The sequence below is a fragment of the Rhizobium sp. IBUN genome (assembly GCF_000510625.1).
GTDB lineage: Bacteria > Pseudomonadota > Alphaproteobacteria > Rhizobiales > Rhizobiaceae > Rhizobium > Rhizobium altiplani.
This window is the reverse complement of sequence record NZ_AZNV01000010.1, coordinates 1-110,831: the sequence shown is the minus strand read 5'-3', so window position 1 is coordinate 110,831 and position 110,831 is coordinate 1. Positions and strand designations below refer to the sequence as shown.

Below are 110,831 nucleotides of genomic sequence, written 5' to 3'. Positions count from 1 at the left end.
TCTCCTGTCGCTTGTCGAGCAACTGGACTGGAAGGGGGTAGCGCTCCGCATTCTCGATTTCGGCGGCGGCGAGGTGGATACGAAATCGCCATCCGGAAGAATGCTGCTGACCGTCTTTGCGGCCATGGCCCAATTTGAGCGCGAGGTGATGTTGCAGCGGCAACGGGAAGGCATTCTCGCGGCAAAGGAGGCGGGCAAATATAAAGGCCGTAAGCCCACTGCCCGGATGAAGGAAGTAGAAATCCGGGAGCTAAAGAAAGCTGGGTTGGGGGCAAGCGCCATCGCTCGGCAACTCGGGATTGGCCGCGCCTCGGTTTATCGTGCGCTTGCTGATTGAAATTGAGCCATCTGCTACCTTTGACAAACACAACTATCCGCGCGAAATAGAACGCAGAGCGGTACGTGCCGCTTCGGGGCGTAGTAACCCCATCATAGCTAGGTAGATGCCGCGACATGGCATCACTCTTCGACCTATGGTCGGGGAGCTTGCGGCGTATGTCCAAGTTCTCTGAACCAAAGGCCGTGAGGCCGTGCTATGCGGTTACTAACTCCCCGATCACCAGAGGATCGAAGGGCACTTTCGCGGGGGACGCACCCGCGATGACCGCCCGCCGGGGAGCAGTTTTGATGGGGCTCAAGCCTATAGTTGTCGCTGCGTTGTCGCTGGTCGCTTTATCCGGGACGTGTGCGGCCGAGACCGCCACGCAGGATTTTGGGAAGTGGCAGGTCCGAGCAAACGTCGATCCGATGACGGATCAAAAGATTGTGACAATGACACTCGTTGCCGAAGACGTTGACGCAATCGATCTGGACCCCGTTACGCTCATCCTTCAGTGCAGCAAGGAAAACGGCGCAGCAGGCATCGCGTGGCAGCATCGGTTTCTTGGCGGTGAAAAAATCGGCGAATTTACTACGAAAGAGATGACGCTGCGTATCGACAAGGGGCAACCGTTTGCCGAAGACTGGCAGGTTCTCGATGACGGAACCACCACGCGCATTCCCAGCGTCGAGCGCCTAATAACAAGGGTGCGAGAAGCCGAACGCTTTGTTGTCCAGACTACACCCTATAATGAGCTTCCAATTGCGGCTGTCTTTGATGTTAGGGGGGTCAAGGATGCGCTGTTGGCGCACCGTCCAGAGTGCGACTGGTTCATCCGCGACCTTCTCTGGGAGGAGTACCAGCAAAAGCTAAAGGCATCGGCGCAGTCAACCCAATGAGCATGGTCAAACCCCTCCGACAATGGAAGTGGGGTGTTCTCCCGCGCTACAACGGGTTCGAGCATGACGAGCGCGTTCGCGGCTGGCAGCTTGTTCGTTGGTTCGAGGACAACGGCTGGCTGAGCCCGGCTGCAACTTGTTGCATTTCCGGCAGCAGTGAGCGTGTCTCCCGGCATTCCGAAGATTATTCTCGCCTCGCACCGTATCCGCTTTGTCAGTCGGTTCATCTTGCCCTTCATCGGCGCTTTAAGCATCCAGACGCTTGGCGCAGGATTGTCAGCCGATATTCACTCACAGGCGAGGAATGGTTCGCCCGGCTGTCTCTGGTCCCAATAGACCTTGCAGGCGAGCTACGGGCCAAACATGGACCGGAAATTGCCGACATCTTCGCTCGCGCTCCAATCCCGGAAGGCGTCACTATTCCCCGTTCTCAGATTTATCGAAGGAATATTGAATGAAAAGCTCGGAAGAAAAATCAGCACGCACGACTGCAATCATCGCTGCTGCCGCCATGGTCATTTCCATCAATCCGGCTCTGGCATATGACCGGAGGGACGCAACCTATGTTACTTCTTCGAAGAGCCGGACCGTCCTCGACTATATTGTTTGCTTGGAAGGTGTGGTCAGCAACACCCCCAAAAAGATGTCGATAGCGACGTCATTGGAAACGGCGGAGAAAACCTGCCGCGAAAAAGCGAAGAAACTTGTCGCGTCCCCCTCAGAGCCCAACGCCGAAGATATCCGGGCCATGATCTTAGAGTGCGGCTTCCGTCCCGGTGACGGAAGCCCAGACGCGGGATGTGGGATGCGGCAGGAGGCATCTGCTGAGCGCACGCCTCCACAAGCTCCATCGGCTTCCGCTGGCAAGTATCGGCTGTCAGGGACCGAGCAACTAGCAGTGCAAACCGGGGTGCGCCGGGCACTGAAGGACCCTGTGAGCGCGATATTTGGCGGTATGGCCGCTGCCCGCGATAAGGAGGGTTTTGTCTATGTGTGCGGCTCGGTCAATGCAAAAAACAGCTTCGGAGGCTACATCGGTCATCAGCCGTATTTCGGCATGCTTGTTGGAAACGGCCCGAGAGTTGGATTTGCCGTAGCGGGTCTCGGCGGCGTGAAGACGGAGAGCGAGGCAATTCTAAAAGTCTGCCGTGATCGCGGTATAATTTGACTAGTTTCTGAAACGGCAGCGTGTCGACATGCGCAATCAGTGCGGGGCCGGCGTGCGTGAAACTTGTTGCAACAAGTCTAAACTGACCGGCGTATACAAGTGCCCGCAGCAGCGGGCTAGCTATTGAATATTCTGGCTGAAGTCAGTCGGATGAGTACGATTTACGTGTAGAGCGGGGTAATGCTGCTCTACCCACGGGGCCACAATATCAAGAACCGCTTGTCGGCCCTTCTCTTCGTAGTCATGTGCCTCCGGTAGAAGAATTTGTAGTTCTTGCGGCATTTCGGTCGCATCACGCCAGTAGTTAAAAATAATATGGCAGTGCGGGTACCGCGAGATATTGTCGAGCTTGCGATATGCGAGCCGGGCATGGATCGCACATTGTGCCTCTGCCGCCCACAGCGCGCCGCCTCGCCAAAGAGGATAAGTGTTTACCACTGCTTGACACCACTTGAGCGCGTCAATCAATTCTCGGGAGGAGACGTCGCGTTTTTGAATTATAGTCTCTATCGGCGACAGCCGTTCGTGGCGAGGCTGCCAATCGATATGAGGCGGACGCGCTGAAGCGAAATAACTCCCTTCGTAACCCAAGAAGCAAAAACTATCGGAGTTCAGGTTGATGATGTTGTCATTTGGCTTCAGCCTCAGAGGTCCAGCGCTATGCGCATTTGCAAGGCTTTCAAGCTGTTCGCTTGCCGCTGCCACCGCATGATAAGTCCTGCCAAGAATAATAACGTTGTCGGCATAAGCCCGAAGACGAATATCGGCGCTCAAACCTGCGAGCAGATTAGCGACGACCATCTCGGCGGCAATTGGTGAGCAAGCGGAACCTTGCGGCAGACCTCTGAGGGGAAGAAGGCCGGTACTGGCTACTGCGGTAGATAAATCGTCTATGTTTGTCCGATCATCAGACCGACCATCCCAAACGACATTCTCTACGACCCCTCTGGGCAGAGGGCGCAGTATATTCACAAGCCCTTCCAAGCGGATTTGCTGATAGAACCGTCTTATGTCTCGTTCCACCGCATAGGTAAATCCATCCCGGAAGTCTTGCTCCAAGGCTTTAAGAGCCTCGGGCACCCCCTTAATCGTGTATTGATCAGGGCGTGGTTCGTGTACGGCTTTGAGCACGGCGCGAACCATGTTTTGACGCGCTTTTTTTCTCGGGCCGAATATTGTGATGAGACGTGCACTTTGCAGAGTAGTGGCAGGTTTCTCATAGTGTCCGACCGCCTCAGGTTCGCGGTTGAACAAATCCAAAGTGGAGGCTTGGCTGATAACAAGGTCAGGCGGATACCGGTGTAGCATTTTGCAGCGCACGATGCCTCGGAACAGATAGTACAGCTTCGCATCTGGCGACTTCAGGAACTTGTCAATGAAGAGACGTCTTGCGTTACGGTCTCGGGCATTGCCCAAGCGCCTTTCAATTTCTCTTGCCCGCGCGCCTGCACGCTCCACGTCAGCGACTAGGAGCGGATAACGCTCAGCGTAATCCCGATAGTTCAAAGCCCTCATGTCATCCATATAGGGCTGTGACGAGCCGCTTGGCAATGCCCCGAGCCGGTCGTCACCGGATGCAACAGTTGCACGGGTCGATATGGTGTGAGATCGCGATGTAACCTACATGTGTAGGTGGCATTTGTTGCAGCAGAAACATATACTTAACGGGACATCCCGGCTTGCGTTCCCGGTGAGCATCAGGCATGGTCGTCAAGTCTGACGTATGTCAGCGTTTAGATGGCTTCTGCGATCTATAGGGGCAAATACCGCATGCAATCCCCGTAGCTCTCGGACTTTTCAGAGATTACCATCATGTCCAGCTTGTCTTCACAACGAGCCGACATTCTACCTTTGTCGCTTCCTCCTTTGGGGATCAACCGAGAACAGGCCGCAGCACTCATCGGTGTCAGTGCGACCACTTTCGACAGGAGCGTGGCAGCAGGCATCATGCCATCCCCTCGCATTCTCGGTGGGAGGTGCCTCTGGGATGTTGCCGAGCTAACCGCTGCGTTCCGAAAACTACCCCACAAAGATGGCGAAACTGATCTCAACGTATCGGTTGTCACTATGCAACATGAGAACCCTTGGGATGCCGCAAAAATCCAATAATAAGCTTCCTAAGGGGGTCTCCGTAGACCGGGACTTTCGCAACGGTAAGCCCCGGTACTATTTTCGATCAACTGGCCGCCCGAAGGTTCGGTTGCGGGAAATCCCCGGCACTACAGCGTTTGAAGAAGAGGTCGCTTGCGCGAGGCTCGGCGTTGCCTATCTTCCGAAAGACCGGACACATGTGGCACCAACGCTAGAAGAAGCTAGACAAGCAAAAGCGGGCTCATTGCTGTGGCTGGTGCGCGAATACAAGCGGCGGGCAAAAAATCTCCTTGCACCCGACCAGCTTGCACGTCGCGCTCGCCTCCTCGAAGAGATATGCGAGAGCATGCACGGGAGCGTGAAGCGTGGTGATCTTCCATTTGCCGCAATGGAAAAGCGTCATGTCATCGAAATTCGAGACGAGATCAAATCTACGCCCGGCGCGCAGAACAACCTAATCAAGACGCTTTCTGCAATGTTCGGTTGGGCGATGGAGGTTGGCATCGCGGAGAAAAATCCCGCGCTCCGGATCAAAAAGCTTTATTCTGGAGACGGTTTTCACACATGGACAGTCGAAGAGGTTCGGCAATTCGAGACGCGCCATCCTTCCGGTACAAAAGCAAACCTTTTTATGCATCTTGCACTCTTCACCGGTCTCCGCCTTCAAGAGTTGGCAATTCTGGGACGGCAGCACGTCCAAAACGGGCAACTTGTTATCCGGCCCGGCAAAACGAGGAAATCCAGCGGCGCGATCATCGACATTCCTGTGCTGACAATCCTGCAAGATCACTTGGATCAACTTCCAGCTACGCAAATGACGTTCATGTGCACGGAGGGGGGCAAGCCTTTCAGCACGAACGGGCTAGGCAATAAGATGCGGGATTGGTGCGATCAGGCAGGCCTTGCGCATTGTTCGACCCATGGACTTCGAAAAGCCGGTGCAACCATTGCTGCCGAAAACGGCGCAACCGACGACGAGTTGATGGCGATCTATGGTTGGACGACGAAAAAGCAGACGACGCTTTATACGAAGCAAGCCGACAGGAAAAAACTCGCGGCGGCGGCTATACACAAACTGATACCGGCACAAAAGTAGCACAAACGTTGTCCCACACCCCGGAGGGTGCAAAAATGTGGGGCAATTTTCGATGAAAAAGTCAACAATATCAATGTTGACAAAAAGGGAATGGTGCCCAGAAGAGGACTCGAACCTCCACGCCTCGCGGCACAGGTACCTGAAACCTGCGCGTCTACCAATTCCGCCATCTGGGCGACGGAGAGCCATGTACGGGGGCGGCCCCTTGCTGTCAACAGGGTTTTTGAAGTTTTCCTGACAGGCAGCAAAAAAGTCGTTGATGCCACTCTTCGCCAGCGCGGTTGCAATCTGAGGCGGCCGCGATAGCGATTGCTGCAAAGGCGTCCTATATACACAGCAGAAAGGATCGTCTGATGGCCGGCTCTCGTAATTTTTGCCTGATCGCGCTCTTCTCCCTGCTGCCCTACACGGCGTTTGCGATGCCGCTCGGCGTGTCTCCGCCCGCCGCCGGCGCATCGGACATCATCCGTGTTGGGTCGACGATGTGTGACGCGCGCGGCTGCTTCACTTTCGGGCCGGTCCAATCGTTCCGCCCGTCCTATGTGCAGCCGAACTATCGGCCGCCGACGGCCACCGGTCCGACCTACTATCGGCCGGCTGCGCGAGGTCGCGGACCGCTCTATTACGATCCCCCGCCCGTGCGCACGGTGCAGCCGAAGGCACAGGGACAACAGTTCCATGTGGATTGGTGCCGTAACCAGTACCGGACCTACAATCCGAAGACTGATCGGTTCCTGACCTATGAGGGTATCTACAAGACCTGCAACTCGCCTTACGACTAGGCTCAGCTTTCCAGCGAAGTGCGATCGACATGGCCGAGATCCCGGCCGGGTTCGATGATGTCGCGCACGCGCTGCTTCAACTCCTTCGGACCGGGAAAGCCGCCATCGCGCTTGCGCTCCCAGATCAGGTCGCCATCGACCCGGATTTCGAAATTGCCGCCGGTGCCGGGAACGAGCGCCACTTCGCCGAGACTGTCGGTGAAGGTCTGCAGAAGTTCCTGCGCCATCCAGCCGGCGCGCAGCAGCCAGTTGCATTGGGTGCAGTAGAGGATCGTCACGCGGGCTTTCTTGTCGCTCATATCAGGGGTTTCCTTTCGTCACTCCGATTTAAGAACTGCCGTGGCGTGGCACAATCCGTATTGCAATCACCGGGCGCTTGGTGTTCCTCTCGGAGCCAGAAATCGTACTGGAGATGCTGATGCGGGTCGCCGTCATCGAAAACATGAAAAGCACGCCGCTCGGCTCGCTGGGGCTGGCGCTGGCGGAAGCCAAGGCCGAGATCGAGCACTTCTACCCCTGGATCGACGGCAAGCTACCGGCAGGCATTGCCGATCATGACGCTCTGGTGGTGCTCGGCGGCGAGCAGAATGCGATCGACGACGCGAACTATCCCTACCTGCCAGGACTTGCACAGCTCATGCGCGACTTCGCCGAGGGCGACAAGGCGGTGCTCGGCATCTGTCTTGGGGCGCAGATCCTGGCGCGCGCCTACGGTGCGGAGAACCAGCTGAATGCCGGACTGGAGTTTGGCTGGCACTCGATCAGCAAGTCCGAGGATGGGCACGCGGATCCGTTGCTCTCCGGCCTCGAGGCGGATTTCACGACATTCCAGTGGCACAGCGACACCTTCACGCTGCCGCAGGGTGCGACCCGTCTTGCCGTCAGCGAGCTTACTCAGAACCAGGCGTTTCGTATCGGGCGCGCGGCCTACGGCACTCAGTTCCATTTCGAGGCCAGCGCATCTGTCATCGAGAGCTGGAAGGGCGAGTTTGCGGAATCGATCGAACAGATGGAGCCGGGCTGGCATGAACGCTACGCGGCTCTTGCCTCCGCGCACGCCGCGGCATCAGATGCTACCGGCCTTGCCATCGGCCGCAATTGGGTGCGCATGATCCGAGCGGAAGTCCGATCACAGCCCATGGTCGCCGGCGCTTAAGCCGGCGACCTGACATCCCTAGCCGGCTTAGGTGGCGGAGCGGATCCAGACGAGCATTTCGCCGGGCGCGCGGTTGTCCCACAGATGGTAAGGCACAAAGCGGGCCGTACCCGTTCCAGCTGCCGGCGGCTTGGTCCGATAGAGCGTCGCACCCCAATCCGACTCATCCTTGGTCACAGCGATATCGAGAGCCACCGCACCACCGAGTTCGGCGATCTCAGCCGTCTTCGCGGATATATCCTCGCCGAGCCTGATTCCGTTTAGGCCTGCGCCGTTATCCGTCGCCTCGACGCAATAGACGAGCGGGCCACGCATCAGGGCAGTCCGTCCGGCATCCTGCCGCACCAGCGGGTTTGCCCAGAGAGCGCGTGTTTCGAGTGGAATGTTCAGGTCGATCTTGTCGCCATCGCGCCATTCGCGTTCGATGCGGGCGTAACCATCGAGTTCGACCGAGCCGAGATCGATTGTCTCACCGTTGACGGCAAGTGTCGTCCCCTTTGCCCATTCCGGGATGCGCAGCGAAACCGCAAAGCGTGCCTGCTTGCTCGTCTTGATGTCGAAGTGGACGGCCCCGTGCCACGGATAGCGGGTCTTTTGCGTCATCTCGACATTGGCATCCGCGATCTTGAACCGCGCGCGTCCTTCGCCATAGAGGTGGACGGCGATCTCGTCATCCGCGACGCCATACATGTAGGACCCGATAGAGGCGAGCAGGCGGGCAATGTTCGGTGGGCAGCAGGGGCAATGGTGCCAGACCCAGCGATGATGCTTGCCGACACTTTCCAGCGGGTTCTCGTAGAAGAACGTCTTGCCGTCGAGCGAGAGCCCGGCCATCGCGCCGTTGTAGAGTGCCTGCTCCATGATATCCGCATAGCGCCGGTTCGGGCCGCGGCCGAGCATGCGGTTTGCCCAGAACACCAGACCGACGGAAGCGCAGGTCTCGGCATAGGCGCTTTCGTTCGGCAGGTCATAATAGTCGGTGAAGCCCTCATTGGCGGCCGCCGGCCCGATGCCGCCGGTGACATACATCTGCTTGGTCGTCAGATCGTCCCACAAGGTTTCTAGGGCGCCGGTCAGGCTGTCGTCGTTATATTCCGCCGCGATGTCGGCCATGCCGGAATAGAGGTACATGGCACGAACGGCGTGGCCGACGACCTTTTTCTGTTCGCGAACCGGCTGATGAGCTTGGCCGTACTCATAGGTCTTCTGGTGAAAGTCCGCTGCACTGCGGCCGTCGCGGTTCGCCTCGTCGGTGAAGAAGTGCGGCTCGGTTCCGCGCTCATCGACGAAGAACTTGGCAAGGTCCAGATACTTCTTCTCGCCGGTCGCGCGGGCAAGCTTGACCAGTGCCAGCTCGACTTCCTCGTGGCCGCAATAGCCAGGAATCTTGCCCGGGCCATGACCGAAGACCGTAATCATGTAATCGGCAAAGCGGCACATGATATCGAGCATCTTGCGCTTGCCGGTGGCCTGATAGTAGGCGACGGCGCCTTCCATCAAGTGGCCGGCGCAATAGAGTTCGTGGTGGTCACGCAGGTTGGTCCAGCGACGCTCGGGCTGAACCCGCTGGAACCAGGCATTCACATAGCCGTCCTTGTCCTGCAGTTTCTCATACATGTCGACGATGGCGTCGACCCGGGCTTCGAGCTCCGGATTGGCCCGGCGATAGAGCGAATAGGCCACCGTCTCGATCGATTTGCCGAGGTCGCTATCCCAGAACATCTGCGTCGAGCCGCCCCAGGGACCGATGGGGATCACGACGCCGGGGCTCGGCTTGGTGACGTCGATCGCCTGCAGCATACCCGCCGTGACGCAACGGTCGAGCAGCGTTTCAGCGGTGCTGTCGCAGATCGCGTCCTGGCGCTCCCCGAACAGCCCGTGCACATCGACATCCGGCACGGGAAGCGGGCGAAACTGGCGGTCTCTTTTCAACTTGTTCATGGCTTGATCCATCTTTCTTCAGAAGTCATTTCACCGCGCCGGCCATCAGCCCGCGCATGTAGTAGCGTTGCAGAAGCAGGAAAACGATGAGGCAGGGGATCGTCATGACGGCGACACCTGCCTGCACGGCGCCCCAGTTGATCGCCCCGAGACGGCCGGCGCGCACGGCCATCATCAGGACGGGCAGCGTGTATTTCTCGTTGCTGGAGAGCAGCACGAGCGCGGCCAGAAATTCGTTCCAGGCATTGAGGAAGGCAAAGATCGCCACGGTCGCGACGCCCGGCAGCACAAGCGGCAGCAGAACCAGCACGAGCATCTTCAGGTCATGGGCGCCGTCGATACGCGCGGCCTCCTCGATCTCCTTCGGCACCGCGTCAAAGGCGTTGCGCATCATGAACACCGAGAACGGCAGCTGCAGCGTCACGTAGACCAGCGTCAGGCCGAAGAGCGAGTTGTTGAGCCCGAGCCTGGCGAGGATGATGAAGAGTGGCGTCAGGATCGACTGGAAGGGGATCATCAGCGTCGCGATGATCAGGATGAAGAAGACATTCTTCATCGGAAAGCGATAGCGCGAGAAACCGTAACCGGCGAGCAGGCTGATCACCACGGTCAGCACCACGGTCGCAACCGACACGATGAGCGAATTGAGCGTGTGCTGCCAGATGCCGGCACCGAAACTGTCGAGCGAGCGATAGGAATCGAAGCTGATACCGTTCGTCGGCCATGGCGGCAGCGGTGGCAGCCGCGCCTCCGTGCCATGCCGGAGTGAGGCCAGCAGTGTGATGACAAAGGGAGCGAGAAAGAAGATGGTGATGGCAATACCGGTGCCGTGATAGGCGGCCTGCCCGCGGATTACACGGCTTTTCTTGCGACCGGTGACGAGGCTCATCAGCGCTCCTCCCCGACACGCAGCAGCCAAAGCTGCACGACGCTGATGACCACGAGAATGGCCAGAAGCGCAATCGACAGCGCCGCGCCGTACCCGAGATTGAAGGACACGAAGGACTGGTTGAAGATATAGTAGACGACAGAGATCATTCGGTTTTGCGGCCCGCCTGAGGTCATGATGTAGAACTGATCGAAGGCGAGGATCGAGCCGGTCACGGAGATGATCAGCGCGAGCGCGATCGTCCTGCGCATCAACGGCAGCGTCAGAAAGCGGAAGCGCTGCCACCAATTGGCGCCATCGACGACGGCGGCCTCCGTCAGATCGGTCGGGATCGCCTGCAGCCCGGTCAGCAGGATGATCATTGTAAAGCCGGCTATCTTCCACACGACCATGACGCAGATCGTCAGGAATGCGCTGTCGAAGGTGGCAAGCAGATTGGGGCTCTTCTCGACAAGTCCGAGCGCCTTCAAGGCAGGACCGATGAAACCGCTGTCAACATTGGCCAGCCACACCCAAAGCAGCGATGCAGAGGCCAGACCGACGACGACGGGCAGGAAGATGACGGTGCGATAGGTGCTGACGAAGGCTCGCTGTCGCTCGACGAAAAGAGCAAGCGGAAAGGCGACCGCGAAGATAAGGATCGTCACGATGACCGTATAGTAGGCGGTGAAGTTCAGCGCCGCGACGAAGCGGCCGTCATTGAACATGCGGAAGTAGTTGTTGAAGCCGATCCACCGCTGGGCGCCCATCAGCGGCCAGTTGTGAAGGCTCATCCAGGCGGTAAATCCGACCGGCAGCACGAAGAACATGATCACCAGAAGCATCGCCGGAGCGATATAGAGGAGGCCCGTCCATTCCGGTCGTGGGGCACGTCTGCGCACGCATGCTGTCTGCTTTCGACCCGTCACGGTCATCGAAACACTCCGCATCATTCCTAGTAAAATCGGCCGGAGGACTGCCACACCCTCCGGCCACGGCCTCTGGGAGATTATTGGCCGCTGTCGATGATCGACTGCATCTCCGACTGTGCATTCTTGAAGGCGCCGTCCACGTCGTCACCGAAGATGGCCGCATTGGTAAAGGTCGCCCACGGACCGTTGGCGCTGTTGATCAGATCGTTGAACTGCAGCGTGTAAGGTGTCTTGGCGACCGAGATGGCCTTCAGGCCGACCTGCAACCTCGGATCGAGGCCCTCGAGCACCTTGTCGGCGATATCACCACGGGTCGGCAGGCTACCGTACTTCGCCATGATCTTCTGGCCGTCCATCGAATAGATATATTCGAGGAATTCCTTCACTGCGTCGATCTTCTTGGTGCCCTTGGTGATGACGAAGTTGTCACCGCCGGCAAAGGAGGACGGATTGCCGTCAACGCCCGGGATGAGCGTCACGCCGAAGTTGATGTCGGGATGCTCGGTCACCAGTGTGCCGATCGCGAAGGCGCCAAGGCTCTGCTGGCCAATCTTGCCGTTGGTGAAGCTCAGGAAGTTGGCACCGTTGTCGCTGGCGGCACTTGCCGGGACGAGGTCCTTCTTCACCATGTCGCGATAATAATCGACCGCCTTGCGCATCTGCGGGGTGTCGAGCGTCGCCGTCTTGCCGTCGGCCGACAGGATATCGGCACCTGCACCCCAGGTGAGCGGCGTGAACGTGAAGATCATGCAGCCGCCGCAGCCGCCGCCGGAGAAATAGAAACCGTAGGTATCGTCACCGACCCTGCGGATCTTCTCGGCGTTGGCGGTGATTTCCTCCCAGGTCGCGGGCGCCTTTTCAGGATCAAGTCCCGCCTTCTTGTAGAGGTCCTTGTTCCAGGCGAAGACCGAGGTTTCGACCGACAGCGGCAGGCCGTAGACGCGGTCCTGATAGGTGCCGAGGCGGACGTGCGACGGCGACAGCGAATTGAAATAAGGCAGCTTCTTTGCCCAGTCTGTCAGGTCTTCCAGCTGCCCCGCAGCAGCAAAGGCAGGGTTATAGATGAGGTCCATCGACAACGCATCCGGCGCCTGGCCGCCAGCGATGGAGGTGGCGTATTTCTGGACAAGCTCCGAGAACGGCACCTCGGTCGCGACGACCTGGTTCTCGTGACTGGAGTTGTAGGCTTCGACAACCTTTTTGAAGGATTCGCCGATACCGGAACGAACCCACATTTCGACTTTCTCGGCGGCCGATGCTCCGGACACCAGGCATAGGGTGGCAACGCTTGTCGCAGCCAACAGACGCTTAATCATGGCACTCCTCCCAAATTGGCGCACTCCTCCGCGCCGGTTCCTCATCTCCTGGGGCTTTGGGCCCCGCATGACTGCCGCACCACGAGGCGGCACGGCAATTTCCTGACGCCCGGCTCCACTGGGCGTCCCTCGGCCAGCGCCAGAATCGTCAATCCGGCCTGGCGCCCCAGCTCCTTCAACTCCATGTCGACGGAAGTGAGCGGTGGCCGCGTCTGGCCGGCGACAATCTCCCAATTGTCGAATCCGACTACGGAAACATCTTCCGGCACCCGAATACCGCGCTCGCGCAGCGCATCGACAGCACCACGCGCGATCTGATCGTTTCCGCAGAAGATCGCGTCCGGCTTTTCGTCCTGACGGCTCCATATCTGCGCGACGGCCTCGTGGCCCCAGGCTTCCGCCCACCGGCCGAACATGACGATCCCCTCCCCGCCGATAACATTGCGGTAGGCACCCGCGCGCTCACGAACCGAGAAGAAATCCTCCGGCCCCGTGATATGCGCGATCCGTCGACGGCCCATCTTCACCAGCCACTCCACCGCCAATCGCGCACCCTGCGCGTCGTCGGAGCGGAAGGTGACGCTCGTCGGCGTCCCTTCGGTGAAGGCGTAGACCACGGGGACATGCAGGTTCGACAGATCGACCGGAAGCTGCCGGTCCAATCGCTTGCCGGTGGCGATAATGCCATCCACCTGCTTTTCCAGCATGGCATCGACATGGGTCTGACCGAGCGCCGGATCGTCTTCGATGGCGCAGAGAAAAACCGAAACGCCGTGATCGACGAGCGCTTCGGAAATACCGGCCATGACCGGCAGCGTGAAGCGGCCGTAGGTATCGTTGGTCAGCAGCCCGATAGTGAAACTGCGCTTGCTCAAGAGGCCCCGGGCGAGCGCATTCGGGCGGAAACCGACCTCGCCGGCAATGCGCTTTACCCGCTCCCGGGTTTCGACGCTCATCCGACCGGTTTCGTTCAGCGCCTTCGAGGCGGTGGAAATACTGACCCCCGCCGCCGCCGCGACGTCGTGGATGGTAATCCGGCCTCTTTTTCCTCCCGCGACGTTCACCGCGCTTCTCCCCATTTGCAGATGAGAAAAGCTTTTCCCAACCGAAGCGTCAAGTGAGAAAAGGTTTTCTCAAGCAAAAATCATACAATTGCCATCAGCGCCTCAGGAGCGGCCGCGAATAACGAAAATCGCGGCAGGCCAATGCCCGCCGCGATCCAAAACTTGAGCGATGTGAGCTTCGATCAGCCTTTGATCGTCTCCTTGCCTTCTTCCAGCAGACGGGCGGCCGCTTCGGCAGGCGTCGTCCGCTCGAATGCAAGCTCATCGGCAATCGGGCGGAAGACGCGCTGGTCGAATTGCGTCGAACCGAGCGGCGCAGGAGCAGGGTACTCGCCCACCTGATCCTTCAGCAGGTTTACATACTGCACGGTAGCCTGTTCGGCTGGATTGAGTTGCGGAAGAATCGCCTCGCGCACGGTAGGCGACATAGGCACGCCGCGCTCCACGCCAAGGATCTTGCCGGCCTCGACGTTATTGACAAAGAAATCGATGAACTTGGCGGCAGCCTCACCGTTCTTCGTGGCTCCGCCGACGCTCCAGATCAACGCCGGGCGATAGTAGTGGCCGGAAGGACCACCCTTCTTTTCGCGCGGCAGGAGCGTGATCGCAAGCTTGTTCTTGGAAATCAACTGGTAGCCGACGAGCTGATTGGAATAGGCCATGCCCATCGCCGACTTGCCGAGCGCGAGTGCGTTCGTGTCGATGGTGTTCTGGTCGAGCGTCTGAACGTCGGCAGCGACCGTGCCGCCCTTCTTGCGCAGATCTTCCCAGAACGTGTACCACGCCGTTGCATCGTCGGCATTGAAGCCGAGCTTGCCGTCGGCATAGAGGCTCTTGCCGCGCTGGCGCAGCCAGGCATCGAAGACGTAGGTGTAGCGCGCGCCATAAGGGCCGCCCCAGTAGTTGTTCTTGCCGCCGGCCTTCGTCAGCTCGACTGCGATCTTGGCGTACTCGTCCCAGGTCAAATCCGCCGTCGGTACCGGAATGCCTGCCTTTTCAAAGGCCGTCTGGTCGAAGAACAGCGCGAAGGAGTTGAGGCCGAGGCCGATGCCGTAGAGCTTGCCGTCGACCGTCGTCAGCTTCAACATATCCTTGCCGAACGAGTCGACCTTCAGCGTCGAAGGCACGAATTCGTCGAGCGGCAGGCATGCGCCGCGCTTCGAATAGTCGGAGATCGTGCTCGGTTCGAGCTGGAAGACGTCGGGCACAGCGCGGCCGGCCATCTGGGTGGCGAGCTTTGTCCAGTAGCCGTTGCCGTCAAGCGATTCGCCAACGATCGATACGCCGGGGTTCTCGCTTTCATAGAGCCTGGCGACATCAAGCGTGCGTTTGGCGCGATCGTTCGATCCCCACCACATGGCGCGAAGCTTGGCATCTTCCGCAAAGGCCGGAATTGAGCTTGTGGCACCAAAGGCCAGCCCGGCAGCGACGCCTGCCGAACCCATCAGAAATGAACGGCGATTGACCTGCATGTTTCATCCTCCTCTTTCATTGCCCCGCCATCCTCCAACAGCTCTACGGGCTTATGCGGCGTAGATTACGCAAAAAATTCATCGATGCAACAAATTATCTTTTGCTTGCAAATTTGCATTATTTGCATAATCTTCGCCGTATGAACGAGATCAAGACCAAGAGACTGCGACAGGCCGACATTGCCACCATGGCGGGGGTTTCCGTATCCACCGTTTCCCGCGTGCTCGCCAATGAGCCCGGCATCAGCGAAAGCGTCCGCCAGCACATTCTCAAGGTGGCGGCCGAAAACGGCTACTCGGCGCGCACCGCAACCGGCGCGCTTCGTGGCACCCTCGCCCTGATTGCGAGCGACGGGGTGACGGGCGGGCTTAGCGTCTTCTACGAAGGGATCGTCGAAGGCTTGCGCGCCGGGGCGCTCGATGCCGGTGTCCCCTTCGAGGTGCGGCTGATCCGCGAGAACAGGGCCACGCCTGATGTGGTCCACGAGTACATGCAGACGGCCGGCGCCGGCGGCTTGTTCCTGGTCGGGATCGATCCAAGCGCCGAGTTGCGCGCCTGGTTAGAGGACGCGGCAATCCCGACGGTGCTGGTCAATGGCACCGATCCGAAGCTCAGGCTCGACGGCGCGTCACCCTCCAACTTCTTCGGCGCATATGAAGCGACGACCCGACTGCTGGATGCCGGCCACCGCAAGATCCTGCATCTGACGGGATCGCATCGAAACACCATCCGCGAGCGTGTGCGCGGCTTCAAGGCCGCGATCACCGACGCGGACGGTGCGGAAGGGCGCCTTGTGTCGATGAGCTTCCAAGGCAGCGCAATTCATGAGGCGCACGAACTGACGTCCGCAGTACTCGCGGAGAAGGCCGGCTTTACCGCCGCCTTCTGCATGAACGACTTCATCGCCGTCGGCGTTCTCGAAGCCGTCACCGAAGCCGGGCTTCGGGTGCCGGAGGATTTCGCCATCGTCGGCTTCGACGATCTTCCCTGCGCGCTGATGACCAACCCGCCGCTATCGACCATGCGTGTCGATCGCGTGGCGCTTGGCCGGGAGGCGGTCAGTCTCATCGTGGCGCGATTCAGGGACCGCAACGCCCCCGTCCGCCAGATTTGCCATGGTGTCGTTCCGATTGCCGGCGGCACCGTTCCGAACCCCTGACATGAGCAATGCCGATGACCTATGATCCCGCCAGTTCAAATCCGCTTGCCAACAATCCGCTGAAGACGCGCGAGGACATGTCGCGCGCGCTTCGCGACCTCTTCGATCCGCTGCTCCCCTATTTCTCGGCCGGCAATGCCCGCGTACGCCTTGACGGCGCAGCTGCGCATTTCGACCGCGCAGCAGCGGATCTCGAAGGCTTTGCGCGGCCGCTCTGGGGATTGGCGCCGTTTGGCGCCGGTGGCGGCGACTTTGCCGAATGGCATCGTATTGCCGAGGGTATCGCCAACGGTACGGACCCAAAGCATCCGGAATATTGGGGCACGGTCAACGGTCGAGACCAGCGCATGGTCGAGCTTGCGGCGCTCGGATTTGCCTTGGCGCTTGTGCCGGAGAAGGTCTGGGAGCCGCTTGGCGGCCGGGCGCGCGACAACGTGGTCGCCTATCTCAAGCATGCCCGGCAATTCGACTACGCCGATAACAACTGGAAATTCTTCCGCATCTTCGTCGACATCGCGCTCGACTGCGTCGGCGCCAATTTCGACCGGAGCCTGACCAAGCAGTATCTCGAGGAGCTTGAGGGCTTCTATCTCGGCGACGGCTGGTACCGCGACGGCAATGTTCGCCGGATCGACCATTACATTCCGTTCGCCATGCACTTCTATGGGCTGATCTATTCCAAGCTCGTCGATGACGACTACGCACAGCGTTACCGCGAACGCGCCCTCCTCTTTGCAAACGACTTCAAGCATTGGTTCGGCTCGGATGGCGCGACGATTCCCTTCGGCCGCAGCCTGACTTACCGTTTCGCCTGCTCCGGCTTCTGGTCGGCCCTCGCCTTAGCCAATCTTGAAGCGCTGCCCTGGGGCGAAATCAAGAGCCTTTGCCTGCAGCACCTGCGCTGGTGGAAGGACAAGCCGATGACCAACCGCGACGGCATTCTGTCGATCGGCTTCGGCTATCCCAACCTGCTGATGTCGGAAAACTACAATTCGGCTGGTTCGCCCTACTGGGCGTTCAAGGCGTTCCTGCCGCTGGCCCTGGCCGAAGATCACCCTTTCTGGACGGCTGAGGAAACGCCGCCCTTGGAAACTGTAAGCGTCCTGCCGCAACGCCATCCCGGTATGGTGCTCATGCGCAATGGCGGCGACGTCGTCGCGCTGTCCTCTGGCCAGGAGAACCTGCAGATGCGGTTCGGCACGGAGAAATACGCGAAGTTCGCCTATTCCAGCCGCTACGGTTTCAGCGTCGAATCCGACGAGCGCAACTTCGCCGGCGCGGCCTTCGATTCCGCCCTCGCCTTCAGTGATGATGGCCTGCACTACCGCGTTCGCGAGACCAACCGCGAAGCCAAGCTTGCGGGTGATGTTCTTTATTCCAAGTGGTCGCCATTCCGGGATGTGGATGTCGAAACCTGGCTGGTGCCGGCGGCACCATGGCACATCCGCGTCCACCGCATCAACACGCCCCGGCCGCTGCAGACGGCGGAGGGTGGCTTTGCGATCGCACGCCGGGATTTCGAGCTCGATACGCTGGTCGCGAATGGCTCAAGCGCCTATGCGATCGGCGAAGCCGATTTTAGCGGGATCACCGATATCGGCTCCCTGACGCCGCGCGCCGGTCTCACGCAGAAGGCTCCGCCGAATACCAACATGATCGTTGCGAAAACGCTGGTGCCGCAACTGCGTGGTGAAATTCCGGCAGGCCAAACGATCCTGATGACCGCCGTCCTTGCCGCCAACGACGCGGGCACTGTAACTGGCGCTTGGACCACTCCCCCAAAGGCTCCTGATGTTGCGGAGCTTGAAGCGCTTGTTGCGAGCGCGGGCATAAGGGTCAGCGCCATCGAGGCGCCAGGGCAGATGCCATGAGGCGCCCCTCCATCGCACTTGCGATGCAGCCTTCGCGAACGGAGCATGTCCTCACCGCGGAGGCCCTGCACCGGCTTGCCGAGATCGGCCAACTTCTCGATCCTCAACCGCTCCGGAGTTTTAGCGACGATCGCGCCCGGCGCATTCTCGCCGAGACTGACATTCTCATCACGGGTTGGGGATCGCCCTATGTCGGGCGCGAGGTAGTTGCGGCGGCCCCACGGCTGCGGCTGATCGCCCATGCGGCCGGAACAGTTAAGGGAATTGTCGACGAGCAGATCTTCGATGCCGGCATAGCCGTGACGCACGCCGCCGAGGCAAATTCGGTTCCCGTTGCGGAGTTCACGCTTGCGGCAATCATCTTCGCCGGCAAGCAGGTATTTCGCTTCCGCGACCTCTATCTGGCGGATCGCAATCGCGACCGGACGCACCCGATGCAACGGTTGGCGATCGGCAACTATCATCGCACGGTCGGCATCATCGGCGCCTCACGCATCGGCCGAAGAGTGATCGAGCTCTTGCGACCGTTCGAATATCGCGTCCTTCTTTTCGACCCCACCGTCGATGCGATCGAGGCAGTCAGCCTCGGAACCGAGAAGGCAGATCTGCCGACACTGATGATGCAGTCCGACATCGTCTCCGTGCACGCACCGTCGCTGCCATCGACGCGCCATATGATCGGAGCCCGGGAGCTGTCGCTGATGAAAGAAGGAGCGGCGCTGATCAATACGGCGCGTGGCGCCTTGATCGACGAAGCCGCGCTGCTGGAGACGCTCAGCACCGGGCGGATCGACGCGATCATCGACGTAACGGATCCTGAAGTCCCGGAGACGGCATCGGCCTTCTATGACCTGCCGAATGTGTTCCTGACGCCGCATATCGCCGGCGCGGTAGGGCTGGAGCGCGGGCGGCTCGGGGATATGGCAGTCGATGAAATAGAGCGGTTCACCAAAGGCGAACCGCTCCTCTATCAGATCCTGCGTCGCGACCTCGCCCTAATTGCTTAGCCGGCTTTCAGATTCGTCGAAGCGCCGCCCGGGACGATCTCGGGCATCAGGTCGGCGATCTTGACAACCTTGCCGCTGCGCGAGCTCGTCAGAGCAGCAATGCCGCACAGCACGGACATTGCGCCGGCCCGCGTCCCGGCACGCTGACCAAGCTTGTCTTCCATGCCCTGCTTGAAGATCATGTTGCGCATCCGGTCGTCGCCGCCGTAGTGGCCGCCCGAAGAATGCGGCACGACGATGCGTTCGACGGCCGGCTTGTCCTTCGGGAAATTGCGGACGAGCAGGATCGTGTCCTCGTCAGGCGTCTCCCATGGCTGTTTCTCGTATTGCCTGAGTTCGATACGCCCATGCGTGCCGTTGAAGGCGATGTGGTGGCCTTCGATCGGCTGGAAGGTGTTCAGCGAATAGGAAACGTGGACGTCGTTCTTGTAGCGGATGCTGACGACCATGGTGTCGGGGATGTCGATATCCTCGCGATAGACGCAGCCGTCTCGGAAGTAGCCGTCAATCTTCGACGGATCCTCGTAGAGCGTGTCGAGGAAGGGATCGGCCTCGAGGTCGAGGAAGTAGTCGCACTCACCCGAATGCGGACAGAGCTTGCAGCGTGGACCACGGAAGGGGCCCTTGCGCCCGTAGTTCTGCAGGTCGGCAAAGGAGGTGACGGCATCCGGATCGCTATCCAGATACCAGTTCAAAAGGTCGAAGTGGTGGGTCGCCTTGTGCACGAAGAGGCTGCCGGAATTTTCCGTGTAGGCGTGCCAGCGGCGGAAGTAGTCCGCACCGTGCTTGGTGTCGAGGTACCAGTGGAAGTCGACCGAAGTGACGCGGCCGATCTCGCCGGCGTTCAGCAGTTCCTTGATCCTGGCGGCCGTCGGCGAATAGCGATAATTGAACGAGACATCCACCCGCTTGCCGCTGCGCTTCTCCGCATCGAGGATACGGCGGATTTTGTCGACCGCTGTGGTCATCGGCTTTTCGGTGATGACGTCGATGCCCGCTTCCAGCGCGCGCACGACGATATCGTCATGCGTATAGTCGGGCGTGCAGACGATGACGAGATCGACCTGCTGCTCGGCGAGCATGGCATCGATGTTTTCGTAGATCGGCGCATTGCTGCCGATCATCGTGCGGGCTCGCTCGGCCCGCAGCGAGTTGGTATCCACGATCGCGACGAGATCCACATGCTCGCGCCAGCCGGCAAGCAGTTCCTTGCCCCACATGGTCGTGCCGCGGTTTCCCGTTCCAATCAAGGCAAAGCGACGTTTCTCCATCGAATGATCCTCCTCATGCGTATGAAACGAACAGCGTCCTGACGCCTGGCCGACAAAAACCGCGCCCGCTACTCGCGGCTCATGGCAAGGCTGTAACTAAACGGTTACCTGACGGCAGAGATGGTTTCCTGTCAATAGCCGATCTCGAATTTCGCGGATCAGGCAGAAATCGATGCGAGGGTCACGTGGACGATGTGGCGTTCCCAGGCATCGAGATTGCCGGGCTCGACCAGGTCGCGGCCGAAAATCGTCGAAAGCGTGTACTGATTGGACAGGTAGAAATATCCAAGCGAGGCAATCGTCAGATAGACATTGAGCGGATCGGCGTTTGCGATGAAGACACCGGCCTTCTTGCCGCGCTCCAGCACGTCGGAGAGTTCTCCAATCAGATGCGAATGCAACTCCTTGAGCCGGACGGATTGGCGCAGCCAGCGCGCGCGGTGAAGGTTCTCGGTCCCGAGCAGGCTGAGGAATTCGGGATGCTTCAGAAAATACCGCCAGGTAAACAGCGCCAGTTCGCCAATGCCTTCCTGCGGCGTCCTGTCGCCGATATGCAGCTCGCGCTCGGCGGTGCGGATACCAACATAGGCCTCCTCGAGCACCCTGAGATACAGCTGCTCCTTGTCGCCGAAGTAATGGTAGAGCATCCGCTTGTTTGTCCCGGCACGCTCGGCGATGGCATCGACACGAGCCCCGCCCATGCCGTTCTCGGCGAATTCCTTGGTCGCGGCCTCGAGGATTGCTGCACGAGTCCGTTCCGGATCGCGTTGCAGTACACGCTCGGGCGATTGCCGCCTTACTCTCTTCTTTTCCCCATTTCCGCCAGCGCCTTCCATCGGTTCACCTTTCTAATTTCCCCATTGCGCTCATAATACGTTGAGAACAGATTGTAAAAACGAGAAGCGAGAGGAGGGCTATCACATCAGCGCTTGACAGCCTCAACGCTTCTCCATAGCTTGTAACCAATTAGTTATTTGTTGCAAGAGAAACCAGCAAGGAGCGTGTGGAGGCGCTCCCCAAGGGAGGAGGAGAACAGATGACACTACGCGTAAGCAGACGTAACTTCATGGCGGGGGGAGCAACGCTTCTTTCACTGTCCGCACTGGGATCCAAGGCTTTTGCCGCCGACACCCGCTTGCGGCTTCTATGGTGGGGTTCGCAGCCCCGCGCCGATCGCACCAACAAGGTCTCGCAACTCTATCAGACAAAGAATGCGGGAACGTCCATCACCGGTGAATTCCTCGGATGGGGCGACTATTGGCCACGCCTGGCGACGCAGGTCGCCGGCCGCAATGCGCCCGACGTCATCCAGATGGACTACCGCTATATCGTTGAATATGCACGGCGCGGCGCGCTCGCCCCGCTCGAGTCCTACATGCCGTCGAAGCTCAATCTTGGCGATTTCGACCCGGCGCAGATCGAGGGCGGCAGCGTTGACGGGCACTTCTACGGCGTCAGCCTCGGCGCCAACGCCGCAGCGACCGTTCTGAACACCACCGCGTTCCAGGAAGCTGGCGTCGATCTGCCGACGCAGGCAACCACCTGGGAAGAGTTTGGCAAGATCGGTGCCGAGATTACCAAGGCCGGCAAGCGCAAGGGCTTCTTCGGCTTTGCCGACGGCAGTGGCAACGAACCGCTCCTGGAAAACTATCTCAGACAGCGCGGCAAGGCACTCTACACGGCCGATTCCAAGGTCGCGTTCGGCGCAGAGGACGCTTCTGAATGGTTCGACATGTGGAGCAAGTTCCGCGAAGCGAACGCCTGCGTGCCACCTGATGTCCAGGCGCTCTACAAGGATACGATCGACACTAGCCCGGTCACGCTCGGCAAGGCTGCTGCCGACTACGCGCACAGTAACCAGTTCGTCGGCTTCCAGGCCGTCAGCAAGGACAAGCTTGCGCTGAACAACTATCCGCGCATCAAGTCGGATTCGAAGGGCGGCCACTACCGCAAGCCGTCGATGTTCTTCTCCGTATCCTCGCAGTCGAAGGTGATCGACCAAGCTGTCGACTACGTCAACTTCTTCGTCACCAACCCCGATGCCGCTCTCGCGCTCGACGTCGAACGCGGTATTCCGGAATCGAAGGCGATGCGCGACGTCGTGGCTGCCAAGCTTGATGCAACAGGCAAGATCGCGCTCGACTATGTCAGCGGCCTTGGTGACCTTGCCGGCAAGTTGCCGCCGCCGCCGCCCTCCGGTGCCGGTGAAGGCCAGGTCGTGCTTCGCACGATCGCCGAGCAAATTGCCTTCGGCCAGCTTTCGCCGAGCGACGGTGGCAAGCAGTTGGTCGACGAACTCAGCCGCATTCTCGCCAAAGGCTGACGCGGATGAGTGATGTGATGCGCACGACCGCCCCGGAGGGTATCAAGAGTGAATATGGGGCGGCAGCCCAGGGGCGTTTCAAACGCCTCTGGACCGCCAATGCCCCAGGCTATCTCTTCCTTTTGCCGTGGCTGATCGGCTTCTTCGGGCTGACGCTCGGACCGGCCGTCATCTCGCTCTACCTCTCGTTCACGGATTTCGACATGATCCGGTCGGCCGAGTGGGTGGGCGCGGCAAACTACGTGCGCATCGCAACCGCCGACCCGAAATTTGCCGCAGCGATGCGGGTCACGCTGACTTATGTGGTGCTGTCGGTACCCTTCAAGCTGACCTTCGCGCTATTGGTCGCAATGGCCCTTAACAAGGGCGTTCGCGGCCTGCCGCTCTACCGCGCGATCTTCTATCTGCCGTCGTTGTTGGGCGGCAGCGTGGCGATCGCCGTCCTCTGGCGGCAACTGTTTGCCGGCGACGGACTGGTCAATGCCGCACTTGCCCACTTGGGCATCCAGGGACCGAGCTGGATCTCGCATCCGAGCTACTCGCTCTACACGCTCGTGGCACTCAGCGTCTGGCAGTTCGGCTCTCCGATGATCATCTTCCTGGCTGGTCTGCGGCAGATTCCGACCGACATGTATGAGGCGGCCAGCCTCGACGGAGCATCCAAGTTCCGGCAGTTCTACAAGATCACCCTGCCGCTCCTGACGCCTGTTATCTTCTTCAATGCCGTCGTCCAGACGATCGACGCCTTCAAGGCCTTCACGCCGGCCTTCATCATCTCGGGTGGGACGGGCGGACCGATCAATTCGACGCTGTTCTACACGCTCTATCTCTATCAGGAGGCTTTCGGAAACTTCCGCATGGGCTACGCCTCGGCGCTTGCCTGGATCCTCGTGCTGATCATCGCGATCTTCACTGCCTTCTCCTTCCTGACCTCGCGTTATTGGGTGCACTACGATGACTAACGGGATCACCACTGCTGTCACGGCGCCGCCGTCTGATATCACCAAGCGCACCTTTCCGACGTCAATCGCGATCCACACGCTGCTGATCCTTGGCTCGCTGCTGATGCTCTATCCGCTGCTGTGGATGGTGTCCGCTTCAGTCCGCCCAGAAAACGAGATCTTCTCGTCTACCTCGCTTATTCCGTCGTCGATCGACTTCTCGTCCTACCTGCGCGGCTGGATCGGGCTCGACATCACTTTCGGCCGCTTCTTCTGGAACTCGCTCGTCATCTCGATTTTGACAGTCATCGGCAATGTCGTTGCCTGCTCGCTGGCAGCCTATGCTTTTGCACGCCTGCGCTTTGCCGGCCGGAACTTCTGGTTTGCGATCATGCTCGGCACGCTGATGATCCCGTATCACGTGACGCTCATTCCGCAGTATGTGCTGTTCCTCAACCTCGGGTGGGTGAACACCATCCTGCCGCTTGTCGTGCCGAAGTTCCTGGCAAGCGATGCCTTCTTCATCTTCCTGATGGTTCAGTTCTTCCGCGGTATCCCGCGCGAGCTCGATGAGGCCGCCATGATGGACGGCTGCAGCGCCTGGCGCATCTATTGGAAGATCATGCTGCCGCTGTCGCTGCCGGTGCTTGCGACCGCCGCGATCTTCTCCTTCATCTGGACCTGGGACGACTTCTTCGGGCCATTGATCTACCTCAACGATATGAACACCTACACGATCCAGCTCGGTCTGCGCACATTCGTCGACTCGACCAGCGCATCGGATTGGGGCGGCCTGTTCGCCATGTCCACGCTGACGCTGGTGCCGGTGTTCTTCTTCTTCCTGTTCTTCCAGCGCCTGCTGATCGAGGGCATCGCCACGACCGGCATGAAGCGCTGATGCAATTACGGACATAGGTCAATGAGTATCAAGAGAGTTGCCATCGTCGGCTGCGGTATCGGCCGTTCACACATCGTCGAAGGCTACCTGCCGCATCCCGACAAGTTCAAGGTCGTGGCGATCTGCGACCTGAACGAGGAACGCCTGCGGGAAATCGGCGACGAATTCGACATCGCCAAGCGCACGACCTCGTTTGCCGATGTGCTTGATGACGCGAGTGTCGACATCGTCGATATCTGCACTCCGCCCGGCATTCACCTTGAGCAGGTGGTGGCAGCTCTCGCCGCCGGCAAGCACGTCATCTGCGAGAAGCCGCTAACCGGATCGCTTTCCGGCGTCGACACGATCATGGAGGCGGAGAAGACGGCCAAGGGCACGCTGATGCCGATCTTCCAGTATCGCTACGGCGACGGCATCGAGAAGGCGAAGCGGATCATCGAGGCGGGTATCGCGGGCAGGCCTTATCTGGGCTCGGTGGAGACTTTCTGGCGCCGAATGCCCGAATATTACTCCGTGCCCTGGCGCGGCAAATGGGCAACAGAGCTTGGGGGCGTGTTGGTAACCCATGCGCTGCACCTGCACGATATGCTGTTGCATCTGATGGGGCCGGTATCGAAGGTGTTCGGTCGCGTTGCAACTCGCGTCAACGACATCGAGGTCGAGGACTGTGCGTCGGCAAGCCTATTGATGCAGAGCGGCGCCTTCGTGTCTCTCTCCTGCACGCTGGGCTCCCAGGAGGAGATCAGCCGTTTGCGGCTGCACTTTGAAAACGTCACCTTCGAAAGCAATCATGAACCTTACTCGCCAGGCAAAGATCCATGGAAGATCATCGCCGCGAATGACGATGTGCAGGCGCGCATCAATGCCATCATCGGTCATTGGCGACCGGTCGCGCCGCGCTTTACCACGCAGATGGAGCATTTCCACGCCTTTCTCAGCGGCAATGGACCGCTGCCGGTGACAACAGGGGACGCGCGCCGCGCGCTGGAACTCGTGACCGCCATCTACCAATCGTCCGATACCGGCAGCGAAGTCATCCTGCCAATCGGATCGGACAGCCCGAAGTACGCCGACTGGCGTGCTCGCACGAAATAATGGACCAGGGAGGATCCTGAGATCATGGCAACAAGCGTCGTTCTCCAGAAGGTCGAGAAGCGGTACGGCTCCCTGGACGTCATTCACGGTATCGACCTGAAGATCGATCCCGGCGAGTTCGCGGTCTTTGTCGGCCCGTCAGGCTGTGGCAAGTCCACCCTGCTGCGCATGATCGCGGGGCTCGAGGAGATTAGCGGCGGCGCACTTCTACTCGACAACGAGCGGATGAATGAAGTGGCGCCGGCCAAGCGCGGCATCGCGATGGTCTTCCAGTCCTATGCCCTCTATCCCCATATGTCGGTTTACAAGAACCTTGCCTTTGGATTGGAGACTGCTGGCTACAAGAAAGCCGAAATCCAGCCGAAGGTGAAGCGCGCCGCCGAAATCCTGCAGATCGAAAAGCTGTTGGAGCGCAAGCCGAAGGCACTCTCCGGCGGCCAACGCCAGCGCGTGGCGATCGGCCGCGCGATCGTACGCGAGCCGCGCATCTTCCTATTCGACGAACCGCTCTCCAACCTCGACGCGGAACTGCGCGTGCAGATGCGTGTGGAGATTTCACGGCTGCACCGCAGCCTCGGCAACACGATGATCTACGTCACCCACGATCAGGTGGAAGCCATGACCATGGCCGACAAGATCGTCGTGCTGAACGCTGGCCGCATCGAGCAGGTCGGCGCACCGCTCGATCTCTACAACAATCCGGCCAACCGTTTCGTGGCAGGCTTTATCGGCAGCCCGAAGATGAACTTCCTGCAGGCGCGCGTCGAGCAGGTCGGCGAAGCCGAGACGACCATCAACGTCTGCGGCAATTCCGTTCGCCTGCCGCGCAGGCTCAAGGCCGAGGCCGGACAAACCGTCACTTTCGGCATCCGCCCGGAGCATCTCTCCGTGCTTGAAAACAGCGGTATCACGCTCGCGACCGTCAACGTGGATCTTGTCGAGAACCTCGGCGGCGCGACGATGCTCTATGCAACGACGCCGGATGGGCAGCAACTGACGATCGCGCTCGACGGGCAGCAGAAGGTCGAACGGGGGACGAACGTGAAGGCCTCGTTCGACCCGGCGCGGTGTCACGTCTTCGACGCCTCGGGTGCTACCATCTAGCACGCTTGACAGCCGATCCCGCTCTGGCCATGATTTCAATAGGATAGGCCGCGAGGGGAGACTAGCGTGACGCCTGAAGATCGGATTTATGCACTCGGCATCTGGCAGGGTCCGATCGAGATTGAGCCTATCACCGGCGGCATCACCAACCGGAATTATCTGGTGCGGGATCGCGCGGTTCGCCGTGTCGTTCGGCTCGGAGAAGACATTCCCGTTCATCACATCAGCCGGCAGAACGAGCTTGCCGCCAGCCACGCCGCACACGCAGCCGGGCTTTCGCCGGCCGTAATCCATCATCAGCCCGGCGTACTGGTCCTTGATTTCATCGAAGCCAGGGCGCTGACACCCGACGACATAAAGAATCCCGCAATGCTCAAGCGCGTGGTGCCGCTCGTGCACGCTTGTCATCGGGAGATCGCCCGACACTTCCGCGGCCCCGCCGCAATCTTCTGGGTGTTTCACGTCATTCGAGACTATGCGGCGCATCTCGCTGCCACCGGCAGCACCTATGTTGCGCGCCTGCCAGCCGCGCTTGAAAAAGCGGAGCGGCTCGAGAAGGCGGCCGGTCCCTTTGACATAGCCTTCGGCCACAACGATCTACTTGCGGCAAACTTCCTGGATGACGGCAAGCGCCTCTGGCTGATCGATTGGGACTATGCCGGCTTCAATACACCGCTCTTCGATCTCGGGGGGCTCGCCTCCAACAACCAGCTTGGCGAGGAGGACGAACACCAAATGCTGGAGATCTACTTCGGTCAGGCAGTGACGAGCGATCTCTGGTACCGCTACACGGCGATGAAATGCGCTTCGCTGCTGCGTGAGACGCTGTGGAGCATGGTCTCCGAGATCCATTCCACCATCGATTTCGACTATGCCGGCTATACGGCCGAGAATCTTGCGCGCTTCGAGCGCGCCTACGACCTTTTTGAACAGGACCGATAATATGACGAAGGAATTGCCAAAGACCGCCAAGGCGGTCGTCATCGGCGGCGGCATCATCGGCTGCTCGACGGCCTACCATCTCGGCAAGCTCGGCTGGACGGACACGGTTCTCCTCGAGCGCAAGAAGCTGACCTCGGGCACGACCTTTCATGCAGCCGGCCTCGTCGGCCAGCTGCGCACCAGCGCCAACATCACCCAGCTGCTCGGCTATTCCGTCGATCTCTACAAGAAACTGGAAGCCGAGACGGGGTTGGGCACCGGCTGGAAAATGAATGGCGGTCTCAGGCTTGCCTGCAACGAGGAACGCTGGACCGAAGTCAAACGGCAGGCGACGACGGCGCAATCCTTTGGGCTCGATATGCAGCTGCTGACACCGCAAGAGGCTTTCGACCTCTGGCCGCTGATGACGATAGACGACCTCGTCGGCGCCGCCTACCTGCCGACCGATGGCCAGGCCAATCCGTCCGATATCACGCAGGCGCTTGCCAAGGGCGCGCGCATGTCGGGCGTCTCGACATTCGAGGATACCGAGGTTCTCGATCTCGAGATAGACAAGGGCCGGATCCGCGCCGTGATCACCGAGCACGGGCGGATCGAGTGCGAGCGCGTCGTTGTCTGCGCTGGCCAGTGGACGCGATCCTTTGCTGCGCGCTTCGGCGTCAACGTGCCGCTCGTCTCCGTCGAGCACCAATACATCATCACCGAGTCCTTCGGCGTTCCGTCGAACCTGCCGACGCTGCGCGATCCGGACCGGCTGACCTATTACAAGGAAGAAGTCGGCGGCATCGTCATGGGCGGATATGAGCCGAACCCTATCCCCTGGGCGGTGAAGGGCATTCCCGAGGGCTTCCACTACACCCTGCTCGACAGCAATTTCGACCATTTCGAGCAGATCATGGAGCAGGCGCTTGGCCGCGTTCCGGCGCTCGAGTCTGTCGGTGTCAAGCAGCTGCTGAACGGACCGGAGAGCTTTACGCCTGATGGCAACTTCATTCTCGGCGAGGCCCCGGAGCTGAAGAATTTCTTCGTCGGTGCCGGCTTCAATGCCTTTGGCATCGCATCCGGCGGTGGTGCCGGCATGGCGCTGGCCGAATGGGTCGCCAAGGGCGAGCCGCCCTACGATCTCTGGCCGGTCGATCTCCGCCGCTTCGGCAGGCCGCATTTCGATACCGACTGGGTGCGAACCCGCACGCTCGAGGCCTATGGCAAGCATTACACGCTGGCCTTCCCCTTCGAGGAGTATTCGAGCGGCCGGCCGTGCCGCAAATCGCCGCTCTACGACCGGCTCAAGGCACAGGGCGCCTGCTTCGGCGAAAAGCTTGGCTGGGAAAGGCCAAACTGGTTTGCCGATCTCTTCGCCAACGAGGAACCGAAGGATGTCTACACCTATGGCCGCCAGAACTGGTTCGATGCCGTCGGCCGCGAGCACGAGGCTGTGCGCGAGGCCGCCGTCATCTTCGACCAGACCTCCTTCGCCAAGTTCGTGCTGAAGGGGCGCGATGCCGAGGCGGCGCTGTCGTGGATCGCCTCCAACGATGTTGCCAAACCGATCGGATCGCTGATTTACACGCAGATGCTGAACGACAAGGGCGGCATCGAATGCGACCTGACCTGTGCGCGCATCGCCAACGACGAATACTACATCGTCACCGGCACTGGCTTTGCGACCCACGATTTCGATTGGATAGCGCGCAGTATTCCGAGCGGAATGCATGCGGAACTTGTCGATGTCACCTCAGCCTACTCCGCGCTGTCTCTGATGGGGCCGAATGCGCGCGCCGTGCTGGAGAAGGTGACGAGCAGCGATGTTTCCAATGCGGCGTTCCCATTCGGTCGCGTCAAGACGATCGGCATTGCCGGCTGCCCGGTGCGGGCGCTGCGCATCACCTATGTCGGCGAGCTCGGCTACGAACTGCATGTGCCGGTTGAATATGCGACGACCGTTTATGATGCGCTGATGGCAGCGGGCGCTCCGCTGCAGCTTACCAATGCCGGTTACCGCGCCATCGAAAGCTGCCGCCTCGAGAAGGGCTATCGCGCCTGGGGCTCGGACATCGGTCCCGATCATACACCTGTTGAAGCCGGGCTTGGCTGGGCCGTGAAGACGAGGAAGGACACGCCGTTTCGCGGCCGCGAGGCGATCGAACGGCAGCTCGCGTCGGGCGTCAAAAAGATGCTCGCCTGCTTCGTGCCCGAGGATCCCGATATCGTGCTGCTTGGCCGCGAGACCATCTATCGCGACGGCAAGCGTGTGGGTTGGCTTTCCAGCGGCGGCTTCGGCTACACGATCGGGAAGCCGATCGGCTACGGCTATGTGCGCAACCCGGGCGGTGTGAGCGAAGATTTCGTGCTGTCCGGCAGCTACGAACTCGACGTGGCGCGCGAGCGCGTGCCCTGTCAGGTCTCGCTGAAACCGCTTTACGATCCCGATATGGCGCGCGTGAAGGGATAGGCACTGAGCCCAGGCGTCGTTCCTGTGCTTGTCACAGGAATCCAGCCACCGGCCGGGCGCGGTGAATGACCATAACTCGTGGAAAGGAACCTCCTGCGCCCAACGACTTGGGCGCAGGATCCCTGTGACAAGCACAGGGATGACGGGTCATGGGAGGGCAACGCGCCAAAACCCAGCCCTCGCCACAGATGGAAGGGCCTCGAAAATCCATACTGCGACGGCCCGCACCGTCGCAGCACCCTTCCTTAGAACAGCGGCAGCTTGTTGTCCTGGATCAGGATCTCAAGCTTGTTCGCCACATCCTCGGTCCAGCCGATATTGCCAGTCAGCGCCGCCGGGAAAAGGCCCGATAGTCCGAACAGGGCTTTCGACACCGCGCCGCCATTGCGCGGCACGTCGGCCAGGAGAGCAGCAATTTCCCCCGCGCGGGGATCGCGCAATTCGTAGCGTTCGCCATCCCGGTTAACGCCAAGGGCATAGCGCATCCAGGCAGCCACTGCGATCGCATAGGTTTCCGCCTTGCTGCCGTTCGCCAAGGCTTCGGCGGCCGGCTCGAGGAGGCGCTGCGGCAGCTTCTGCGTGCCGTCCATGGCGATCTGATAGGTGCGATGGGCAATCGCCTTGTTCGCAAAGCGCGCTATCAACTCGTCGGCATAGACTTCAAGATCGATACCGGGCACGGGATCGAGCGTGGCGGCGGCTGCGTTCATGTGGCGGCGCGCAAGCGCCGCAAGGCCGACGTCATCCATGACGTCGCGGATAAATTCATAGCCGCCTATGTAACCGAGATAGGCTAGCAGCGAGTGCGCGCCGTTCAGCATCCGCAGCTTCATCTTTTCGTAAGCGGAGACTTCCTCGACCATCAGCGCGCCGGCCTTTTCCCATTCCGGGCGGCCGTTGGCGAAGTGATCCTCGATCACCCATTGCGTGAAGGGTTCGGTCTCGATCGCCACCAGATCCTGCCTGCCCGTGTGTCTTTCGGCATCGCGATAGGTGGCATCCGTGCTTGCCGGCGTGATGCGATCGACCATGGTCGATGGGAAGGGCACGTTCTTTTCGATCCACTCACGAAGCTCCGGATCGATGCGAGCGGCGAACTCGAGCACGAGCCGCTTCAGGACGGCGCCGTTGCTCGGCAGGTTATCGCAGCTGAGCGGCGTGAACGGCGCGATACCCTTGGCGCGGCGGCGTGCAAGCCCCTCGACGATGTAGCCGATGACGCCACGGGGCGCATGGCGGTTGGCAAGGTCGGCGGCAATGTCGGGATGCTTCAAGTCCAAGCCGCCGGTCGCGGAATCGAAGCCGTAAGCCTTCTCGGTGACCGTCAGACTGACGATCTTGATCGCGGGATCCCCAAGCCGGGCAAGGAGATCGCCGGGATTGCGGGGCGCCACATGAGCGCGCAGGATCGGACCGATGATATTCGCCGTCGTACCCGATGTATCGCGCACGAGCATTGTATAGAGCCCGTTCTGCTCATTCAGGTGATCGGCAACGTCGGCTGTCCGCAGGCTCGCGACCTCGATGCCCCAATCGCCACCGGCGACCGCAATCGCGGCATCCGTGAACGGCGCGAAATGGGCGCGAAAGAATGCGCCGGGACCGAGATGCAGGATACCCGGCTTCAACCCGTTGCGATTATAGCCGGGAAGCTTGGCAGTCGGCGCGAGGTCGGAAAGGCTCGTCAGACGTTCGGTCACAGCTTGTATGCCTTCTTCGCATTTCCGTAGGAGAGCTCGCCGGCAACGATCTCGGCTTCCTTGCGGGACATGCGGTGTTCGGTCACGAACTGCGCCAGGAAGCGGCAGACCTCGCGGCGCCAGACATCGTGGCGCGCCGGGATCGACAGAAGCGCGCGCGTATCGTCGTTGAAGCCCGCCAGGTTGGCGAAACCGGCCGTCTCCACCACCTGGTCGAGATAGCGGCGAATGCCGTTCGGGCTGTCATGGAACCACCAGGGTGGGCCGATCATCAGGCAGGACCAGTGGCCGGCCATCGGCGCCAGCTCGCGGGCATAGGTCGTCTCGTCGAGGGTGAAGAGGAGGACGCGCAGGCCCGGCGCATGGCCGTACTTTGCGAGCATCGCCGAAAGCCCGCCGACCCAATCGGTCGGCGTCGGGATATCCGCGCCCATGTTCGGGCCGCGGGTCTGGAACAGTTCGCGATCGGTGTTGCGGCGCGAGCCGGCATGGATCTGCATCGTCATGCCGTCTTCGGCTGAAAGCCCGGCCATTTCGGTCAGCATCTGGCCGCGGTAAAGCTCCGTTTCCTCGGCGCTCAGCATCCCCTTGTGGGCCTTGTCGAGCAAGCGCTGCTTGTCAGCCAGCGGCAGGTCCGCCGTGAAGGCCGTCGGCACGCCATGGTCGGTGGCAGTCGCGCCGTACTGGCGGAAATAGGCGCGGCGCTTGCGGTGGGCATCGATCAGCCCATCCCACTTTGTCACGTCGCAATCGGTCAGTTCGCCAAGCCGAACCAGGTTTTCGCGGAAGCCGACGGCATCCGGGTCGGTGACGCTGTCCGGCCGGTAGGTGGTGCGGACGCGGCCGATCCAGCCGTCTTCCGCCATCTTCTGGTGATGCACCAGCGGGTCGAGCGCGCCTTCGGTCGTGGCGATCGTCTCGATACCGAAGCGCTTGTGCAGGGCGCGCGGGCGGAACTCCGGCAGCGCCAGCTGCGCATTGATATGGTCGTAAAGCGCATCCGCATTTTCAGGCGTCAGCGGCTCTTCACAGCCGAGGACGGCCGACATCGCATGATCGACCCAGAGGCTGGAGGGCGTACCGCGGAAGAGATGGTATTGCGCGGCGAAAGCGCGCCAGATGTCACGGCCCTTGGCGACCGGCTTGCCGTCGAGGCGAGGCACGCCGAGATCGTCGAGCTTGACGCCAACGCTGTGCAGCATGCGGAAGAGATAATGATCCGGAATGACAAGCAGCGAGGACGCATCCTCGAACGGCTTGTCGTCGGCAAACCACGACGGTTCCGTATGCCCGTGCGGGCTTACGATCGGCAGGGCCCGAACCGTCTCGTAGAGGTCCCGCGCGACCGTTCGGATTGCCGGATCGGCCGGAAAGAGCCGGTCTGGATGAAGAAAGCCGTTACCAAGATCCATGAGAATTCCTCCCTGAAGGGCTATGGCCCTACCCCACAACGTGGGGCGCGGCAAGGGCTTTTAGTAACCAAACGGTTCACTTTTGCAAATCGCACGTCACCGCCCTCGAAACGATTGACCGCGCGGACTATTTCCGCTTTTCAGATGGCATGACATTGGCCGGTTGCGGCGAGGAGGTTCCATGTCCGAAGAGACGAACCGCATTACAAAGCTCGAGGAAATCGTTGCCCATCAGGCAAAGACGATCGAGGAACTGTCCGATCAGCTAGCCGAACAATGGAAGGTCGTTGAGCAGACGCGGGCCAAGCTGGACAGGCTGACGGAACGGTTTCTGTCGCTTGAGGAGCAATCGCTGGAAGCGCCGGCGATTACACGGCCGCCGCACTACTGAGCAGGGTCCTGCCCTTGTTTTCGACTGCCGGAATACCTATTAAAAGGGTGTGAGGACGACCTCCCCCTCTATGGGCATCAACTCGGGACGACCCGAACATTCCCACTAGGGGTAGACCATGCGTAAAACCGCAGACCGTGTCCGTCACGCCATCAGCTTCGAAATTATCGGACTTGCGCTTGTCACGCCGCTCGGCGCGCTGGCCTTCGGCATGCCTATGGCCGATATCGGCGTGATCGGCGTCGCCGGCGCGACGCTCGCGACAGCCTGGAACTATCTCTACAATCTCGGCTTCGACCATCTGATGCAGTACCTCACCGGCGGCACGCAAAAGAATGTTGCGGTCCGCGTCCTGCATGCGGTCATGTTTGAGATTGGATTGCTGCTCGCGCTGCTGCCGATGATCGCCTGGTACCTCGACATCAGCGTCATCCAGGCGCTGACGATGGATGTGTCCTTCGCGCTTTTCTACGTGGTCTACGCGTTCGTCTTCAACTGGGCCTATGACCGCATCTTCCCGCTGCCGGATTGGCAGCTGGGAGGGCAAGCACGGCAAAGCTAACCGAAAAAGACGGGACCGCCGCGGCCGGCGATCCCGTTTGCAATGCCTCAACTGTCGTGAGCGACGTGTCGCTCAGACATTGCCCATGCAGAGATACTTCATCTCCAGATAGTCATCGGCACCGTGGCGCGAGCCTTCGCGGCCGAGGCCAGACTGCTTGATGCCGCCGAAGGGTGCCGTTTCCGTCGACATCAGGCCGGTATTGATGCCGACCATGCCGTATTCCAGCGCCTCTGCGACACGCCAGACCTTTTTCAGGTCGCCGGCGAAGAAGTAGGCGGCGAGGCCGAACTCGGTGTCGTTGGCCTGGGCGATCACATCCTCGACCGTATCGAAGCGGAAGAGCGGCGCGACGGGACCGAACGTTTCTTCGCGCGCGACCTTCATCTCGCGGGTGACGCCGGTGAGCACGGTCGGTGTGAAGAAGGTGCCGGCACCCTCGACGCGCTTGCCGCCCGTCAGAATCCTCGCTCCCCTCGAAACAGCATCTGCAACGTGGCTCTCCACCTTGGATAGGCCCTGCTCGTCGATCAACGGGCCGATCGTCACGCCTGCCTTGAAACCGTCACCAACGGCCATCGTCTCGACTTTGGCCGCAAGTTTGGCGGCGAAGGCATCATAGACTCCTGACTGGACATAAAGGCGGTTTGCGCAGACGCAGGTCTGGCCGGCATTGCGATACTTGGACGCCAGAGCGCCCTCGACCGCTGCGTCCAGATCCGCATCGTCAAAGACGATGAAGGGCGCGTTGCCCCCAAGCTCGAGGCTGATCTTCTTGATCTGATCGGCGCACTGGCGCATCAGAATGCGGCCGACCTCCGTCGATCCGGTGAAGCTGATCTTGCGCACCTTGTCGTTGCCGCAAAGCTCCTTGCCGATTGCCGGGCCGTCTTCTCCGACGATGACGTTGAAGACGCCGGCCGGAATACCGGCCTGCTCGGCGAGAACGGCAAGTGCCAGCGCCGACAGCGGCGTCTGCTCGGCAGGCTTTGAGACGACCGCGCAGCCGACAGCCAGCGCCGGGGCGATCTTGCGAGTGATCATCGCGGCCGGAAAATTCCAAGGCGTGATCGTGCCGACGACGCCAACCGGCTGCTTGATGACGATCATGCGCTTGTCGCTCGACGGCGCAGGGATTGTCTCGCCATAGATGCGTTTGGCCTCTTCCGCATACCATTCGACATAGGCTGCAGCGTAAAGGATCTCGCCGCGGGCCTCGGGGAAAGGCTTGCCCATTTCAGCGGTCAGGATGGCGGCCAGTTCATCGGCATGAGCGACCATCAGGTCATGCCATTTGCGCAGGATCCCGGCGCGCTCCTTTGCGGGCCGCGCGGCCCAGGCCGGCTGAGCAGCGTAGGCGGCGTCGATTGCTTCCCGCGTCTCGGCAGCCCCCATGTCGGGCAGCGAGGCGAGAACCTCGCCGGTGGCAGGATTGAGGACGTCAAAGGTCTTGGTCGCGCCGCCGGCCGTCCAGCTACCGTTGATATAGCCGGCATCGCGCAGGAACGGCGAGGAAAAGGGAACGTGTTTTGTCAATGCAGTCGTGAATGCCATGTCATGTAACTCCAGGCAAAGAAGGGATGGCCCTACTTACCGCTTGCCTCGAGGATCGAGGCTTCCAAAATGTCGAGCGCTTCGCCAAAGACACTATCCTGGATCGTGATCGGGGCGAGGAAACGGATGACGTTTCCATGCACGCCGCACGTCAGCAGGATCAGGCCTTTCTCAAGCGCAATCAGGCGAACCTTGTTGGCGAAATCGGCGCTCGGCAGCTTCGTCGTCTTGTCGTTGAACTCGACAGCGTTCATGAAACCCGGACCGCGGATATCGACGATTTCAGGCACCTTTTCGCGCAGTGATTCCAGGCGCTGCTTCAACCGGTTGCCAAGCTGATTGGCGCGATCGCAGAGATCTTCGTCCTTGATGACGTCGAGGACTGCGTGAGCCGCAGCGATGCCAAGCGGATTGCCGCCATAGGTACCGCCGAGACCGCCCGGTCCGGGCGCATCCATGATCTCGGCACGACCCGTGACGGCGGCCAGCGGGAAGCCGCCAGCGAGGCTCTTTGCCATCGTCATCAGGTCGGGTGCGACCTCGTGATGATCCATCGCGAACATCTTGCCGGTACGAGCAAAGCCGGTCTGCACCTCATCGGCGATCAGGAGGATGCCGTGTTGGTCGCAGAGTTCGCGCAGCGCCTTCATGAAGGCGACCGGCGCCGGGTAGAAACCACCCTCGCCCTGAACTGGCTCGATAATGATGGCGGCAACACGCGCCGGATCAACATCGGCGGCAAACAGCTTCTTCAGCGCGGCCAGCGACTGAGCCGGCGTCACGCCATGCAGCTCGACCGGGAACGGGACATGGAAGACATCGCCCGGCATTGCGCCGAAACCGACCTTGTAGGGCACGACCTTGCCGGTCAGCGCCATACCCATGAAGGTGCGGCCATGGAAACCGCCGCCAAAGGCAATCACGGCGGAGCGGCCGGTCGCGGCACGGGCGATCTTCACCGCATTCTCGACGGCTTCGGCACCTGTTGTGACGAAGATCGTCTTCTTCTCGAAGTTGCCGGGCGTCAGCGCATTGAGACGTTCGGCCAAGTGGACGTAGCTCTCGTAAGGCACCACCTGGTGGCAGGTATGGGTGAAATGATCGAGCTGATCCTTGACGGCGGCGATCACGCGCGGGTGACGGTGACCGGTGTTGAGGACGGCAATGCCGGCCGCGAAGTCGATATAGCGTCGACCCTCCTTGTCCCAGATCTCGGCATTTTCTGCGCGATCTGCATAGATCTGCGTCGTCATGCCAACGCCACGCGAGATTGCGGCATTCTTTCGGTCTGTGAGGGTGGTCGCGGCCATCGGTGCGTTCCTGCTCTGGAATGGATGAACTATCTTGCATAACTTCGGCAAGACATGTAGAAAATTCCTACATTTTTCCTGCAAGAATGCAAGCGGCATTTACCGCTTCAAACTGCCGTCGTTTTCAGCGATGGTCGTCGAAGAAAAACTAGGTCGAACAAGACCTCAAGAAGACAAACGAACCGGGAATATTTGGCTTATGAACAACGATATGCCCGTGCGCTACAAAGTGGCGGAGGCGGCAAAATCAGCAGGCGTTTCCGCATCGACCTTGCGCCTTTGGGAAAGCCAGGGCCTCGTCGTTCCGGACCGGTCGGAAACCGGGCACCGGCAATACAGCGCCGAGGACGTCGCACGGTTAAAAAAGATAGCCTGGTATCGAACCGAGCGCGGACTCAATCCGGCAGCCATTCGCGAGGCATTGGAAAGCGAGGAACCATCTGAAAATTCGGATACGTCTGACGCCTCGGATCTAGGTCGGCGGCTGCGCAGTCTGCGCCACGGCGCCGGCAAGACACTGGATCAGGTTGCCGGTGACGTTGGCATTGCTGCCTCGACACTGTCGACGCTCGAACGCACCTCTCAGGGGGTGAGTTTCAAGACGTTGCACGACCTTGCGGCATATTATGGCACCACGGTTTCCAGGCTTTCTGGGGAAGAGCGCGACGACATGCCCGAGGTCGTCCGCGCCGGCGCTTGGCGCACATGGCCGGAAACGACGCCAGGTGTCACGGTGCAGCTTCTGGCCGAGGGCCGCACGATGATGGATTGCCACCGTTTCGTGCTCGCACCCGGTGCGGCGAGCGAAGGCGCCTACCGACACGAAGGGGAGGAGTTCATGCACGTACTCTCCGGGAGGCTGGAGCTGGTCCTCGATTCCGATCAGTTCTTCGATCTCGGACCCGGCGATTCGCTCTATTTCGAAAGCCGTCGCTATCACTCCTGGCGCAACCGTCACGATGGCGAAACCGTCCTCATCTGGATCAATACACCGCCGACATTCTGAGCCTTGGCGGTATCGCCCGCCATGGCTTTGCGCTATAGGCCACAAGTGACAGTTCGAGTGTGAGATGAGATCGATGGCAGCCATCATACGATACCATGAAGGTGATATTTCCGCGGCAGATGCCGCCCGCTATACCGGAGCGATTGCCATCGACACCGAAACGCTGGGCCTTGTGCCGCGCCGCGACCGGCTGTGCGTAGTGCAACTCTCACCGGGCGACGGCACGGCCGACGTGATCCGCATCGCCGCCGGGCAGAAGGAAGCGCCGAACCTCGTGGCGCTGCTTGCCAATGGGCAACAGAAGATCTTCCACTATGGCCGCTTCGACATTGCCGTCTTGTTCCACACCTTCGGCGTCACCATGCAGCCGGTGTTCTGCACCAAGATCGCCTCACGTCTCTGCCGAACCTATACCGATCGGCATGGACTGAAGGACAATCTCAAGGAAATGCTTGACGTCGATATTTCCAAGACGCAGCAATCCTCCGACTGGGCTGCCGCAACTTTGTCCCCTGCGCAGCTGGAATACGCGGCCTCTGACGTGCTTTACCTGCACGCGCTGCGCGACAAGCTGACCGAGCGGCTGGTGCGAGACGGCCGCATCGATCATGCCAACGCCTGCTTCCAATTCCTTCCGACGCGCGCCAAGCTCGATCTGCTCGGCTGGGAAGAAGCCGACATTTTCGCCCACAGCTAAGACGTTTCTGGATTTTGCACGTATGGAACCGGGCGCGGCGATGCGCGTACCGGCCATTAGTAATTCGTTAACGCCGCTTCGTTAGATTATTTACCAATTTTTATGCATTCAACGGCGCGATGGAGCGCCGCGTCGGGCAGACCGAACTGCCGGGGAATGCAACGGGCCGGATGAGCGCGGCCTTCTTGTAGCCTGCCTTCACCGCACTTTACGAAAGAAGGAGCATGACATGTTGTCTCCGGCTCGTGCAGCGTCAAATGGAAGCCTTTCCTCCCAGAGCCAGACCGCGGCCGTCAGTACCGATGGCCTGGTGCGCGCGGCCAGCGCCGTTGCTCCCGTGCATCAGATTCAGGGCGCCGATCTCAATTCTTCTGTTGCCGGCAAGCTCAGCATTCTTCTGCTAGCTGTCCGGGCGCGGATGGTCGACGCCCTTCTCGATGTGCTCAGTGCCACGAGCGAGGCGCTTGCGACCCCGCGCGAGGACGACGAAACCGACCTAGCCTTTGCCTCCCGCCTGGCAGCTGCGATCGAGAAGCTGCCGCCGGCGAAGATCGAAAAAGTCGAGCGACAGCTTGCGATGCAAGGCCACGCAGTTCCGCTTCGCCTGCTTGCAGAGGCGCTCCGGAACCCGGCTGGACCGGAGGCTACCCGCATCGCCACCTGTCTTGAAACGATCCGCTACAAGGATCGCGATCTCGCCGCCCGCGCCGTGGTTCGCTCCTACGGCCAGAACGACGCCTCGCCGACGCGCCAGGAACAGCGGACGGAAATTCGCATCCATAGGGACAATCTTGCTGGGACTGCGCAGGTACCTCTGCCGACAAAGCAGGAACCGGAATCTGCACGGCCGCAGACCGCACTGGTCGCCGCGGCCCATATCGATGGCGGCGACGAGCGGACCGAACTCATCAAGAAGGATGCAGTCGCTGACGAACCGATCGTCAATCCGACCGCCAAGGCGTCCGCCGAAGAAACACTCGCGGAGCCTAATCAAGATGTGCAGGAGAGCGTGCCGCCCAGGCACGCCGCGGATCCGGCACGGGAAACCGTGCAAGCCGAGACCGCTCGGACAACGTCCAAGGGCGACCCGATCATTCCGAAGAGTTGGCCGGCGATATCAGCCTCGCTGTCGAACGATACCACGAAGCTGATCGTTACAATCATTCAGGACCAGGAAACGGAAGTGCTGCTGGAAGCCGCCGATCCCGATCCTGCGGTCGAGATCGATATCATCCTCGACGAAACGGTCCTCGCCGATCTGCCGGAAGAATTGACCACCCTGCCCGATCTGCATCCATTGCCCGAGGGCATTGCGCGCCAATCGCCCCTCATCGCGGAACAACCGGCAACCGAAGCGGCCGCAGCGGCGGCAAAAAGACACCCTGCCGCGGAACCGCCAGCACCCTTGACGGTGCAGCAGGCGATCGACGAGACCTATGCGCCGGTGCTCATGAAAATCGTCGAGGGCGTGCCGTACGCCACGCAGCCTTACGAGTTCTCGAAGGACGAGGCCGACAATAGTGGCGCCCACGCGATGTACCGCGAGGACCACAACGGCGGCGAGCCGTCGGAAGAGGAAGAGCGGCAGGGCGAGCCGTCGGACGACGACGAAACGGACATCCTGATGGACAGTGAGGCGGCTGCAGCGATTGCCGCCCGAGAAAGTCTGATCAAGGCCGGCACGCCGCCTCACCGCCCGGCGCCGGCCCTGCCAATCGCCGTGAGTGGCGACGAAGCCTATTCGCACTACCGACGCAAGGTCGACTGGGAATAGCTCGCCATTGCAACGACAGTACAGAAACGAAGAACCCGCCGGATCGCTCAGGCGGGTTCTTTTGTTCTTCAAGCCTGCTGGCGATTATTCGCCGCCGCGGTTCTTCAGAGCCGCGCCGAGAATGTCTCCGAGCGAAGCGCCGCTGTCGGACGAACCGAACTGAGCAACAGCTTCCTTCTCTTCCGCGATTTCCAGAGCCTTGATGGACAGCATGATCTTGCGGTCCTTCTTGGAGAAGTTGGTGACGCGGGCGTCAACAACCTGGCCAACCGAGAAGCGTTCCGGACGCTGCTCGTCGCGGTCGCGCGACAGGTCTGCGCGGCGGATGAACGACGTGATGTCTTCGTGGTCGACGAGCTTCACTTCGATGCCGCCGTCGTTGACTGCGATGACTTCGCAGGAAACGACTGCATTCTTGCGCAGGTCGCCCGAAGCTGCGGCTTCGCCGACAGCGTCCTTGCCGAGCTGCTTGATGCCGAGCGAGATGCGCTCCTTTTCGACGTCAACATCGAGAACGACCGCCTTAACGACGTCGCCCTTGTTGAACTCTTCGATGACCTGTTCGCCCGGACGGTTCCAGTCGAGGTCGGAGAGGTGCACCATGCCGTCAACATCGCCGTCGAGGCCGATGAACAGGCCGAATTCGGTCTTGTTCTTGACTTCGCCTTCGACTTCAGTGCCAGCCGGATGGTTGCGAGCGAATGCCGCCCACGGATTTTCCAGCGTCTGCTTGAGGCCGAGCGAAATACGGCGCTTGGACGGATCGACTTCGAGAACGACGACTTCGACTTCCTGGCTCGTGGACAGGATCTTGCCGGGGTGTACGTTCTTCTTGGTCCAGGACATTTCCGAAATGTGGATCAGGCCTTCGATGCCCGGCTCCAGCTCGACGAACGCACCGTAGTCGGTGATGTTCGTGACGGTACCGGAAATCTTCTTGCCTTCCGGATACTTGGCCTGGATGCCATCCCACGGATCCGACTCGAGCTGCTTCATGCCGAGCGAGATGCGGTGAGTTTCCTGGTTGATGCGGATGATCTGAACCTTGACCTGCTGGCCAATGGACAGGATTTCCGACGGATGGTTCACACGGCGCCATGCCATGTCGGTGACGTGCAGCAGGCCGTCAATGCCGCCGAGGTCAACGAACGCACCGTAATCGGTGATGTTCTTGACGACGCCGTCAACAACCTGGCCTTCTTCGAGGTTCTGAACGATTTCAGAACGCTGCTCGGCACGGGATTCTTCCAGAACCGTACGACGCGAAACGACGATGTTGCCGCGGCGCTTGTCCATCTTGAGGATTTCGAAGGGCTGCGGGTTGTGCATCAGCGGGGTAACGTCGCGGATCGGACGGATGTCGACCTGCGAACGCGGCAGGAAGGCAATCGCGCCGTCGAGGTCAACCGTGAAGCCGCCCTTGACCTGGTTGAAGATAACGCCTTCAACGCGCTCACCAGCTTCAAACTTGGCTTCGAGCTTGACCCAGCTTTCTTCGCGGCGAGCCTTCTCGCGCGACAGAACTGCTTCGCCAAGAGCGTTTTCGATGCGCTCGACGTAAACTTCGACTTCGTCGCCGACCTTGAGCGAGCCGTCCTTGGCCTTGGCGCCGAATTCCTTGAGTAGGATGCGACCTTCGACCTTGAGGCCGACGTCGACAACGGCAGAGTCCTTCTCGATTGCCGTTACGATGCCCTTGGTGACATAGCCTTCAGCCAGGTCGTGCTTGGCAAAGGATTCTTCGAGAAGGGCCGCGAAATCTTCGCGAGAGGGAGTAGCTACTGACATGTAATCTCCTGCATATCCGAATCCGGATACGTATGCGCCGGTTGGTTCGTGTTGAACGGGCCTGAACCCAGTCCGCTTCCTGTCGGGAAGCAATCCGGCGCTTGGACGGAATTTCAGGCTTAGTCTTCGGAAGCGGCCCAGGCAAAGCTTGGGCAAATCGCTCGAATTAGGTATTTCGGCTCAAAGCTGCATCGATGATCGACTTCGCAGCTTGAAACGCGGCCTCTATACTCATTTCCGACGTATCAAGCAAGTGCGCGTCTTCGGCTGGTTTCAAAGGGCTGTCGGCCCGTCCCATGTCGCGTTCGTCGCGGCGCTTGACGTCGTCGAAAATGGCATCGAAATCGGCAATTCCTCCCTTGCCTGTTATTTCGTCGTAGCGGCGTTTCGCCCGAACCTCGGGACTTGCCGTTACATAGAGCTTTACCGGCGCCGCCGGGCAGACGACGGTTCCGATATCACGGCCGTCGAGCACCGTTCCGGGCGCCTTTTCAGAAAACCGCCGCTGCGCCTCCACCAGTGCACGCCGCACCGAAGGCATGACCGCGATCTTCGAGGCCGCCTCGCCAATCTCATGCTTCGAAAGTATATCGCGATCGAGACCGGCCAGTTCAACCTCGCGCGCCATCTTTTCTGCCACCGCCTCGTCGTCGAGCGTCAGGCCGGCATCGAGCAAAGCCTTTGCCGTCGCGCGGTAGGTCAGCCCCGTGTCGAGATGATGAAAGCCGTAGGTCTCCGCGATGCGGCGCGAGAGCGTTCCCTTGCCTGCGGCTGCGGGTCCATCGATGGCGATTGTAAACTGTTTGGAGCTCATCTGTCCGTTCATGTCTCCGCCAATCCGCCGTAGCGGCGGACGAGATCGACCATGTCTTCCCGACCGGACTCTTCACCGAGACCGGCAACAACACCTTCGCGATCAGCAACCGGTCGGTTCTGGCTGACCTTCCACTTGCCTTCAATCGCTGCAATCTCGATTTCGACGCCGATGATGCCTTTCATCTGCGCGCGGATGAAATCATCAGGCGCATCACCCACTGCCCAAGGCCTGTCGCGTGGGCCTTCCTGTTGCGTGGTGATCGCGTTGATCTGCTGAAGCAGCCAGTCCGCGTCGTCGATGACACGGGCCCTGCCCCTGACCTGTACGATCGCGTAGTTCCAGGTCGGCACGACTTTACCGGTCTCCTGCTTCGTCTGGTACCAGGATGGCGTGATGTAGGCATCGGCGCCCTGGAAGACGGCGAGCACATCCGCGCCGGCGTCGATATCGCGCCACTGCGGATTGGCCTTGGCGAGGTGAAGGCGCAAGATCCCCTTTTCGGAGGCTGCGGCATCCAGATGGAAAGGGACCGAATTCGCCATCAAGCCCGAAGCACCCGCAGTGATCAGCATGCCGAGCGGATGTGCCCGGATCAAGGCGTGCTGGACACTCAAGTCTTCCTCACGAAAATGCGGCGGCTGGTACATTTTTCTCGCACCTATCCCGGCAGCCGGCCACGCGCCGATCTACCCTGCAAATGAACAATCGCCGGCTCACTATCACAAATGGCGGCGCCGGTCATCTGGCGCGCATGAGCGATGCATGAAGTTTGGCTTTGACATGCCGTGCTGCAACGATTATGGGGACCGGCTTATAAATTCCGAATAGAACGCCGGGTTTCACGGCATTTGCCGAATCTTGATTCGGCCATTCTCACGAGGCTAACAGTGGCGAAAGCTGAACTTGGAACGAAGCGTACCGATCCGGAAACCGGCAAGAAGTTCTACGACCTGAACCGGGATCCGATCGTTTCTCCCTATACGGGCAAGTCCTATCCGCTCTCCTTCTTCGAGGAAACCTCTGCTGCCGCAGCGGCTGAAGCCCAGGATGAAGAGGAAGTGGCAGAAGTCGATACCGAAAGCACGGAAGTCGAACTGGTCTCGCTCGAGGACGCTGATGAAGGCGCATCCGGCGACGAGATTCCAGATATGGGTGATGACGACGTCGAAATCGAAGGCGACGACGACGACACCTTCCTCGAAGCCGACGAAGACGACGATGACGACGACATGAGCGACATCATCGGCGTCACCGGCGACGAAGACGAAGTCTGATCGGATTAAGTCTCGGCCCGGACGAGAAAATTTCGCCGGGCCGATTTTTTTGGCTTGCTATCTCCAAAAACCGGAAGTAAGAAGCCGCCACTCCGCGAGGCAAGCGCTTCGCGAAGCATCCCAGGACCGGCCTAGCCGGACCACCTTGATGGGGCTATAGCTCAGCTGGGAGAGCGCTTGCATGGCATGCAAGAGGTCAGCGGTTCGATCCCGCTTAGCTCCACCAAATTTCTCCCGACACGAATAACACTGGCTGTTCGACGCGTTTGGAACCACTTTCGTCTTAACGGCTGTCGCGCCCGAGGACTGTTCGCTCGCGGTCATTTCCTCATACACTGCTTTGCCAAATTTTTAGCAACTGCGGGTATGTATGGTTCCGATGCCGACTGATCGGCAGCCTGGAGCCTTGGTTCAATGACACGAGAAAGACGGCGGCGCGTCATACACACGCGCAGAACGACGACCGGCCTGATGCTTGCCGGCGCGATTTCCTTTCTGGCGGGTATGACCGATGCGACCGGACTGGCGCTGACCGGTGATTTCGTGTCGTTCATGACGGGCAACACAACGCGCGCCGCCCTGTCGCTCGGCGGCGGCGATCTACGGCATGCGGCCATTCTACTCTCGGCGATCATGGTCTTCGTGCTTGGCAATGCAGCCGGGATCGTGATCGCGCATTTCGCGGACCGGCGCACCTTCGCCGTGCTTTCCTGCGTCAGCATCGCGCTGGCTACCGCCTCTCTCATGATGGGCGAGAGCGTGGCGATGCCGCGCTTCTATCTCATCGTCGCTTCGATGGGGATGGTGAACGCGGCCGTGGAGCAGATCGAGGGGCTGCCGATCGGGCTGACCTATGTGACCGGAGCGCTCTCGCGTTTTGGGCGTGGCCTTGGGCGCTGGATTATCGGCGACAAGCGATTGGAGTGGACGATCCAGATCGTACCGTGGGCCGGCATGTTTGCGGGCGCGGTGATGGGCGCGCTGCTCACACAGATCGCGGGTGCGGCGGCCCTGTGGGTGATTGCCGTCTTTGCGATGCTGGTTGCGCTCGCCTCTCTGCTCATCCCCAAACGCCTGCAACGTCGGTTTAACGCCACGCCACGTTCGGCGGTGCGCACGAAATGAAGTCGCAATAGAAGCCTATCGAATCAGATAGATGGCGGGCGGAAACCGCTGAAGGAAGACAACCTTGTTTCTCTTTTCAAAGCTCATCTGGATCTTCGGGCAGCCATTGTCGCTCGTTTTCCTTTTCTTCCTGTTTGCCCTGGTGACGGGCCTTGTCCGCTGGCATGCGACAAGTCTCGTTTCCTCGGCGATTGCGGGCCTGATTTTGTTCGTCACGCTCTACACCACCGTCGGCAACTACCTTCTGCAGGGTCTCGAGGATCGGTTTGTCAAACCGCAGGATCCGGCAAGCCTGCAGTGCATGATCGTCTTGGGCGGTGCATTCGAGAACGAGGTGAATACCGCCCGCCACGGAATAGAGCTCAATGCCGGGGCCGATCGCTTCGTCGAAGCGCTGCGCCTGGCGCAGAAATTTCCGCAGACGCGAATCCTGATTTCCGGCGGCGATGGGTCGATCTCCGGCATCTACGAAGGTGACGCGGCGATATCGGCGCGCTTCTTCCCGAAGTTCGGCATTGGCCGAGATCGCCTGGTCGAAGAAACGACATCGCGCACGACCTTCGAAAACGCGATGAACACCAAGGAGCTTCTGGCAAGCCAAGGTCTTTCGAACTGCCTGCTGATCACCTCCGGTTACCATATGCCGCGATCGGTCGGCATCTTCCGTAAACTTGGAATCGACGTCGTGCCGTGGCCGACGGACTACCGCACTGACGGGCGAGAAAGCCTTGGCTTCGATTTCACGCAGCCGAGCCGGAATTCCCAGAACCTGGCAACGGCAATCCGCGAATGGTTCGGGCTCGTCGGCTACTACCTCGCCGGCCGCACTTCAGAGCTCTATCCGGGCTGAACTAGCTATTTCTTGGAGATCGTCACGAACTTGGTGCCGCGCACACGGGCTGTGACGACACAAGGCTCCTTCGCCTTGTCAGCATCCGGACGATCGCAGAAACGCGGGTGCATCTTCATTGCCAGCACCATGTTGCCGAAGCGCTTCACGAAGTCATAACCGTAGACCTGGGCGGTCGCGATCATGAAATAGCCGCCCTCGGCGACCTGGAGATAGAAATTATAAGTGCAGCCGTCATCATTGCACTGCGGACCCTTCTCGCCGTCGCAGGTGAGCTCACCCTCGTTGACGACGGCGTCGATCAGGCCGTCATTGTTGATATCCTGGCGGAGGACGAAGCCGTCCGAAAATTCCGCCTTGGTGCACTGCTCCTGAAAGTGCTTCTTCTCATAGACCTCCGGATCCGAGATAAGCGATTGCTGTGCGAAGGCCGCAACGGGGGCGACGAGTAGCGCGGCAAGGTTCAGAGCGATCAGGAGCGTTTTCACGAAGGGTTTCTCTTTTGGTCGAATAAGGACGCTGTTGGCCGGACAGTTTGCTTGATCCGGCTTGCGCCGCCCTTGCCGCCGTGATTCATATTCGAAAGATACGCGCCGGTTCTGGAGGACTGCATGCCGCTGTTCGTCTATGTGGATTATGCCGGCGTTGCGCTTTTTGCGGCAACAGGCGCGCTCGCGGCCTCGCGGAAACAGCTTGACCTGATCGGCTTCCTGTTCTTCTCCATCGTCACGGGGACGGGTGGCGGTACGGTGCGCGACATTGTCCTTGGCCGTGTGCCGGTGTTCTGGGTTCTGAACCCGACTTACGTCATCGTCTGCTGCGCCATCGGCGTCCTGGTGTTCTTTACCGCCCACCTCGTTGAATCGCGCTATCGCTTGCTGATCTGGCTCGATGCCGTAGGGCTGTCGGCTTACTGCGTGATGGGTGCCGCGAAGGGCCTCGCCGCCACGGGCTCGCCAACGATCGGCATCGTGACCGGGACGTTGACGGCGACCTTCGGTGGCATCCTGCGCGATCTACTGGCCAACGAGCCGTCCGTGCTGTTGCGGCCCGAAATCTACATCACGGCAGCACTGGTCGGCGGCGGCATATTTACGGCTGCGAACGCACTCGACCTGCCGCTCTATGCGGCCTCTGCCGTCGGTGTCGTCGCGGCATTCTCAGTGCGCGGCGGCGCGCTCTATTTCGGTTGGACCTTTCCGACCTACAAGGCAAAGCCCGGCCGGCATCCTGATGATGTGATGTGAAATCAGCGCCGCTTCGCGCGCAGGCGGATCACGACGTCGACGTGGGCGATTTCCAGCCCTTCCGGCGGCTCCGGCAGATTGCCGATGGTCAGATTACTGACCGGGATATCCAGCACGTCGTTTTCGCCTTCGACGAAGAAGTGATGGTGGTCGGAGACGTTGGTGTCGAAATAGGTCTTGGCGCTTTCGACCGCGAGAACGCGGATCATCCCTGCTTCGGTAAACTGGTGCAGCGTGTTGTAGACGGTCGCCAGCGACACAGGCACTCCCGCCTGCACGGCCTCCTCGTGGAGTTCCTCGACCGTCAGGTGCCGATCGCCTTTGGCGAAAAGCAGGTCACCGAGCGCGACGCGCTGGCGCGTCGGACGAAGGCCGGCGTGTCTCAGCCGTGCCTCAATGGTAAGCGGGGCCTCTGCCACCATCCGACGAACTCCGGTTTAATCTAGCGTCAAGCAATCAGGTTTCATTAGCCATATAACTTTTGCGCAAAAGCGTTTCAATAGTTTCAATGGGGACAAAGAGTGCGAAAACGCCGCAAAATCGGGCTTTTGGCGCAATTAGTGCTGGCCGGGGGCTTGGCCTTCCTGTATGCGACCACCAAATAAGGCGCGCAGCCGGTCCTCCGGAGGTTGGATGAAGCTCAGTCATGCTTATGCTTCATTTTCCGCTGAACTTGGACTAAACGTTCACATCCATCGGCATAGTTGCGGGGGGAATTAGAGTTTTCATGGCGACGAAACAATCCAGCTTCAACTACGAGGAAATTCTGGCTTGCGGCCGCGGCGAACTGTTCGGTCCGGGCAACGCACAGCTTCCTCTCCCGCCGATGTTGATGGTTCATCGCATTACCGACATTTCCGAAACCGGTGGCGCCTTCGACAAGGGCTACATTCGCGCTGAATACGACGTGAAACCCGACGACTGGTATTTTCCCTGCCACTTCCAGGGTAACCCGATCATGCCCGGCTGCCTCGGCCTTGACGGCATGTGGCAGCTGACCGGCTTCTTCCTCGGCTGGCTGGGCGAGCCCGGTCGCGGCATGGCGCTTTCAACCGGCGAAGTGAAGTTCAAGGGCATGATTCGCCCGACCACGAAGCTGCTTGAGTACGGCATCGATTTCAAGCGCGTCATGCGCGGCCGCCTGGTTCTCGGCACCGCCGATGGCTGGCTGAAGGCCGACGGCGAAACCATCTACCAGGCAACCGACCTGCGCGTCGGCCTGTCCAAGGACAAAGAAGCCTGATTGCACCGGGCGTAGTTGCCCGGTTTCCAAGTTAGAAAAAACGAAAAGGTCGAAACACATGAGACGGGTAGTTGTTACGGGTCTGGGTGTTGTCTCCTCGATCGGCAATGATGCCGCCGAGGTCACTGCGTCGCTGCGCGACGCCAAGTCCGGCATTTCCTTCTCCAACGATTTTGCTGAGCACGGCTTCAAGTGCCAGGTCTGGGGTCGCCCGTCGCTTGATCCGACGGATCTGGTCGACCGCCGCGCCATGCGCTTCCTGAGTCAGGGCGGCGCCTGGAACCATGTGGCAATGAAGCAGGCGATCGCCGATTCCGGTCTGGAAGAGAGCGACATCAGCAACAACGAGCGCACCGGCATCATCATGGGCTCCGGCGGACCTTCGACGCGCACGCTGATCGAAGCTGCCGAGATCACCATCAAGAACAACAGCCCGAAGCGCATCGGCCCGTTTGCCGTGCCGAAGGCGATGTCCTCGACGGCATCGGCAACGCTCGCCACCTGGTTCAAGATCCACGGCGTCAACTACTCGATCTCGTCGGCCTGCTCGACCTCGGCACACTGCATCGGCAATGCCGCAGAGATGATCCAGTGGGGCAAGCAGGACGTGATGTTCGCTGGCGGCCACGAAGACCTTGACTGGACGATGTCGAACCTCTTCGATGCCATGGGCGCCATGTCCTCCAAGTACAACGAGACGCCGGCAACGGCGTCGCGTGCCTATGATGTCAGCCGCGACGGCTTTGTCATCGCCGGCGGCGCGGGCGTTCTCGTCCTGGAAGAGCTGGAGCGTGCCAAGGCGCGCGGTGCAAAGATCTACGCTGAAATCGTCGGCTACGGCGCGACCTCGGATGGTTACGACATGGTCGCTCCGTCGGGCGAAGGCGCGATCCGCTGCATGCGCCAGGCGCTCGCGACGGTGAAGGGCGATGTCGACTACATCAACACGCACGGCACCTCGACCCCTGTTGGCGACAGCAAGGAAATCGGTGCAATCCGCGAAGTCTTCGGCGACAAGATCCCGCACATCCAGTCGACCAAGTCGCTGACGGGCCATTCGCTGGGCGCAGCCGGCGTGCAGGAATCGATCTACTCGCTGCTGATGATGCAGGCCGGGTTCATCGGCGAAAGCGCGCATATCACTGAGCTCGACCCTGAATTCGACGGCGTTCCGATCGTTCGCAAGCGCATCGACGATGCCAAGATCGACATTGCCCTTTCCAACTCCTTCGGCTTCGGCGGCACCAACGCCACGCTCGTCTTCCAGCGCTACAACGGATAATAATATGACGGGAATCATGCAGGGTAAGCGCGGCCTCATCATGGGTGTCGCGAACAACCATTCCATCGCCTGGGGAATTTCGAAGGCGCTGGCAGCACAGGGCGCGGAACTTGCCTTCACCTATCAGGGCGATGCTCTCGGCAAGCGTGTCAAGCCGCTGGCCGCCGAAGTCGGTTCAGAATTCGTTCTGCCGTGCGACGTCGAGGACATCGCCTCGGTCGACGCCACCGTCGATGCCATCAAGGAGCGCTGGGGCACACTGGACTTCGTCGTTCACGCCATCGGCTTTTCCGACAAGAACGAGCTGAAGGGCCTTTACGCCGACACCACGCGCGACAATTTCAGCCGCACGATGGTGATCTCCTGTTTCTCCTTCACCGAGATCGCCAAGCGCTGCGCGCCGCTCATGAATGCCGGCGGTTCGATGCTGACGCTGACCTACAATGGCTCGACGCGCGTCATCCCGAACTACAACGTCATGGGTGTTGCAAAGGCTGCTCTCGAGGCGTCGGTGCGTTATCTGGCTGCGGATTACGGGCCGAGCGGGATCCGCGTCAATGCGATCTCTGCTGGCCCGATCCGGACGCTCGCGGGCGCTGGCATTTCCGATGCACGCGCAATCCTCTCCTGGAACCAGCGGAACTCGCCGCTGCGCAAGACGGTGACGATCGATCAGGTCGGCAATTCCGCCCTTTATCTGCTGTCAGACCTGTCGGCAGGCGTTACCGGCGAAATCCATTTCGTAGATGCAGGCTTCAACATCACCTCGATGCCGACACTGGACGCACTGCGCACGGCAGACGTGGAATAAGGACCGAAGCCGGGCTTGGAAACGAGCCCGGCTTTTCCGAAACGCATCCCCTAGGGATGCGTGACCTGCCGCAGAATAGCAGCCGAATCTCTGGCGCCCCAGCGGGTCGCAATCTTTCCGTTTTCGACGACAAACCACTCCATCGCGGTGAGCTCGTAGCTCTTGTCAGTCGGGTCATGACCCACGAGACCGCGGAAGAAGCCGGAATAACGCCCGCTTTCCCGGTAGCGGACGACGACGTTCTTCCCCTCGGCGGCGATATCGAGGATCTCGAGGTTGATGTTCATCCCCTCGTGGAGCTCACGCCAGATAGGCTCGACCTCATCGAGACCGCCATATCCCAGAACACCGTAAATCCGCGCATCGGCGGCAAAGAGCTCGCGCAACGCCGCCATGTCGAAGCGGTTGAACGCCTCGACATAGGCAGTCACGAGTTGCTTGTTTGCTTCCGTATCCATAGCTCCCCCTCCCCTTTGGGCTGTTCCGCGGCTACTTCTTCGCCCACAGCACCTTGAAGCGCGCATTGCGGCAAGTTTCGCCGCTCTCCTTGAAGTTTGCTGCAAGCACCGGCTCGTAGGGCAATCCGCGATTGGCAACCAGCAAGAGACGCCCGCCTCCGCGCAGCGCTGAGGCAGCGGTCTTGATCATCGCCTGACCGAGTGACGGCTCCGCCGCATGTCCTTCATGGAAGGGCGGGTTCATTATGATGAGGTCGTACCTGTCCTTGACCGGTTCGCTCGCCAGGTCATGCCAGAAGAAGCGCGCCGGCACGTCGGGGCAGTTCTCGGCCATGTTGCCCTTGGCGGCTTCAAGAGTCGCGTGGTTGGCCTCGTAGAGGTCGAGACGACTGACACCCGGCGAGCGCTCCGCCAGTTCGACGGACAGATAACCCCAGCCGGCGCCAAAGTCGGCGACATCACCGGTGAAATCGGTAGGCAGACGCGAGGCGAGCAACTCCGAGCCATCATCGACGCGGTCGTGCGAGAACATGCCGGCGGCGGCCAGGAAACGGCCATCCACGCGCACGGACGGCTTGGAAAACTTGCTGACGACCTCACTAACGTCGGCCGGCCGTCCGAACCAGAGCGCCACGCCGTGATATTTCGGCATGTGTTCGATCTCGAGGCCGAAGCCCTCCATACGCTTACGGAGCGACTGGACGCCATCCTCCTTGCCGCCGGCGATGACGATTAGGCCGCCCACCTTCACGTGCTGAAGCGCGGCAGCGATGTTCGCCTCGTTCTCGCCCTTGTGCTTGTTGCAGAGAACCAGCGCGGCATCGTAGTCCTCGCCTTCGATCTCAGGCGTGGTTTCGATCCGCTGCGAGAGGAGTTGCCTAAACAGCGGCCGGAAGCCCTGTACGGCGCTCAGCGAGGCGGCAAAGCCCTCCGGCAGGGCAAAGCCTGCCTCGGCGCCGAGGAAGAGCACACGCTCGCCCTCGCCGGGCGCTTCAACGGTGCCGCTGGCAAAGGGATGGAACAGGGTCTTCAGGGTTTCGCGGCTCATGATCTCTTCTCGCCTTCGGATACAAAAAGGGCGCGGGAAAACTCCCACGCCCTCGAACGGTTTGAAAGGCGCGGCTTATTCAGCCGCTTCCTCCTTCTTCTTGTCGGACTTTTCGGCAGCCGGAAGTTCCTGGCCAGTTGCCTGGTCGACAACCTTCATCGACAGGCGGACCTTGCCACGCTCGTCGAAGCCGAGGAGCTTGACCCAGACCTTCTGGCCCTCCTTGACGACGTCCTGCGTCTTGGCAACGCGCTCGGATGCAAGCTGCGAAATGTGGACGAGGCCATCGCGGGCGCCGAAGAAGTTGACGAAGGCGCCGAAGTCGGCGGTCTTGACGACCGTGCCTTCGTAGATCTGGCCAACTTCCGGTTCAGCAACGATCGAGTGGATCCACTTGCGGGCCGCTTCGATTTCCTTGCCGGACGAGGACGCGATCTTGACCGTGCCGTCGTCTTCGATGTTGATCTTCGCGCCGGTCTTTTCGACGATTTCGCGGATAATCTTGCCGCCGGAGCCGATGACTTCGCGGATCTTGTCGACTGGAATGTTCATGACTTCGATGCGCGGTGCAAACTCGCCGAGCTGGCCACGGCTCTCGGTGATGGCCTTGGCCATTTCGCCGAGGATGTGGGCGCGGCCACCCTGAGCCTGGCCGAGAGCGACCTTCATGATCTCTTCGGTGATACCAGCGATCTTGATGTCCATCTGCAGCGAGGTGATGCCGTCTGCGGTACCCGCAACCTTGAAGTCCATGTCGCCGAGGTGGTCTTCGTCACCGAGGATGTCGGAGAGAACCGCGAAGCGGTCGCCTTCGAGGATCAGGCCCATGGCGATACCGGCAACCGGCTTGGCGAGCGGAACACCAGCGTCCATGAGTGCAAGCGATGTGCCGCAAACGGTCGCCATCGAGGACGAGCCATTCGATTCGGTGATCTCGGAGACGACGCGCAGGGTGTAAGGGAACTGCTCAGCAGACGGCAGCATCGGACGGATGGCGCGCCACGCGAGCTTGCCGTGACCGATTTCGCGGCGACCTGGGGAACCCATGCGGCCGGTTTCGCCAACCGAGTAGGGCGGGAAGTTGTAATGGAGCAGGAAGCGCTCCTTGTACATGCCCGTCAGGCTGTCGACGTACTGCTCGTCTTCGCCGGTGCCGAGCGTGGCAACGACGATCGCCTGCGTTTCACCGCGGGTGAAGAGCGCCGAACCGTGAGTGCGCGGCAGGAGGCCGACTTCCGAGACGATCGGACGAACGGTTTCGAGGTCGCGGCCGTCGATACGGCTCTTGGTGTCGAGGATGTTCCAACGAACGATCTTCGCCTGCAGATGCTTGAAGATCGCGCCGACTTCTTCGGCCGTGTACTTGGCTTCGCCTTCTTCCGGCAGGAAGTGTGCCTTGACCTTCGCCTTGACGGCGTCGACGGCAGCGTAGCGTTCAGCCTTCTGCGTGTTCTTGTAGGCGGTGCGAAGCTCGGCTTCGAAATGCTTCAGCATCTCGCCTTCGAGTTCGGAGTAGTCTTCCGGCTGGAAGTCACGCGGTTCCTTGGCAGCCACTTCAGCGAGCTTGATGATCGCATCGAGGACCGGCTGGAAGCCCCGGTGGCCGAACATGACGGCGCCGAGCATGACTTCTTCATTAAGTTCCTTGGCTTCGGATTCAACCATCAGAACGGCGTCGTGCGTACCTGCTACAACGAGGTCGAGGATCGACTCTTCCATCTCGTCGAGATGCGGGTTCAGAACGTATTCGCCGTTGATGTAGCCGACGCGGGCGCCACCGACCGGGCCCATGAAGGGAACGCCCGACAGCGTCAGAGCTGCCGACGCAGCAACCATCGACAGGACGTCGGGGTTGTTTTCAAGGTCATGCTGGATGACGGTGACGACGACCTGCGTGTCGTTCTTGTAGCCTTCCGGGAAGAGCGGACGGATCGGGCGGTCGATCAGGCGGGAAACGAGGGTTTCGTTTTCCGACGGACGGCCTTCGCGCTTGAAGTAGCCGCCGGGGATCTTGCCGGCTGCGTAGGTCTTTTCCTGGTAGTTGACGGTCAGCGGGAAGAAGTCCTGGCCCGGCTTCGGCGCCTTGGCGGAAACGACGGTGGCGAGAACCACGGTTTCGCCGTAGGTCGCGAGAACAGCACCGTCAGCCTGACGGGCGATCTTGCCGGTCTCGAGCTTCAGCGGGCGGCCTGCCCACTCGATTTCCACACTATGAGTATCGAACATATGTCTTGTCCTTCAATGCGGGAACATGCGCCTCGCCTTCCAAGGCACGGTGCACGGTCAACCGCAATCGGTGTGACGCATCATGGGCAAGACAACGGGAGGCTTTACATTCATCGGTCCATAAGAGACCGGGCCAAAGCTTGTGAGGCTCTGGCCAAAAGCATCCGGCAATCCTGCCCCATGACAGGTCAACGGTTGGTTTAGCAGAACCGGCCCATCCGGGTCTGCCGGGCAATCCGCCACGCATGGCGGGATGGGGAAGTCTCTCCCCGAAAAAATCCGGCGGGTGTCCCAAGGGGAACGCCCGCCGAAAAAAGCCTTAGCGGCGGATACCCAGGCTGGTGATCAGCTTGGTGTAACGGCCTTCGTTCTTCTTCTTGAGGTAGTCAAGAAGCGAGCGGCGGCTGGAAACCATCGTCAGCAGACCACGTCGGGAATGGTTATCCTTCTTGTGGTCCTTGAAGTGGCCGGTCAGGTTGTTGATACGCTCGGTCAGGATGGCAACTTGAACTTCCGGAGAACCGGTGTCGCCTTCGAACGTTGCGTATTCCTTGATCAGAGCCGTCTTGCGCTCAGCAGTAATCGACATCGGATGTTCCTTTCTATGAGAGGAGATTAGGTCGCCAAAAGCCGGGATGTCGTCCAGCTTCGGCCGCGAATGCATCCGGGCAGAGCCCGATTGCTGGCGCTGCGTATAAACCAAATGTGCTGCAATTGAAAGAGGCATGCCGCAGATGGCCGATTCGTCACTTTCCAGCTATGGCATCTTGGATCATGGCATTGTAGCCCTCTGGATCCTGCAGCATGGCGAAGTGGCTTGCGTCCTTGAGGATCACCAGCTTCGAACCTGGAATTTGTTTGGCCATCATCTCGGTATGGTCGAGCTTGATTGCCTCGTCGTGGTCGCCGATCGTCAAGGTGACGGGTACCTTGATCTTGCCGAGGTCGTCGGATGTCCAGGCTGGCTGGCTTCCCCACATCGCGGAGATCTGGGTGACGAAAGCATCATACTCGTTCGGCGTCGGCGACAGCTTCTTGTAGGTCTCGCCGGCCGCATCGATGTAACCGCTGAAGGTCTTGTTGGTCATGACGTCGGCTTTGACGCCGTCGGTCGTCACATTCGCCGCCTGTGCGATCACGCGCGTCAGCTTCTCCGGGTTCTTCATCGCCATGTCGATGCCGATGATGCCGCCATCAGACCAGCCGACCAGGGTCACCTTGTCTCGCTTCAGATAATCGAGCAGAGCGACATAGTCGGAGGTCATCAGATCATACCCGAACGGCTGCTCGCTGCGCGTCGAGCGCCCATGCCCGCGGCTGTCGGCGACGATCACCAAATGATCCTTGGCAAACTCGGCCACTTGATAGCCCCAGACATCGGCGCTGCCGAGTCCGCCGTGGATGAACAGCATCGGCTCACCCTCGCCGTATTCGGCGTAGTACATCTTGATGTCGTTGACGGGGGCCATGCCGCTCGTCTTTGCGGTCGGCATTGGCGGGAAGGCTGGCAACGTTGCCCAGCGCTCCGCGGAATAAGTGTTGGCGGCTATCAAAACCGCCGAGAAGAACATCAGGATGCCGGCTGCAAGTCTGCGCATAACTGTCTCCCTGATCTGAAGGACCCGACGGCCCAGATCAGGGAAACATATCCCAATGCCGAACATTGACAATTGCTATCTGTGGTTTGGCCGACCCACCGCAAAACCGGAGGTTTAACGACCCTCAGCCAAAGACCCGCTTTGGGCGGAACTCGCCCTGACCGATCTCGCCGATCGCGATCAGCTTGCCGCGGGACGTGGCATAGGCTTCGCTTTCGGCAACCGGCGCATCGCGACCCCGCACGAGGATCGGATTGCCCATCTTCAAACGATGCGCCTGGTCGTCATTGACAACGAGGTGCGGCAGTGAGGAGAGCGCTTCGCTGGTGTCGATCAGCAGGGCATCCAGCGCTGCAAGCCGTTCGTCCGCGTCTTCGACTGCCTCGATCGCGACGAGATCGGCAAGCGGTATCATGGTCTCTTCGGCAAAGGGCGCGACAAAGCTGCGACGCAGGCCGGAGATATGGCCATAGCAGCCGAGCTCGCGGCCGAAATCGCGCGCCAGCGCACGCACATAGGTACCCTTGCCGCATTCGACTTCGAAATGCGCCGTATTGGCATCCTGGCAGGACAGCAGCGTCAGGCGAAAGATCTCGACTTCGCGAGAGGGGATTTCCACTGCCTCACCGTCGCGCGCCAGATCGTAGGCGCGCTCGCCTGATATCTTGATGGCGGAAAACTGCGGCGGAACCTGGCTGATCACACCGGTGTACTTCGGCAGGAGGTCGCGGATCTGCTGTTCGCTCGGGCGCTTGTCGGAGCTCTGCGTTACATCGCCCTCAAGATCATCGGTTGCGCGCTCCTCGCCCCAGGTCACGGTGAATTCGTAGATCTTGCGACCGTCCATCACGTAGGGAACGGTCTTCGTCGCATCGCCAAGGGCGATCGGCAGCATGCCCGAGGCCAGCGGGTCAAGCGTGCCGGCGTGACCGCACTTCTGCGCCTTGAACAGCCATTTGATCTTGGAAACGGCTTCGGTGGAGCCGAAATCGACCGGCTTATCAAGGATCAGCCAACCCGAGATCGGGCGGCCCTTCGGTTTACGTGGTTTGGACATCAGTCTCTTCTACTATTCTTCTTCGGTATCGCCGTGATCGAGATCGCGGCTCACCTCAGGCGAGCGCAGCAACTCGTCGATCTTCTTGTAATTGTCGAAGCTCGTATCGTCGCGGAAGCGGACCTCCGGCATGTACTTCATCTGCCGAAGCTGGGACCCGAGGCGGCCGCGAATGTATTTTGCATTGCGGTTCAGCGCGCCAATCACCGCATCATGATCCGTCACACCAAGTGGCGTCACATAGGCCGTCGCGATCTTCAGATCGGGCGACATGCGGACTTCGGAGATGGAAATGACGGTCTTCTCGATCACGTCATCGCGCACTTCGCCGCGCTGCAGAACCTGCGTGATCGCGGCGCGAACCTGCTCGCCGACGCGCAGCATGCGCTGCGAAGGTGCGGAGGTTGTTGGTCTTGTTGCCATTTTTCTTTGCCTCAAAAGGTTCGGGCGCCGGCCTCAGTTGATCCGGCGCCCGTCCAAATTTCCAATATCACACGATCAGAGCGTACGGGTGATGTGCTCGACACGGAAGCACTCGATCGTGTCGCCGGCGCGGATGTCTTCGTAATTCTCGAAAGCCATACCGCATTCCTGGCCGGAATGCACTTCCGAGACTTCATCCTTGAAGCGCTTGAGCGTCTTGAGCTTGCCTTCGTGGATGACGACGTGGTCGCGGACGAGGCGAACGCCGACACCACGTTCGACCTTGCCTTCGGTAACGCGGCAACCCGCGACCTTGCCGACCTTCGTGATGTTGAACACCTCGAGGATCTCGGCATTGCCGAGGAAGGTTTCGCGACGCTCTGGCGACAGCAGGCCCGACATCGCTGCCTTCACGTCATCCACCAGATCGTAGATGATGTTGTAGTAGCGGATTTCAATGCCCTGGCGCTCTGCCAGCGTACGAGCCTGTGCGTTCGCACGGACGTTGAAGCCGATGATCGCGGCGCCAGATGCCTCGGCAAGCGAGATATCCGATTCCGTCACACCGCCGACAGCCGAGTGAACGATGCGGGCACGAACTTCGTCCGTACCGAGCTTTTCGAGTGCGCCGGCGATCGCTTCAATCGAACCCTGCACGTCGCCCTTGATGACCAGCGGGAACTCCTTGACGCCTGCGGACTGCAGCTGCGTCATCATCTGTTCCAGCGAGCCGCGCTGGCCCGAATGGCGGGCGGCAGCCTTGTCGCGAGCGAGGCGCTGACGATATTCCGAGATCTCGCGGGCGCGGCCTTCGTTTTCGACGACGGCGAACTTGTCACCTGCCTGCGGCGTGCCGGAAAGGCCGAGCACCTCGACCGGCATGGCCGGCGGGGCTTCCTTGACATGATCGCCCTTGTCGGTGACGAGGGCGCGGACACGACCCCAGACATCGCCGGCAACGATGATCTGGCCGGGCTTAAGCGTACCGTTCTGAACCAGAACGGTGGCAACCGAACCACGGCCGCGATCGAGCTGGGCTTCGATGACCGTGCCTTCCGCGGTGCGGTTCGGGTTGGCCTTGAGGTCCAGGATTTCGGCCTGCAGCAGGATGGCTTCCAGCAGCTTGTCGAGGTTCAGGCCCGTCTTGGCGGAAACTTCGACGTCAAGAACTTCACCGCCCATCGATTCCACGAAGACTTCGTGCTGCAGGAGTTGCGTGCGCACCTTCTGCGGATCGGCGGTCGGCTTGTCGACCTTGTTGATCGCCACGATGATCGGAACACCAGCGGCCTTGGCGTGGTTGATCGATTCAATCGTCTGCGGCATGACGCTGTCGTCAGCGGCAACGACCAGGATCGCAATGTCGGTCGCCTGCGCACCACGGGCACGCATCGCCGTGAAGGCGGCGTGGCCGGGGGTGTCGATGAAGGTGATCTTCTGACCGTTCTGCTCGACCTGATAGGCGCCGATATGCTGCGTGATGCCGCCAGCTTCGCCGGCAACCACGTTGGCATGGCGGATGGCATCGAGCAACGAGGTCTTGCCGTGGTCAACGTGGCCCATGATGGTCACAACAGGCGGACGCGAAACGCGATCGCCCTCTTCGTCGGCAACGTTGAAGATACCGAGTTCGACGTCGGATTCCGAAACGCGCTTGACGGTGTGGCCGAATTCGCCGGCGATGAGTTCAGCGAGGTCGGCGTCGATGACGTCGCCCGGCTTCATCATCTGGCCTTCCTTCATCAAGTACTTGATAACGTCGACCGCACGTTCGGACATGCGCTGCGACAGTTCCTGGATGGTGATGGTCTCCGGCAGGATGACTTCGCGAACAACCTTTTCGCGGGTTTCCTGCATCTGGCTGCGGCGGAACTTTTCCTGGCGGCGGCGCATGGCGGCCATGGAACGGCCACGTGCCGTGCCATCTTCGTCGACGCCGGCAGTACCGATCGTCAGCTTCCCGCGGCGACGTTCGTCGTCGGTCTTTGGACGTGTCGTCACCGGCTTTGCCGGTTCCGGGCGTACGACGCGACCACGAGCGGGAACGCCGCGCGGCGCGCCGCGGTCCTCATCTTCGCTGTCACGGCGACGAGCGCCCGGCGCTGCGGCCGCGGCCGGAGACGGCCTCGCCGGAGCCGCGGACGGCGCCGCATCGGGGCGGCGTGCGGGCGGAGTCTGGGCCTGAACACGCGGCGCTTCAGTGCGCGCCTCGACCGCAGCGGGTGCGGGAGTTGCAACGGCCGTGGCAGCTTCGGCAACGCGCTGAGCCTCTTCGGCAGCGCGACGCTTAGCCTCTTCGGCTTCCGCGGCCTGGCGCACAGCCTCTTCGGCGGCGCGGCGCTTTTCTTCCTCGGCGCGGCGAACCGCATCCTCGGCATCGCGAACTTGTGCCATGGCAAGCGCGCGCCGGCGGGCATCCATTTCTTCCGGCGAGAGGTGGTTCAAGACTACCGGACGCGGACGATCCTGCTGGCGCGGCTGCGAAGACGGCTGCTGCGGACGTGACTGCTGGCCGGACGGATGGATGCGTGGGGCAGGGGCCTGCGGTGCGCGCGGCTGATGCGCGACCGGGGCCGGCTCGGCGGCACGGGCGGGCGCCGCCGCAGTGCCCGGCGTAATCGGGCGCTCGTCTTCCGGACGCATCGGACGCCGCTTGCGGGTCTCGACAACGACCGCCTTGGTGCGGCCGCGGCCCATATCCTGGCGCACGGTGCCCTGGCTCATGCCCGACGGCTTCAGGGTCAGAGTCTTCTTGCCCGGTCCGTTCAGTGTCTTGTCGTCATTGCTATCGGTCATTCGTTCCCGTTCCTTCGGACAGGGAGCGATGACGTCATCAGGCCCTGTCAATCAAATATGTCGATCAATGATCTGGGGACCGGACAAGTCCGGTGACCGCATCATTGTTTTTGCCGGCCAGCGCCGCCCGCTGCCCGGGACTGACCGCCATTGCGGTACTGTTCGAGCATCTTTGCGCGCTTCACTACACCCTCACCCGCCTGCCCTGCAAGCACTGCAGCATGGATAAAAGCGTTCTGGCCCATCAGGCCTTCCATTTCGCTCTCCGAGAAGAGACGGTAGGAAGGTACTTCCTCCTCGGTCTCCATTCCGAGGTGCCAGGCCTTGCGGGCCTGGTCGATTTTTCTCACGCCATCTTCGGCGGCATTCGTTGCGTGGAACACGGCGATCGCGGCTCCACTCCTGACTGCGGCATCCACTTTCGCGGAGCCGGTAACGAACTGCCCCGCCTTGCGAGCCATGTTCATCATCTGCATCAGCTGCTGTACGAGCAGCGTATCGACGGTTTCGCCGAGCTCGGCTGCCGCCTTCACATCCGCTTTCAAGGCACGCGCAAAGAGCTTCTTCGCCACGGCCTTGTCGACCAGCGAGCGATCGATCTTGACCCAACAGCCGCGTCCCGGAAGCTGGCGCTTCAGGTCGGCGACCACAGTCCCATCAGGAGCAGCAACGAAGCGGATCAGCTCATCCTGCGATCCGCTTTCGCGCGTCACGATGCACATGCGACCATTCACGTCATATCCTGCAAGATCGTCGTCCTCAGGAGAGACGCTCGGCTCACGCGCGGACATTATACTTCCTGCTCGGCCTCGGGAGCTTCTTCAGCTTCCGCGTCCTTTGCGAGGTCCTCCTCGGTGATCCAACCAGCCGCGAGGCGGGCCTGGACAACCATCTGCTCCGCCTCGACGCGCGAAACGTCGAACTTGGAGAACAGGCCTTCGAACTTCTTGGTCTCGCCGTTCTTGCGCTCGCTCCAGCCGACGAGATCGTCAGCGGCGCAGCCGGCGAAGTCCTCGATCGTCTTGATGCCGTCTTCGCCGAGCGCGACCATCATCTGAGCGGTCATGCCGTCGATCTGACGCAGTTCGTCGGAAACACCGAGCGCCTTGCGCTTCTCGTCCATTTCGGCTTCCAGGCGCTCCAGATATTCGCGGGCGCGCGTCTGGATTTCCTGTGCGGTGTCTTCGTCAAAACCGTCGATCGAGGCAATTTCGTCGAGATCGACGTAAGCCAGTTCTTCAACTGCCGCAAAGCCTTCCGACGCCAGAACCTGGCCGACCATTTCGTCAACGTCGAGCGAATCCATGAACAGGTTGGTGCGCTCGTTGAATTCCTTCTGACGGCGCTCGGATTCCTCGGCTTCCGTCATGATATCGATGTCCCAGCCAGTCAGCTGCGATGCCAGGCGGACGTTCTGGCCGCGGCGGCCGATGGCCAGCGACAGCTGCTCGTCCGGAACCACGACTTCAATGCGCTCTGCATCTTCGTCGAGAACGACCTTGGCGACTTCAGCCGGCTGCAGGGCGTTGACGACGAAGGTCGCCGGGTCCTGCGACCACGGAATGATGTCGATCTTTTCGCCTTGGAGTTCGCCGACAACGGCCTGAACACGCGAACCGCGCATACCGACGCAGGCGCCGACCGGATCGATCGAGCTGTCGTTCGAGATCACGGCGATCTTGGCGCGCGAACCCGGATCGCGGGCAACCGACTTCACCTGGATGATGCCGTCGTAGATTTCAGGCACTTCCATCGTGAAGAGCTTGACCATGAACTGCGGATGCGTGCGCGACAGGAAGATCTGCGGGCCGCGCTGTTCACGACGAACATCATATACGTATGCGCGGACGCGATCGCCATAGCGGACGTTCTCGCGCGGGATCATTTCGTCGCGGCGGATGATGCCTTCGCCGCGGCCGAGGTCGACGATGACGTTGCCATATTCGACGCGCTTGACGGTGCCGTTGACGATTTCGCCGACGCGATCCTTGAACTCGTCGAACTGGCGGTCGCGCTCGGCTTCACGAACCTTCTGAACGATAACCTGCTTGGCGGACTGAGCAGCGATACGGCCGAAATCCATCGGCGGCAGCGGATCGGCAATGAAATCGCCAAGGGCTGCATCCGGGTTGCGGTCGCGGGCCAGCTCAAGTGGAATCTGGGTCGAATAGTCTTCGGCCTTGTCGACAACTTCGAGCAGACGCTGAAGACGGATTTCACCGGTCTTCGGGTTGATGTCGGCGCGGATGTTGGACTCGGTGCCGTAGCGGGAGCGCGCTGCCTTCTGGATCGCGTCTGCCATTGCGGCAAGTACGATCTCGCGGTCGATGACCTTTTCGCGCGCCACTGCATCTGCGATCTGCAGAAGTTCGAGCCGGTTCGCACTGACTGCCATTGTCTTATCTCTCCGTCTTGGCGTCCCGGGTTCCCGTCCCTGGAGCCACAAGTTGATCGGTTATTCTTCGTCTTCCGCTTCGTTCTGGTTCGCGGCCTCTGCCTTCGCCAGCTTGTCGGCGCGCAGGGCATCACGGATCAGATCGTCGGTCAGAATGAGCTTTGCATCGGCGAGAGCCGTGAACGGAATAACGATATTCTGCTCTTCACCCTCGGAAACCTGGTCACGCTCGAGCGTGAAACCGTCTGCGTCGGTCGCAACGATCTTGCCACGGAAGCGCTTGCGGTTGCCGACCATGATCGACGTTTCGCACTTCAAAAGGTGTCCCTGCCAGCGCACGAAATCGGATTTCCGCACCATCGGGCGGTCGATACCCGGCGAAGACACTTCGAGATGATACTCTCTATCGATCGGATCTTCCACATCGAGAACCGGAGAAACGGCCATCGAGACCTCTTCGCAGCCTTCGACATCCATCGTTCCATCATTACGTTCGGCCATGATCTGCATGGTGGCGCCGTTCTGGTTGAGCATGCGTACACGGACCAGGCGATAACCAAGGTCGATGAGCACAGGCTCGACGATGTCGGCAAGGCGCTGGTCGAGACCGGTCTCGGTGATCAGCCGCGGCTCAAGTTCATTGTCTGCTTTCGTCGGATCCGACAAGCGATACGCTCCTCGCAATTTCAGGCTTTTTGGATGATCGCGGTAATAAAAAAGAGCGGGTCCTTGCGGCCCACTCTTCATCAAAACGATCAAGATTTGAGAGCCATATAGGCCCGTTTTCAAAAAATTGCAAGGTCCGTCGCCAACCTTCGGCCTAACGGGCGCCCGAGGTAGCCAGCGGCGTCATTCAGCATATATTGGCTCCGAGGACCGTCATCGGGAGGGATCGTGCATTACACTTCGTCGACACTGGCGCCGCTACGGCACGAAACCTACCGAAGGATCTGGTTTGCAAGCCTCGCTTCGAACTTCGGGGGACTGATCCAGGCGGTCGGCGCCGCCTGGATGATGACGACCATCACGGCATCGGACAATATGGTTGCGCTCGTGCAGACATCGACGGCACTGCCAATCATGCTCTTTTCGCTTGCATCGGGCGCCCTTGCAGACAGCTTTGATCGCCGCCGGGTGATGCTGATTGCGCAATACTTCATGTTTGCGGTTTCGGCCGTGCTCAGCATCTCCGCCTACTTCGGCTGGCTTTCGCCCTGGCTGCTCCTCTTTTTCACCTTCCTCATCGGCTGCGGCACGGCGTTGAACAACCCGTCCTGGCAAGCCTCGGTCGGCGACATGGTGCCGCGCGTGGATCTGCCGGGTGCGGTGACGTTGAACAGCGTCGGCTTCAATATCACCCGCAGTGTCGGACCCGCGATCGGCGGCGCCATCGTCGCCGCTGCCGGCGCGGCTGCAGCCTTTGCCGTCAATACACTGAGCTACTTCGCGCTGATCTATGCGCTATGGCGCTGGAAGCCGACCCCGCCGGCCTCGACCCTCCCGAGGGAGACGCTCGGCAGCGCCGTCTTTGCCGGCCTTCGTTACGTGTCGATGTCGCCCAACCTGCAAAAGGTGCTGCTGCGCGGGCTCGTCTTCGGGATCAGCGCCAGCTCGATCCTTGCACTGCTGCCGATCGTGGCGATCAACCTTGTTGTCGGCGGTCCGCTGACCTACGGCCTCATGCTCGGCTCTTTCGGCATCGGCGCCATCGGCGGGGCTATCCTGAACGACCGGCTGCGCGAACGCTTTTCGAGCGAGGCGATCGTGCGGATTTCCTTTACCGGCTTTGCGCTGAGCGCAGTGATCGCCGCCTCCAGTCCGATTGCCGCGCTGACCTGTGCCGGGCTGGTGATCGCAGGCGCATGTTGGGTGCTGGCGCTCTCGCTGTTCAATACGATCGTGCAGCTGTCGACGCCGCGTTGGGTCGTCGGCCGCGCCCTGTCGCTCTATCAGACGGTGACCTTCGGCGGCATTGCCGGCGGCAGCTGGCTCTGGGGCGCGGCAGCCGACCGCTATGGCGTTGCCAATGCCCTGCTCATCTCGGCCTTCGTCATGCTCTTCGGCATCGTCATCGGCCTGCGCTTTGCCATGCCGGCCTTTGCCTCGCTCAACCTGGACCCGCTGAACCGCTTCATCGAACCGGCGCTCGGCCTCGATATCACGCCGCGCAGCGGTCCAATCGTCGTCCAGATCGATTACGAAATCGCAGACGCGGACATTGCCGACTTTCTGGCCCTGATGGGCGAGCGGCGGCGCATCCGCATTCGCGACGGCGCGCGCAATTGGGCGCTGATGCGCGATCTCGAAAAACCGGGCCGGTGGACGGAGACCTACCACGCGCCGACCTGGGTCGAATACATCAGGCACAATCAGCGCCGCACGCAGGCCGATGCGGAAAATATCGAACAGTTGCGGGCGCTCCACCGAGGCGAAGAACTGCCGCAGGTGCATCGACTGATCGAGCGCCAGGCCATTCCGCCCAACGATGACGTCTTCTACAAGGCACCGATCGACCTGCATCATTGAGGCAAGACATGCATTCCTTCCGCCCCGCGCGCCGTTCGGATCTGGCTGACATCATTGGCTTGCTCGCCGAGGACGACCTCGGCAGCGCGCGCGAAATCGTTTCGGATCCGCCGGATGCGAGATATGTCGCTGCGTTTGATGCCATCGAAGCCGACGCCAATCAGCTGCTGGCGGTCGCGGTGGATGGGCGCGATCGCGTCCTTGGCTGCTTGCAGCTGACTTTCATTCCCGGCCTGTCCCGAACAGGTGTTTGGCGTGGGCAGATCGAAAGCGTGCGCGTCGCCAAGAGCGCGCGTGGCACGGGCCTAGGCTCCAATTTCATTGAGTGGGCTGTTGCACGCTGCGCCGAGCGCGGTTGCGGTTTGGTACAGCTGACCTCGGACAAATCACGGCGCAATGCCATCCGTTTCTACGAGAAACTGGGATTTGTCGCGAGCCACGAGGGGCTGAAGCGCAACCTCTAGGCTCTAGCTACTTCAACCTTCCGATCATCGATGCCTCGGGATAGCAGGTCGGCGTCAAGCCGTTCTTCTCCTGCCACTGGCCGATGGAACGGCGGGTCTTGTAACCGGGGAGACCATCGGAGCCGCCGACGTCGTATCCCTTTTTCTCCAACGCCTTCTGCATCGTCGCGACGTCGGAGCGCAGCATTTTGCCGACATCGCCCCAAGGCCCCTGGAAAGCCCCGGACCCATAGGCGATGCGATCGGCCAGGTTGCCGATAAAAAGCGCATAGAGGTCGGAGTTGTTGTATTCCTTCAGCACGTAGAAGTTCGGCGTGACGACAAACTGCGGACCGTCGCGCCCAGCAGGGACGAGCATCATGCCGGACGCCTTGCCCTCGCCGGAAGGGAAAGCCTTGCCTGATATGCGCGTGATACCGAGTGAGGCCCAGTGCGACACGGGCTTGGCGAGGTCCGGCCCCTCTTGCGCGCAGGATACGCCATCGGGGATGCTCACTTCGTATCCCCAGCCACGACCGCGCTGCCAGCTCTTCTGGGCAAGGAAGTTCGCAATAGAGGCAAGCGTATCGGGAACCGATGTCCAGATGTTGGGGTGGCCGTCGCCATCGAAATCGACCGCATATTTCAGATAGCTGGTCGGCATGAACTGCGGCTGGCCGAGTGCGCCGGCAGATGACCCCTTGAATTCGGCCGGCGTCGCGTCACCGCGATCGATGATATGCAGAGCGGCGAGCAATTCTGTGCGGAACATGTCCTTGCGCGTCGACATAAAGGCCTTGGTCGCCAGCACCTCGATGGCGGAATTCGGGATCTTGGCAGCCCCGAAGCCGGTTTCGCGCCCCCAGACGGCAAGGACGATCGAGCCGGGAACCCCGTAGGCTCTTTCAATCTTCTTCAGCGTCGAGGCATATTGCGCGGCAAAGCCGCGGCCGGTGCTCCCCAGCCGCTTCAGCCGATCCTCGTTGAAGTACGGAGCGGGCGAGGAGAATTCGGCCTGCGTCTGCTTCTGCTCCTTGGCAGGTGGGAAGCCGGGAGGGGCGAGATCGGTCAAGGTCCAGTTCAGCTCGACGCCCGCAAAGGCTGCTTGAAACGCCTTCTCGGAAATGCCATTGCGCTGCGCCTCCGGCCAGAGATCGGCCCTGACCCACTTTTCGAACTGCGCTTCAACATCGGCCTTGGAAGCGGAAAAAGCCGGCGGGCCTGACAGTGCCAGCAGTGCCGCCGTCGCGATCAAGAGGCGCCCGAAAATGCGCTTGCTCATGCTTCCCCCTAGATTGCCGTGCGGGCTCTGAGCGCCGCCTGCAGCGTTCCTTCATCGAGATAGTCGAGTTCGCCGCCGACCGGGACGCCATGGGCAAGGCGCGTGATCTTGACGTCCAGTCCGGTCAGCTGGTCGGTTATATAGTGTGCTGTTGTCTGCCCCTCGACGGTGGCGTTGACCGCGATGATCAGTTCGCGGATGCCGCCGGCCGTGACGCGCTCGATCAGGCCGCGAATGTTGAGATCATCCGGGCCGACGCCATCCAAGGGAGACAAAGTGCCACCGAGGACATGATAGGCGGCGTTCAGCGCGCCGGCGCGCTCCAACGCCCATAGGTCGGAGACATCTTCGACGACGATGATGACGGAATGGTCGCGCCGGTCGTCCGTGCAGACCGTGCAGGGATCTACCGTATCGACATTGCCGCAGAGAGAGCAGATCTTGACCTTGTCGTAGGCCTCGCCCATCGCGTTCGACAGCGGGCCGAGCAGTTGGTCTTTCTTCTTGATGAGATGCAAGGCAGCGCGGCGCGCGGACCGCGGACCGAGGCCGGGGACCTTTGCCAGAAGCTGGATCAGTTTTTCGATTTCGGGGCCGGTGACTCGCTTTGCCATGAGCGGTTATTAGCCCATATGCTGCAAAAACGGAAACATGTTGGGAGCGCCGCTTGATGAAAATCCTCGCCGTCTGCATCGGCAGTACCGAGCGGCTGCCCGGCAAGAGCTACAAGACGGGCATCTACAAGCATCCCATCACCGGCAGCGTGCTCGTCGATGCGGAGGGCGTGGTCGGTGATGCGATCTGCAACCGGAAGCATCATGGCGGCGTCGACCAGGCCGTCTATCTCGAGGGGTCGCTGACGCTCGACTGGTGGTCGAAAGAGCTTGGGCGGCCGATCGTGCCAGGCACATTCGGAGAAAACCTGGTGATCGACGGTCTCGACAACCGCACCGTTTCGGTCGGCGATCGATTCATAGCCGGCGATCTTGTTCTGGAGGTTACCAGTGCGCGCATTCCCTGTGCGACCTTTGCCGCCCGGATGGGTGACCCGCGGTTCGCCAAGCGCTACGCGCGAGCTGCCCGGCCGGGCATCTATTGCCGGGTGCTTCACGGTGGAGCAATCACCGCCAGATCAACGGTCGACTATCAGCCTTATGACGGCGAAAAGGTTACGATGCCGGAGATGATCGCCACCTTTGGCAAGACACTCGCCGCCCAAGATCGCAACCGCTATCTGGCGGCTCCGATCCACTACAAACTTCGGAATATTCTGGAAGTGCAGGCCGGCGCCTAGCGCAAGCGCACCTCAAGGGCCGCCAAAGCCGCCCGTCCCTTCGGCCAATCGCCAAGCCCACTGGCTCCGTTGATGTGACCGTGGGCACCAATATTTGTGAATTGGCTACCCCACTCATCAGCCCTGGCACGTGCGTAGTCGAGCGAACCGTACGGGTCGTCGCTGCTGGCTACGACAAGCGAGGGGAACGGAAGCGCCCCGAGAGGTGTTTCGGCAAAGCCGGCTGCTTCCGGCGGGTAGGCTGCGGCGCGCGGGTCCGGCGGCGCGACGAGCAAGGCGCCGCTGGCGCGATGCCTGGCCCGCCGTGCCCAATGTGCCACCAGCAGGCAAGAGAGACTATGGGCAACGAGAAGCGGTTCGGCCTGCGCCTGTCCGACTGCCCTGTCCAGCGCCTCAATCCAGTCCTCAAGGTCCGGCTGATCCCAACTCGAGGGTGAAAAGCGCCGAATGCGACGGTCGGCCGTCTCCCATCGGGACTGCCAGTGGGTTTCGCCAGACCCGCCAATGCCGGGCACCGTGATGATTTCTCTCATCGCTTCCTTCCTGTTGCTCGACGGACAAGTTGCGCGAGAGGGTCCGCAAATGACATAAGAAATCATCGGCAAAGTCATCGCTCAGCCGATAGATTAAAGGCGGACATTCATGGCCGATTTCATGAGCCGACAACTCGACCCAACTGACATGATGATTATCGAGATCATGCAGGCTGATGGGCGCATTTCCGTTTCCGAGCTGGGGCGCAAGGTCGGCCTGTCGCAGCCGGCAGCCTCCGAGCGGCTGAAACGCCTGGAGGAACGGGGGATCATCGAAGGCTACGGCGCCCGTATCAATACCGCGGCGCTCGGGCTGGGCATGATGGCCGTGATCCGGCTACGCACCACCCACGAACATATCCGCACCTGCCTCAAGCAATTTGCCGACATGCCGCAGATCATCGAAGTTCTCAGGCTGACAGGAGAGGATTGCTTCGTCTTGAAGGTCCTCGTCCCCTCGCCCTCCGAGCTTGAAGTCATCGTCGATAGCATCGCGCGCTATGGTGCGGTCACCACCTCGCTCGTCTTGCGTGGGGAGCCGACCAAACCCTTCGGTCGCGAACTGATGAAATTGGCGCGAAACCACCTCTGAGGTGATTTCAACGGCTGCCACTTGCTGACGAGAAGGAGCCTCCTAGTTTTTCATCCACGGGGTGCAAATCGAAGGAGGCTCGCATGTCCATCGCAAGACTTATCGCGGCGGCAGTCATCGCCGCAACGGCCACTACCTTCCTATCAGCAACGCCGGCTGCAGCCCGCGTCAAGGTCGGCTCGTTGGGCTGTGATATTTCTCCCGGATTCGGCGTCATCATCGGCTCGAAACGGACGCTAAACTGCATATTCACGCCGTCCTCGCCCGATCGACCAAGCGAACGCTACACCGGTACGATCACCAAGTTTGGTGTCGATATCGGCGCTCTCGCTGGCGGCGGATTGATCTGGCTCGTCTACGCGCCGACAAACCGGCTCGACGGCGCCCTGCAGGGCAGCTACTCCGGCGTCGCAGCCAATGCGACGGTCGGCCTCGGCGTCGGGGCGAATGTCCTGATCGGCGGTTTCGAGGGCTCGATTGCTCTGCAACCTGTCTCGGCTGAGGGCACGTCCGGTCTCAACATCGCGGCAGGCGTTGCCAATATGATCCTGACCTGGGTGCCGCCGGCACCACCGCCACCAGCTCCCAGGCGGCATGTATCACAGCGATAGCCTAGCGCATCGCGATCGCCAAAGCGGCGCCGGCCATCGTTCCGGCGCTGGCGCGGTTGGCCGCGCGAATAGCACGACGGCTCCTCAGGAACCGCCGGGCTTTGGCAGCAAGCAGCGTCCAACTGAAGTCGATGAAGATCAGCACGAAGAGCATGGTGGCCACGAGTTCTGCCCAACCGACGATCGTTACCCCGCGAACGTCGATGATCGAGGGCAGCAGCGCCATGTAGAACATCATGATCTTCGGGTTGCCGAGCGTCACCGTCATGCCGGCGAGGAAAAGCCTTGTGGGTGATTGCGCCTCGGGCAACGCTTCGCCATCACTATCGGGCGAGGCGAACCACATTTTCCAGGCAAGATAGAGCAGGTAGCAGACGCCGAGCCACTTGATGGCAACGAAGGCATAGTGGAACGTTTCGGCGATCGCCGCCAAGCCGGCGACGGCGCAGGTCAGCCAAATTGCTTCGCCGAGCCACATAGCTGACAGGAAAGGCAGAACGTCACGGGCGCCCTTGGAAATCACCCGGGCGACGAGTGCGGCAACGCTCGGACCGGGAGAGCCGGCGGCCACGAACAATGCGCAGGCAAAGACAAACAGACTGGTCAACGTCATCGGCAATCCTCCTGTTGCGTGACGGAAGCAATGCCAGCGCAGCTGACACCGCTCTCTTGGTCTACCGGCTGGTCAGAACGGCATCTTGAAGCCGGGAGGAATCGGCAGGCCGGCGGTCAGCGCCTTGGTCTTTTCGGCAGCGGCGGCTTCCGCCTTGTCCTTGGCATCCTTATGCGCGGCAACGATCAGGTCTTCGAGGATTTCGACATCGTCTTCCTTGAAGAGGGACGGGTCGATCTTCAGGCTCTGCATCTCGCCCTTGCCATTGAGGATCACGGTGACGAGACCGCCACCCGACTTGCCTTCCGCCTGGAGTTCGGCGATCTCCGCCTGCATCTTCTCCATCTTGGCCTGCATTTCCTTGACTTTGCCCATCATGCCCATGATGTCGCGCATCGTCTCGCTCCTTCTCGATACTCTAGAAAATTATGTCGTCGCCGGGCAAGATGTCGCCCTCTTCGGATTCGGCAGCGGCAGGCGCCTTGACTTCCTCTTCCTCATCCAGCTCGGGCGCCCTTACGCGGACGTCGATGATCTTGGCGCCCGGAAACTGGGAGAGGATCGCCGCCACATCCGGATCTTGGCGCGCGTCGCTGACCTGCTGCGCCTTGGCGTTGGCTTCGGCCTCGACGATCGTCGGCTGAGCTTCCTCGCGGCTGAGGCTGACGATCCAATGGATGCCTGTCCAGTCCTTGAGCTTGACAGCCAGTTCGTTCAGCAGCGTACCGGGGGCGCCTTCGGTCAGATTGACGTCGAGGCGGCCGGGCTCGATGCGAACCGGGCGTACGAAGTTGCGCACGAGCGCCTTGACCTTCACATCGCGCTTTTCACCGGCCAGATTGGCGATATCGGTGATCGAGTTTACCGAAACCAGTGGTTTCGGCGCCTCGGCCGGCTTCGTCTCGACGCGGCCGACCGGCACGTTCTGCGGGTCGGGATTAGGGACGGCGCGCAGCATCGCGGTCGGGCCGGCGGGCTGCGGGCGCGGGATCGACTCGGTCGATCGTGCCGCCAGATTGCCTTGATAGTTCACCGTTGCGCCGCCACCGCCGTTGCCCGATGGACGGCCGCCACCGTTCGTCTCGGAAAACTCCGCGAGGCGACGGGCGGCATCTTCCGGCGCCGGCAGATGGGCGGCATGTGTCAGTCGGATCAGCACCATCTCAGCGGCGCCGGCCGGGCGCGAGGAGCCTTCGGCTTCCGGAATGCCCTTCAGTAACATCTGCCAGATGCGCGACAGCGTCGTTACCGCCACGCTCTGCGCGAATTCGGCGGCCTTGGTACGTTCGATTTCGCTGAGCGAAGGATCGTTCGCGGCATCCGGCACGTATTTCAACCGCGTGACCAGATGCGTGAAATCGGCGAGATCGGTCAGCACGGCAACGGGGTTGGCACCGGCTTCATACTGGCTTTCGAATTCGCCGAGCGCTGCTGCGACATCGCCTTTTACGATATGATGAAAGAGATCGACGATGCGGGCGCGGTCGGCAAGGCCGAGCATCCCGCGCACCGTTTCCGCCAGCACCGCGCCGCCGCCATGGGCGATCGCCTGGTCGAGCAGCGAGAGACCGTCGCGCGCCGAACCTTCGGCGGCACGGGCAATCATCGCCAGCGCATCCGGCTCCGCCTCGATGCCTTCCTTCGATGCGATCGTGGTAAAGAGCCCAACGAGATCGGAGGCACTGATGCGGCGCAAGTCGAAACGCTGGCAGCGCGACAGGACGGTGATCGGGACCTTGCGGATTTCGGTGGTAGCGAAGATGAACTTCACATGCTCCGGCGGCTCTTCGAGCGTCTTCAGCAGGCCGTTGAAGGCCTGTGTCGAGAGCATGTGCACTTCGTCGATGATGTAGACCTTGTAGCGCGCCGAAACCGGGCGATAGCGCACCTGCTCGATGATCTCGCGGATATCGTCGATACCCGTGTGGGATGCAGCGTCCATCTCGATGACGTCGACATGCCGGCCTTCCATGATCGCCTGGCAATGCTCACCCGGGATCCGCAGATCGATCGTCGGCTTGTCGATGTCAGCGGTCTTGTAATTCAGCGCGCGAGCGAGGATGCGGGCGGTCGTCGTCTTGCCGACCCCGCGCACGCCGGTCAGCATGTAGGCTTGGGCAATACGGCCGGTCTCGAAGGCGTTGGTCAGGGTCTGAACCATCGGCTCCTGGCCGACCATCAGATCCGTGAAATCCTTGGGGCGGTATTTGCGTGCCAGCACCCGGTATCCGGTGCCCGTCGAGGCGGCATCTTGTGACTGTCGCTCGGTGTCGCTCATCGCCCTGCTTATCACCCGGACTGCCCGAGCAAGAATGGAGAGAAAGGTGGGAGGCTGGCACGATGACCCGTGCCGGGCTCGTTAGGGCTGCTTCCTTCCGGACCTGACCCGGTTGGCGAGTGGCTCGTCCACCACCAACCTCCCGGATGCACATATCGGCAATATCGCCATCAAAAGCAAGCCAAGCTCAAAAAAAACTGCTAGCCTCAGGAAAACATGGAGGAATGCCTGTTGGACGAATTCAAACTCGACCGTCGGCTGGAGAGCGATAGCGACCGAGTTATTCAGACCGGGCTCTGCGATCTCAGGCTGTCGAAGGACGCCCGCTGGCCGTGGCTGATTCTCGTGCCACGCAGAACGGGTATCAGCGAAGTCTTCGAACTGACGCCCCTCGATCAGGTGTTGCTGACATTCGAGACGGAGATGGTCGCCTCCGCCCTGAAGAAGATCACCGGCGCCACAAAAATCAATATTGGGGCCCTTGGCAACATCGTCCGTCAGCTTCATGTTCATGTCATTGCCCGCTTCGAAGGCGATGCCAATTGGCCAAATCCCGTCTGGGGTTTTGGCAAGGCTGAACCTTACGCGGCGGATAAGAGAGATGACCTTATAAAGAAATTGCGGGAAGCCCTTTCATCATGAGCCGTTCGCTTTTCGATTCGGATGTTCCGCATCCGGAACCCAGTAGCCTGACTGCCTTCGCAGCCAATGACCTGATCCGTGATTCCGAACATCGCGACGAGACATCCGTCGACAAGGCGCTTGCCAAGGAAGGAACGCATATCTTCGCCTTTGCCGGCGACAAGCTGGTCTTGAAGCATGACGGGCAGGTGCTTGATCCGCTGTTTGCACGCTACGAGCTGAAGGACCTGCGGCCCAACTGGGATGAGACCGTCCTGCTCGGCTATCGAAAAACCGGGGAGCCGCGCCTTGCCGTGCCGGTGGGTGTTCCGGAAGAAGAGTTGGCCAGCCATTACAAACCTTCGGATGGCCGTTCGCTATTTCGCGAGATGCTGATCGACGAGGTTCTACTCGGGGAGTTTGCGCAGGGAGCGAGCCTCATCCGCTGGAACCGCGACAACAAGTTCTGCGGCCGCTGCGGCTCTACCATGGAGATCCATATCGGCGGCTACAAGCGCGTCTGCACAGCCTGCGGACATGAAATCTTCCCGCGCACCGACCCCGTCGTCATCATGCTCACGATCGACGAGGAGCGCGACCTCTGCCTTCTTGGCCGCAGCCCGCATTTCGCTCCGGGCATGTATTCCTGTCTTGCCGGTTTCGTAGAACCGGGTGAGACGATCGAGAACGCTGTGCGCCGTGAGACGCTGGAAGAATCCGGAATTCATACCGGACGGATCCGCTATCACGCTTCGCAACCCTGGCCGATGCCCCATACGCTGATGCTTGGCTGCTTCGCCGAAGCCAAGTCCAAGGACGTCAAGTACGATACCCAGGAGCTGGAGGACTGCCGCTGGTTCACGCGTGAAGAAACGCTTGAGATGCTTGAACGCCCCGGCGTGACCGGCAAGGCACCACCGCCCAAGGGGGCGATCGCCCATCGGCTGATGCGCGATTGGATAGAGTGGAAAAGCAATAAGGCCTGACAGAACGAGGCCCAGACATGGCACGCTCCGAACGCCTTCTGACGTTGCTGCAAACCCTGCGGCGCTATCGCCGGCCGGTCAGCGGCGCTGTGCTTGCCACCGAAACTGGCGTCAGCATCCGCACGCTTTATCGCGATATTTCGAGCCTGCAGGCACAGGGCGCCTTGATCGAAGGAGAGCCAGGTCTCGGCTACGTGTTGAAGCCGGGTTTCATGCTGCCACCGATGATGTTTTCGCAGGACGAGATCGAGGCGCTCGTCCTCGGTTCGCGATGGGTTGCGCGTGCCGCCGATCCACGCCTTGCCGCCGCCGGCGCCGATGCCCTCGCCAAGATCGCCGACGTGCTGCCGCAGGAGATGCGAGACGAGATCGAGACCTCGACGCTGCTCGTCCATCTCCGACCGCCCGTTGCCGACAAGGCTGATCTCAGTGCCATTCGCAAGGCGATTCGCGCCGAACGAATCCTCAAGTTGACCTACTCGGATGAGGGCGGAACCGTCTCCGTCCGCAATATCTGGCCTTTCGCGCTGAGCTATTTCGAACAGGTGCGGGTTGTCGTTGCCTGGTGCGAATTGCGTCAGGATTACCGCCACTTCCGCACCGACCGGATCGTCGAAATGATCCCTCAGGACGGCCGTTATCCGCGCCGGCGCGCGGTCCTGCTCAAGGAATGGCGAGACCAGCAAGATATTGCATCCTGACCGCGACACTACTGCCATAAACTGACAGTGGTCAGCGCTATTATCGGTACCAATCCAATAGGAGGACCGATGATGATGAGCCTGAACCTGAGCCGATCTACGCGCGGCAACCATGCTGTCGACGAGACCTCTTCCGATGCAGGATATCCGCAATCCACGCTGCTGCGCATGATGCTGAACGCGTCGCGCCAGATGGCGCATCGCAGGTGTTCGCGCCTCGATCCGGACACCATGCCCGAGTGGAAGAAACGCGATCTCGGCTTCGTCGATTGGGGCAGCCCCTGCCACGAAGGCTAGTCGCACACGACACAACTCCCAAGACGCATGACCGACCGCCGCCGCTGCCAACGAGGCAGCGGCGTTCCTTCGCCTGCCACCCTGTCACAACGAGGACGACCCGATGAACAGCCCGAACCTCATCATTCTCTACGTCAAGGACCCGGCCACAAGTGCCGGTTTCTACCGGTCCTTGCTCGGCCGAGAACCTGTCGCCGAAGCCCCGAACTTTGTCGCCTTCGCGCTTGATGGCGGCTTCACGCTCGGCCTCTGGCGGCTGAGCAAGGTTACCCCGCAGCCGTCCGCTACGGGCAGCCGCGCCGAGATCGCCTTCATGGTTCCCGGCGAGAACGGCGTGTCGACGCTTTACGAGGATTGGCGCAAGCGCCAGTTGCCGATCGCGCAGGACCTTACGGACATGGATTTCGGCCCGACCTTCGTCGTGCTCGACCCGGACGGCCATCGCCTGCGGGTGTGTGAGCCGGACAAGTAAATCACAAAGAAAGGGCGCCCGAAGGCGCTGCCCGAAGGCGCCCTTTTTCATTTCTGCAGTTGGCCCCGCATGGGGTGGCCCTTGTAGACGCCGAGGATGCGCACCTTCTCGGAAAAGAAGCGCAGCTCCTCCAATGCACGCCGGACATTCGGATCGTTCGGGTGACCCTCAATGTCAGCATAGAACTGCGTTGCGACGAACTTGCCGCCGAGCTGATAGCTCTCCAGCTTGGTCATGTTGATGGTGTTGGTCGCAAAGCCGCCAAGCGCCTTGTAGAGTGCGGCCGGGATGTTTCGTACGTTGAAGACAAACGTCGTGACGAGCTTCTCCTCGGCCGAGCCGCGATGCGCCCATTCCTCGTCGCGTGAAAGGATGACGAAGCGGGTGACATTGTTTTCCGTGTCCTCGACATTCTCGGCAACGATGTCGAGACCGTAGAGATCGGCGGCAAGGCGCGGCGCCAGCGCCGCCATCGAGCGGTCCCCGGTTTCCATGACGAGCTTTGCAGCACCTGCCGTGTCGCCAGCGATCACCGGCTTCCAGCCGTGCGAACGCACGATCTTGCGGCACTGCCCAAGGGCGTGGATGTGGCTGTGAACCGTGCGGATCTCATCCTTGGTGACGCCCGGGAGCACCATCAACTGGAAGCGGATCGGCATGAAATACTCGCCGATGATGTGCAGGCGCGACTCCGGCAGCAAGTGATGAATGTCGGCGACGCGTCCAGCGATCGTGTTCTCGATCGGGATCATTCCGATATCGGCATCGCCGTTCTCGACCGCCACGAAGGCATCCTCGAACGTCTGGCACGGCAGCGGCTCCATGGTCGGAAACATGTCACGGCACGCCATGTCGGAGTTCGCGCCGAACTCGCCCTGGAAGGCGATCCTGTTGGTGGTGATGTTCATGGAAAATCCGTCACTTCGTTCTTGCGGAGAGAATGCGCCGCGCCTTTTCAAGGTCGGCGGGAGTATCGACACCGAGCGGAACCGTGTCAACGATCTCGACATCGATGCGCATGCCGGCTTCCAGCGCGCGCAGCTGCTCCAGCGACTCGCGCTTTTCCAAGACCGATGGTCCGAGCGTAACGAAACGCTCCAAGGCCGAGCGGCGGTAAGCATAGAGGCCGATATGGTGATAAAGCGGTCCATCACCGTAGGGTGCCGTCGTGCGGGTGAAGTAGAGCGCCTTCAGGCGGCTTTCCGAGATCGGCGAGCCGACGACCTTGACGATATGCGGTGCCGTCTTGTCGGCCTCGTCCTCGATCTCGATCGTCAGTGTTGCGATGTCGACGCTCGGATCCTCCAGCGGGCGCAGCGCGGCGCGAACGGTTTCCGGCTCGATCGTCGGCAGATCGCCCTGCACGTTGACGACGAACTTGGCTTTCCCCTCCGGATCCACCTTCATGAGCGCCTCGTAAATGCGATCCGAACCGGACTGATGGTCCTTGCTGGTCATGATGACTTCAAAGCCTGCCGCGGCCACGACATCATGGACCTGTTGGTCATCAACCGCGACAACGACGCGGCCAATTTCGGCTTCCTTCGCCCGCAGCGCCACCTGCACGATCATCGGCAGCCCGCAAATATCGGCGAGCGGCTTGCCTGGAAGACGGGTCGATGCCATGCGGGCCGGGATCAGCACGAGCACGTCATCTAAATTTGGACTGGTCATTGTTCGGGCCTTCTAATCCGGGCGGAAAGGTGTCAAAAAGTCTCACGCAACAGGCCATTTAGACTGTTGCAACGAATAGCCAAAAGACATAGGTTCCGCGCGATTTCAAGATGGTCCGGTTTTATGTCTGCCGGCTGCAAGGGGAGCATTGCAGATGAATTCATACGTGAATATGGCTGTGGGGGCACTGCTCGGAACGGTTTTCGTTCTGATGACCGTCTCCATCGCGTCGGAGGGAATCTTTCATTCGGAGAGCCCGGAGAAGGAAGGTTTCGCGATCGTCGCCGAAGAGGCCGCTGCCGCTGGTGGCGGCGAGGCCGCACCGGCTGCAGCCGTTCCGATCGCACAGCTACTTGCAAAGGCGGACGCCAAGGCTGGCGAGGCTGTTTTCAAGAAGTGTCAGGCCTGTCATGACGCGACCAAGGGGGGACCGAACAAGGTTGGTCCGAACCTCTTCGGTCTCGTCGATCGTCCGATCGCCACGCATGAAGGCTTTGCCTACTCGTCGGGCATGAAGGACTTCTCCAAGGGCGGCAGCGAGAAGTGGACCTTCGATCATCTGAACCACTTCCTGGCAGCACCGAAGAAGTACGTTGCCGGCACGGCAATGGGCTTTGCCGGTCTCCCGAAGGACACGGATCGCGCCAACGTCATCCTTTACCTTCACACGCTGGCCGATTCGCCGGTTCCGCTTCCGGATCCGAACGCACCGGATAGCGCGACGCAGTAAGTCGCTGCTCGGTTCCAGACGAAAATCGAAGCCCGGCTGACGCCGGGCTTTTTCTTTGCCTAGCCGCCGAGCAAAAAGGCCCAGAACGAAACGGAGATGGCGCCAAGCGCCGTCGTTAGCGTGATCGTCGAAGCTGCCAGGCTGTGGCCGACACCGAAACGGTTGGCGATCAGCCAGGCGTTGACGCCCGTTGGAACCGACGAAATCAGCACCAGGGCCGCCGTCCAGTCACTGGCAAGCCCGACCAGATGGCTCGCCGCCCAGACGCAGGCCGGCAACAGCAACAACTTGAAGGCGGAGGTGACGCTGGCGATGCCGGCGTTGCCTGAAATGCCGTATTTCTCAAGCGCCATGCCGAGCGAAATCAGCGCGACCGGCCCGGCGACACCGGCGATCTGATCGATTATGGCGCCTACCGGTCCCGGCATGGTGAGCCCTAACAGGTGCATGGCAGCACCGCCGGCCAAGCCGATCACCAGCGGGTTTTTGACGAGATTGTGGGCGATCTGGCGCACCACTTTGGCGATGCTGCGCTCCTTCTTGCCGGCGATCTTGTGCTCGGCGCGCTCCATCAGGATGGTTCCGATAATCATCATCACAGGCAGATGGACCGCGATCAGAATCGAGAGCGGCACGAGCCCCTTGTCACCGACCGTGCGCTGAACGAGCGGCAGTCCGATGAAGATGGTGTTGGCGAAGGCTGACGATACACCGGCAAGCACGCCAATGCGGTCATCGCGCCCGAAGAAGCGCGTCGCGGCGATATGGGCCGCGACCCAAGTCACTCCGACGCCCGAGAAATAGGCGATCCAGAGACGGAAGGGCGAGGCACCGTGAAAATCGGCGTTGGCGATCGTGCGGAACAACAACAGCGGCACGGCGATCTTGAAGACGAACTCGCTCAGCGCATCGCCGATCTCCGCCTTCATCAGCCGTAGTTTCACGGTCAGCCAGCCGATAAGGATCATGATAAAGATGGGAAGGACGTCGAAGATGATGGCTGACATTCAATGCGGCTGCCTTGCGAGGGAATAAGCATGCCTAGCAGCAAAACGGCCGTGATGACAAACCGGCAAAGCATAAAAGCAAAAAAAGCGGGCTCTGCCCGCTTTTCCGCATCCAGTCCTGCCGGATAGCCGGTCTGCAATGCTGCCAGTTCATCCGTGGTCAGCGTCACTCCGGTATCGTCGAAGGGCGTCATTCCCTTCTTCATTGGCTGCCGCTCGGAAGCCGCTCATGCCAATGTCGTTGAGGATGCTTATAGGATGGGGAAATGACATGCGGATGACGGATTCCCGCTATATGAAATGCGAGGGACCACCAGCCGCACGCGTATAGGTGGGACGCAACCGGGTCGTCTTGGCATGCGCAAGCTCAGAAGTCGGCCACGGCCACCAGAGCAACGCGGTGTCCCGCTGCATTTTCAAATGCTCTTGTGCCCACGGGCAAAATCGTGCGATGTCCGATGCCGGCTGGGGAGACCAACATGGGGGTAAATTTTGCCAACAGGTAAAGTCAAGTGGTTCAACCAGGACAAGGGCTTCGGATTCATCACTCCGGATGACGGCGGAACCGACGTCTTTCTTCACATCACGGCCGCTCAACGAGGCGGGATCGACACCGTGAAAGAAGGAATGGGCATAGCGTTCGAAGTCGCTCAGGACCGTCGAACCGGCAGAACGTCTGCCGACAATGTCCGGCAAGTTTGAAAACGGTCAGTGCGGCCGAAGGGCCGCACTGACTCCGCCGCTCGGAGACGACATGAAGCGTACTTTGGCTGCCGGCCTCGTCATTCTCTTTGCCGCCGGGCCATCATTTGCCGATGACGCGAGTTCCAAACTTTCATTTTTTTACGACAGCTGCGTTTCTTCTGGCCCGGACTTCGAGCGCACGGCTGAGCGTGCGAAAGCCGACGAATGGCCTTCGATGGCAGAGGATATGGCGCTGACCTTCACCCCGATGGAGAATCCGGAAGCGCTGGAAGGATGGATCGTCAGCGGCGGCGAAGCTGAGAGCTTTCAAGCGCTGGTGGTCTCGCGGGCGGATGTCGGCGGCAAAACCGTCGAAGGCTGCACGGTGGCGCTGGGGGACGTCGACGCGGATGTTTTCGAGAAAGCGCTGGTCGAGAAGGTGAACGCTGTCTTGGCGGGTGAAGAGCAAGGGCAGGATCGCGTTTACAAGCGATATACCGCCACCATCAACGGGCGCAGCGAGGCGATCACCTTGACGCTCCCGCTCTATGCAAAGGGTTCCGATCAGATCATCGCCAGCGCCGTGGCAGAGCAGCAGATCGAACACTAGCTCGCCGCCGTCGGCCATGCGCCTTTATCAGATGATATGAGATTTTAATGTCGGAGGCCCGTCGTCCGAATGGAACGGCTATGGCTTTGTCCGCATCCTGTGACGAGAGGTCACGAACCCCGGCCGCCCGTCGAGGGCATATTCACGTGACCTGTTTGCCAACCAGCAGGAAACGTACATGCATCCCCAATGGAAGCCATTTGTCGTGGAGATCAAGAAAACACGTCGTCTTTTTCCAGGGTCGCCATCAAAAAGCGACTTTCATTTGGAGAAAGCCAGCCCCGACGACGAAAAGCGCGCCCGCGAGGTTGCGCAGGGCACACGACCAAACGACGAAAGATAGTAGGATGGTAAGCAGGAACCTCCCCCATGAGTATTTCTTCCTCAATGGCGCACGTTCCGACGGACCGATTATCGGCCATATCGACGGCACACCGATCCCCGCTCGCGTAGTCGACACCAGGGGCAGCCGCTATCGTTTCGTTGGAATTGCCCGTCGCGATCGACGTGGCAGGCTCGATGTCACTGCCTTGCGCAAGAACGAGTGGCTCGTAAAGCCCGACCTGATCTATGCTGCCGCTGCTTGAGACGCGCCTTTTGAACGCCGCGGTCACGGGGGGCCGCCGGCGACATTTGACCCGTCACAGTGCATTTTTGCGATGAGATAGACGGCCCAGCGGCATTTCCGCTTTCCATGCGGCGAAAATTCGCTAAGACCGGTCACCGGCTATCACCTAACCCGGGACCTTCCCTTTCATGACCAAATTCGATGTTCTGACTGTCGGCAACGCGATCGTCGATATCATCGCGCGTTGCGACGACCAGTTCCTCATTGACAATGAGATCACCAAGGCCGCGATGAACCTCATCGATGCCGAGCGCGCAGAACTTCTCTATGCGCGCATGGGACCGGCGGTGGAGGCTTCCGGCGGCAGCGCCGGCAACACGGCCGCGGGTGTGGCGAGCTTCGGCGGCAAGGCCGCCTATTTCGGCAAGGTCGCGGAAGACCAGCTCGGCGAAATCTTCGCGCACGATATCCATGCGCAGGGTGTTCACTATCAGACACAGCCGAAGGGGACATTCCCGCCGACCGCGCGCTCGATGATCTTTGTCACCGAAGACGGCGAACGCTCGATGAATACCTACCTCGGCGCCTGCGTCGAGCTCGGGCCCGAAGACGTCGAGGCCGATGTCGTCGCCCAGTCCAAGGTCACCTATTTCGAAGGCTACCTCTGGGATCCGCCGCGCGCCAAGGAAGCGATCCGCGAATGCGCCCGTATCGCCCACGAGAACGGCCGTGAGATGTCAATGACGCTTTCCGACAGCTTCTGCGTCAACCGCTATCGCGGCGAATTCCTCGACCTGATGCGCTCCGGCACCGTCGACATCGTCTTCGCCAATCGTCAGGAAGCGCTGGCGCTCTATGAAACCGACGACTTCGAAGAAGCGCTGATCCTTATCGCCAAGGACTGCAAGATCGCGGCCGTAACGATGAGCGAGAACGGCGCCGTGATTCTCAAGGGCAGCGAGCGCTTCTACGTGGATGCGATCAAGATCAGGGAACTGGTCGACACCACAGGCGCGGGCGATCTCTTTGCCGCCGGCTTCCTCTATGGCTACACACAGGGTCGGACGCTGGAAGACTGCGGCAAGCTCGGCTGCCTCGCGGCTGGCATCGTGATCCAGCAGATCGGCCCGCGGCCGATGAAGTCGCTGGCCGAGGCCGGCAAGCAGGCGAACCTTATTTAAAGGCTTCGCCTGGATAAGCGCCCCAGATTTCCGACTGCGCCACCCATCCTTCGGCGCCGTCTATCTTGGCAAAGCACCAGTCGCCATTGCACTCGCCGATGTTCATCATGACGCCGGGCTCGAGCTTGGCGACGACGCTTGCCGACGGCTGGGCATCGCGGCGCATGTTGACGTAGACAGACTTACCCTTGCCCTTCATCCATGGGGCGGCGATTGCCGCACGCGAGCCCGACAGCAGCGATTGGTTGACCCAACCCTCGGTGCCGTCGGCATCGCGGATCTGGCGCCAGTTGTCGTATTCCTGAATGATTTCGACCGGCAGGCCGGCCTTCAGATACATCCATGAGGCCGCATAATCGGTGCCAGGGCCGATACGCAGGTTGACGCGCTTGGACTTGAGCGTGACGAAGCGCGGCAGCGGCAGGCCACTCGGTCCCTTTGCCGCCTGTGCGGAGGCCATTTCAGCCGTTCCCGCAGAAAGCACGAAACCGATCGCAAGGGCGAGGCAAGATTTCAGGACTTTGCTATGCATGGGACTTCCGTTTGCTCAGAGGAGGGCAGGACTGCTGCCTGATTCCGGGAATTCGACATTCCTGCGCACGCTGAGCGAGTTTTGTTTGTCTTCGCGCGCGGGTCTGGTAGAAATTCCCCGGAACGGGAAAATTATCCCGCGTCTTGGTTAAGGACCTCTGAACAAGTTAGCGCCGGCGCACATGACGACGAAGAAAAAACCGAAGGTCTACATCACGCGGAAGCTGCCCGATGCGGTCGAGACGCGCATGCGCGAACTCTTCGACGCGGAACTCAATATCGACGATGCACCGCGCTCCAAAGCCGAGCTGATCGCCGCCGTCAAAAGCGCCGACGTGCTCGTTCCGACCGTCACCGACCGGATCGATGCCACGGTGATCGAGGAGGCCGGGCCGCAGCTGAAATTGATCGCCAGCTTCTCGAACGGCACCGATCACATCGACGTTGAGGCGGCGGCTCGCAAAGGCATCACCGTCACCAATACGCCGAACGTGCTGACCGAAGACACCGCCGACATGACCATGGCGCTGATCCTCGCCGTTCCGCGCCGCTTGGGTGAAGGCGCGCGGGTGCTGACCGACCATCCCGGCGAGTGGCCCGGCTGGTCGCCAACCTGGATGCTCGGGCGGCGGATCCACGGCAAGCGCATCGGCATCGTCGGCATGGGGCGGATCGGCACCGCCGTTGCGCGCCGCGCCAAGGCTTTCGGCCTCTCGATCCACTATCACAACCGCAAGCGCGTCAACCCGGCGACCGAAGATGAGCTGGAGGCGACCTACTGGGAGAGCCTCGACCAGATGCTCGCCCGCGTCGACATCGTTTCTGTCAATTGCCCCTCGACACCGGCAACGTTCCATCTGTTGTCGGCCCGCCGTCTGGCGCTGCTGCAGCCGACGGCCTACCTCGTCAACACCGCCCGCGGCGACGTGATCGACGAAGCGGCACTGATCAAGAGTCTGCGGGAGGGAAAGCTGGCGGGCGCCGGTCTCGACGTCTTCGAGAATGAACCGGCGGTCAATCCGAAGCTCGTCAAGCTCGCAAATGAAGGCAAGGTCGTACTTCTGCCGCACATGAGCTCGGCGACGATCGAAGGCCGCATCGACATGGGCGACAAGGTGATCATCAACATCCGCACCTTTATCGATGGCCATCGCCCGCCGAACCGCGTGCTGCCGGGCCGCTAGGCCGGAACAGGCTTGCGCATCTCGATCGATGTCGTCCTGGTGAATCCGGGATGGGCATTTTCAGCGGTCTTCTCAAATCCCCAGCGGATAAAGACATCGTGGTTTTCGACAAGCTCGATGCGCGTTTCGAGCCTCAGTGATGGCAGGGAGTGGGACCGCGCCACCTCTTCCGAGACCGCCAGCAGCCGACGGCCGATACCCCGGCCCTGCGCGTCGGGCGCGATCGCCAGCTTGCCGACATAGAGGCAGGCTTCTTCTGGTCGCAGAAAGACGCAGCCACATAAAGCATCGCCTTCCATTGCCGCATAGGCGATTTCAGAACGCGCCTTATCGGCAAGCGTCGTCGGCGTGAGCTTCAAGGCGGAGGATGGCGGATCGATCCGGTCGTTCATATAGGCGAACGACGACAGGACTAGCGCCAGCAACTCCTCCCAGCGTTGAAAGTCTTCATCGATCCGAATGATGTTCATGACGCCGGGCTCTGTTTCTGGCGACGCCTCTTGTAGCGGATCGTGTCGAAGCGGGCGGCAAGCGCATCATAGAGCAGCAGCCGTCCAATCAGCGGTTCGCCCGTGCCGGTGACGAGCTTGATCGCTTCCATTGCCATCAGCGTGCCGATCACGCCGGTCAGCGCACCGATGATGCCGGTCTCCGCACAGGCCGGGATCAGACCAGCCGGCGGCTTCTCGGGGAAGAGATCGCGATAGGTTGGGTTCGGTGTGCCATCCTCCGCCGTCTCGTAGGGCTTGAGCACTGTGACGGAGCCATCGAAGCGACCAACCGCGCCTGTCACCAAGGGGATTTGCGCAGTCTCGGCAGCGTCGGCCGCCGTATAGCGCGTATCAAAATTGTCGGAGCCGTCGATCAGCAGATCGAAGCCTGAGAGATGGCGGCGCGCCGTGTCAGGCGAGAAGCGCTCTTCGAAGCGGATCACGTTGACGTGCGGGTTCAACCTTGCAATCGCGAAGGCGGCACTCTGCGTCTTCAGTTCGCCGATCGTGCCGGAATCGTGGATCACCTGCCGCTGCAGGTTGGAAAGCGAAACGCGGTCGTCATCGGCGATACCGAGCGTGCCGACGCCGGCGGCTGCAAGATATTGCAGGACCGGCGCTCCCAGCCCACCGGCACCGATGACAAGCATGCGGGCGGATTTCAGTTTCTGCTGGCCTGCGCCACCGATCTCGGGAAGCAGGATATGGCGCTGATATCGCGCGATTTCTTCCGGGCTGAGCGGTTCCATGGGCGCGATGCTAGCATGGCCTTTGGTTGAGGGGGAAGCGGCATCGGTCATTCGAAAACCTTTCCATCGGCAACGGTGAAGAATTGCGCGCGCTCGCCGAGAGCGGAAAACATGGCGCAGTCCGTGCCTGTCATGAAGGCCTGGCCGCCGAGCGCGTCAATGAGGTCGAAGAGCGCAGCACGCCTGCCTTCGTCGAGATGCGCGGCAATCTCATCAAGCAAGAGAATCGGCGCATGGCCCGTGAGATTGGCGACCAGACGGGCATGGGCAAGAATCAGTCCGACCAGCAGCGCCTTCTGCTCGCCGGTGGAACAGCGCGATGCTTCCATCTGCTTTTGCCGGTGGCGGACAAGCAGATCTGCGCGATGGGGGCCGTCGAGCGTGCGGCCGGCCGCGGCATCGCGGTAGCGGCTCTCGGCAAGCATAGCCGCATAGTCATCCTCAAGATCAACGGCGGGGCGCGAGAACTGACCATCCATAAAGCCGGCGAGCTCCAGCGTTGCGGCAGGAAAGGGCGAGGTTTCGTGCGTCTCGTCGATCAGGCGGGCAAGAAGACCGAGCATCTCCTGGCGTGCCATCGCCATGGCAATGCCGAGGCTTGCCATCTGCTGCTCGAGGCCGGAGAGCCAGGCGGGATCGAAGCGACGCTCGTCGAGCAGCTTGTTGCGGCTGCGCATGGCGCGTTCAAAATCGCTGGCACGGCGGCCATGGGCCGGATCGAGCGACAGCACGAGCCGATCAAGGAAACGGCGGCGCTCGGACGAACCACCGGTGAAGAGGCCATCCATCGAGGGCGTCAGCCACAGGAGACGGAGATGGTCGGTCAGTTCATCGGCCGACTTTGCAGGCGTGCCGTTGATCCGCAGGCGGCGGGAAATGCTGTCGTCGGTGATATCGACACCCGTGCCGATTTCCACCCCGCCGTCCATGCCATCGAGCTCCGCGAAGATCGAAAATCCGGCCGTCGCACCGACACGGGTGACATCACCATAGGTGGCACGACGCAGGCCGCGGCCCGGCGACAGGAAGGATACGGCCTCCATCAGATTGGTCTTGCCGGCGCCATTGTCCCCCGTCAGCACCACATGCCGACCGTCGAGCGACAGCGAGACAGACGCGTAGTTGCGAAAGTCGGTCAGCTTGAGACGGGACAGGGAGACCTTGTGCGGCATTCGATATCCGGATTCGTGGTGCCCGAGAGCTAAGCGCAACGGGGCCGGATGGCAAGGGTGCGGGTGTAGTGGGGATGCCGATGATGCATGGGTGCGCACCTGGATGTTGGCCACATGACCGGAGAATCGTATGATGACGTCGAGGTTGGGGGGACTTCGATGAGACGTTTGACGAAAACACGGATGGCGATCGGCGGTGTGGCGGTCTTGTTGGTCGCCTATCTGCTTGTCACTTATTTCCTCATTCCCGAAATATGGATCCATCGCGACGCCAGCCGTATTGCGGAATTCGGTCCAATGGTGACGACCACCAAGCAGGATATTCCCGGCGACCCCATCAATGTTGGGCTCGTCGGTTCGAAGGAGAACGTGCTTCGGGCATTTGCATCGGCTGGGTGGGACCCGGCCGACAAGATCACGCTGCGGACATCAGCCGAAATCGGCTTGAGCGTCGTGCTCGATCGGCCCGACCTCGACGCTCCCGTGAGCCCATTGCTGTTCGAGGGCCGCCAGCAGGATCTGGCATTTGAAAAGGCCGTGGGCAAGAGCGCCGACGAGCGCCACCACGTCCGTTTCTGGCAAACCAAGAACAGCGGTGCAGATGGGCAACCGCTGTGGCTTGGATCGGCGAGTTTTGATCGCGGGGTAGGCTTCAGCCACGATACCGGCCAGATCACCCATCACATCGCGCCTGATGTCGACGCTGAGCGAGATCTTGTTATCGGCGATCTTCAGGCAGCCGGGCAATTGTCGTCGACTTACGAGATCGCGGGCATCGGCGCCACGAGGACCGGCCGCAACGGTGGCGGCGATCCCTATTTCACCGATGGAAAGGCGCTGATCGGCGTGCTGCGCGCTGTCGGCGCCCCTTAACGCGCTTCGCCTCGTGCACCTTCATCGTCGCCAATTTGCGGTTCCAAATAGCGTCGAACAGTTGAAAAATGCGGGCCGAATCGCGAGAGGTGCGCCGTTGAAGATAGCCGCAGCACAGACCATCGTTTCGCCTGACATTACCGCGAATGGCCGAACAATCCGGAGCATGATTGCGGCCACCGCTGCTGATGGCGCGCGGGTCATCAATTTCTGCGAAGGCGCACTGTCGGGATATTCGAAATCGCAGATCCTGCATCCCGAGGACTGGGCCAGCTTCGATTGGCGGCAGCAGGAGGCCGAGCTTCGGGCAATCGCCGATCTCTGTAGTGATCTTCGCATCTTTGCGGTTGTCGGCGGAGCACATCGGCTGGCAGAGGGCTACCCCCCGCACAACAGCCTGTATGTCTTTTCCGAAACCGGAGCGCTGCTTACCCGCTATGACAAGAGGTTTCTGTCAAACAGCGAACTTGGCGGCTGGTACTCTCCCGGCACCGCGCCGATCACTTTCGATATCAACGGCTACCGATTCGGTTGCGCGATCTGCATCGAAGCTACGTTTCCGGAGGTATTCCAGGAGTATGCCAATCTCGGCGTCGATGCCGTGTTCTTCTCCTCCTATGGCATTCCCGAATATTTCCAGATTGCGCTGCGCGCGCATGCGGGGCTGAACTGCATCTGGATCGGCGCTGCAACGCCGGCGCAGAAGGCCGCCAAGGGGCCGGCCAGCATCATCGGCCCGGATGGAAAATGGGTGGCGCAGTGTGCTGCCACTCCCGAACCAGGCCTGGCAACCGCGGTGTTGAACCGAGACGACCCGGCATACGACATTCCGCTGCAGAAGGCCCGACCGTGGCGGCTCAAGGCGCGACAGGGTGATATCTATCGCGAGAGGATGGCGGACGATCCCCGAAGCGAAGACAGAAGCGGCTACTGACGCGCAATGCTGCCTTGCGTCGCGGTCCCTTCATCTCGAGACGCAGATGGCCTATATGAGCGCTGTCGCGGATTGCGACGCGCCGGAGTTGACGATGGATACAGAAATTCAGGGCCGCGCGGCACATGTCGCCGCCATACGCGAGCGTGCCGAAGCCGAGATGACGGCGATGGGCGTCGACGAGGCGTTCATCGATCGGTTGGTCGAGACGTTCTACGCCCGTGTGCTGCAGCATGCGACGCTTGGACCTGTGTTTGATGCCCGGCTTTCCGGCCGCTGGCCCGACCATATGCAGAAGATGAAGAGCTTCTGGTCATCAATTGCCTTTCGCAACGGCGCTTATGGCGGCAAGCCGGTGCAGGCGCACACGGGCGTCGCGAACCTGACGCCCGATCTCTTCCCGCAATGGCTGGCACTGTTTTCCGCGACGCTCAGCGATATCGCGCCGAACCCTGAGGCCAAGGCCTGGTTCATGACGACCGCTGAACGCATCGCCAAGAGCCTGACGCTGTCGCTGTTCTACAATCCAGCACTCGACGCGCCCCAGGCCAAACCCGCCTGAGCGCCACTTCAGGCGACACGCTTGTAGAAAAATGTGGTGGCGCAGAGGCCGCCCTCCGGCCACAGCGCATAATCCGGGATGACACCGACCCGCTCCCAGCCCAGCCTGGGGTAGATCGCCTCGGCATCGCTGCCGGTTGCCGTGTCAAGCACGAGGAGCGTCTTGCCGCGGACGGCGGCTTCTCGTTCCGCAGCATCCATCAGCAGACGTGCAAGGCCCTTGCCCCGGGCCGAGCGATGCACCAACAGCTTCTTCAGATCGCCGCGATGCGGCTGATTCGGCATCTGTGCGGCACCGACCTGCACCGTGCCAACGGCTCTGCCGTCGATCTCCGCCACGAGGAGCAGCGTTGCACCGGACGCGACGGCATCGGCGACGCCCTGCCAGTAAGGCTCGGCATCCGCGTTGCCATAAGGCTGCATGAAGCCGACCGAGGCGCCGCCGTTGACGCAATCGGTCAGCACGTCGCAGAGGTCGGGGATCGCCGCATGGGCTTCTGCCGCATCAAGAAGGCGGATCGTAGCTGTCATCACTTTTTCTCCTGAAATGAATTAGCGCCCGCGCCGATCGAGTACGACGCAATAGCGGGCGGGAATGTTGCCGGGGTTATGAAAAACATGGCCTTCGCCGACCGGCATGAACAGGCAGTCGCCAGGCAGCAGTCGGTAGACGGTGTCGCCCGTCGTCATTTCCATTTCGCCATCGAACAGCCAGACATGCTGTGTCATGCCGTTGCTGGCTGCGTGCGGCGGGAAACTAACGCGACCGCCTGGCGGGAATTCGACATCGACGATATCGACAGACGAAGCGGCTCCCCGCGGCGAGACGGAGCGCCTGACGTAACCGGTCTCCGGATCCCGCCAGACCTGCTGGTCCTGACGGCGCGACAGCGGCGAGACCTCGCCGTCCTCGGCAAAGAAGGCCGACAGCGACAGGCCGAGCGCTGCGCAAACCCTGGCGAGGAGCGGGGCCGTCGGGCTCGCTTCGCCGCGCTCGATGCGGGAGATCATCGCCCGGCTGACGCCGGAGGCGTTGGCCAGGTCTTCCAGCGTCAAATTCCGCTCGATCCGCAGTCTGCGGATGCGAAGGCCGATCGCCGTTTCGAGTTCTTGTTCCATCATTGGATCCGATTTTCTTTTATAATAGAATTTCACGATCTGATAATAGAATCAAGTATCATGTTTCGGTCCGCGAAACGGCGACTTATCGTAAACGAACCCCTGCTTTTCCGCTTTGCGGCAAGGGTCGGCGCTGCTATATGGCGCGCATGAGCACCAATTCGACGACTCCGCTTTCCCATATCCGCAATTTCTCGATCGTGGCCCACATCGACCACGGCAAATCGACGCTTGCCGACCGCCTGATCCAATCGACCGGCGGCCTGGCCGAGCGCGAGATGTCCGAGCAGGTGCTTGACAACATGGATATCGAGCGCGAGCGCGGCATCACCATCAAGGCCCAGACGGTGCGTCTGCACTACAAGGCCAAGGATGGCGAGACCTATATCCTGAATTTGATCGACACGCCCGGACACGTCGACTTCGCCTATGAGGTCTCGCGCTCGCTCTCGGCCTGCGAAGGTTCGCTGCTCGTCGTTGACGCCAGCCAAGGCGTGGAAGCCCAGACGCTCGCCAACGTCTACCAGGCGATCGACAACAACCACGAGCTTGTCACCGTCCTCAACAAGATCGACCTGCCGGCCGCCGAACCTGATCGCATCAAGGAACAGATCGAGGAAGTGATCGGTATCGATGCCTCGGAAGCCGTGTTGATTTCGGCAAAGACCGGCCTCGGCATCCCCGATGTCCTCGAGGCAATCGTTCAGAAGTTGCCGGCGCCGAAGAGCCCCGGCGGTGAAAAGGCACCGCTGAAGGCGCTGCTCGTTGACAGCTGGTACGACACCTATCTCGGCGTCATGGTCCTCGTCCGCGTCATTGACGGCGTGCTGACCAAGGGCCAGACGATCCGCATGATGGGCACGGACGCAAAGTACCAGGTGGAACGCGTCGGCGTGCTGACGCCAAAGATGGTCAATGTCGACAGTCTCGGGCCTGGCGAAATCGGCTTCATCACCGCCTCCATCAAGGAAGTGGCCGATACGCGCGTCGGCGATACCATCACCGAGGACAAGCGCCCAACGGCGCAGGCCTTGCCGGGCTTCAAGCCGGCACAACCGGTCGTGTTCTGCGGTCTCTTCCCCGTCGATGCCGCGGATTTCGAGGATCTGCGCGCGGCGATGGGCAAGCTTCGCCTGAATGATGCCTCCTTCTCCTTCGAAATGGAATCATCGGCCGCACTCGGCTTCGGCTTCCGTTGCGGCTTCCTTGGCCTGCTGCACCTTGAGATCATCCAGGAACGCCTTGAGCGCGAATTCGACCTCGACCTGATCGCCACTGCGCCTTCGGTCGTCTACCAGCTGACGATGACCGACGGCAGCGAGCGCGAACTGCACAATCCGGCTGACATGCCCGATGTCGTCAAGATCGACGAGATCCGCGAGCCCTGGATCAAGGCGACGATCATGACGCCTGATGATTACCTCGGCGGCATTCTCAAGCTCTGTCAGGATCGTCGCGGCATCCAGACGGAACTCACCTATGTCGGCACCCGCGCAATGGTGACCTACGAGTTGCCGCTCAATGAAGTTGTCTTCGACTTCTACGACCGGCTGAAGTCGATTTCGAAGGGCTACGCCTCCTTCGACTATCACCTCGAAGGCTACCGCGAAGGTAACCTCGTCAAGCTGTCGATCCTCGTCAATGGAGAGCCTGTCGATGCGCTCTCCATGCTCGTCCACCGCGCGTCTGCCGAGAAGCGTGGCCGCGACATGTGCGAGCGGCTGAAGGAACTGATCCCGAAGCACATGTTCAAGATCCCAATCCAGGCAGCGATCGGCGGCAACGTGATTGCCCGCGAGACCATCTCGGCGCTGCGCAAGGACGTGACGGCCAAGTGCTACGGCGGCGACGCCACCCGAAAGCGCAAACTTCTGGACAAGCAGAAGGAAGGCAAGAAGCGCATGCGCCAGTTCGGAAAGGTGGAGATTCCACAGGAAGCCTTCATCGCCGCGCTCAAGATGGGCGACGAATAAAAGCATCATTTTCAGCCCGGCCGGCGCACGACGCATGGCCGGGCTTTTTGATCCTGCGCTGCCTCAACTGCAGGCCATGTATTCCTTCACCAGCCCTTGATAGGCGTCCATCGACGGCAGCGCCTCGTAGCTGCGGACCGCGCCGGTTTCGGCGAAGGGCAGTTTTTCGCGGGTCCAGGTCTCGATGAACGGCCGGAACCAGCGCGGATCGTCCAGCATCGTCGGACGCAGGTTGACGAACCAATCCATCCCGTCCGATCGCGTGAACATCCAGGTCATGCAGTGGCCGCAGAAATAGTGGTGCGCCTCGACGCCGTGCAGCCCACCGATGACGGGCTCTCCTTCGGTGATTTCGAAGGCCTCCGCCGGGATCGCGGCACTCAGCGAAAAGGCGCTCGACGACATCTTCTGGCACCCTGTGCAATGGCACGCCATGGTCAAAAGCGGCTTTGCGCGGATCTTCAATCGCACGCGGCCGCATCGGCAGCCACCGGTCCAAGGTAGATTTACTTCGGTCATCGCGACCTCCCTTCGTCATACTCAATCTAGCGGCAGGCGGCGCGGCGTCAAACTGTCGGCGGCAGGCAAACCGGCATCGCCTCCTAGGAATCGGAAAGCCATGATCGCGCGGATATTCGCGCCACTGGCAGCGACCAAGCGATAGCGACCTTTGGATCGAGTGCACACTGGCCCACCTCCGCCCCGGCCCGCTTGTCGACCAGAATCAACGCACCGTTTTCCGTCAGCGTCTGCAAGCCACGGGCGAAGACCGGTGCCACCTAATCCAGTCGTTCCCCGAAATCGCGGGACAACGCAGCATTTCAAAAATAGACGGCGGCAAGATGTCGCAAACGACCCTATCGGTCATTGAATAGTCAACGTAATTCGCCGCAAAGGCATCAAAAGATGAGCCGGCTACTCTCGGTATCTGCAATCATTGATTGAATGCATTGAAGCTTGCCCATCGTACGAAACGGCACAGCACGGGCGAAATCCCTCCTTCTGCGGCGGGCCGGGCGGCTACAGACTAGAAATTTTCGCGGCGGCAAGGAGTGTCGCTCGCTGCTTCATTTGGGGACTTGCAACGGCAAGCCTTTACGATAGGTTGTGCGCTGACCTGAACGTAACTGGTCATGGGAACAAACGACTAATAAAGGCGAAAAGCCTAGAAAGGTGGCCCCCATATGAACTTTCTCACGAAAAAATTCCTGGCTTCAGCCGTGCTTGGCTCACTGCTGGCCGTGACCGCGCACGCCGCGACACTCAACATCCACAATGGCGGCGACCCGCAGTCCCTCGACCCGCAGAAGCTGTCGAGCGACTATGAGAACCGCATTGCTGGCGACATCTTCGAGGGCCTCGTCACCGAAGACCCGAAGGACGATCCGATCCCGGGACAGGCTGAAAGCTGGACCGTCTCGCAGGACGGCAAGGTTTATACCTTCAAGCTTCGCGACGGCATCAAGTGGTCGGATGGGCAGCCGGTGACGGCCGGCGACTTCGTCTTCGCCTTCCAGCGCCTTGTCGATCCGAAGAACGCCGCGGAATACGCCTATCTGCAATTCACCATCAAGAACGCGGAAAAGATCAACAAGGGCGAAATCACCGATTTCAGCCAGCTCGGCGTCAAGGCGATCGACGACAAGACGCTCGAGATCACGCTTGAGAACCCGACCCCCTATTTCATCAATTCGCTGATGCACTACACCGCCTATCCGCTGCCGAAGCATGTGGTTGAAGCCAAGGGCAATGACTGGGTGAAGATCGGCAACATCGTCACCAACGGCCCGTACAAGCCGACCGAGTGGATTCCGGGCGCGTCCGTCACGACAGTCAAGAACGACCAGTACTACGGCGAGAAGGACCTGAAGATCGATGGCGTGAAGTTCTTCACGCTCGAGGATCAGGAAGCGGCTCTGAAGCGCTTTCGCGCCGGCGAATTCGACATCATGACCGACTTCCCGACGGATCAGTATGAATGGATGAAGAAGAACCTGCCGGGCCAGGCCCATGTCACGCCGTTCCTCGCCAGCTACTACTACGTCCTCAACGCCACGAAGCCGCCGTTCGACGACAAGCGCGTTCGTCAGGCCCTCTCGATGGCCGTCAACCGTGAAGTCATCGGCCCGAAGATCCTCGGCACCGGCGAACTGCCGGCCTATTCCTGGGTACCGCCGGGCACCGCGAATTATGGTGAGCCGGCCTATGTGAGCTGGAAGGACATGCCCTACAAGGAAAAGGTGGAAGAGGCGAAAAAGCTGCTCAAGGAAGCAGGCTTCGGACCTGACCACCCGCTGAAGGCACAGCTCCGCTACAACACCAATGACAACCACAAGCGCGTAGCTGTGGCGATCGCCTCGATGTGGAAGCCGCTCGGCGTACAGATCGAGCTCTACAACACCGAAACCAAGGTCCACTATGACGAGATGCAGCACGGTCAGGTCGAAATCGGCCGCGCAGGCTGGATCGCGGACTACAACGATCCTGATAACTTCCTGGGTCTACTCGTTTCCGGCGTTTCGATGAACTATGGCCGCTGGAGCAATGCCGACTTCGACAAGCTCGTCAAGGAAGCGAACGCTCAAACCGACCTGAAGAAGCGCGCCGAAATCTTCAAGCAGGCCGAACAGCTTGCGCTCGACGACAGCGCCGCCATTCCGCTTTATTACTATGTCTCGAAGAACGTGGTCTCGCCGAAGGTCCAGGGCTTCGTCGACAATATTCAGGACATCCATCGCACGCGCTGGCTGTCGGTCAAAGAATAAGGAACACCGGCCCTTCCCGCTGAATGTGGGAAGGGCCGATCCACGACCATGATCAAATATGCACTCCGTCGCCTACTGTCGACGATCCCCGTGATGTGGATCGCCGTGACACTCAGCTTTTTTGTCTTGCGCCTTGCTCCCGGCGGCCCGTTCGATGGCGAGAGGCCATTGCCGCCGGTGATCCTGAAGAACCTCGCGGCTCACTACAATCTCGACAAGCCGCTGATCGAACAATACCTGATCTACGTCTTCGACGTGTTGAAGGGTGATCTAGGCCCGTCGTTCGCCAACGAAGATTTCAGCGTTGCCCAGCAAATCATGATCGGCGTGCCTTACACGTTCACGATCGGGGGCCTCGCCTTCATTTTTGCCATCCTTATCGGCGTGACAGTCGGCTGTCTTGGGGCACTTTATCAGAATAAAGCGCCTGACTACCTCCTCGGGCTGCTCGTTCTCGTTGGCCTCGTTCTTCCGAACTTTCTGATTGCGCCTATCCTGCAGCTGGTCTTCGGTATCCATCTCGGCTGGCTGCCTGTCGGCGGATGGGGTGACGGCTCGTTCCGCTATCTCGTCATTCCGATCGTTGTGCTGGCTTTGCCACATGCGGGCCGCATCTCGCGCATGACCCGCGGCTCGATGATCGAGGTGATGAACCAGAACTACATCCGCACCGCCAAGGCCAAGGGCATCGGCCCACGGCTAACCGTTATTCGTCACGCGCTAAAGCCCGCCATGATGCCTGTCGTTTCCTATCTCGGTCCGGCGGCAAGCTACCTTCTCACCGGCTCGCTGGTTGTCGAGAGCATCTTCGGACTGCCGGGCATCGGCCGCTACTTCGTCAACGCAGCGCTGAACCGCGACTACGGCATGGTTCTCGGCACGGTCATCTTCTACATGGTGCTGATCGTCTTTCTGAACCTTCTCGTCGACATTGCCTATGCATGGCTCGATCCGAAAGTGAGAAACCGATGATCCTCAATCCAGCAAAGAGAGAGCTGCTCGCGGCCGAGTTTCTCGAGGCCGAAGGGCTTTCGCACAAGAGCCGCTCGCTGACCAGCGATGCGCTGCGTCGCCTCTCCCGCAACAAGGCAGCAGTCGTCGCCATCATCGTGTTGCTGCTCCTGATACTGGTCGCATTCATCGGCCCGTACCTGATCCCGTTCGACTACGAGGAACCGGATTGGGCGGCGTTCCGCATGCCGCCGGATATGGAAAGCGGCCATTATTTCGGAACAGATCCAAATGGCCGCGACCTGCTTGCGCGCGTGCTCTACGGCACCCGCGTCTCGCTTGCGGTTGCGGCAACTGCCACGATCGTTTCGGTGGTCATCGGGGTGCTCTATGGAGCGATCTCCGGATACATCGGCGGCAGACTCGACGCGCTCATGATGCGCTTCGTCGATATCATGTATGCGCTGCCTTACATCCTCTTCGTCATCCTGCTGATGGTGGTGTTCGGCCGAAACGTCTACCTGCTATTTGCGGCAATCGGCGCGCTGGAGTGGCTGACCATGGCTCGCATCGTGCGCGGGCAAACACTCTCGATCAAGCAGCGCGAGTTCATCGAGGCGGCACGTGCATCCGGCCAGAAACCGTTCAAGATCATCCTCAAGCACATCATTCCGAACCTGGTCGGCCCAGTGGTGATTTTCGCCGCGTTGACCGTTCCTGAAATCATCGCGACCGAAAGCTTCCTGTCCTACCTCGGCTTCGGTGTTCAGGAACCGCTGACATCACTCGGGACGCTGATCGCCGAGGGCACCGACGCCATGGAAAGCATGCCGTGGCTCTTGGCCTTCCCGGCCTGCTTCCTCGTCGCCCTGCTGATGAGCCTGCTTTTCATCGGCGACGGCCTGCGCGATGCGTTCGACCCGAAGGATCGATAGAATGCAACACGAAACCAAAAACGATACGCTTCTCGAACTGAAGGACTATTCGATCACCTTTGCGACGCCGGATGGCGAGGTGAAGGCCGTCTCGAACATGAACCTGTCGATCCGGCGCGGCGAGCGCGTGGCAATCGTCGGCGAGTCCGGCTCGGGCAAGAGCCAGACCTTCCTCGGCGTCATGGGTCTGCTTGCCAAGAACGGCCGCACCAGCGGCCAAGCACTACTCGAGGGCAAGGACGTGCTGGCGCTAAAGCCGCGCGAGCTCGACCATGTCCGCGGCAAGGACATGGCCATGGTGTTCCAGGACCCGATGACCGCGCTCAATCCGTCTCTACGGATTTCCCGGCAATTGACGGAGCAGCTTGAGGTTCACCGCGGCTTCACCGCGCGGGCTGCCTCCAACGAGGCGCTCGATATGCTGAAGCGCGTCGGTATCCCCGACCCGACGCGGCGCTTCAGCCTCTACCCGCACGAGCTGTCGGGCGGCATGCGCCAGCGCATCGTCATTGCCATGGCGCTGTTGACGAAACCGAAGCTGCTCATTGCCGACGAGCCGACGACGGCGCTTGACGTGACGATCCAAGCGCAGATCCTCGATCTCTTCAACGACCTGACGGCGGAAATGAACACGGCGCTCGTCATGATCACGCATGATCTGGGCGTCGTCGCGGGCCTCGCGGATCGCGTGGCCGTCATGTATGCCGGGCGGATCGTCGAGGAAGCGCCAGTCGATGAGCTCTTCGAGGTACCGGCGCATCCCTATACCGCTGCGCTGCACGCTTCGATCCCGCGGCCGGACCAGGACGTCGATCAACTCGCCGTCATTCCAGGCCGCCCGCCCAATCTGCAGCACCTGCCGAAAGGTTGCAGCTTCTCGCCGCGCTGTCCCATGGTCCAGAACGATTGTATCGACGCGTCGCCGAAACTTGAGATGTTGGCGAAAGGCCATTCCGCGGCCTGCTTCCATCCCTTCCCCCGCCGCGAGGAGGTTTTGAACCATGGCTGAACGATCACTCCTAAGGGTCGAGAACCTCACCACCCAGTTCGAAATTCCGTCGAAGAGCTTCTTCAAACCGCCGATGACGCTGACTGCGGTGAACAATGTCAGCTTCGACCTCAGAGAAGGCCGGACGCTGGGGATCGTCGGAGAGTCCGGTTGCGGCAAGTCCACACTTGGCCGCTCGATCCTGCGTCTGTTGAAATCGCAGAAAGGCCGCATTCTCTGGCAGGGGCGCAATCTGCTCGACCTGTCGGATGAGGAAATGCGCGCGGCTCGACGCGACATGCAGATCATCTTCCAGGATCCGATTGCCTCCCTCGATCCGCGCATGACGGTCGGCGACATTATCGCCGAACCGCTCATCGTCTTCGAGCCGAAGCTTACAAAAGCGGAACGCGTGGCGCGCGTACAGGAGATCATGGGTGCCGTCGGCCTCGTGCCTGAAATGATCAACCGCTATCCGCACGAGTTCTCGGGCGGCCAGGCACAGCGCATCGGCATTGCCCGCGCAGTCGTAACACGGCCGAAGCTGATCATCTGCGACGAGCCGGTTTCGGCGCTCGACGTGTCGATCCAGGGGCAGGTCATCACGCTCTTGCGCAAGCTTCGCAAGGAGTTCGGGCTGACGCTGATCTTCATCAGCCACGACCTTTCGGTCGTACGTCTGATCTCAGACGATGTGCTGGTGCTCTATCTCGGCAAGGTGGTCGAGGCTGGCGATTGCGCCACCGTGTTCGACAGCTCGGCGCATCCCTACACGCAGGCGCTCTTCTCGGCCGCGCCAGTGCCCGATCCGAAGCTTGCACGCAACCGGCAGCGTATCCGGCTTCAGGGCGACCCGCCCTCGCCGCTCAATCCGCCGCCCGGCTGTGTCTTCTCTCCGCGTTGCTGGAAGGCCACGGACATCTGCCGCACGGAGATGCCGCCAACGGAGCAGGTCAGGCCCGAGCAAACCGCCGCCTGCTATCACATGGACCGGTAAGCCGGCATCGACAGAACTGCAAACGGCCCGCCCGTTTTCCAGCGGGCCGTTTGACCTATTCGACACCGAAGGCATAGTCGCTAGTTCTTGGCAGGTGTGGTCGTGCTCATCGAGGCGCGCTGTGCTTCGACCCGCTCCATCAGCAGGCTGTAGGCGATGTAGTATTTGAAGATGTTGCTGACATATTGGACCGTTTCCCGGCCGACGATGGCAGCTGCGGCATTCTCGACGTTTCCGAACCAGACATTGGGATCGAGCCCCATATCCTTTGCCTTGGCGCGAAACTTCCGGAGATTTCCCGGACCTGCATTGTAGGCGGCAAACGCCATCAGCTGCTGGTCACGCGGCGAAACACCCTCCCCCTTGATGGAGACTTCAACCAGATAGCGCAGGTATTTCGCGCCGGCCTCGACATTGAGATCCTCGCTCTTGGCGATGCCGGTTATGCCGATCTCCTTGCCCGCCGCCGTGGCAGGAAGCAGTTGCATCACGCCGACGGCGCCCCTCGGACTACGCCGCGACTGGTCAAGCTGGGATTCCTGATAGCCCTGCGCCATCAGCATCAGATAGTCGAACGAGTACGTGCCCGCATGCTTGCGGAAGATTTCGACCAGTTCCTTGAAGCGATCGACATCGGCAGGCGAATAGGCACGCCGCAGCATCGTATCGCTCTTGAAATAGCGGTTGCGCAGCAGATTGCCGAAGGTCGTTCCAACCTTGTGCTGCTCGGCGAACTTGTCGAGGACGGCTTTCAACTGCGGACTATTCTTGCGGATCGCCCAGGCGATCTGCCCATGAGTGGCCACGGCGACATCAGGATGGACCTTCAACTCCGTGAACACCTTCGCCCATATGTCGGCCTTGTATTCATCGACCACCGTCCAGGGCAGGAGGCCGGCATTCACCATCTCCATGAGATCCTCGTCCTCAAGGTTCTCGTCGATCGGCTTGACTTGGATCTCCGGCTTTCCGTCCTTCTTCAATTGCTCGTTGAGCGACAGAAGATGCTCGTAGTAGCTGCTCGTCTGACGGACGCGGATTTCCTTGCCTGCCAGATGGGCGATGTTGGTAACCGCCTCCGCGGATGGCCCTGATACCAGCACCTCGCTCGCGTCGCTGTAGATCGGCGCGCTGAAATCGACGTCCTGAAGCCGCGCAGGGGTGACCGTCAAGTTGGCCATGATGATGTCGCCGAGCCCTTCCTTGAGGGCTGGAATCAATCGATCTCGCCCGGTCGGAATGAAGGCGACGCGGATGTGTTCGATCGCTTTTTTCCTACCCTTGTTGAGCTCGGCCTCCAGGGCCGTCCCAAACTCCACCGCGGTTCCGAACTGGCGTCCCTTGTCGATGAAATAGATGGTCTTGCTGTATGGCACCAGGATACGAACGAGGCGGATCTTGGTCATAGCATCGAGATCGCCCGTATTCGGCTTCGGCATGATCCCGCCGACCTCGACGTTCGTTTGGGCGAATGCAGAAACCTGACCGAACAGAATGGTGATGATTGCAAGCACTATGCTGAAAAGAAGACGTCGCATGACTTGCCCCCAGCTGATGCTGCGAGCGTACCACGTCTGTTGCACAATCAAAGGTGTGCAGGCGCCTTGAGCGGAGATTATCCGTACCGCTCAAGGCTGGTCAGGCAATCAGCGGGCACCCCAGGTATCGGTCAACCGATAGCCTTCCGGCCAGGGGTCGGACGGATCGAGCATGTGCTGATGGGTACCTGTAATCCAGGCGCGGCCGGAGATCTCAGGCAGGATGGCCGGGCGACCGCCAACATCGGTCGTGCCGAGAATGCGGCCAGAGAACGTGGAGCCGATCAACGACACCGCAGTCAGACGATCTTCGAGCGTCATTTGTCCACGCGCGTGCAATACGGCCATGCGGGCCGACAGCGCCGTTCCCGTGGGCGAGCGATCGACCTTGCCGGGCTGGATCGCGACGGCTGCACCCGCACGTAGACCTTCGGCGGTACGCTCCACCGGACCTGCAAAGAGGCAGAAGGAGAAATGATTCCAGTCCGGATTTTCCGGGTGATGAAATCCGAGCGCGGCGTTGGCGGCATTGGTAATGCGCACGCCGAGCTTCGCAATGTCATGGGCCTCGTCGGGCGACAGGCTGAAGCCCATCGCCGCCGCATCGACGATGACAAAGCTGTCACCGCCATAGGCGGTATCGACGGTCAGCGTACCCACGCCCTCGACTTCCAGCTTCGCATCCAGTCGTTCCGCGAAGCTTGGTAGGTTATGCACGAAGATGCGCTCGGCCTTGCCGTTGCGGCACTCGGCGCGCACACGGACGAGCCCACCGGGCGCTTCGAGGGTGATCTCGGTGATCGGCTCCTGCATCGGCAGGATGCCGCTGTCCAGCAGCACCGTGGATACGCAGATCGAATTCGATCCCGACATGGGTGGCGTATCTTCCGGCTCCATGATGATGAATGCGGCATCGGCGTCGGGATGCTTCGGTGGCACCAGCAGATTGACGTGCCGGAAAACGCCGCCGCGCGGTTCGTTCAGCACGAAATTGCGCAACGTCCCGTCTTGCGCAATCCAGCGGCTTTGCTCCCAGATCGTTTCGCCGGGCGGCGGCGTCACACCGCCGACGATGACATCGCCCACTTCGCCCTCGGCATGGGCGGAAACGACATGGATGGTCTTGGTGCTGCGCATGATACCTCCTCAGGAAAGCCAATCGGGCAACTGGGGCGGAACGCGCCCAGTCAGAGCGGCGGTGACGCAATCGGCAAGGCTGCCGAAGCGAACGGCACGACCGGAAAGGCCGGGGCCATAGTGGGCATATTTGCCCGAGTTCGTCATCAGGGAGCGGGTTCGCGTCGGGAACACAGGCTCGGAAATCGAACACCAGCAGAGATCGGGCAGGACCTGCACGCCTGCATCCTCCAATCTCTTCAACAGGCCTTCGTTGCGCGCTTCGCTGATGACCTGGCGACCGGCGGTCACGATTACCGTGACATCCGCGTGCCGGCTGCGGCCGGCAAGCGCTTCTTCCAAGGCTCGACATTCGGTCAGGGAGGCATGCGGGCTGCCAATGGCAACGAGTTCCACCTCTTCCGGCCCCTCGTTTAGAACCGTCCAGGCCGCAGCCATGTCGGCGCGCGAGATGACAACCCGATCGGCATCGTCGCGGGCCGAGCCGGCAGCTTCGGGCGTAACGCCCTCCACATGCAGCATGGGTGCTGCTGACGTGGTGCCAAAAGCGGCGCACAGCGCCTTGAGGTCGTCCTGCGAAGGCCGCGCGGAGCTTAGGCCGCGCAAAAGCGGGATGCGATCCGGCGCCGCGCGACCTGCGAGATAACCGATGAGCGGCCAGAAAGCGTCATCGACGCGCTCGGGCAATTCGACATCAATGACCCGTCGTGCCTTACGAGGTTCGTCGAGATAAACGCCAGACAGCGGCGCACGTCCCGTTAGCGCGATGCAGAGATCGAGGAAATCCGGGTGCTTTGCCGTCCGCGCGCCGAGAACGGTGTTGGCAAAGATCACTGCGTTGGACTCTGCCCATGCAATCGATTCGCCCGCCTGCGGTGCGCTATCCAGCAGGTAGGGAGAACAGGTGAAGGTCGGGCGACAGCCCATGCGCACATAGGCATCGGCAAGCCGTGCAGCCGGGTCGCCGAAGCTTTCCGGAACGCCTTGCGCTTGCCAATTGGCGCGGTCGACGGAAATGGCGTTCATGGTCGTCGGCACGCGGACCTGCGCGCCCATATCAGCCATCTTTTCCGCAAAGGTGAGATTGGCGGGGCTCGCATAGATGCAGCCGTCGATATGGCCCTGCGTGACATCCACGAGGCCGCGCGCGCCCTGCTGCGCCGCCATGGCGCAGATGATGCGCATGGCCTGCTGCAGGGCGATGCCCTGCTGCCCGTCAAGCATGGCGCGATCTGCATCGTTGAGGTCGAGCGCAGCGGTTGCCGGAGGAGCGATCGGAATCTCCACCTCGTCTGCGACAACCGCCGTATCGCTGATCTCGGCGGTCTTCGCGCGGGAGAGCGCCGCGAAGGCCTCCGGCCCAAGCCGCACGACGGGCAGAGGCTTGCCGAACATTTCGGACGCGATCAGCGCGCCGAGCGTCAACACATCCTCGGCTTCGGAAAAAACCAGGGCGGCCGGTGCGCGACCCGTCAGGACGAGGTCGAGGAGTACGCCGGAACCCGTGCAGGATCCGCGGCTCGAGGGCATCATCAGAATGCCACCGGTGAGGCGGGTTCCGTGAAGCGGGTGGTGGACGTCGATCACCAAGCCAGTAGCGGGATCGACCCCGCCCCAGAAGCTCAATGCCTCCTTTGCGACAATGACGGGGCCATTCGCGGTACCGCCGAGAATGCTGCGATCGAGTGCGAGGGTTTTCATTTCACCACGAAGCCTTGAGCGGAGTGAGTCATTCACCAATGGGGGCTGATGCGGCCAACTGTCATTAGCGCGCTCCCGCCTCCATCAGAATCTTTGGGGTGAGAAGGATGCAATGTCGATCGCCGGCTTCTTGCCCGTGAGCAAATCCGCGACGATGCGCGCGGTGCCAGCCGACTGAGTCAGGCCAAGATGGCCGTGACCGAAGGCATAGACGACGCGCTGCGTGGCGCGGGCGTGACCGACGGCGGGCAGGCTGTCCGGCAAGGATGGGCGGAACCCCATCCACTGGACGCCGCCCTGAGGCTTCAGGCCGGGCAGGAAGCTCTGTGCCTTCTTCAGCATCGCCTCCGATCGACGGAAGTTCGGCGGAAGCTTCAAGCCCCCAAGCTCGACGGCGCCGCCCACTCGGATGCCTGTCGACAGCCGGGTAACGACAAATCCGTGCCCGCCGAAGGTAACCTGCGTGCGCAGATCGAAAGCCTCGGGAGGGAGCGTGGTATTGTAGCCCCTTTCCGTTTCGAGCGGGATATTCTCCCCGATCGTACGGGCCACCTGATGTGAAAATGCACCCGCCGATAGGACCACCTGTGCTGCCCGTCGCGAAGCGCCGCCGGAACTGACGACATCTACGCCGCCATCAACAGGACGCAGTGCGATGACCTCCGCACGCTCGATGGAGCCGCCGGTGGCGCGGAAGTGGTCTGCCAGGGCAAGGGTATAGAGCTTGGGATCGGCGATGGAGTACCAGCCAGGCGTGAAGGTGCCATGGGTGAAGCGAGGCGCGATACCAGGCTGGATCTCATTGATGCCGGCCGCATCGAGGTGATGGAAGTCGATCCCATGCTCCTCCCGCGCTTTCCAGCCGGGAAGCGAAGCCTTCAGTTCCGCTTCGCCCTCATAGACCTGCAGATTGCCATCCTTGCGCAGCATGCCCACGGTGCCGGTCTCCTGCAGGAACGGCTCAAGCTCCGCCTTCGAAAGGTCCATCAGCGCGGTTTGCGCCGCAGTCGAATGGGCGACACGGCCCGGCGCGCAGGCGCGCCAGAAGCGGAACATCCATGGCGCGATCTGCAAGGCATACGCCGGCGGCACCGAAAGCGGGCCGAGCGGATCGAGCAGCCACTTAGGTGCTTTCTTGAGGATGCCCGGCGAAGCAAGCGGCAGGATGTCGGTAAAGGCGAAGGCGCCGGCATTGCCAGCCGAGGCGCCGGCAGCGGGACCCTCCCGGTCGAGTACGACCACCGAAAGCCCCCTTGCCTGTGCCGCGATTGCAGCGGATAGCCCAACGACCCCCGCGCCGATTACGATGACATCCGTCTGAATTTGATCGTTCATCATCGCCTCAATGGGTGGCAGCGAGGAAAGCCTGCAACTCCGGATCCTTCGGCGCACCGAACAGCTCTTCCGGGGGAGCGATCTCGGCCATCACGCCCTTGTGGAAGAAGGCGACGCGGTCTGAAACCTCACGCGCAAACTTCATTTCGTGCGTGACGCAGATCATCGTCATGCCTTCGGAGGCCAGCATGCGCAGTGTGTCGAGCACTTCGCCAACCAGCTGTGGGTCGAGCGCCGAGGTGACCTCGTCGAACAGCATGTATTCTGGCGACATGGCAAGCGCACGCGCAATCGCCATGCGCTGCTGCTGGCCGCCCGACATGCGGTTAGGATAGACCTTGAGCTTCTCCCCGAGGCCGACGTGGGTGAGCTGCCTTACCGCGATCGCCTCGGCTTCCGCCTTGGAAAGGCCGAGCACTTTTCGCGGCGCAAGCATGACGTTTTCCAGCACCGTCAGATGCGGGAAAGCGTTCCACTGCTGGAAGACGATGCCGAGCTTGCGGCGAAGCTTGTTGAGGTCGGTCGCCTTGGCATGCACATCCGTGCCGTCGACAACGATACGGCCACTGTCGATGGCCTCAAGGCCATTGATGCAGGTGAGCAGCGTCGACTTCCCCGAGCCGGAACCACCGATGATGGTCAGCACCTCGCCCTTCGGAACAGTGAGGTTGATGCCCTTCAGAACTTCCAACGGGCCGAAGGATTTGCGGACGTTTTCAATCTCAATCATTGGGGGACCACCGTTTTTCGAGATACCCGCCAATCCGGGCGATAGGGAAGCTGATAATGAAGTAGACGGTGCCGCAGATCATCAGGATGAACAGCGGCTCCTGCAGCCGGGTCACGAGAATCTGCGAGGCGCGCAGCAACTCGATCAGGCCGAGCCAGAGCACCAGCGCGGAATCCTTCATGACGCCGAGCGTCAGTCCGATCCAAGACGGCAGCGAAACGCGCGTTGCGAGCGGGGCCACAATATAGCGCATGTCCTGCCACCAGGTCATGCCGAGCGAGCGAGCCGCACGGCGCGTGGTCGGCGGCACCGCGGAAATGCCACCGCGGACGATCTCCGTGCAATAGGCAGCCGTATAGAGCGACAGCACCACGCAGGAGGTCGTGAATGGGGGCCAGCCAAGCCGCATGATCGACTGCAGCGCATTTCCGAGCACAAGCTGGATCAACAAAGGCACGGAGCGGAAGACGTCGAGCGCGAAGGTCAGCGGTGCGGACCAGTAAGGTCCGAGTTCGACGCGGATCATCCCGAAGAAGATGCCGAGAACGGTTCCGGCAGCGACCGAGACGGCCGTGACCGCGAGCGTCATTCCCGCGCCTTGCGCCAGAAAGGCCAGATCACTCCAGGTGAGGGCAGTACTAAACATCTCTCACCTCTCTCAATAACGGAACATGCGCCAGGCGAGTGCCCGGGCGGCAAGGGTCAGAACCTTGGCGATGACGTAGTAGATCACGGCAGCCAAGGCGAAGAATTCAAAGGTGCGGAAGGAGCGCGCATTCAGTTCCTGCGTCACGCCGGTAAGGTCAGTGTTCATACCGACGGTTACGCCGAGCGACGTCATCAGGACCGCCCAGACCATCTGGTTGGTCGCCGGCAGAAACGCCACGCGCAGCATCTGCGGCAGGACGATCAGGCGAAAGGCCTGCATCGAGGTCATGCCGAGCGAGCGTCCGGCGCGCGTCTGCGTGTCCGGGATCGCCTTCAGCGCGCCGCGGAAATTTTCTGCCAGGTAGCCAGCGTTGTTGAAGGCAATGCCAACCAGGAGCGCGGTAAATGGCGTAAGGTGAATGCCAAAGTTGCCGAGTCCGAAATGAGCCATGTAGATCTGGAACAGCGCCGGCGTATTTCGGGCGATCTCGACCCAAGCCGTGGCGAAGCCACCAAGGATGCGGTTGCCGGATAGCCGGAACAAGGTCAGCGCGATCGCACAAGCCAGTCCGATGACCATGGACAGGAGCGCAATCTGCATCGTGACCAGCGCACCGTCGAGCATCTGCGGCAATGCCTTGAGCGCCTGGTTCCAGTGGAAGGTGTAGTTGAACATTACCGTCTCACCTTGTCATAAAGCTGCGGCGCGAGGTCATGCCTCGCGCCGCGGGAGAAACGGTGCGGATTAGCGGTAAACGCCATTGACCGCGAGCGACGGCAGGTCGCCACCAACCCACTTCTTGTAGAGCTCGGCGTAGCGGCCGGTGCGAACCTGCTGGTTAATGAACAGGTTCAGGTAGTTGATCAGGCCGTATTCCTCACGGTTGGTGAAGAGCGAGACGTAGTCGATGTCGAACGGTGCCTTGCCGACCACTGCGATGCCGGCGAACTTGCCGGTCTTGACGTTGGCCTGGGCAACAGTCGAGGTCGAAACGGTGGCATCGATTTGGCCCTGGCTCAACGCCAGGAATACGTCGGCTTGCGTCTGGTAAGGACGGAACTCGCCGACGCCCCAGGCCTTGACCTGCTGTTCGAGTGCGATCGCCTCGTAAGTGCCTGCGGTTGCGCCGACAACCTTGCCCTTCATGTCTTCGAAGGACTTCACGCCCGACTTCTCGTTGGCCGTAACCGCCATCTCGAAGGCGAAGTAGGGAACCGTCATGCCGACAGTCTTGGCACGCTCGAGCGTGTCGGAGGTGGAGGCCACGCCGACATCAACGCGACCCGACATCAGCGCCGGAATACGCTCAGGGAACGGGGTCTCAACGATTTCGGCGGTTACACCCAGCGCCTTAGCCAGATCGTTGCAATAGTCCACGTCGAAGCCGATCGGGTTGTTATTCTCGTCGCGCGAACCCATCGGTGGGAAGTCCAGTACGACCGCGCAGCGCAGCGTGCCCGAGCCGATAATGTCGTCCAACTTGTCGGCCTTCGCCGGGCTGGTCAGAACGGTTGCGGCAGCCAGAAGGCCGAAGGCAAGGACCGAAGGTTTCATTCTATTCTCTCTCCCAGAGTTGGATTGTCGATTGACAGCGAGGCGCACTATTCCCCTTCGGCGCGCGCAAATCAATGCTAAAATACATGAAGTATGCAAAAAGTATAAGTTGAATAGCGGTTATGTCGACAAAAAAGGGCGGCCAAGTCGTGGCCGCCCTTTGCTTTTCTACCCTTGATAGGAATCAGCCGAGAAAATCTTCCGGCAGGAGATCTTCCGGCATGTTCTGGTACGAAACCGGGCGGAGGAAGCGCCGGATCGACATTGTGCCGACGCTGGTTGCGCCGAAGTTGGTCGAAGCCGGATAGGGTCCGCCATGCACCATCGAATCGACCACCTCGACACCGGTCGGGAATCCATTGACCAGGACGCGTCCTGCCTTGCGTTCCAGCACGGGGCGCAGACGACGGGCGTCGGCAATGTCACCTGCATCCATATGGATCGTCGCCGTCAACTGACCTTCGAAGCCACGAGCGAGCTTCTCCATCTCATCGATCGTCTGGACACGCACGACAAGGCCGAGCGGTCCAAAGACCTCTTCGCCCAGGGCGTGATCGGCGAGGAACTGTGCGCCGGTTGTCTCAAACAGGTTCGGAGCGGCTGAGCGGCCAGAGGACTCGCTGGCGAACAGCGATTTGACCGTGTTGCGAGTTGCAAAGCGTGACTGCCCATCCTGGTAGGCCTTCGCAATGCCATCCGTCAGCATCGTCTGCGGCGCGACCTTGCCGAGCGCTTCGACCGTTGCGGCTACGAAGCGATCGGCTTCGGCGCCTTCGGTCACAACTGCAATGCCGGGGTTGGTGCAAAACTGGCCGGCGCCCATCGTCAGCGACCCGGCCCAGCCCTGGCCGAGCGCTTCAGCGCGTGCCTTCAGCGCCTCGGGCAGCAGGAACATCGGATTGACCGAACCGAGTTCACCGAAGAACGGGATCGGCTCCGGCCGCGCGGCGCAAAGATTGAAGAGTGCGCGGCCGCCGGCGAGCGAACCGGTGAAGCCAACAGCTTTGATCCGCGGATGCTGCACGAGTGCATGACCGACATCACGGTTGCCACCCTGGATCAGCGAGAAGACGCCGGGATGAACTCCCGTCTTGCGAATAGCAGCCTCGATCGCCTGCGCGACGATTTCGCCGGTTCCCGGATGCGCCGAGTGACCCTTGACGACAACAGGGCAACCTGCCGCCAGAGCGGCTGCGGTATCACCGCCGGCCGTGGAGAAGGCCAGCGGGAAGTTCGAGGCGCCGAAGACGGCGACCGGGCCGACAGGGCGCTGCATAAGCCGGATTTCCGGCCGTGCCGCGGGCTGGCGGTCGGGCAGTGCCGCATCACGACGGCGGTCGAGATATTCGCCCTTTTCGATATGGTCCGCGAAGAGCCGTAGCTGACCGGTCGTGCGGCCGCGTTCGCCCTGCAGGCGAGCTTCCGGCAGGCCCGTTTCCTGGCTACCGATCGCGGTAATCGCCTCGGCGCGGGCTTCGATCTCGTCGGCGATGGCGCGCAAGAACGCCGCGCGTTCTGCGCGCGTGGAGTAGCCATAGCTCCAGAACGCATCTTCGGCGGCCTCGCAGGCGCGATTGACAAGATCTACCGTACCGACTGCAAACTGGTGGACTGGACCGTGCGCCGGCGCGGATGCAAAAGTACCCGCTCCGTCGAGCCATTCGCCCGCGACGAGGTGTTTTCCATTGGGAGTGAAGACCATCTGCGATTCCTTTCTTGAGAGCCCGTGGTGCTTTACGCGAAAATCCATCCAAAGGCGAATTGCGCATGTCAGATCTTTGTATACTCTATGTATTTATAACATCAACGCTCGATCGCCGTCGGCGGCCGGGCCATTCACGAGAGACACGAGATGAGCGACAACACCACCCTGACCGTACCGGCCCTGCAGGAGCGGGTCGATGCGATTTTCCGCAAGGCTGGCCTCAACGAGATCCAGGCCGGCGCACTCGCGCGCGTGATCGTCTCCGGAGAGCGGGATGCCTGCAAATCGCATGGCATCTACAGGATCGAGGGTGCGCTGCGGACCGTCAAAGCGGGCAAAGTGAATCCGGACGCGGTGCCGGAACTTATGCTGCAGGAGGGCTCCGCGATCGTGAAGGTCAACGCCAAGGGTGGCTTTGCCAATCCGGCCTTCGAACTCGGCTTGCCGGCTCTCGTGGAGCGCACCCGCTCGTGCGGGCTTGCAGCCCTCGTCATCAACGACTGCACGCATTTCTCCGCGCTCTGGTCGGAAGCGGAAGCCCTGACCGAACAGGGCCTCGCCGGCCTGGTCATGTGCCCGAGCTATGCAACCGTTGCGCCGACCGGCGGCAACAAACCGCTGCTAGGCACCAACCCCTTCGCCTTTGCCTGGCCGCGCGTCGCCCAGCCGCCCTACGTCTTCGATTTTGCCACGTCGGTTGCCGCGCGCGGGGAAATCGAACTGCACCGGCGGGCTGGAAAGTCGCTGCCCGAGGGCTGGGCGATCGATGCCGACGGCAATCCGACGACCGATCCGGAGGCTGCGCTTGCCGGCGCCATGCTGCCGTTCGGCGGGCATAAGGGCTCGGCCATCGGGACGATGATCGAGCTGCTGGCCGGAATCATGATCGGCGACCTGACAAGCCCCGAGGTGCTGGACTATCTCGGCACGACGACGCTGGCCCCTTTCCATGGCGAATTGATCATCGCCTTCTCGCCGGAAGCCTTCGCCGCCGGCCGGCCAGGCAATCCGTTTGCGCGGGCAGAGACCCTGTTCGAGGCCATCGTCGGCCAGGGCGCCCGCCTTCCCTCGCAGCGCCGGTATGCGGCGCGCGCAAAATCGGAGGCCGACGGCATCGCGCTGACCGACGCCGAAATCAAGCAGCTCGAGCGATTGTTCGCGCTCGGCCTGGAGGCGGTGGCTTGAGCCACCGGCAGAAATCGCCGCCAATACAAAAAGGCCCTCCAATCGGAGGCCCTCCAATCGGAGGGCCTCAGACTGCTGACAAACCCCTGGCCTCGTCCAGGGGTTTGTGATTCACTGGGTCATGTTGAAGAAACCTGCTCCCGAACAGACGGCTCTCGAGATGGTGACGCTCGATCAGCTTGTTCCGAAGGATCACCTGCTTCGCAAGATCGACGCGGTAATCGACTTTTCCTTCATCCATGATCGGGTTGCCGGTCTTTACTGTGCTGATAACGGCCGCCCGCCGCTCGATCCGACCTTGATGTTCAAGGCGCTGTTCATCGGTTACCTGTTCGGCGTGCGCTCGGAGCGTCAGTTGG

Annotated in this window: 112 protein-coding genes, 2 tRNA genes and 1 other RNA gene (1 of these 115 running past the window's edge); 57 read left to right on the top strand and 58 right to left on the bottom strand. The window is 60.9% G+C overall.

Going from position 1 to position 110,831, the window contains the following annotated elements; genetic code table 11:
* The 4 genes from RHIBUN_RS0112050 to RHIBUN_RS34740 all read left to right on the top strand — a co-directional run.
* Positions 1-337: the 3' portion of a recombinase family protein gene (locus RHIBUN_RS0112050; protein ID WP_025659770.1), read on the top strand. 221 nt of this gene lie to the left of the window's left edge; only the last 337 of its 558 coding nucleotides appear in the window; the start codon falls outside the window, past its left edge; the stop codon is at positions 335-337.
* Between the two features lie 290 nt (positions 338-627).
* Positions 628-1,218, top strand: coding sequence for a hypothetical protein (locus RHIBUN_RS0112045; RefSeq protein WP_156932700.1), 591 nt, complete (start codon positions 628-630; stop codon positions 1,216-1,218).
* Complete coding sequence (locus RHIBUN_RS36385; protein ID WP_156932699.1) at positions 1,215-1,676, top strand: hypothetical protein; 462 nt, start codon at positions 1,215-1,217, stop codon at positions 1,674-1,676. Before RHIBUN_RS0112045 ends, RHIBUN_RS36385 begins: the two co-directional genes overlap by 4 nt.
* Complete coding sequence (locus RHIBUN_RS34740; protein ID WP_025659768.1) at positions 1,673-2,386, top strand: hypothetical protein; 714 nt, start codon at positions 1,673-1,675, stop codon at positions 2,384-2,386. Before RHIBUN_RS36385 ends, RHIBUN_RS34740 begins: the two co-directional genes overlap by 4 nt.
* Before the next feature lie 120 nt (positions 2,387-2,506).
* Here the strand turns inward: RHIBUN_RS34740 and RHIBUN_RS0112035 are convergent, their stop codons facing one another.
* Positions 2,507-3,910, bottom strand: a complete 1,404-nt coding sequence (locus tag RHIBUN_RS0112035; RefSeq protein ID WP_084659691.1) for a reverse transcriptase domain-containing protein — start codon at positions 3,908-3,910, stop codon at positions 2,507-2,509.
* Positions 3,911-4,586: 676 nt separating this feature from the next.
* Here RHIBUN_RS0112035 and RHIBUN_RS0112025 point away from each other — a divergent pair.
* Positions 4,587-5,573: a site-specific integrase gene (locus tag RHIBUN_RS0112025; RefSeq protein ID WP_198021145.1), complete on the top strand. Its 987-nt coding sequence runs from the start codon at positions 4,587-4,589 to the stop codon at positions 5,571-5,573.
* A gap of 91 nt (positions 5,574-5,664) precedes the next feature.
* On the opposite strand, the gene RHIBUN_RS0112020 is transcribed toward RHIBUN_RS0112025, so the two are convergent.
* A tRNA-Leu gene (locus RHIBUN_RS0112020) sits at positions 5,665-5,749 on the bottom strand.
* Positions 5,750-5,992: 243 nt separating this feature from the next.
* Here RHIBUN_RS0112020 and RHIBUN_RS0112015 point away from each other — a divergent pair.
* Positions 5,993-6,355, top strand: a complete 363-nt coding sequence (locus tag RHIBUN_RS0112015; RefSeq protein WP_082728676.1) for a BA14K family protein — start codon at positions 5,993-5,995, stop codon at positions 6,353-6,355.
* A 2-nt stretch (positions 6,356-6,357) separates the two neighbouring features.
* Here RHIBUN_RS0112015 and RHIBUN_RS0112010 read toward each other — a convergent pair whose 3' ends face one another.
* The gene (locus RHIBUN_RS0112010) at positions 6,358-6,654 is read right to left on the bottom strand and encodes a SelT/SelW/SelH family protein (protein ID WP_018855339.1); all 297 of its coding nucleotides are present in this window, start codon (positions 6,652-6,654) and stop codon (positions 6,358-6,360) included.
* Between the two features lie 119 nt (positions 6,655-6,773).
* Here RHIBUN_RS0112010 and RHIBUN_RS0112005 point away from each other — a divergent pair, with 119 nt between their 5' ends.
* A complete protein-coding gene (locus RHIBUN_RS0112005; RefSeq protein ID WP_025659764.1) occupies positions 6,774-7,511 on the top strand; it encodes a type 1 glutamine amidotransferase in 738 nt (245 codons plus the stop codon).
* Between the two features lie 27 nt (positions 7,512-7,538).
* On the opposite strand, the gene RHIBUN_RS0112000 is transcribed toward RHIBUN_RS0112005, so the two are convergent.
* The 6 genes from RHIBUN_RS0112000 to RHIBUN_RS0111975 form a co-directional block, all read right to left on the bottom strand.
* Positions 7,539-9,452 (bottom strand): beta-L-arabinofuranosidase domain-containing protein, encoded by a 1,914-nt coding sequence (locus RHIBUN_RS0112000; protein WP_025659763.1) that lies wholly within the window; start codon positions 9,450-9,452, stop codon positions 7,539-7,541.
* 25 nt (positions 9,453-9,477) lie between these two features.
* Entirely contained in the window at positions 9,478-10,341 is an 864-nt protein-coding gene (locus tag RHIBUN_RS0111995; protein ID WP_025659762.1) for a carbohydrate ABC transporter permease, read from the bottom strand.
* Positions 10,341-11,255 (bottom strand): sugar ABC transporter permease, encoded by a 915-nt coding sequence (locus RHIBUN_RS0111990; RefSeq protein ID WP_018855343.1) that lies wholly within the window; start codon positions 11,253-11,255, stop codon positions 10,341-10,343. The genes RHIBUN_RS0111995 and RHIBUN_RS0111990 overlap by 1 nt, the downstream gene beginning before the upstream one ends.
* A gap of 74 nt (positions 11,256-11,329) precedes the next feature.
* A complete protein-coding gene (locus RHIBUN_RS0111985) occupies positions 11,330-12,568 on the bottom strand; it encodes a sugar ABC transporter substrate-binding protein (protein ID WP_025659761.1) in 1,239 nt (412 codons plus the stop codon).
* 41 nt (positions 12,569-12,609) lie between these two features.
* Positions 12,610-13,632 (bottom strand): LacI family DNA-binding transcriptional regulator, encoded by a 1,023-nt coding sequence (locus RHIBUN_RS0111980; protein WP_018855345.1) that lies wholly within the window; start codon positions 13,630-13,632, stop codon positions 12,610-12,612.
* 182 nt (positions 13,633-13,814) lie between these two features.
* Positions 13,815-15,104: an ABC transporter substrate-binding protein gene (locus tag RHIBUN_RS0111975; protein WP_018855346.1), complete on the bottom strand. Its 1,290-nt coding sequence runs from the start codon at positions 15,102-15,104 to the stop codon at positions 13,815-13,817.
* 140 nt (positions 15,105-15,244) lie between these two features.
* On the opposite strand from RHIBUN_RS0111975, the gene RHIBUN_RS0111970 reads away from it, so the two are divergent.
* Genes RHIBUN_RS0111970 through RHIBUN_RS0111960 form a run of 3 tightly spaced genes read left to right on the top strand, consistent with a single transcriptional unit; the run spans position 15,245 to position 19,142 of the window.
* Entirely contained in the window at positions 15,245-16,264 is a 1,020-nt protein-coding gene (locus tag RHIBUN_RS0111970; RefSeq protein WP_025659760.1) for a LacI family DNA-binding transcriptional regulator, read from the top strand.
* 14 nt (positions 16,265-16,278) lie between these two features.
* Positions 16,279-18,135 carry a DUF2264 domain-containing protein gene (locus RHIBUN_RS0111965; RefSeq protein ID WP_025659759.1) on the top strand — a complete coding sequence of 619 codons (1,857 nt, stop codon included), beginning with the start codon at positions 16,279-16,281 and terminating at the stop codon, positions 18,133-18,135.
* On the top strand, positions 18,132-19,142 hold the full coding sequence (locus tag RHIBUN_RS0111960; protein WP_025659758.1) for a hydroxyacid dehydrogenase: 1,011 nt from the start codon (positions 18,132-18,134) through the stop codon (positions 19,140-19,142). Before RHIBUN_RS0111965 ends, RHIBUN_RS0111960 begins: the two co-directional genes overlap by 4 nt.
* Here the strand turns inward: RHIBUN_RS0111960 and RHIBUN_RS0111955 are convergent.
* Both RHIBUN_RS0111955 and RHIBUN_RS0111950 read right to left on the bottom strand, forming a co-directional pair.
* Complete coding sequence (locus tag RHIBUN_RS0111955; protein WP_025659757.1) at positions 19,139-20,413, bottom strand: Gfo/Idh/MocA family oxidoreductase; 1,275 nt, start codon at positions 20,411-20,413, stop codon at positions 19,139-19,141. The genes RHIBUN_RS0111960 and RHIBUN_RS0111955 overlap by 4 nt on opposite strands.
* 158 nt (positions 20,414-20,571) lie before the next feature.
* Positions 20,572-21,249 carry a TetR/AcrR family transcriptional regulator gene (locus RHIBUN_RS0111950; RefSeq protein WP_025659756.1) on the bottom strand — a complete coding sequence of 226 codons (678 nt, stop codon included), beginning with the start codon at positions 21,247-21,249 and terminating at the stop codon, positions 20,572-20,574.
* A gap of 200 nt (positions 21,250-21,449) precedes the next feature.
* Between RHIBUN_RS0111950 and RHIBUN_RS0111945 the strand changes: the two genes are divergently transcribed.
* From RHIBUN_RS0111945 to RHIBUN_RS0111915, 7 genes are all read left to right on the top strand, one after another.
* Entirely contained in the window at positions 21,450-22,736 is a 1,287-nt protein-coding gene (locus RHIBUN_RS0111945; RefSeq protein WP_025659755.1) for an ABC transporter substrate-binding protein, read from the top strand.
* 5 nt (positions 22,737-22,741) lie between these two features.
* Positions 22,742-23,698, top strand: coding sequence for a sugar ABC transporter permease (locus RHIBUN_RS0111940; RefSeq protein WP_025659754.1), 957 nt, complete (start codon positions 22,742-22,744; stop codon positions 23,696-23,698).
* Positions 23,691-24,575, top strand: coding sequence for a carbohydrate ABC transporter permease (locus RHIBUN_RS0111935; RefSeq protein WP_025659753.1), 885 nt, complete (start codon positions 23,691-23,693; stop codon positions 24,573-24,575). The genes RHIBUN_RS0111940 and RHIBUN_RS0111935 overlap by 8 nt, the downstream gene beginning before the upstream one ends.
* A gap of 21 nt (positions 24,576-24,596) precedes the next feature.
* Complete coding sequence (locus RHIBUN_RS0111930) at positions 24,597-25,670, top strand: Gfo/Idh/MocA family oxidoreductase (RefSeq protein WP_018855355.1); 1,074 nt, start codon at positions 24,597-24,599, stop codon at positions 25,668-25,670.
* Positions 25,671-25,694: 24 nt separating this feature from the next.
* Complete coding sequence (ugpC, locus tag RHIBUN_RS0111925; protein WP_025659752.1) at positions 25,695-26,774, top strand: sn-glycerol-3-phosphate ABC transporter ATP-binding protein UgpC; 1,080 nt, start codon at positions 25,695-25,697, stop codon at positions 26,772-26,774.
* A 66-nt stretch (positions 26,775-26,840) separates the two neighbouring features.
* Positions 26,841-27,716: a phosphotransferase gene (locus RHIBUN_RS0111920; RefSeq protein ID WP_025659751.1), complete on the top strand. Its 876-nt coding sequence runs from the start codon at positions 26,841-26,843 to the stop codon at positions 27,714-27,716.
* A 1-nt stretch (position 27,717) separates the two neighbouring features.
* Positions 27,718-30,168 carry an FAD-dependent oxidoreductase gene (locus tag RHIBUN_RS0111915; RefSeq protein WP_025659750.1) on the top strand — a complete coding sequence of 817 codons (2,451 nt, stop codon included), beginning with the start codon at positions 27,718-27,720 and terminating at the stop codon, positions 30,166-30,168.
* 245 nt (positions 30,169-30,413) lie between these two features.
* Here RHIBUN_RS0111915 and RHIBUN_RS0111910 read toward each other — a convergent pair whose 3' ends face one another.
* Positions 30,414-31,868 (bottom strand): mannitol dehydrogenase family protein, encoded by a 1,455-nt coding sequence (locus RHIBUN_RS0111910; RefSeq protein ID WP_025659749.1) that lies wholly within the window; start codon positions 31,866-31,868, stop codon positions 30,414-30,416.
* Positions 31,865-33,280: a glucuronate isomerase gene (uxaC, locus tag RHIBUN_RS0111905; protein WP_025659748.1), complete on the bottom strand. Its 1,416-nt coding sequence runs from the start codon at positions 33,278-33,280 to the stop codon at positions 31,865-31,867. Before uxaC ends, RHIBUN_RS0111910 begins: the two co-directional genes overlap by 4 nt.
* Before the next feature lie 181 nt (positions 33,281-33,461).
* Between uxaC and RHIBUN_RS0111900 the strand changes: the two genes are divergently transcribed.
* Together RHIBUN_RS0111900 and RHIBUN_RS0111895 are read left to right on the top strand one after the other, a co-directional pair.
* Positions 33,462-33,671 (top strand): SlyX family protein, encoded by a 210-nt coding sequence (locus RHIBUN_RS0111900; protein WP_025659747.1) that lies wholly within the window; start codon positions 33,462-33,464, stop codon positions 33,669-33,671.
* Between the two features lie 118 nt (positions 33,672-33,789).
* Positions 33,790-34,233, top strand: coding sequence for a PACE efflux transporter (locus RHIBUN_RS0111895; RefSeq protein WP_025659746.1), 444 nt, complete (start codon positions 33,790-33,792; stop codon positions 34,231-34,233).
* Between the two features lie 72 nt (positions 34,234-34,305).
* Here RHIBUN_RS0111895 and RHIBUN_RS0111890 read toward each other — a convergent pair whose 3' ends face one another.
* Positions 34,306-35,787 (bottom strand): NAD-dependent succinate-semialdehyde dehydrogenase, encoded by a 1,482-nt coding sequence (locus RHIBUN_RS0111890; protein WP_025659745.1) that lies wholly within the window; start codon positions 35,785-35,787, stop codon positions 34,306-34,308.
* 32 nt (positions 35,788-35,819) lie between these two features.
* Positions 35,820-37,097, bottom strand: coding sequence for a 4-aminobutyrate--2-oxoglutarate transaminase (locus RHIBUN_RS0111885; RefSeq protein ID WP_025659744.1), 1,278 nt, complete (start codon positions 37,095-37,097; stop codon positions 35,820-35,822).
* A gap of 199 nt (positions 37,098-37,296) precedes the next feature.
* Here RHIBUN_RS0111885 and RHIBUN_RS0111880 point away from each other — a divergent pair, with 199 nt between their 5' ends.
* The 3 genes from RHIBUN_RS0111880 (at position 37,297) to RHIBUN_RS0111865 (ending at position 40,574) form a co-directional block, all read left to right on the top strand.
* The gene (locus RHIBUN_RS0111880) at positions 37,297-38,103 is read left to right on the top strand and encodes a MerR family transcriptional regulator (RefSeq protein WP_025659743.1); all 807 of its coding nucleotides are present in this window, start codon (positions 37,297-37,299) and stop codon (positions 38,101-38,103) included.
* A 73-nt stretch (positions 38,104-38,176) separates the two neighbouring features.
* Complete coding sequence (locus tag RHIBUN_RS0111875) at positions 38,177-38,800, top strand: ribonuclease D (protein ID WP_025659742.1); 624 nt, start codon at positions 38,177-38,179, stop codon at positions 38,798-38,800.
* A 229-nt stretch (positions 38,801-39,029) separates the two neighbouring features.
* Positions 39,030-40,574 (top strand): hypothetical protein, encoded by a 1,545-nt coding sequence (locus tag RHIBUN_RS0111865; protein ID WP_025659741.1) that lies wholly within the window; start codon positions 39,030-39,032, stop codon positions 40,572-40,574.
* A gap of 84 nt (positions 40,575-40,658) precedes the next feature.
* Here RHIBUN_RS0111865 and rpsA read toward each other — a convergent pair whose 3' ends face one another.
* From rpsA to RHIBUN_RS0111850, 3 genes are all read right to left on the bottom strand, one after another.
* Entirely contained in the window at positions 40,659-42,362 is a 1,704-nt protein-coding gene (gene rpsA, locus RHIBUN_RS0111860; RefSeq protein ID WP_018855368.1) for a 30S ribosomal protein S1, read from the bottom strand.
* A 166-nt stretch (positions 42,363-42,528) separates the two neighbouring features.
* The gene (gene cmk / locus RHIBUN_RS0111855) at positions 42,529-43,176 is read right to left on the bottom strand and encodes a (d)CMP kinase (protein WP_025659740.1); all 648 of its coding nucleotides are present in this window, start codon (positions 43,174-43,176) and stop codon (positions 42,529-42,531) included.
* An 8-nt stretch (positions 43,177-43,184) separates the two neighbouring features.
* The gene (locus RHIBUN_RS0111850) at positions 43,185-43,826 is read right to left on the bottom strand and encodes an FMN-binding negative transcriptional regulator (protein WP_025659739.1); all 642 of its coding nucleotides are present in this window, start codon (positions 43,824-43,826) and stop codon (positions 43,185-43,187) included.
* A gap of 240 nt (positions 43,827-44,066) precedes the next feature.
* On the opposite strand from RHIBUN_RS0111850, the gene RHIBUN_RS0111845 reads away from it, so the two are divergent.
* From RHIBUN_RS0111845 to RHIBUN_RS0111830, 4 genes are all read left to right on the top strand, one after another.
* Positions 44,067-44,453: a TIGR02300 family protein gene (locus RHIBUN_RS0111845; protein WP_018855371.1), complete on the top strand. Its 387-nt coding sequence runs from the start codon at positions 44,067-44,069 to the stop codon at positions 44,451-44,453.
* Positions 44,454-44,603: 150 nt separating this feature from the next.
* Positions 44,604-44,679, top strand: a tRNA-Ala gene (locus tag RHIBUN_RS0111840).
* A gap of 188 nt (positions 44,680-44,867) precedes the next feature.
* Positions 44,868-45,578, top strand: coding sequence for a YoaK family protein (locus RHIBUN_RS0111835; RefSeq protein WP_025659738.1), 711 nt, complete (start codon positions 44,868-44,870; stop codon positions 45,576-45,578).
* A 64-nt stretch (positions 45,579-45,642) separates the two neighbouring features.
* Positions 45,643-46,428 (top strand): YdcF family protein, encoded by a 786-nt coding sequence (locus RHIBUN_RS0111830; RefSeq protein ID WP_025659737.1) that lies wholly within the window; start codon positions 45,643-45,645, stop codon positions 46,426-46,428.
* 5 nt (positions 46,429-46,433) lie between these two features.
* Here the strand turns inward: RHIBUN_RS0111830 and RHIBUN_RS0111825 are convergent, their stop codons facing one another.
* A complete protein-coding gene (locus RHIBUN_RS0111825; RefSeq protein ID WP_018855374.1) occupies positions 46,434-46,916 on the bottom strand; it encodes a hypothetical protein in 483 nt (160 codons plus the stop codon).
* Positions 46,917-47,039: 123 nt separating this feature from the next.
* Here RHIBUN_RS0111825 and RHIBUN_RS0111820 point away from each other — a divergent pair, with 123 nt between their 5' ends.
* A complete protein-coding gene (locus RHIBUN_RS0111820; RefSeq protein WP_025659736.1) occupies positions 47,040-47,675 on the top strand; it encodes a trimeric intracellular cation channel family protein in 636 nt (211 codons plus the stop codon).
* A gap of 2 nt (positions 47,676-47,677) precedes the next feature.
* Here RHIBUN_RS0111820 and irrA read toward each other — a convergent pair whose 3' ends face one another.
* Positions 47,678-48,097: an iron response transcriptional regulator IrrA gene (gene irrA / locus RHIBUN_RS0111815; RefSeq protein ID WP_018855376.1), complete on the bottom strand. Its 420-nt coding sequence runs from the start codon at positions 48,095-48,097 to the stop codon at positions 47,678-47,680.
* 305 nt (positions 48,098-48,402) lie between these two features.
* On the opposite strand from irrA, the gene fabA reads away from it, so the two are divergent.
* The 3 genes from fabA to fabI are packed head-to-tail and all read left to right on the top strand — an operon-like array spanning position 48,403 to position 51,011.
* Positions 48,403-48,918, top strand: coding sequence for a 3-hydroxyacyl-[acyl-carrier-protein] dehydratase FabA (gene fabA / locus RHIBUN_RS0111810; protein WP_016552232.1), 516 nt, complete (start codon positions 48,403-48,405; stop codon positions 48,916-48,918).
* Positions 48,919-48,976: 58 nt separating this feature from the next.
* Positions 48,977-50,200, top strand: coding sequence for a beta-ketoacyl-ACP synthase I (gene fabB, locus RHIBUN_RS0111805; protein ID WP_018855377.1), 1,224 nt, complete (start codon positions 48,977-48,979; stop codon positions 50,198-50,200).
* A 4-nt stretch (positions 50,201-50,204) separates the two neighbouring features.
* On the top strand, positions 50,205-51,011 hold the full coding sequence (gene fabI, locus RHIBUN_RS0111800) for an enoyl-ACP reductase FabI (RefSeq protein WP_025659735.1): 807 nt from the start codon (positions 50,205-50,207) through the stop codon (positions 51,009-51,011).
* A gap of 50 nt (positions 51,012-51,061) precedes the next feature.
* On the opposite strand, the gene RHIBUN_RS0111795 is transcribed toward fabI, so the two are convergent.
* From RHIBUN_RS0111795 to rimP, 11 genes are all read right to left on the bottom strand, one after another.
* Positions 51,062-51,469 carry a nuclear transport factor 2 family protein gene (locus RHIBUN_RS0111795; protein ID WP_025659734.1) on the bottom strand — a complete coding sequence of 136 codons (408 nt, stop codon included), beginning with the start codon at positions 51,467-51,469 and terminating at the stop codon, positions 51,062-51,064.
* A 31-nt stretch (positions 51,470-51,500) separates the two neighbouring features.
* Positions 51,501-52,517 (bottom strand): class I SAM-dependent methyltransferase, encoded by a 1,017-nt coding sequence (locus tag RHIBUN_RS0111790; protein ID WP_025659733.1) that lies wholly within the window; start codon positions 52,515-52,517, stop codon positions 51,501-51,503.
* A 75-nt stretch (positions 52,518-52,592) separates the two neighbouring features.
* Entirely contained in the window at positions 52,593-54,743 is a 2,151-nt protein-coding gene (gene pnp, locus RHIBUN_RS0111785) for a polyribonucleotide nucleotidyltransferase (protein WP_025659732.1), read from the bottom strand.
* A gap of 319 nt (positions 54,744-55,062) precedes the next feature.
* Entirely contained in the window at positions 55,063-55,332 is a 270-nt protein-coding gene (gene rpsO / locus RHIBUN_RS0111780) for a 30S ribosomal protein S15 (RefSeq protein WP_025659731.1), read from the bottom strand.
* Between the two features lie 157 nt (positions 55,333-55,489).
* Positions 55,490-56,341: an alpha/beta hydrolase gene (locus RHIBUN_RS0111775; protein WP_025659730.1), complete on the bottom strand. Its 852-nt coding sequence runs from the start codon at positions 56,339-56,341 to the stop codon at positions 55,490-55,492.
* A gap of 124 nt (positions 56,342-56,465) precedes the next feature.
* Positions 56,466-57,398 (bottom strand): tRNA pseudouridine(55) synthase TruB, encoded by a 933-nt coding sequence (gene truB / locus RHIBUN_RS0111770; protein WP_018855384.1) that lies wholly within the window; start codon positions 57,396-57,398, stop codon positions 56,466-56,468.
* Positions 57,399-57,410: 12 nt separating this feature from the next.
* Positions 57,411-57,821, bottom strand: a complete 411-nt coding sequence (rbfA, locus tag RHIBUN_RS0111765) for a 30S ribosome-binding factor RbfA (RefSeq protein ID WP_018855385.1) — start codon at positions 57,819-57,821, stop codon at positions 57,411-57,413.
* A 75-nt stretch (positions 57,822-57,896) separates the two neighbouring features.
* Positions 57,897-60,617, bottom strand: a complete 2,721-nt coding sequence (gene infB / locus RHIBUN_RS0111760) for a translation initiation factor IF-2 (RefSeq protein ID WP_025659729.1) — start codon at positions 60,615-60,617, stop codon at positions 57,897-57,899.
* A gap of 101 nt (positions 60,618-60,718) precedes the next feature.
* Complete coding sequence (locus tag RHIBUN_RS0111755) at positions 60,719-61,408, bottom strand: RNA-binding protein (protein ID WP_018855387.1); 690 nt, start codon at positions 61,406-61,408, stop codon at positions 60,719-60,721.
* Positions 61,408-63,012 carry a transcription termination factor NusA gene (gene nusA / locus RHIBUN_RS0111750; protein ID WP_007798988.1) on the bottom strand — a complete coding sequence of 535 codons (1,605 nt, stop codon included), beginning with the start codon at positions 63,010-63,012 and terminating at the stop codon, positions 61,408-61,410. Before nusA ends, RHIBUN_RS0111755 begins: the two co-directional genes overlap by 1 nt.
* A 60-nt stretch (positions 63,013-63,072) precedes the next feature.
* Positions 63,073-63,678 (bottom strand): ribosome maturation factor RimP, encoded by a 606-nt coding sequence (gene rimP, locus RHIBUN_RS0111745; RefSeq protein ID WP_018855388.1) that lies wholly within the window; start codon positions 63,676-63,678, stop codon positions 63,073-63,075.
* Positions 63,679-63,906: 228 nt separating this feature from the next.
* Here rimP and RHIBUN_RS0111740 point away from each other — a divergent pair, with 228 nt between their 5' ends.
* Entirely contained in the window at positions 63,907-65,538 is a 1,632-nt protein-coding gene (locus RHIBUN_RS0111740; protein WP_025659727.1) for an MFS transporter, read from the top strand.
* 8 nt (positions 65,539-65,546) lie between these two features.
* Positions 65,547-66,002: a GNAT family N-acetyltransferase gene (locus RHIBUN_RS0111735; protein WP_025659726.1), complete on the top strand. Its 456-nt coding sequence runs from the start codon at positions 65,547-65,549 to the stop codon at positions 66,000-66,002.
* A 7-nt stretch (positions 66,003-66,009) separates the two neighbouring features.
* Here the strand turns inward: RHIBUN_RS0111735 and RHIBUN_RS0111730 are convergent, their stop codons facing one another.
* Together RHIBUN_RS0111730 and recR are read right to left on the bottom strand one after the other, a co-directional pair.
* The gene (locus tag RHIBUN_RS0111730; RefSeq protein WP_025659725.1) at positions 66,010-67,263 is read right to left on the bottom strand and encodes a lytic murein transglycosylase; all 1,254 of its coding nucleotides are present in this window, start codon (positions 67,261-67,263) and stop codon (positions 66,010-66,012) included.
* Between the two features lie 8 nt (positions 67,264-67,271).
* A complete protein-coding gene (recR, locus tag RHIBUN_RS0111725; protein WP_025659724.1) occupies positions 67,272-67,877 on the bottom strand; it encodes a recombination mediator RecR in 606 nt (201 codons plus the stop codon).
* A 56-nt stretch (positions 67,878-67,933) separates the two neighbouring features.
* Between recR and RHIBUN_RS0111720 the strand changes: the two genes are divergently transcribed.
* The gene (locus tag RHIBUN_RS0111720; protein ID WP_025659723.1) at positions 67,934-68,557 is read left to right on the top strand and encodes an MOSC domain-containing protein; all 624 of its coding nucleotides are present in this window, start codon (positions 67,934-67,936) and stop codon (positions 68,555-68,557) included.
* Here the strand turns inward: RHIBUN_RS0111720 and RHIBUN_RS0111715 are convergent.
* Positions 68,554-69,090, bottom strand: coding sequence for an alpha/beta hydrolase (locus RHIBUN_RS0111715; protein WP_025659722.1), 537 nt, complete (start codon positions 69,088-69,090; stop codon positions 68,554-68,556). The genes RHIBUN_RS0111720 and RHIBUN_RS0111715 overlap by 4 nt on opposite strands.
* A 109-nt stretch (positions 69,091-69,199) precedes the next feature.
* Between RHIBUN_RS0111715 and RHIBUN_RS0111710 the strand changes: the two genes are divergently transcribed.
* Together RHIBUN_RS0111710 and RHIBUN_RS0111705 are read left to right on the top strand one after the other, a co-directional pair.
* A complete protein-coding gene (locus tag RHIBUN_RS0111710; RefSeq protein WP_025659721.1) occupies positions 69,200-69,682 on the top strand; it encodes an Lrp/AsnC family transcriptional regulator in 483 nt (160 codons plus the stop codon).
* Between the two features lie 83 nt (positions 69,683-69,765).
* A complete protein-coding gene (locus RHIBUN_RS0111705; RefSeq protein WP_018855396.1) occupies positions 69,766-70,293 on the top strand; it encodes a DUF992 domain-containing protein in 528 nt (175 codons plus the stop codon).
* A gap of 1 nt (position 70,294) precedes the next feature.
* On the opposite strand, the gene RHIBUN_RS0111700 is transcribed toward RHIBUN_RS0111705, so the two are convergent.
* The 4 genes from RHIBUN_RS0111700 to ffs form a co-directional block, all read right to left on the bottom strand.
* Entirely contained in the window at positions 70,295-70,906 is a 612-nt protein-coding gene (locus tag RHIBUN_RS0111700) for a LysE family translocator (protein WP_018855397.1), read from the bottom strand.
* A gap of 72 nt (positions 70,907-70,978) precedes the next feature.
* Positions 70,979-71,302: a YbaB/EbfC family nucleoid-associated protein gene (locus RHIBUN_RS0111695; protein ID WP_018855398.1), complete on the bottom strand. Its 324-nt coding sequence runs from the start codon at positions 71,300-71,302 to the stop codon at positions 70,979-70,981.
* A gap of 22 nt (positions 71,303-71,324) precedes the next feature.
* Positions 71,325-73,184: a DNA polymerase III subunit gamma/tau gene (locus RHIBUN_RS0111690; RefSeq protein ID WP_025659720.1), complete on the bottom strand. Its 1,860-nt coding sequence runs from the start codon at positions 73,182-73,184 to the stop codon at positions 71,325-71,327.
* A 46-nt stretch (positions 73,185-73,230) separates the two neighbouring features.
* Positions 73,231-73,327, bottom strand: an RNA gene (ffs, locus tag RHIBUN_RS35315) — signal recognition particle sRNA small type.
* A gap of 88 nt (positions 73,328-73,415) precedes the next feature.
* Between ffs and RHIBUN_RS0111685 the strand changes: the two genes are divergently transcribed.
* The 5 genes from RHIBUN_RS0111685 (at position 73,416) to RHIBUN_RS0111665 (ending at position 76,261) form a co-directional block, all read left to right on the top strand.
* Entirely contained in the window at positions 73,416-73,826 is a 411-nt protein-coding gene (locus RHIBUN_RS0111685) for an HIT family protein (RefSeq protein ID WP_025659719.1), read from the top strand.
* Entirely contained in the window at positions 73,823-74,791 is a 969-nt protein-coding gene (gene nudC, locus RHIBUN_RS0111680) for an NAD(+) diphosphatase (protein ID WP_018855401.1), read from the top strand. The genes RHIBUN_RS0111685 and nudC overlap by 4 nt, the downstream gene beginning before the upstream one ends.
* Before the next feature lie 17 nt (positions 74,792-74,808).
* Complete coding sequence (locus tag RHIBUN_RS0111675) at positions 74,809-75,492, top strand: YafY family protein (protein WP_018855402.1); 684 nt, start codon at positions 74,809-74,811, stop codon at positions 75,490-75,492.
* 72 nt (positions 75,493-75,564) lie between these two features.
* Positions 75,565-75,789, top strand: coding sequence for a hypothetical protein (locus RHIBUN_RS0111670; RefSeq protein ID WP_112642366.1), 225 nt, complete (start codon positions 75,565-75,567; stop codon positions 75,787-75,789).
* A gap of 103 nt (positions 75,790-75,892) precedes the next feature.
* Positions 75,893-76,261, top strand: a complete 369-nt coding sequence (locus RHIBUN_RS0111665) for a VOC family protein (RefSeq protein WP_018855404.1) — start codon at positions 75,893-75,895, stop codon at positions 76,259-76,261.
* Positions 76,262-76,308: 47 nt separating this feature from the next.
* Here RHIBUN_RS0111665 and RHIBUN_RS0111660 read toward each other — a convergent pair whose 3' ends face one another.
* Entirely contained in the window at positions 76,309-77,169 is an 861-nt protein-coding gene (locus RHIBUN_RS0111660; protein ID WP_025659718.1) for a prephenate dehydratase, read from the bottom strand.
* 10 nt (positions 77,170-77,179) lie between these two features.
* Positions 77,180-77,935 carry a 3-deoxy-manno-octulosonate cytidylyltransferase gene (locus tag RHIBUN_RS0111655; protein WP_018859767.1) on the bottom strand — a complete coding sequence of 252 codons (756 nt, stop codon included), beginning with the start codon at positions 77,933-77,935 and terminating at the stop codon, positions 77,180-77,182.
* Positions 77,936-78,089: 154 nt separating this feature from the next.
* On the opposite strand from RHIBUN_RS0111655, the gene RHIBUN_RS0111650 reads away from it, so the two are divergent.
* Entirely contained in the window at positions 78,090-78,665 is a 576-nt protein-coding gene (locus RHIBUN_RS0111650) for a cytochrome c family protein (protein ID WP_018859766.1), read from the top strand.
* Positions 78,666-78,724: 59 nt separating this feature from the next.
* Here the strand turns inward: RHIBUN_RS0111650 and RHIBUN_RS0111645 are convergent, their stop codons facing one another.
* Complete coding sequence (locus tag RHIBUN_RS0111645) at positions 78,725-79,672, bottom strand: AEC family transporter (RefSeq protein ID WP_018859765.1); 948 nt, start codon at positions 79,670-79,672, stop codon at positions 78,725-78,727.
* Positions 79,630-79,866, bottom strand: a complete 237-nt coding sequence (locus RHIBUN_RS36380; RefSeq protein ID WP_156932698.1) for a hypothetical protein — start codon at positions 79,864-79,866, stop codon at positions 79,630-79,632. Before RHIBUN_RS36380 ends, RHIBUN_RS0111645 begins: the two co-directional genes overlap by 43 nt.
* Positions 79,867-80,164: 298 nt before the next feature.
* On the opposite strand from RHIBUN_RS36380, the gene RHIBUN_RS0111640 reads away from it, so the two are divergent.
* The 4 genes from RHIBUN_RS0111640 (at position 80,165) to RHIBUN_RS0111620 (ending at position 82,715) form a co-directional block, all read left to right on the top strand.
* Positions 80,165-80,374: a cold-shock protein gene (locus RHIBUN_RS0111640; RefSeq protein WP_018859764.1), complete on the top strand. Its 210-nt coding sequence runs from the start codon at positions 80,165-80,167 to the stop codon at positions 80,372-80,374.
* Between the two features lie 52 nt (positions 80,375-80,426).
* Positions 80,427-80,966 carry a hypothetical protein gene (locus RHIBUN_RS0111635; protein WP_025659717.1) on the top strand — a complete coding sequence of 180 codons (540 nt, stop codon included), beginning with the start codon at positions 80,427-80,429 and terminating at the stop codon, positions 80,964-80,966.
* 347 nt (positions 80,967-81,313) lie between these two features.
* Entirely contained in the window at positions 81,314-81,553 is a 240-nt protein-coding gene (locus tag RHIBUN_RS0111625) for a hypothetical protein (protein WP_025659716.1), read from the top strand.
* 169 nt (positions 81,554-81,722) lie between these two features.
* The gene (locus RHIBUN_RS0111620) at positions 81,723-82,715 is read left to right on the top strand and encodes an adenosine kinase (protein WP_018859761.1); all 993 of its coding nucleotides are present in this window, start codon (positions 81,723-81,725) and stop codon (positions 82,713-82,715) included.
* Here RHIBUN_RS0111620 and RHIBUN_RS0111615 read toward each other — a convergent pair.
* Positions 82,708-83,247: an SH3 domain-containing protein gene (locus tag RHIBUN_RS0111615; protein ID WP_018859760.1), complete on the bottom strand. Its 540-nt coding sequence runs from the start codon at positions 83,245-83,247 to the stop codon at positions 82,708-82,710. The two genes, RHIBUN_RS0111620 and RHIBUN_RS0111615, sit on opposite strands and share 8 nt — an antisense overlap.
* A gap of 181 nt (positions 83,248-83,428) precedes the next feature.
* Between RHIBUN_RS0111615 and RHIBUN_RS0111610 the strand changes: the two genes are divergently transcribed.
* Positions 83,429-84,430, top strand: coding sequence for a D-glycerate dehydrogenase (locus RHIBUN_RS0111610; protein ID WP_018859759.1), 1,002 nt, complete (start codon positions 83,429-83,431; stop codon positions 84,428-84,430).
* On the opposite strand, the gene RHIBUN_RS0111605 is transcribed toward RHIBUN_RS0111610, so the two are convergent.
* From RHIBUN_RS0111605 to recF, 3 genes are read right to left on the bottom strand one after another with little or no spacing between them, the layout of a single operon-like run.
* A complete protein-coding gene (locus RHIBUN_RS0111605) occupies positions 84,427-84,900 on the bottom strand; it encodes a GNAT family N-acetyltransferase (protein ID WP_025659715.1) in 474 nt (157 codons plus the stop codon). The two genes, RHIBUN_RS0111610 and RHIBUN_RS0111605, sit on opposite strands and share 4 nt — an antisense overlap.
* Positions 84,897-85,721, bottom strand: coding sequence for a molybdopterin-synthase adenylyltransferase MoeB (locus RHIBUN_RS0111600; protein ID WP_025659714.1), 825 nt, complete (start codon positions 85,719-85,721; stop codon positions 84,897-84,899). The genes RHIBUN_RS0111605 and RHIBUN_RS0111600 overlap by 4 nt, the downstream gene beginning before the upstream one ends.
* Entirely contained in the window at positions 85,718-86,842 is a 1,125-nt protein-coding gene (recF, locus tag RHIBUN_RS0111595) for a DNA replication/repair protein RecF (RefSeq protein ID WP_025659713.1), read from the bottom strand. Before recF ends, RHIBUN_RS0111600 begins: the two co-directional genes overlap by 4 nt.
* Positions 86,843-87,001: 159 nt before the next feature.
* Between recF and RHIBUN_RS0111590 the strand changes: the two genes are divergently transcribed.
* The 3 genes from RHIBUN_RS0111590 (at position 87,002) to RHIBUN_RS0111580 (ending at position 89,211) form a co-directional block, all read left to right on the top strand.
* Positions 87,002-87,715: an LssY C-terminal domain-containing protein gene (locus RHIBUN_RS0111590; RefSeq protein ID WP_025659712.1), complete on the top strand. Its 714-nt coding sequence runs from the start codon at positions 87,002-87,004 to the stop codon at positions 87,713-87,715.
* 97 nt (positions 87,716-87,812) lie between these two features.
* Positions 87,813-88,649 carry a carbon-nitrogen hydrolase family protein gene (locus tag RHIBUN_RS0111585; RefSeq protein WP_025659711.1) on the top strand — a complete coding sequence of 279 codons (837 nt, stop codon included), beginning with the start codon at positions 87,813-87,815 and terminating at the stop codon, positions 88,647-88,649.
* A 94-nt stretch (positions 88,650-88,743) separates the two neighbouring features.
* Positions 88,744-89,211, top strand: coding sequence for a truncated hemoglobin (locus tag RHIBUN_RS0111580; protein WP_025659710.1), 468 nt, complete (start codon positions 88,744-88,746; stop codon positions 89,209-89,211).
* An 8-nt stretch (positions 89,212-89,219) separates the two neighbouring features.
* Here the strand turns inward: RHIBUN_RS0111580 and RHIBUN_RS0111575 are convergent, their stop codons facing one another.
* Positions 89,220-89,741 (bottom strand): GNAT family N-acetyltransferase, encoded by a 522-nt coding sequence (locus RHIBUN_RS0111575; protein WP_025659709.1) that lies wholly within the window; start codon positions 89,739-89,741, stop codon positions 89,220-89,222.
* Between the two features lie 21 nt (positions 89,742-89,762).
* The gene (locus tag RHIBUN_RS0111570) at positions 89,763-90,329 is read right to left on the bottom strand and encodes an XRE family transcriptional regulator (RefSeq protein WP_025659708.1); all 567 of its coding nucleotides are present in this window, start codon (positions 90,327-90,329) and stop codon (positions 89,763-89,765) included.
* A gap of 140 nt (positions 90,330-90,469) precedes the next feature.
* Between RHIBUN_RS0111570 and lepA the strand changes: the two genes are divergently transcribed.
* Positions 90,470-92,302, top strand: a complete 1,833-nt coding sequence (gene lepA / locus RHIBUN_RS0111565; protein ID WP_025659707.1) for a translation elongation factor 4 — start codon at positions 90,470-90,472, stop codon at positions 92,300-92,302.
* A gap of 63 nt (positions 92,303-92,365) precedes the next feature.
* On the opposite strand, the gene RHIBUN_RS0111560 is transcribed toward lepA, so the two are convergent.
* The gene (locus tag RHIBUN_RS0111560) at positions 92,366-92,821 is read right to left on the bottom strand and encodes a GFA family protein (RefSeq protein ID WP_018859749.1); all 456 of its coding nucleotides are present in this window, start codon (positions 92,819-92,821) and stop codon (positions 92,366-92,368) included.
* Positions 92,822-93,486: 665 nt separating this feature from the next.
* On the opposite strand from RHIBUN_RS0111560, the gene RHIBUN_RS0111550 reads away from it, so the two are divergent.
* The 5 genes from RHIBUN_RS0111550 to RHIBUN_RS0111530 are packed head-to-tail and all read left to right on the top strand — an operon-like array spanning position 93,487 to position 98,938.
* Complete coding sequence (locus RHIBUN_RS0111550) at positions 93,487-95,067, top strand: peptide ABC transporter substrate-binding protein (protein WP_018859747.1); 1,581 nt, start codon at positions 93,487-93,489, stop codon at positions 95,065-95,067.
* 48 nt (positions 95,068-95,115) lie between these two features.
* Complete coding sequence (locus RHIBUN_RS0111545) at positions 95,116-96,039, top strand: ABC transporter permease subunit (protein WP_018859746.1); 924 nt, start codon at positions 95,116-95,118, stop codon at positions 96,037-96,039.
* Complete coding sequence (locus RHIBUN_RS0111540) at positions 96,036-96,953, top strand: ABC transporter permease subunit (RefSeq protein WP_025659706.1); 918 nt, start codon at positions 96,036-96,038, stop codon at positions 96,951-96,953. The genes RHIBUN_RS0111545 and RHIBUN_RS0111540 overlap by 4 nt, the downstream gene beginning before the upstream one ends.
* 1 nt (position 96,954) lies before the next feature.
* Complete coding sequence (locus tag RHIBUN_RS0111535) at positions 96,955-97,962, top strand: ABC transporter ATP-binding protein (protein ID WP_025659705.1); 1,008 nt, start codon at positions 96,955-96,957, stop codon at positions 97,960-97,962.
* Positions 97,955-98,938 carry an oligopeptide/dipeptide ABC transporter ATP-binding protein gene (locus RHIBUN_RS0111530; RefSeq protein WP_025659704.1) on the top strand — a complete coding sequence of 328 codons (984 nt, stop codon included), beginning with the start codon at positions 97,955-97,957 and terminating at the stop codon, positions 98,936-98,938. Before RHIBUN_RS0111535 ends, RHIBUN_RS0111530 begins: the two co-directional genes overlap by 8 nt.
* Before the next feature lie 80 nt (positions 98,939-99,018).
* Here the strand turns inward: RHIBUN_RS0111530 and RHIBUN_RS0111525 are convergent, their stop codons facing one another.
* The 9 genes from RHIBUN_RS0111525 to RHIBUN_RS0111485 form a co-directional block, all read right to left on the bottom strand.
* Complete coding sequence (locus tag RHIBUN_RS0111525) at positions 99,019-100,476, bottom strand: lytic transglycosylase F (protein ID WP_025659703.1); 1,458 nt, start codon at positions 100,474-100,476, stop codon at positions 99,019-99,021.
* A 108-nt stretch (positions 100,477-100,584) separates the two neighbouring features.
* Positions 100,585-101,613, bottom strand: a complete 1,029-nt coding sequence (locus RHIBUN_RS0111520) for a trans-3-hydroxy-L-proline dehydratase (protein WP_025659702.1) — start codon at positions 101,611-101,613, stop codon at positions 100,585-100,587.
* Between the two features lie 9 nt (positions 101,614-101,622).
* Positions 101,623-103,314, bottom strand: a complete 1,692-nt coding sequence (locus tag RHIBUN_RS0111515) for an aconitase X (RefSeq protein ID WP_025659701.1) — start codon at positions 103,312-103,314, stop codon at positions 101,623-101,625.
* 84 nt (positions 103,315-103,398) lie between these two features.
* Complete coding sequence (locus RHIBUN_RS0111510) at positions 103,399-104,649, bottom strand: FAD-binding oxidoreductase (protein ID WP_025659700.1); 1,251 nt, start codon at positions 104,647-104,649, stop codon at positions 103,399-103,401.
* Positions 104,650-104,656: 7 nt separating this feature from the next.
* Positions 104,657-105,379, bottom strand: coding sequence for an amino acid ABC transporter ATP-binding protein (locus RHIBUN_RS0111505; protein ID WP_018859738.1), 723 nt, complete (start codon positions 105,377-105,379; stop codon positions 104,657-104,659).
* Positions 105,372-106,025: an amino acid ABC transporter permease gene (locus tag RHIBUN_RS0111500; protein WP_018859737.1), complete on the bottom strand. Its 654-nt coding sequence runs from the start codon at positions 106,023-106,025 to the stop codon at positions 105,372-105,374. The genes RHIBUN_RS0111505 and RHIBUN_RS0111500 overlap by 8 nt, the downstream gene beginning before the upstream one ends.
* Before the next feature lie 12 nt (positions 106,026-106,037).
* Positions 106,038-106,703 (bottom strand): amino acid ABC transporter permease, encoded by a 666-nt coding sequence (locus tag RHIBUN_RS0111495; protein ID WP_018859736.1) that lies wholly within the window; start codon positions 106,701-106,703, stop codon positions 106,038-106,040.
* Between the two features lie 69 nt (positions 106,704-106,772).
* The gene (locus RHIBUN_RS0111490; RefSeq protein WP_018859735.1) at positions 106,773-107,582 is read right to left on the bottom strand and encodes a transporter substrate-binding domain-containing protein; all 810 of its coding nucleotides are present in this window, start codon (positions 107,580-107,582) and stop codon (positions 106,773-106,775) included.
* Positions 107,583-107,766: 184 nt separating this feature from the next.
* Positions 107,767-109,284: an aldehyde dehydrogenase (NADP(+)) gene (locus RHIBUN_RS0111485; RefSeq protein WP_025659699.1), complete on the bottom strand. Its 1,518-nt coding sequence runs from the start codon at positions 109,282-109,284 to the stop codon at positions 107,767-107,769.
* Positions 109,285-109,434: 150 nt separating this feature from the next.
* On the opposite strand from RHIBUN_RS0111485, the gene RHIBUN_RS0111480 reads away from it, so the two are divergent.
* Both RHIBUN_RS0111480 and RHIBUN_RS33365 read left to right on the top strand, forming a co-directional pair.
* Positions 109,435-110,472: an Ldh family oxidoreductase gene (locus RHIBUN_RS0111480; RefSeq protein WP_025659698.1), complete on the top strand. Its 1,038-nt coding sequence runs from the start codon at positions 109,435-109,437 to the stop codon at positions 110,470-110,472.
* Positions 110,473-110,593: 121 nt separating this feature from the next.
* On the top strand, positions 110,594-110,831 hold a 238-nt coding region (locus tag RHIBUN_RS33365), incomplete at its 3' end, for a transposase (RefSeq protein ID WP_198021137.1).

Bases quoted from the DNA above. Each gene is read 5' to 3' on its own strand.
- RHIBUN_RS0112045 (WP_156932700.1), top strand. From the start codon at position 628: ATGGGGCTCAAGCCTATAGTTGTCGCTGCGTTGTCGCTGGTCGCTTTA.
- RHIBUN_RS36385 (WP_156932699.1), top strand. From the start codon at position 1,215: ATGAGCATGGTCAAACCCCTCCGACAATGGAAGTGGGGTGTTCTCCCG.
- RHIBUN_RS34740 (WP_025659768.1), top strand. From the start codon at position 1,673: ATGAAAAGCTCGGAAGAAAAATCAGCACGCACGACTGCAATCATCGCT.
- RHIBUN_RS0112035 (WP_084659691.1), bottom strand. From the start codon at position 3,910: ATGGATGACATGAGGGCTTTGAACTATCGGGATTACGCTGAGCGTTAT.
- RHIBUN_RS0112015 (WP_082728676.1), top strand. From the start codon at position 5,993: ATGCCGCTCGGCGTGTCTCCGCCCGCCGCCGGCGCATCGGACATCATC.
- RHIBUN_RS0112010 (WP_018855339.1), bottom strand. From the start codon at position 6,654: ATGAGCGACAAGAAAGCCCGCGTGACGATCCTCTACTGCACCCAATGC.
- RHIBUN_RS0112005 (WP_025659764.1), top strand. From the start codon at position 6,774: ATGCGGGTCGCCGTCATCGAAAACATGAAAAGCACGCCGCTCGGCTCG.
- RHIBUN_RS0112000 (WP_025659763.1), bottom strand. From the start codon at position 9,452: ATGAACAAGTTGAAAAGAGACCGCCAGTTTCGCCCGCTTCCCGTGCCG.
- RHIBUN_RS0111995 (WP_025659762.1), bottom strand. From the start codon at position 10,341: ATGAGCCTCGTCACCGGTCGCAAGAAAAGCCGTGTAATCCGCGGGCAG.
- RHIBUN_RS0111990 (WP_018855343.1), bottom strand. From the start codon at position 11,255: ATGACCGTGACGGGTCGAAAGCAGACAGCATGCGTGCGCAGACGTGCC.
- RHIBUN_RS0111985 (WP_025659761.1), bottom strand. From the start codon at position 12,568: ATGATTAAGCGTCTGTTGGCTGCGACAAGCGTTGCCACCCTATGCCTG.
- RHIBUN_RS0111975 (WP_018855346.1), bottom strand. From the start codon at position 15,104: ATGCAGGTCAATCGCCGTTCATTTCTGATGGGTTCGGCAGGCGTCGCT.
- RHIBUN_RS0111970 (WP_025659760.1), top strand. From the start codon at position 15,245: ATGAACGAGATCAAGACCAAGAGACTGCGACAGGCCGACATTGCCACC.
- RHIBUN_RS0111965 (WP_025659759.1), top strand. From the start codon at position 16,279: ATGACCTATGATCCCGCCAGTTCAAATCCGCTTGCCAACAATCCGCTG.
- RHIBUN_RS0111960 (WP_025659758.1), top strand. From the start codon at position 18,132: ATGAGGCGCCCCTCCATCGCACTTGCGATGCAGCCTTCGCGAACGGAG.
- RHIBUN_RS0111955 (WP_025659757.1), bottom strand. From the start codon at position 20,413: ATGGAGAAACGTCGCTTTGCCTTGATTGGAACGGGAAACCGCGGCACG.
- RHIBUN_RS0111950 (WP_025659756.1), bottom strand. From the start codon at position 21,249: ATGGAAGGCGCTGGCGGAAATGGGGAAAAGAAGAGAGTAAGGCGGCAA.
- RHIBUN_RS0111945 (WP_025659755.1), top strand. From the start codon at position 21,450: ATGACACTACGCGTAAGCAGACGTAACTTCATGGCGGGGGGAGCAACG.
- RHIBUN_RS0111940 (WP_025659754.1), top strand. From the start codon at position 22,742: ATGAGTGATGTGATGCGCACGACCGCCCCGGAGGGTATCAAGAGTGAA.
- RHIBUN_RS0111935 (WP_025659753.1), top strand. From the start codon at position 23,691: ATGACTAACGGGATCACCACTGCTGTCACGGCGCCGCCGTCTGATATC.
- RHIBUN_RS0111930 (WP_018855355.1), top strand. From the start codon at position 24,597: ATGAGTATCAAGAGAGTTGCCATCGTCGGCTGCGGTATCGGCCGTTCA.
- ugpC (WP_025659752.1), top strand. From the start codon at position 25,695: ATGGCAACAAGCGTCGTTCTCCAGAAGGTCGAGAAGCGGTACGGCTCC.
- RHIBUN_RS0111915 (WP_025659750.1), top strand. From the start codon at position 27,718: ATGACGAAGGAATTGCCAAAGACCGCCAAGGCGGTCGTCATCGGCGGC.
- uxaC (WP_025659748.1), bottom strand. From the start codon at position 33,280: ATGGATCTTGGTAACGGCTTTCTTCATCCAGACCGGCTCTTTCCGGCC.
- RHIBUN_RS0111900 (WP_025659747.1), top strand. From the start codon at position 33,462: ATGTCCGAAGAGACGAACCGCATTACAAAGCTCGAGGAAATCGTTGCC.
- RHIBUN_RS0111895 (WP_025659746.1), top strand. From the start codon at position 33,790: ATGCGTAAAACCGCAGACCGTGTCCGTCACGCCATCAGCTTCGAAATT.
- RHIBUN_RS0111890 (WP_025659745.1), bottom strand. From the start codon at position 35,787: ATGGCATTCACGACTGCATTGACAAAACACGTTCCCTTTTCCTCGCCG.
- RHIBUN_RS0111885 (WP_025659744.1), bottom strand. From the start codon at position 37,097: ATGGCCGCGACCACCCTCACAGACCGAAAGAATGCCGCAATCTCGCGT.
- RHIBUN_RS0111880 (WP_025659743.1), top strand. From the start codon at position 37,297: ATGAACAACGATATGCCCGTGCGCTACAAAGTGGCGGAGGCGGCAAAA.
- RHIBUN_RS0111875 (WP_025659742.1), top strand. From the start codon at position 38,177: ATGGCAGCCATCATACGATACCATGAAGGTGATATTTCCGCGGCAGAT.
- RHIBUN_RS0111865 (WP_025659741.1), top strand. From the start codon at position 39,030: ATGTTGTCTCCGGCTCGTGCAGCGTCAAATGGAAGCCTTTCCTCCCAG.
- rpsA (WP_018855368.1), bottom strand. From the start codon at position 42,362: ATGTCAGTAGCTACTCCCTCTCGCGAAGATTTCGCGGCCCTTCTCGAA.
- cmk (WP_025659740.1), bottom strand. From the start codon at position 43,176: ATGAGCTCCAAACAGTTTACAATCGCCATCGATGGACCCGCAGCCGCA.
- RHIBUN_RS0111850 (WP_025659739.1), bottom strand. From the start codon at position 43,826: ATGTACCAGCCGCCGCATTTTCGTGAGGAAGACTTGAGTGTCCAGCAC.
- RHIBUN_RS0111835 (WP_025659738.1), top strand. From the start codon at position 44,868: ATGACACGAGAAAGACGGCGGCGCGTCATACACACGCGCAGAACGACG.
- RHIBUN_RS0111820 (WP_025659736.1), top strand. From the start codon at position 47,040: ATGCCGCTGTTCGTCTATGTGGATTATGCCGGCGTTGCGCTTTTTGCG.
- irrA (WP_018855376.1), bottom strand. From the start codon at position 48,097: ATGGTGGCAGAGGCCCCGCTTACCATTGAGGCACGGCTGAGACACGCC.
- fabA (WP_016552232.1), top strand. From the start codon at position 48,403: ATGGCGACGAAACAATCCAGCTTCAACTACGAGGAAATTCTGGCTTGC.
- fabB (WP_018855377.1), top strand. From the start codon at position 48,977: ATGAGACGGGTAGTTGTTACGGGTCTGGGTGTTGTCTCCTCGATCGGC.
- fabI (WP_025659735.1), top strand. From the start codon at position 50,205: ATGACGGGAATCATGCAGGGTAAGCGCGGCCTCATCATGGGTGTCGCG.
- RHIBUN_RS0111795 (WP_025659734.1), bottom strand. From the start codon at position 51,469: ATGGATACGGAAGCAAACAAGCAACTCGTGACTGCCTATGTCGAGGCG.
- RHIBUN_RS0111790 (WP_025659733.1), bottom strand. From the start codon at position 52,517: ATGAGCCGCGAAACCCTGAAGACCCTGTTCCATCCCTTTGCCAGCGGC.
- pnp (WP_025659732.1), bottom strand. From the start codon at position 54,743: ATGTTCGATACTCATAGTGTGGAAATCGAGTGGGCAGGCCGCCCGCTG.
- rpsO (WP_025659731.1), bottom strand. From the start codon at position 55,332: ATGTCGATTACTGCTGAGCGCAAGACGGCTCTGATCAAGGAATACGCA.
- RHIBUN_RS0111775 (WP_025659730.1), bottom strand. From the start codon at position 56,341: ATGCGCAGACTTGCAGCCGGCATCCTGATGTTCTTCTCGGCGGTTTTG.
- truB (WP_018855384.1), bottom strand. From the start codon at position 57,398: ATGTCCAAACCACGTAAACCGAAGGGCCGCCCGATCTCGGGTTGGCTG.
- rbfA (WP_018855385.1), bottom strand. From the start codon at position 57,821: ATGGCAACAAGACCAACAACCTCCGCACCTTCGCAGCGCATGCTGCGC.
- infB (WP_025659729.1), bottom strand. From the start codon at position 60,617: ATGACCGATAGCAATGACGACAAGACACTGAACGGACCGGGCAAGAAG.
- RHIBUN_RS0111755 (WP_018855387.1), bottom strand. From the start codon at position 61,408: ATGTCCGCGCGTGAGCCGAGCGTCTCTCCTGAGGACGACGATCTTGCA.
- nusA (WP_007798988.1), bottom strand. From the start codon at position 63,012: ATGGCAGTCAGTGCGAACCGGCTCGAACTTCTGCAGATCGCAGATGCA.
- RHIBUN_RS0111735 (WP_025659726.1), top strand. From the start codon at position 65,547: ATGCATTCCTTCCGCCCCGCGCGCCGTTCGGATCTGGCTGACATCATT.
- RHIBUN_RS0111730 (WP_025659725.1), bottom strand. From the start codon at position 67,263: ATGAGCAAGCGCATTTTCGGGCGCCTCTTGATCGCGACGGCGGCACTG.
- recR (WP_025659724.1), bottom strand. From the start codon at position 67,877: ATGGCAAAGCGAGTCACCGGCCCCGAAATCGAAAAACTGATCCAGCTT.
- RHIBUN_RS0111720 (WP_025659723.1), top strand. From the start codon at position 67,934: ATGAAAATCCTCGCCGTCTGCATCGGCAGTACCGAGCGGCTGCCCGGC.
- RHIBUN_RS0111715 (WP_025659722.1), bottom strand. From the start codon at position 69,090: ATGAGAGAAATCATCACGGTGCCCGGCATTGGCGGGTCTGGCGAAACC.
- RHIBUN_RS0111710 (WP_025659721.1), top strand. From the start codon at position 69,200: ATGGCCGATTTCATGAGCCGACAACTCGACCCAACTGACATGATGATT.
- RHIBUN_RS0111705 (WP_018855396.1), top strand. From the start codon at position 69,766: ATGTCCATCGCAAGACTTATCGCGGCGGCAGTCATCGCCGCAACGGCC.
- RHIBUN_RS0111700 (WP_018855397.1), bottom strand. From the start codon at position 70,906: ATGACGTTGACCAGTCTGTTTGTCTTTGCCTGCGCATTGTTCGTGGCC.
- RHIBUN_RS0111695 (WP_018855398.1), bottom strand. From the start codon at position 71,302: ATGCGCGACATCATGGGCATGATGGGCAAAGTCAAGGAAATGCAGGCC.
- RHIBUN_RS0111690 (WP_025659720.1), bottom strand. From the start codon at position 73,184: ATGAGCGACACCGAGCGACAGTCACAAGATGCCGCCTCGACGGGCACC.
- nudC (WP_018855401.1), top strand. From the start codon at position 73,823: ATGAGCCGTTCGCTTTTCGATTCGGATGTTCCGCATCCGGAACCCAGT.
- RHIBUN_RS0111675 (WP_018855402.1), top strand. From the start codon at position 74,809: ATGGCACGCTCCGAACGCCTTCTGACGTTGCTGCAAACCCTGCGGCGC.
- RHIBUN_RS0111670 (WP_112642366.1), top strand. From the start codon at position 75,565: ATGATGAGCCTGAACCTGAGCCGATCTACGCGCGGCAACCATGCTGTC.
- RHIBUN_RS0111665 (WP_018855404.1), top strand. From the start codon at position 75,893: ATGAACAGCCCGAACCTCATCATTCTCTACGTCAAGGACCCGGCCACA.
- RHIBUN_RS0111660 (WP_025659718.1), bottom strand. From the start codon at position 77,169: ATGAACATCACCACCAACAGGATCGCCTTCCAGGGCGAGTTCGGCGCG.
- RHIBUN_RS0111655 (WP_018859767.1), bottom strand. From the start codon at position 77,935: ATGACCAGTCCAAATTTAGATGACGTGCTCGTGCTGATCCCGGCCCGC.
- RHIBUN_RS0111650 (WP_018859766.1), top strand. From the start codon at position 78,090: ATGAATTCATACGTGAATATGGCTGTGGGGGCACTGCTCGGAACGGTT.
- RHIBUN_RS0111645 (WP_018859765.1), bottom strand. From the start codon at position 79,672: ATGTCAGCCATCATCTTCGACGTCCTTCCCATCTTTATCATGATCCTT.
- RHIBUN_RS36380 (WP_156932698.1), bottom strand. From the start codon at position 79,866: ATGACGCCCTTCGACGATACCGGAGTGACGCTGACCACGGATGAACTG.
- RHIBUN_RS0111635 (WP_025659717.1), top strand. From the start codon at position 80,427: ATGAAGCGTACTTTGGCTGCCGGCCTCGTCATTCTCTTTGCCGCCGGG.
- RHIBUN_RS0111625 (WP_025659716.1), top strand. From the start codon at position 81,314: ATGGTAAGCAGGAACCTCCCCCATGAGTATTTCTTCCTCAATGGCGCA.
- RHIBUN_RS0111620 (WP_018859761.1), top strand. From the start codon at position 81,723: ATGACCAAATTCGATGTTCTGACTGTCGGCAACGCGATCGTCGATATC.
- RHIBUN_RS0111615 (WP_018859760.1), bottom strand. From the start codon at position 83,247: ATGCATAGCAAAGTCCTGAAATCTTGCCTCGCCCTTGCGATCGGTTTC.
- RHIBUN_RS0111610 (WP_018859759.1), top strand. From the start codon at position 83,429: ATGACGACGAAGAAAAAACCGAAGGTCTACATCACGCGGAAGCTGCCC.
- RHIBUN_RS0111605 (WP_025659715.1), bottom strand. From the start codon at position 84,900: ATGAACATCATTCGGATCGATGAAGACTTTCAACGCTGGGAGGAGTTG.
- RHIBUN_RS0111600 (WP_025659714.1), bottom strand. From the start codon at position 85,721: ATGACCGATGCCGCTTCCCCCTCAACCAAAGGCCATGCTAGCATCGCG.
- recF (WP_025659713.1), bottom strand. From the start codon at position 86,842: ATGCCGCACAAGGTCTCCCTGTCCCGTCTCAAGCTGACCGACTTTCGC.
- RHIBUN_RS0111590 (WP_025659712.1), top strand. From the start codon at position 87,002: ATGAGACGTTTGACGAAAACACGGATGGCGATCGGCGGTGTGGCGGTC.
- RHIBUN_RS0111580 (WP_025659710.1), top strand. From the start codon at position 88,744: ATGGATACAGAAATTCAGGGCCGCGCGGCACATGTCGCCGCCATACGC.
- RHIBUN_RS0111575 (WP_025659709.1), bottom strand. From the start codon at position 89,741: ATGACAGCTACGATCCGCCTTCTTGATGCGGCAGAAGCCCATGCGGCG.
- RHIBUN_RS0111570 (WP_025659708.1), bottom strand. From the start codon at position 90,329: ATGGAACAAGAACTCGAAACGGCGATCGGCCTTCGCATCCGCAGACTG.
- lepA (WP_025659707.1), top strand. From the start codon at position 90,470: ATGGCGCGCATGAGCACCAATTCGACGACTCCGCTTTCCCATATCCGC.
- RHIBUN_RS0111560 (WP_018859749.1), bottom strand. From the start codon at position 92,821: ATGACCGAAGTAAATCTACCTTGGACCGGTGGCTGCCGATGCGGCCGC.
- RHIBUN_RS0111550 (WP_018859747.1), top strand. From the start codon at position 93,487: ATGAACTTTCTCACGAAAAAATTCCTGGCTTCAGCCGTGCTTGGCTCA.
- RHIBUN_RS0111545 (WP_018859746.1), top strand. From the start codon at position 95,116: ATGATCAAATATGCACTCCGTCGCCTACTGTCGACGATCCCCGTGATG.
- RHIBUN_RS0111540 (WP_025659706.1), top strand. From the start codon at position 96,036: ATGATCCTCAATCCAGCAAAGAGAGAGCTGCTCGCGGCCGAGTTTCTC.
- RHIBUN_RS0111535 (WP_025659705.1), top strand. From the start codon at position 96,955: ATGCAACACGAAACCAAAAACGATACGCTTCTCGAACTGAAGGACTAT.
- RHIBUN_RS0111530 (WP_025659704.1), top strand. From the start codon at position 97,955: ATGGCTGAACGATCACTCCTAAGGGTCGAGAACCTCACCACCCAGTTC.
- RHIBUN_RS0111525 (WP_025659703.1), bottom strand. From the start codon at position 100,476: ATGCGACGTCTTCTTTTCAGCATAGTGCTTGCAATCATCACCATTCTG.
- RHIBUN_RS0111520 (WP_025659702.1), bottom strand. From the start codon at position 101,613: ATGCGCAGCACCAAGACCATCCATGTCGTTTCCGCCCATGCCGAGGGC.
- RHIBUN_RS0111515 (WP_025659701.1), bottom strand. From the start codon at position 103,314: ATGAAAACCCTCGCACTCGATCGCAGCATTCTCGGCGGTACCGCGAAT.
- RHIBUN_RS0111510 (WP_025659700.1), bottom strand. From the start codon at position 104,649: ATGAACGATCAAATTCAGACGGATGTCATCGTAATCGGCGCGGGGGTC.
- RHIBUN_RS0111505 (WP_018859738.1), bottom strand. From the start codon at position 105,379: ATGATTGAGATTGAAAACGTCCGCAAATCCTTCGGCCCGTTGGAAGTT.
- RHIBUN_RS0111500 (WP_018859737.1), bottom strand. From the start codon at position 106,025: ATGTTTAGTACTGCCCTCACCTGGAGTGATCTGGCCTTTCTGGCGCAA.
- RHIBUN_RS0111495 (WP_018859736.1), bottom strand. From the start codon at position 106,703: ATGTTCAACTACACCTTCCACTGGAACCAGGCGCTCAAGGCATTGCCG.
- RHIBUN_RS0111490 (WP_018859735.1), bottom strand. From the start codon at position 107,582: ATGAAACCTTCGGTCCTTGCCTTCGGCCTTCTGGCTGCCGCAACCGTT.
- RHIBUN_RS0111485 (WP_025659699.1), bottom strand. From the start codon at position 109,284: ATGGTCTTCACTCCCAATGGAAAACACCTCGTCGCGGGCGAATGGCTC.
- RHIBUN_RS0111480 (WP_025659698.1), top strand. From the start codon at position 109,435: ATGAGCGACAACACCACCCTGACCGTACCGGCCCTGCAGGAGCGGGTC.